This is a genomic window from Paenibacillus sp. ACRSA (assembly GCF_022346845.1).
Lineage (GTDB): Bacteria > Bacillota > Bacilli > Paenibacillales > Paenibacillaceae > Paenibacillus.
Genome location: NZ_JAKRNP010000014.1, coordinates 1 through 92,179, shown reverse-complemented (window position 1 = coordinate 92,179; position 92,179 = coordinate 1). Strand labels below are relative to the sequence as shown.

Annotated in this window: 84 protein-coding genes and 1 riboswitch; of the genes, 16 read left to right on the top strand and 68 right to left on the bottom strand. The window is 45.1% G+C overall.

Features of this window, described 5'->3' with window-relative positions; genetic code table 11:
• Positions 1-459 precede the first annotated feature (459 nt).
• The gene (locus MH215_RS25460) at positions 460-1,341 is read right to left on the bottom strand and encodes a nucleotidyltransferase-like protein (protein ID WP_056693472.1); all 882 of its coding nucleotides are present in this window, start codon (positions 1,339-1,341) and stop codon (positions 460-462) included.
• Positions 1,342-1,463: 122 nt separating this feature from the next.
• Here MH215_RS25460 and MH215_RS25455 point away from each other — a divergent pair, with 122 nt between their 5' ends.
• Positions 1,464-1,835 (top strand): DUF2614 family zinc ribbon-containing protein, encoded by a 372-nt coding sequence (locus tag MH215_RS25455; protein WP_145051590.1) that lies wholly within the window; start codon positions 1,464-1,466, stop codon positions 1,833-1,835.
• A 214-nt stretch (positions 1,836-2,049) separates the two neighbouring features.
• Here the strand turns inward: MH215_RS25455 and MH215_RS25450 are convergent, their stop codons facing one another.
• From MH215_RS25450 to uptA, 17 genes are all read right to left on the bottom strand, one after another.
• A complete protein-coding gene (locus MH215_RS25450; RefSeq protein ID WP_239293821.1) occupies positions 2,050-3,780 on the bottom strand; it encodes a glycosyl hydrolase family 18 protein in 1,731 nt (576 codons plus the stop codon).
• Between the two features lie 129 nt (positions 3,781-3,909).
• Positions 3,910-4,332, bottom strand: coding sequence for a peroxide-responsive transcriptional repressor PerR (perR, locus tag MH215_RS25445; protein WP_056693464.1), 423 nt, complete (start codon positions 4,330-4,332; stop codon positions 3,910-3,912).
• A 170-nt stretch (positions 4,333-4,502) separates the two neighbouring features.
• Positions 4,503-5,906: a DUF4097 family beta strand repeat-containing protein gene (locus MH215_RS25440; RefSeq protein WP_239293820.1), complete on the bottom strand. Its 1,404-nt coding sequence runs from the start codon at positions 5,904-5,906 to the stop codon at positions 4,503-4,505.
• Between the two features lie 26 nt (positions 5,907-5,932).
• Complete coding sequence (locus MH215_RS25435; protein WP_239293819.1) at positions 5,933-6,547, bottom strand: hypothetical protein; 615 nt, start codon at positions 6,545-6,547, stop codon at positions 5,933-5,935.
• Positions 6,548-6,695: 148 nt separating this feature from the next.
• Positions 6,696-7,406: an MgtC/SapB family protein gene (locus MH215_RS25430; RefSeq protein WP_056693456.1), complete on the bottom strand. Its 711-nt coding sequence runs from the start codon at positions 7,404-7,406 to the stop codon at positions 6,696-6,698.
• 91 nt (positions 7,407-7,497) lie between these two features.
• Entirely contained in the window at positions 7,498-7,950 is a 453-nt protein-coding gene (locus MH215_RS25425; protein ID WP_239293818.1) for a GNAT family N-acetyltransferase, read from the bottom strand.
• Between the two features lie 193 nt (positions 7,951-8,143).
• Positions 8,144-9,583 carry an Asp-tRNA(Asn)/Glu-tRNA(Gln) amidotransferase subunit GatB gene (gene gatB / locus MH215_RS25420; RefSeq protein ID WP_056693454.1) on the bottom strand — a complete coding sequence of 480 codons (1,440 nt, stop codon included), beginning with the start codon at positions 9,581-9,583 and terminating at the stop codon, positions 8,144-8,146.
• Positions 9,584-9,609: 26 nt separating this feature from the next.
• Positions 9,610-11,067: an Asp-tRNA(Asn)/Glu-tRNA(Gln) amidotransferase subunit GatA gene (gene gatA, locus MH215_RS25415; RefSeq protein WP_056693452.1), complete on the bottom strand. Its 1,458-nt coding sequence runs from the start codon at positions 11,065-11,067 to the stop codon at positions 9,610-9,612.
• A 27-nt stretch (positions 11,068-11,094) separates the two neighbouring features.
• A complete protein-coding gene (gene gatC, locus MH215_RS25410; RefSeq protein ID WP_128103545.1) occupies positions 11,095-11,382 on the bottom strand; it encodes an Asp-tRNA(Asn)/Glu-tRNA(Gln) amidotransferase subunit GatC in 288 nt (95 codons plus the stop codon).
• Between the two features lie 269 nt (positions 11,383-11,651).
• Positions 11,652-12,035: a hypothetical protein gene (locus MH215_RS25405; protein ID WP_056693448.1), complete on the bottom strand. Its 384-nt coding sequence runs from the start codon at positions 12,033-12,035 to the stop codon at positions 11,652-11,654.
• Between the two features lie 153 nt (positions 12,036-12,188).
• The gene (locus tag MH215_RS25400) at positions 12,189-12,404 is read right to left on the bottom strand and encodes a hypothetical protein (protein WP_056693445.1); all 216 of its coding nucleotides are present in this window, start codon (positions 12,402-12,404) and stop codon (positions 12,189-12,191) included.
• On the bottom strand, positions 12,397-12,729 hold the full coding sequence (locus MH215_RS25395) for a YxlC family protein (RefSeq protein ID WP_239293817.1): 333 nt from the start codon (positions 12,727-12,729) through the stop codon (positions 12,397-12,399). The genes MH215_RS25400 and MH215_RS25395 overlap by 8 nt, the downstream gene beginning before the upstream one ends.
• A complete protein-coding gene (gene sigY / locus MH215_RS25390) occupies positions 12,722-13,258 on the bottom strand; it encodes an RNA polymerase sigma factor SigY (protein ID WP_239293816.1) in 537 nt (178 codons plus the stop codon). The genes MH215_RS25395 and sigY overlap by 8 nt, the downstream gene beginning before the upstream one ends.
• Positions 13,259-13,347: 89 nt before the next feature.
• Complete coding sequence (locus MH215_RS25385; RefSeq protein ID WP_239293815.1) at positions 13,348-13,614, bottom strand: hypothetical protein; 267 nt, start codon at positions 13,612-13,614, stop codon at positions 13,348-13,350.
• Between the two features lie 494 nt (positions 13,615-14,108).
• Positions 14,109-14,741: an MBL fold metallo-hydrolase gene (locus tag MH215_RS25380; RefSeq protein WP_239293814.1), complete on the bottom strand. Its 633-nt coding sequence runs from the start codon at positions 14,739-14,741 to the stop codon at positions 14,109-14,111.
• 6 nt (positions 14,742-14,747) lie between these two features.
• Positions 14,748-15,317, bottom strand: a complete 570-nt coding sequence (locus MH215_RS25375; protein ID WP_239293813.1) for a thioredoxin family protein — start codon at positions 15,315-15,317, stop codon at positions 14,748-14,750.
• A complete protein-coding gene (uptA, locus tag MH215_RS25370; protein WP_056693428.1) occupies positions 15,317-15,934 on the bottom strand; it encodes an undecaprenyl phosphate transporter UptA in 618 nt (205 codons plus the stop codon). Before uptA ends, MH215_RS25375 begins: the two co-directional genes overlap by 1 nt.
• A gap of 160 nt (positions 15,935-16,094) precedes the next feature.
• On the opposite strand from uptA, the gene MH215_RS25365 reads away from it, so the two are divergent.
• The gene (locus MH215_RS25365) at positions 16,095-16,442 is read left to right on the top strand and encodes a dehydrogenase (RefSeq protein WP_082560313.1); all 348 of its coding nucleotides are present in this window, start codon (positions 16,095-16,097) and stop codon (positions 16,440-16,442) included.
• A gap of 90 nt (positions 16,443-16,532) precedes the next feature.
• On the opposite strand, the gene MH215_RS25360 is transcribed toward MH215_RS25365, so the two are convergent.
• The 5 genes from MH215_RS25360 to yyaC all read right to left on the bottom strand — a co-directional run bounded on the left by MH215_RS25360 (position 16,533) and on the right by yyaC (position 23,419).
• Positions 16,533-17,981 carry an O-antigen ligase family protein gene (locus MH215_RS25360; protein WP_343224612.1) on the bottom strand — a complete coding sequence of 483 codons (1,449 nt, stop codon included), beginning with the start codon at positions 17,979-17,981 and terminating at the stop codon, positions 16,533-16,535.
• A 1,420-nt stretch (positions 17,982-19,401) separates the two neighbouring features.
• On the bottom strand, positions 19,402-20,631 hold the full coding sequence (locus MH215_RS25355) for a class I SAM-dependent methyltransferase (RefSeq protein ID WP_481857487.1): 1,230 nt from the start codon (positions 20,629-20,631) through the stop codon (positions 19,402-19,404).
• A 95-nt stretch (positions 20,632-20,726) separates the two neighbouring features.
• On the bottom strand, positions 20,727-21,431 hold the full coding sequence (locus tag MH215_RS25350; protein WP_239293811.1) for a DUF6483 family protein: 705 nt from the start codon (positions 21,429-21,431) through the stop codon (positions 20,727-20,729).
• A 299-nt stretch (positions 21,432-21,730) separates the two neighbouring features.
• Positions 21,731-22,528 (bottom strand): alpha/beta fold hydrolase, encoded by a 798-nt coding sequence (locus MH215_RS25345; RefSeq protein ID WP_239293810.1) that lies wholly within the window; start codon positions 22,526-22,528, stop codon positions 21,731-21,733.
• A gap of 327 nt (positions 22,529-22,855) precedes the next feature.
• Positions 22,856-23,419 (bottom strand): spore protease YyaC, encoded by a 564-nt coding sequence (yyaC, locus tag MH215_RS25340; RefSeq protein ID WP_481857486.1) that lies wholly within the window; start codon positions 23,417-23,419, stop codon positions 22,856-22,858.
• Positions 23,420-23,568: 149 nt separating this feature from the next.
• Here yyaC and MH215_RS25335 point away from each other — a divergent pair, with 149 nt between their 5' ends.
• Entirely contained in the window at positions 23,569-23,790 is a 222-nt protein-coding gene (locus MH215_RS25335; protein ID WP_239293808.1) for a DUF1128 domain-containing protein, read from the top strand.
• Between the two features lie 233 nt (positions 23,791-24,023).
• Here MH215_RS25335 and MH215_RS25330 read toward each other — a convergent pair whose 3' ends face one another.
• Positions 24,024-24,749 (bottom strand): pirin family protein, encoded by a 726-nt coding sequence (locus tag MH215_RS25330; RefSeq protein WP_239293807.1) that lies wholly within the window; start codon positions 24,747-24,749, stop codon positions 24,024-24,026.
• 139 nt (positions 24,750-24,888) lie between these two features.
• A complete protein-coding gene (locus tag MH215_RS25325) occupies positions 24,889-25,908 on the bottom strand; it encodes an asparaginase (protein WP_239293806.1) in 1,020 nt (339 codons plus the stop codon).
• A gap of 176 nt (positions 25,909-26,084) precedes the next feature.
• Here MH215_RS25325 and MH215_RS25320 point away from each other — a divergent pair, with 176 nt between their 5' ends.
• The 4 genes from MH215_RS25320 to MH215_RS25305 all read left to right on the top strand — a co-directional run bounded on the left by MH215_RS25320 (position 26,085) and on the right by MH215_RS25305 (position 28,101).
• Entirely contained in the window at positions 26,085-26,783 is a 699-nt protein-coding gene (locus MH215_RS25320; protein WP_239293805.1) for a phosphatase PAP2 family protein, read from the top strand.
• Between the two features lie 146 nt (positions 26,784-26,929).
• A complete protein-coding gene (locus tag MH215_RS25315; RefSeq protein ID WP_056693407.1) occupies positions 26,930-27,187 on the top strand; it encodes a GlsB/YeaQ/YmgE family stress response membrane protein in 258 nt (85 codons plus the stop codon).
• Between the two features lie 64 nt (positions 27,188-27,251).
• The gene (locus MH215_RS25310) at positions 27,252-27,659 is read left to right on the top strand and encodes a YtxH domain-containing protein (protein ID WP_145051632.1); all 408 of its coding nucleotides are present in this window, start codon (positions 27,252-27,254) and stop codon (positions 27,657-27,659) included.
• 76 nt (positions 27,660-27,735) lie between these two features.
• Positions 27,736-28,101 carry a DUF5665 domain-containing protein gene (locus MH215_RS25305; RefSeq protein ID WP_056693403.1) on the top strand — a complete coding sequence of 122 codons (366 nt, stop codon included), beginning with the start codon at positions 27,736-27,738 and terminating at the stop codon, positions 28,099-28,101.
• Positions 28,102-28,118: 17 nt separating this feature from the next.
• Here the strand turns inward: MH215_RS25305 and MH215_RS25300 are convergent, their stop codons facing one another.
• The 11 genes from MH215_RS25300 to MH215_RS25250 all read right to left on the bottom strand — a co-directional run bounded on the left by MH215_RS25300 (position 28,119) and on the right by MH215_RS25250 (position 40,404).
• Positions 28,119-29,138: a magnesium transporter CorA family protein gene (locus MH215_RS25300; protein WP_235540431.1), complete on the bottom strand. Its 1,020-nt coding sequence runs from the start codon at positions 29,136-29,138 to the stop codon at positions 28,119-28,121.
• Positions 29,139-29,291: 153 nt separating this feature from the next.
• Positions 29,292-30,065 (bottom strand): sigma-70 family RNA polymerase sigma factor, encoded by a 774-nt coding sequence (locus tag MH215_RS25295; RefSeq protein WP_056693399.1) that lies wholly within the window; start codon positions 30,063-30,065, stop codon positions 29,292-29,294.
• Positions 30,062-30,514, bottom strand: coding sequence for an anti-sigma B factor RsbW (rsbW, locus tag MH215_RS25290; RefSeq protein WP_056693393.1), 453 nt, complete (start codon positions 30,512-30,514; stop codon positions 30,062-30,064). The genes MH215_RS25295 and rsbW overlap by 4 nt, the downstream gene beginning before the upstream one ends.
• A gap of 18 nt (positions 30,515-30,532) precedes the next feature.
• A complete protein-coding gene (locus tag MH215_RS25285; RefSeq protein ID WP_056693392.1) occupies positions 30,533-30,871 on the bottom strand; it encodes an STAS domain-containing protein in 339 nt (112 codons plus the stop codon).
• An 82-nt stretch (positions 30,872-30,953) separates the two neighbouring features.
• A complete protein-coding gene (locus MH215_RS25280) occupies positions 30,954-32,627 on the bottom strand; it encodes a response regulator (protein WP_239293804.1) in 1,674 nt (557 codons plus the stop codon).
• A 15-nt stretch (positions 32,628-32,642) separates the two neighbouring features.
• Positions 32,643-33,515 (bottom strand): CheR family methyltransferase, encoded by an 873-nt coding sequence (locus MH215_RS25275; protein ID WP_056693384.1) that lies wholly within the window; start codon positions 33,513-33,515, stop codon positions 32,643-32,645.
• Between the two features lie 68 nt (positions 33,516-33,583).
• Positions 33,584-37,303 carry a response regulator gene (locus MH215_RS25270; RefSeq protein WP_239293803.1) on the bottom strand — a complete coding sequence of 1,240 codons (3,720 nt, stop codon included), beginning with the start codon at positions 37,301-37,303 and terminating at the stop codon, positions 33,584-33,586.
• Positions 37,300-38,469 (bottom strand): PP2C family protein-serine/threonine phosphatase, encoded by a 1,170-nt coding sequence (locus tag MH215_RS25265; protein ID WP_239293802.1) that lies wholly within the window; start codon positions 38,467-38,469, stop codon positions 37,300-37,302. Before MH215_RS25265 ends, MH215_RS25270 begins: the two co-directional genes overlap by 4 nt.
• A 336-nt stretch (positions 38,470-38,805) precedes the next feature.
• The gene (locus tag MH215_RS25260; protein ID WP_056693378.1) at positions 38,806-39,150 is read right to left on the bottom strand and encodes a YflT domain-containing protein; all 345 of its coding nucleotides are present in this window, start codon (positions 39,148-39,150) and stop codon (positions 38,806-38,808) included.
• A 127-nt stretch (positions 39,151-39,277) separates the two neighbouring features.
• Complete coding sequence (locus tag MH215_RS25255; RefSeq protein ID WP_239293801.1) at positions 39,278-39,811, bottom strand: hypothetical protein; 534 nt, start codon at positions 39,809-39,811, stop codon at positions 39,278-39,280.
• Positions 39,812-39,894: 83 nt separating this feature from the next.
• Positions 39,895-40,404 carry a DUF948 domain-containing protein gene (locus tag MH215_RS25250; protein WP_239293800.1) on the bottom strand — a complete coding sequence of 170 codons (510 nt, stop codon included), beginning with the start codon at positions 40,402-40,404 and terminating at the stop codon, positions 39,895-39,897.
• Positions 40,405-40,626: 222 nt separating this feature from the next.
• On the opposite strand from MH215_RS25250, the gene MH215_RS25245 reads away from it, so the two are divergent.
• Both MH215_RS25245 and MH215_RS25240 read left to right on the top strand, forming a co-directional pair.
• Positions 40,627-40,791: a DUF1328 domain-containing protein gene (locus MH215_RS25245; RefSeq protein ID WP_017692264.1), complete on the top strand. Its 165-nt coding sequence runs from the start codon at positions 40,627-40,629 to the stop codon at positions 40,789-40,791.
• Positions 40,792-41,186: 395 nt separating this feature from the next.
• Positions 41,187-41,660, top strand: coding sequence for a hypothetical protein (locus tag MH215_RS25240; RefSeq protein ID WP_145051662.1), 474 nt, complete (start codon positions 41,187-41,189; stop codon positions 41,658-41,660).
• Positions 41,661-41,782: 122 nt separating this feature from the next.
• Here MH215_RS25240 and MH215_RS25235 read toward each other — a convergent pair whose 3' ends face one another.
• Positions 41,783-42,670: a cation diffusion facilitator family transporter gene (locus MH215_RS25235; protein WP_239293799.1), complete on the bottom strand. Its 888-nt coding sequence runs from the start codon at positions 42,668-42,670 to the stop codon at positions 41,783-41,785.
• 302 nt (positions 42,671-42,972) lie between these two features.
• On the opposite strand from MH215_RS25235, the gene MH215_RS25230 reads away from it, so the two are divergent.
• The gene (locus MH215_RS25230) at positions 42,973-43,161 is read left to right on the top strand and encodes a hypothetical protein (RefSeq protein WP_056693364.1); all 189 of its coding nucleotides are present in this window, start codon (positions 42,973-42,975) and stop codon (positions 43,159-43,161) included.
• A 153-nt stretch (positions 43,162-43,314) separates the two neighbouring features.
• Here the strand turns inward: MH215_RS25230 and MH215_RS25225 are convergent, their stop codons facing one another.
• The 6 genes from MH215_RS25225 to MH215_RS25200 form a co-directional block, all read right to left on the bottom strand.
• A complete protein-coding gene (locus MH215_RS25225; RefSeq protein WP_145051668.1) occupies positions 43,315-44,940 on the bottom strand; it encodes an ABC-F family ATP-binding cassette domain-containing protein in 1,626 nt (541 codons plus the stop codon).
• 396 nt (positions 44,941-45,336) lie between these two features.
• Positions 45,337-46,425, bottom strand: a complete 1,089-nt coding sequence (locus MH215_RS25220; protein WP_239293798.1) for an MBL fold metallo-hydrolase — start codon at positions 46,423-46,425, stop codon at positions 45,337-45,339.
• Between the two features lie 65 nt (positions 46,426-46,490).
• A complete protein-coding gene (gene cydS, locus MH215_RS25215) occupies positions 46,491-46,643 on the bottom strand; it encodes a cytochrome bd oxidase small subunit CydS family protein (protein ID WP_156395355.1) in 153 nt (50 codons plus the stop codon).
• Between the two features lie 5 nt (positions 46,644-46,648).
• A complete protein-coding gene (locus tag MH215_RS25210; protein WP_239293797.1) occupies positions 46,649-47,683 on the bottom strand; it encodes a cytochrome d ubiquinol oxidase subunit II in 1,035 nt (344 codons plus the stop codon).
• A complete protein-coding gene (locus MH215_RS25205; protein WP_056693351.1) occupies positions 47,680-49,026 on the bottom strand; it encodes a cytochrome ubiquinol oxidase subunit I in 1,347 nt (448 codons plus the stop codon). Before MH215_RS25205 ends, MH215_RS25210 begins: the two co-directional genes overlap by 4 nt.
• A 393-nt stretch (positions 49,027-49,419) precedes the next feature.
• On the bottom strand, positions 49,420-52,272 hold the full coding sequence (locus tag MH215_RS25200; RefSeq protein ID WP_239293796.1) for an ATP-binding protein: 2,853 nt from the start codon (positions 52,270-52,272) through the stop codon (positions 49,420-49,422).
• Between the two features lie 429 nt (positions 52,273-52,701).
• On the opposite strand from MH215_RS25200, the gene MH215_RS25195 reads away from it, so the two are divergent.
• Positions 52,702-53,397: a response regulator transcription factor gene (locus MH215_RS25195; RefSeq protein WP_056693344.1), complete on the top strand. Its 696-nt coding sequence runs from the start codon at positions 52,702-52,704 to the stop codon at positions 53,395-53,397.
• A gap of 54 nt (positions 53,398-53,451) precedes the next feature.
• On the opposite strand, the gene MH215_RS25190 is transcribed toward MH215_RS25195, so the two are convergent.
• Positions 53,452-53,880, bottom strand: coding sequence for a hypothetical protein (locus tag MH215_RS25190; protein WP_239293795.1), 429 nt, complete (start codon positions 53,878-53,880; stop codon positions 53,452-53,454).
• A 234-nt stretch (positions 53,881-54,114) separates the two neighbouring features.
• Here MH215_RS25190 and MH215_RS25185 point away from each other — a divergent pair, with 234 nt between their 5' ends.
• Both MH215_RS25185 and MH215_RS25180 read left to right on the top strand, forming a co-directional pair.
• Positions 54,115-55,257 carry a virulence factor gene (locus MH215_RS25185; RefSeq protein WP_239293794.1) on the top strand — a complete coding sequence of 381 codons (1,143 nt, stop codon included), beginning with the start codon at positions 54,115-54,117 and terminating at the stop codon, positions 55,255-55,257.
• 146 nt (positions 55,258-55,403) lie between these two features.
• Positions 55,404-55,623: riboswitch (Lysine riboswitch) on the top strand.
• A gap of 122 nt (positions 55,624-55,745) precedes the next feature.
• Positions 55,746-57,212, top strand: a complete 1,467-nt coding sequence (locus MH215_RS25180; RefSeq protein ID WP_239293793.1) for an amino acid permease — start codon at positions 55,746-55,748, stop codon at positions 57,210-57,212.
• Between the two features lie 199 nt (positions 57,213-57,411).
• Here the strand turns inward: MH215_RS25180 and MH215_RS25175 are convergent, their stop codons facing one another.
• From MH215_RS25175 to xylA, 8 genes are all read right to left on the bottom strand, one after another.
• Positions 57,412-58,539, bottom strand: a complete 1,128-nt coding sequence (locus MH215_RS25175; protein WP_239293792.1) for a transglutaminase domain-containing protein — start codon at positions 58,537-58,539, stop codon at positions 57,412-57,414.
• Positions 58,540-58,737: 198 nt separating this feature from the next.
• Positions 58,738-61,113 (bottom strand): S-layer homology domain-containing protein, encoded by a 2,376-nt coding sequence (locus tag MH215_RS25170; protein WP_239293791.1) that lies wholly within the window; start codon positions 61,111-61,113, stop codon positions 58,738-58,740.
• 357 nt (positions 61,114-61,470) lie between these two features.
• Positions 61,471-62,394 (bottom strand): alpha/beta hydrolase, encoded by a 924-nt coding sequence (locus MH215_RS25165; protein ID WP_239293790.1) that lies wholly within the window; start codon positions 62,392-62,394, stop codon positions 61,471-61,473.
• Positions 62,395-62,547: 153 nt separating this feature from the next.
• Positions 62,548-63,180 carry a bifunctional 4-hydroxy-2-oxoglutarate aldolase/2-dehydro-3-deoxy-phosphogluconate aldolase gene (locus tag MH215_RS25160; protein ID WP_239293789.1) on the bottom strand — a complete coding sequence of 211 codons (633 nt, stop codon included), beginning with the start codon at positions 63,178-63,180 and terminating at the stop codon, positions 62,548-62,550.
• Between the two features lie 235 nt (positions 63,181-63,415).
• On the bottom strand, positions 63,416-65,365 hold the full coding sequence (locus MH215_RS25155) for a glycosyltransferase (protein WP_239293788.1): 1,950 nt from the start codon (positions 65,363-65,365) through the stop codon (positions 63,416-63,418).
• Between the two features lie 16 nt (positions 65,366-65,381).
• Positions 65,382-66,155, bottom strand: coding sequence for a glycosyltransferase family 2 protein (locus MH215_RS25150; protein WP_239293787.1), 774 nt, complete (start codon positions 66,153-66,155; stop codon positions 65,382-65,384).
• A gap of 287 nt (positions 66,156-66,442) precedes the next feature.
• Positions 66,443-67,936 carry a xylulokinase gene (gene xylB, locus MH215_RS25145; protein WP_239293786.1) on the bottom strand — a complete coding sequence of 498 codons (1,494 nt, stop codon included), beginning with the start codon at positions 67,934-67,936 and terminating at the stop codon, positions 66,443-66,445.
• A gap of 690 nt (positions 67,937-68,626) precedes the next feature.
• Entirely contained in the window at positions 68,627-69,943 is a 1,317-nt protein-coding gene (gene xylA / locus MH215_RS25140; RefSeq protein ID WP_056693316.1) for a xylose isomerase, read from the bottom strand.
• 201 nt (positions 69,944-70,144) lie between these two features.
• Between xylA and MH215_RS25135 the strand changes: the two genes are divergently transcribed.
• On the top strand, positions 70,145-71,311 hold the full coding sequence (locus MH215_RS25135; protein ID WP_239293785.1) for an ROK family transcriptional regulator: 1,167 nt from the start codon (positions 70,145-70,147) through the stop codon (positions 71,309-71,311).
• A gap of 144 nt (positions 71,312-71,455) precedes the next feature.
• Positions 71,456-71,653, top strand: a complete 198-nt coding sequence (locus MH215_RS25130) for a hypothetical protein (RefSeq protein ID WP_056693310.1) — start codon at positions 71,456-71,458, stop codon at positions 71,651-71,653.
• Positions 71,654-71,921: 268 nt separating this feature from the next.
• Here MH215_RS25130 and MH215_RS25125 read toward each other — a convergent pair whose 3' ends face one another.
• Positions 71,922-72,152, bottom strand: a complete 231-nt coding sequence (locus MH215_RS25125; RefSeq protein WP_056693307.1) for a glutaredoxin family protein — start codon at positions 72,150-72,152, stop codon at positions 71,922-71,924.
• An 82-nt stretch (positions 72,153-72,234) separates the two neighbouring features.
• Entirely contained in the window at positions 72,235-73,176 is a 942-nt protein-coding gene (trxB, locus tag MH215_RS25120) for a thioredoxin-disulfide reductase (protein ID WP_056693304.1), read from the bottom strand.
• 254 nt (positions 73,177-73,430) lie between these two features.
• Between trxB and MH215_RS25115 the strand changes: the two genes are divergently transcribed.
• The gene (locus tag MH215_RS25115) at positions 73,431-74,162 is read left to right on the top strand and encodes a ZIP family metal transporter (protein WP_239293784.1); all 732 of its coding nucleotides are present in this window, start codon (positions 73,431-73,433) and stop codon (positions 74,160-74,162) included.
• 356 nt (positions 74,163-74,518) lie between these two features.
• On the opposite strand, the gene MH215_RS25110 is transcribed toward MH215_RS25115, so the two are convergent.
• From MH215_RS25110 to MH215_RS25045, 14 genes are all read right to left on the bottom strand, one after another.
• Complete coding sequence (locus tag MH215_RS25110) at positions 74,519-76,468, bottom strand: heavy metal translocating P-type ATPase (RefSeq protein WP_239293783.1); 1,950 nt, start codon at positions 76,466-76,468, stop codon at positions 74,519-74,521.
• 412 nt (positions 76,469-76,880) lie between these two features.
• Positions 76,881-78,188, bottom strand: coding sequence for a homocysteine synthase (locus MH215_RS25105; protein WP_239293782.1), 1,308 nt, complete (start codon positions 78,186-78,188; stop codon positions 76,881-76,883).
• A gap of 245 nt (positions 78,189-78,433) precedes the next feature.
• The gene (locus MH215_RS25100) at positions 78,434-79,282 is read right to left on the bottom strand and encodes a sugar phosphate isomerase/epimerase family protein (protein ID WP_145409853.1); all 849 of its coding nucleotides are present in this window, start codon (positions 79,280-79,282) and stop codon (positions 78,434-78,436) included.
• A 33-nt stretch (positions 79,283-79,315) separates the two neighbouring features.
• Complete coding sequence (gene kduD / locus MH215_RS25095) at positions 79,316-80,068, bottom strand: 2-dehydro-3-deoxy-D-gluconate 5-dehydrogenase KduD (RefSeq protein WP_145051738.1); 753 nt, start codon at positions 80,066-80,068, stop codon at positions 79,316-79,318.
• Between the two features lie 43 nt (positions 80,069-80,111).
• Positions 80,112-80,870 (bottom strand): DeoR/GlpR family DNA-binding transcription regulator, encoded by a 759-nt coding sequence (locus MH215_RS25090; protein ID WP_239293781.1) that lies wholly within the window; start codon positions 80,868-80,870, stop codon positions 80,112-80,114.
• A gap of 59 nt (positions 80,871-80,929) precedes the next feature.
• On the bottom strand, positions 80,930-81,769 hold the full coding sequence (kduI, locus tag MH215_RS25085; RefSeq protein WP_239293780.1) for a 5-dehydro-4-deoxy-D-glucuronate isomerase: 840 nt from the start codon (positions 81,767-81,769) through the stop codon (positions 80,930-80,932).
• Between the two features lie 300 nt (positions 81,770-82,069).
• Positions 82,070-82,399 (bottom strand): cytochrome o ubiquinol oxidase subunit IV, encoded by a 330-nt coding sequence (gene cyoD, locus MH215_RS25080; RefSeq protein ID WP_056693282.1) that lies wholly within the window; start codon positions 82,397-82,399, stop codon positions 82,070-82,072.
• Positions 82,400-83,020: a cytochrome o ubiquinol oxidase subunit III gene (gene cyoC / locus MH215_RS25075; protein ID WP_056693279.1), complete on the bottom strand. Its 621-nt coding sequence runs from the start codon at positions 83,018-83,020 to the stop codon at positions 82,400-82,402.
• Positions 83,021-84,991, bottom strand: a complete 1,971-nt coding sequence (locus tag MH215_RS25070) for a cbb3-type cytochrome c oxidase subunit I (RefSeq protein WP_239293779.1) — start codon at positions 84,989-84,991, stop codon at positions 83,021-83,023.
• A 20-nt stretch (positions 84,992-85,011) separates the two neighbouring features.
• Entirely contained in the window at positions 85,012-85,983 is a 972-nt protein-coding gene (gene cyoA, locus MH215_RS25065) for a ubiquinol oxidase subunit II (protein ID WP_239293778.1), read from the bottom strand.
• A 318-nt stretch (positions 85,984-86,301) separates the two neighbouring features.
• A complete protein-coding gene (locus tag MH215_RS25060) occupies positions 86,302-86,565 on the bottom strand; it encodes a hypothetical protein (RefSeq protein ID WP_056693273.1) in 264 nt (87 codons plus the stop codon).
• A gap of 364 nt (positions 86,566-86,929) precedes the next feature.
• Complete coding sequence (locus MH215_RS25055; RefSeq protein ID WP_239293777.1) at positions 86,930-88,276, bottom strand: GH1 family beta-glucosidase; 1,347 nt, start codon at positions 88,274-88,276, stop codon at positions 86,930-86,932.
• A gap of 3 nt (positions 88,277-88,279) precedes the next feature.
• Entirely contained in the window at positions 88,280-90,673 is a 2,394-nt protein-coding gene (locus MH215_RS25050; protein ID WP_239293776.1) for a glycoside hydrolase family 95 protein, read from the bottom strand.
• 273 nt (positions 90,674-90,946) lie between these two features.
• On the bottom strand, positions 90,947-92,179 hold a 1,233-nt coding region (locus tag MH215_RS25045; protein ID WP_239293775.1), incomplete at its 5' end, for an extracellular solute-binding protein.

The window sequence follows — 92,179 nt, the reverse complement described above, 5'->3', positions numbered from 1 at the left end:
TATTGAAAAGAGCGATTAGCTCATTTTGAATCTGACGAGATTAAAAATCTCATTTGTGCTTCAAAATCATTCAGTCCGAAGACATGTACGATTTCTCAGCGTCGATCTTGCAAGCAAGATCATTACTCACTCGTTGTTCAGTTTTCAAAGATCAAACTTGAATCATGTTACTCATTTTTGTGTCAACCACGTTTTCAGCGGCGACTTTTATAATGTAACACATTTCGTTTGTTTTCGTCAAGAACTTTTTTTAATTTTTTTTTTTGAAGCATTTTGTTCTCGATGTTCTTCAGCGGAATCTGACTGTCTGTTACAACATTCTTCGTTTGAGGAACGAAATATAATGTATCATAAATCATAATTAAGAGTCAACATTTTTTTATAAATTATTAAACAAACAAAAAAGGAAGGTTCCCCCTCCTCTTTTTACACAGTAAAACTGTTGAGTGCAGCAATCATTTAATTCTCAATCCAGTAACGGATTTCGCGCCCTTCTCCCCCAATCAAGGAAGGCCAGCCAGGTGATTCTTTTACTAATGAACGGAAAACCAGCTTACGCAGAATAAGCGGAAGATCTTTGGCAACAAACCTTAATTGAGGATGATGAACAAGTTCATCCATACTCCAAGGTTCTTTACGGCTACCTAGCACACGTAGAAGTAGTCCCGAGCATTCACTCATTTTGGACATGACAGAAAACTCGCAGGCTAGTAGAACAAGCTCCACACGTTGCTCCAGTGTCTCTGAGCTGACGGTAAGTTCCTGATATAGCTTCCACAATGCCCGATCCAAGCTCTGTACATGCGTCCAGACAGCATGATCCGGGTATATCCCCTGTTCGATTAATACGATTCTAGCCCAGTTCCCTAGAGCCTCAAGTACATTATAATACGCATCTACCACATGCCCTTCCTGAATGTAGCGTTTCGACTCCACATACATTCTAAGAAAGCTAGCGAATTCATGTAGAAGCTTTTGCTCTCGCAATTCTTTGCTAAAAGTAGATAACTCATCTCGCAGTGCACTTATGGCACCATCAACTTCCCAGATGATCTCTCCTTCTATCAGACATTGCATCATGTTGTCATTGTCCCCTGTAATCACACTGCTTCGTAGCTCGTGTCTACTTGCATACATAATCTGATAACGCAGATCACCATATTTATAGTGCCCTACCTTGGATGCAACCTCATCTGATTCACATATAATAAGTACAAGCAATTCGAAATCCTGAATCAGGGAGCCGTGGAATCGCTCTCCCGGGTGGGAATAAGCGATAGCCCCAACTGCTCCCGTCTCTTCCGACTGTCCGGATAAAAAAGCTAGGTTCTTTAATTCCACGAGTCCCTCCATACAATTCATGGCAGATATGCGCCAAGTCAGTTATAATATAATTCTACAAGCAGGCTGAAGTTTCCTTCTTTTCCAGATACGATACTACTCATACGTTAGGAGCATTTTTCATGATTTTTAAATCAGCTAAAATTAATGCTTTTCGCACTTGGGGACTGTTGCTTACCATGCTAGGTATGGGTCTAATGGTCCTGGGTACGGCCGGAATTGTATTCTGGGGACATGCTGGCAAAATATTTGCTGCTGTAGGACTCGTTATTGGGCTGGTTGCTATGCTGGCTAGTCTAGCGATCTACTTTTGGGCAGGCATGCTGTCAACGAGTGCCGTGCAAGTTGATTGTCCAGAGTGCGGCAAATTAACCAAAATGCTGGGCAAGACAGATCGTTGCATGTTCTGTCATACCATCCTCACCCTAGATCCCAAGCAGGCCAATACGATCGCCCCACAACTGAAAGCGCCTTCTCCTTCAAGTACAGACTAGGAATTATACAGCCGAGAAAGATACACTCAACTCCTTAGATACCCATCATTCGCGACCGTTGTTAGTGCCCACAAGATTTCAATAACAAAAAGACCCGGAATGATTACTCCGGGTCTTTTTGAATTCTACAATTGGATTAATGAAACGAAGATTATAAGTCCATTGCGTATTCATTAGATTCTTAATGGTGTAACAATGATGAGTTAGAATAAGTTCATTTGCCATAGCCAGCTTGTTTTAGCACTTCCCAGGCAGAGGCGTTTGCAAAACTACGGTTCCACGCAGCAACGCCGCCCAGTTCCAGCGAATCAATCAGATCCACACGTGCCTGGAGAGACACGGCGTCTTCTATCCATATTTTCTTCGTTGCGCCATCTTCCTCATATTCCACATAGTTCTGTCCACTGGCTTGATCCAGCACAGGCTTTAATTTCTTTTCCTTAATCAGATCTATAACAGTATTCATACCTACTGCCTTCGAAGATACCTTGACTTCTCCCTGTTCATTCTTCTCTTCAGTCCATATCCGTGTGTATAACGGAACGGCCATAATTAATTTATTGGCAGGCACTTCGTCTTCTTCTAAAATACGGCGCATAGATGCCTCTGTCCATGGCAGTGATGCTACTGATCCCGCCTTTGGGCTTGCAGCCCAGTGTTCATCATAAGCCATCACAACAATATAGTCAGCGAAGGATCCCAGTGAACGACGATCTAGAAACGCTGACCACATCTCACTGTTGGATTTTGGTGTTACATCAACAGAGAGCATCAAACCATGAATACGTGCCATCGCTTTAATTTCACGTACAAATTGAGTTATGTTAGGCCCGTCATCCGTATAGACATTCTCAAAATCAATATTGATCCCATCCAGCTGGTAGGTCTGGGCATACGTTAACATCTGCTCAATAATATGAGTACGCGTCTCATACGTTGCCATTGCTTCCTTCGTAATATCCGGATCAAAACTATTGTCGATCAATCCCCATACTTCCTTGCCAGAGCGGTGAGCCCAGTTGACGTAGCTCTTGTCTGCTTTACTCCTCAGGTTACCTTGCCCATCTGTAATATGGAACCAGGTTGGACTAACTACATTCACTCCTGGCAACTTGCCAATAGACGCAATGTCTGGTTGGCGATTATACACTGCCTCCCATACCAAGTTTACAGGCTTAGTCTTCCATTTCTTCTCAGCTGCAGTAAGTGTGAATTGAGGCTTGTCCAGCTCCTTTTGCTCAGTAAGGGTAATGTTTTTGTTGTCCATGTAACCGGCATACCCATTGTCGAGCTGTACAAAACTTTGTTCATCCCCAGTCTGCCACACCCTCACTCGGTCGTCTTGCAGCATATCTGCAATTATAGGAGAACGCTCTCCCCCTTGCTTGTACAGCGGAACCGTCTTATCCGCCTTGGTCGATCCGGTATTCACTGTAGCGTATTGAATTGTATCTCCCCCGCGCATAAGTAAAACTGCACCGGTTGTAGAATCTTCTTGTATCGCTATGCCATAGACCTCCTTCAAAGGTTTAAGCGGAATATAGGCTTCATCCCCTACTACCTCCGGCTCTACCGACATCGGAAAGTCCTTATGATTCAATTCTGCTTGTGTACTGTCCACCTTCATATGCAGCACTCGTTGGGGTGAAGCAATGATAATATCACCTGTAGCAGCTTCATAACGAATGCCTGGATCAATTACGTCCTGCAGTACGCTGACAGGTAGCTTGAGCTCGTTACCTGAACCTGAAGCCTGCCCCTCCATACGCTGTCCCTCTACGAAAATAGGTTGTTTCATCCCAATCCAATCAGGTTCTTCATAAGTGGGATTAAGCCATACATTCGTAATGAGCCAGTAAGCAGCGCCCGCAACGATACAAGCCCCAAGTAAACCAGGCCAGAACGAGCGACGTTTCTGACGTGTATATCTGTTTTTTCTACTCAACAGTCTACCTCCGTTATTCATGCTGAATCTTAATCATTATGCATACATAACATCTTCTAATTTCCTTAAAAACAAAAAACGTGAAGAATTCAACCGAATTCCGCACGTTAATATTGTAATTCAACTCTCTTAAGTCCTGCAACTTTTACATACACCATAGACTTCCAGTCGGTGACCATGTACTTCAAATCCAGTACTTGTCTCCGCCTGCAGCTCCACGCTTTTTAACGAAGGATAGCTGAAATCTTCAATCTTGCCGCATTGATCACATATCACATGGTAATGATCCGTGACATTGGCATCGAAGCGACTTGAATTGTCTCCGTATGTTAATTCCCGAACCATGCCGGCTTCCAAAAACATCTTCAAATTGTTATATACAGTCGCCACGCTCATACTGGGAAATTGGGGTTCAAGCGCACGGTAAATTTCATCGGCTGTTGGATGCCCCATAGATTCCATCAGATAATTCAATATGGCATGACGCTGGGGTGTAATACGGACACCGGTCGTTTTCAGATGCTCCAACGCATGTTGGACACGTGTTGCCATAAAACCCACCGCCTTACCTTTCGTTCTCTAAATGAAGATCACATCATCATGTAACGCCATTCAGAGTTTGATCTTAGGCAGGAACAACGGCCAACCGTCTATCCCACCGTGTCACCTTACCTTATGATAGTTATTGTACGGCGACTACAAGTTTGTTGTCAACGCGGCAGTCACGGAACTTCCGGTGGATTGTCCTGGGAATTTTGCTCATTCTCACCCGTCTGTTCCACGTCATCCCCTGTATCTTCTACATTTTGTACATCTACACTGGGTGACATGACTTCAGGATTCTCATTGATCGTCAGATCGCTGTTCCCTTCAACTTTAACCGTATATTCCCCTTCGCCTAATTGACCTTCAATTGTTTTGTTCCGCACTGTAAACGGTAAATCTGTTAATAGGTCGCCATAGCTGCTGGAGCCATTCAGTTTATAGTCACCTTGATTCGGTATCAATATATTAATTGCGCCGACCGCACTGTACACTTCCCAATCGCCGCCTATTTTGGTCGAAGTAATGCTGATGCTCCCATTTAACGATTGAGCTCTGATGCCCAGATTTGCATTGTCCAAGTTGATATTCCCGTTTCTAGTCTCCGCCGTAAACTCACCAACAGAATCGGTAATACTGATACTGCCCACTTGTGTTGTTAAATCCACATCTCCAGATACCCCACGAGCTTTCATGTCTCCTCGATTACTATCCAGATCAACATTGCCAATGGCATTAGCTACAATGACATCACCATTCAGTGTTTTGCCTGAAATATCGCCAACCGCATTCGTAATTCGAATACGTCCGTTTCCCGTCTCAGCCATAATAGTGCTGATCGCTTCAGGACGGTTCAATAAAATCGCACCATTGGATGTGCGAATGTCCAGATTAAAACGACGATCATCCGGGACAGTAATGGTCATATTCATCCGTGGCTGTGTTTTTTCATTTTCTCCATAAGTCTTGCCTGTAGCTTGGATATAAATAACTTTCGTACCCTCTGTCTCAACAAAAGAAGCATCTGCTACAGCCTTAGCCTGTACCTCTGACGTATTGTCCACCCAGACAACCGTACGCACTTCAATTTCATCTGTGTCTCCGCGCTGGAACGCAATATCTCCATTTACGCCTTGAACGACAATATTCGAAGTTTCCATCTCCACGGGTACACGTATGGTTCCTTTATCTTGCATGTATCCAGCAGCTTGGCTATAGTCCATTGATGCGGCTCCGAGATTGAGACTCACCCTGTTCCATAAATGCATGTAATGATCCTGCTCTGTCACGATGAACACAGAAGCCGTAAGCACAAGAGATGCCAATATACCTTTCGCATCAGGTCTAAAACGCATTTTCACCTTCTCGCCCTTTACTTCCTCTGTTAAGGTCTTTCTCTTGCGAAGAAACCAGAGGAATAATAGGATACATTCGAAACCAAGTGCAATGAGCAGCAATGGCCACCAATCCACAATTTCATAGAAATAGTCGGTTCCCCACTGCTTATCCATAATCAATAGAACACCAACTGTTATGATTAAGGAGGCAGCCGTATAGCGACCAACTCGGATTTTACGGTTCATCGTTTCCCCTCCTATGATAACGTCATTTACACTTTCATTTTACGCAGCATACCCCATATTTCACGCCCAAATATAATTAAGCCACCTATAATTAACAAGACTGCAAACACATATCCTCCATACAGCGCCAAGACCTCTTGGAACCAACGTGGTTTACGGAAGAACAATACCATGAGTGCTCCTCCTACAATGAGCAACAGTCCAAATGATATCCCTCTTTCCCAGACCATAAGTGCTTCTCCGGCAGCCCGCTCATTCGGTTCAGGCTTGTCCGAGCCTCCAAGTACACTCACTCTACGCCTGCGCATCATAACCCAGTCTGCCGATTGTAATACATCATACACATTGTAGAAATAGATTATTGGAATAAATAAAGCCAGCAGGATCAACAGTGGTACGTTAATCTGTATACCGATCGATGAGAAATACAAGAGCGCCGACAAGTCCAGTAGAATGAGCAGCATAAACGTAAGACCTCTCATATATAGGCGCAAATAAATATGCCCCATACCCGGAATAATGGCACTTAATAGCCCAGCGAGGAATTTATGTGTTCGGTTCCGAATGGGTTTGTTTTGGGTCATATTTTTATTTTTTCGAGGTTGATTCTTCTGTTTTCTGGGTTGCTTCTTGCTTACCATGACATGCCCCTTTCCTCAAAAAATGATGCTCACGCTCTTCGTGCATTTGGTTAGATAGTACCCTAAAGCGGCAGAAGAGTAACTGGAAGAAAAATGGATAAAACCAAAAACCCTCCGCCACTGCTGGCCTGGGGAGGGCTGGATTCATTTATTCTACAGATACCTTGGTAATATGTTCTCGCTCTCTCAATTTGGATACAAGCTGTACTGTACTATAATCATGTGGCACATGAACATGTAGGACAACCTCAATTTTACGCTCGACGGAGACCATTTCTGCATAAGCCAAGTCTTGTTCATTTACTGTAATTTTGCGTATTTTGATCTTCTCATGCTCCAAAAAGGAAGAGATCTGCTCCAGAAAACCGGGTTCAGATAACGTATGGAGTGTGACGACATGAAGCTTGTTACCTCGAATGTACCTTAACTCCAGCTTATTAAATACCCAGAGATTAAGCAGAACTAAGACCGTGGATACGATGGATGCAAAAAAGAACCCCGCGCCTGCGGCTAGCCCAATGGCTGCAACCACCCAGATTGATGCTGCAGTCGTTAAACCAGTGATTGATTTTCCGGTGAAAAGAATCGTTCCTGCTCCCAAAAATCCGACACCCGTAATAACCGCCGTCGCTAGACGTGCCGGATCGATCCGTACATTTATTTCATTTGCAAAATCTTTAAATCCATAAACAGATAACATCATAATTAATGCCGAGCCAAGACATACCAGGATATGCGTGCGTAAACCAGCCGCATGATTGGAACGTTCACGCTCTAAACCTACAAGCCCTCCCAGTAACATCGCAAGCAATAACCGTAACAAAATATGCCACTCATCAATAAACCAAGGATTACCCAAAGCCGGTGTTCCCCCTCCAAGTTGTTAACATCTTTAATCGTTAATATCTAATATTTATTCCCCAACTAATGTTGTCATACCTAAGATGAGACTAACTCTTGTGAAACGTCGTTAGCTCCACGCCAGGCGCAATCTGCACAATCTCTACAGGTTTGAAGCCAAATTTAGTGTACAGATTCACTGCGGGTTGGTTCAAGGTGCCTGTAGACACGATATATCGAGGCACCTGGGGATACTGCTCAAACACATGAGACATTAGTGCAGCTGCGATTCCTTGACGAAAATGATTCGGATGCACCATCATTCGTGTAATCGTCAACGTATTTTCCTCTTCCTTCGCTACGGCGACAGCACCAAGAAGCTCACCCTCAGCATCCATGCAACCATAAAAAGTCTCACCACAGTTCTGGAGTGTCTCTATCGTATCCATCAGAGGTGGGATCTCTTGAAATCCGATAATTTCAGCTTCTAACCGATACGCCACATGTTGAAGCCGCCAAAGCTGGCTCACTGTCTCCATCTCGTCTAATACCAAAGCTTGCATATGCACTTTCCCTCATCTCCCTCCTGTACAATATAAGTTGAACCGTGTGAATAAGTTGCCAGTTGTAAAAAACATGTACATACACCTACTCCATAGATAGAACATGTTTCTATCGACGCTATCCTCAATTTGTTTTACAAAAAAGAGGCTGTCGCAGGGACGAGCCTCTTTCGATCCGGTCTCACCGGCTGGATTAGCGGTTCAGTACGTCTGTCAGTAGTTTATTGGCCAAGCCTGGATTGGCTTTCCCCTTACTTTCTTTCATAACCTGACCAACCAAGAAACCGATGGCTTTTTGTTTACCAGCCTTGTAATCCTCAACGGATTGAGGGTTGTTTGCAACAACCTGCTCAACAATCGTAAGAATGGCCCCTTCGTCACTAATCTGGACAAGACCTTTCTCTTCTACGATTTGTTGTGGAAGTTTGCCACTTTCCAGCATCTCTTTGAATACTGTTTTGGCAATCTTGCTGCTAATTGTGCCTTTCTCAAGCAGTCCGATCATCTCACCTAGACCTTGTCCTGTCAGTGGAACCTGAGACAACTCTAAGTTACTGGTGTTCAAGTGAGCGAGTAATTCTCCCATGATCCAGTTAGATACCGTTTTGGCATCTTGTGTGTATTTCAAACTATCTTCAAAAAGATCTGCAATCGCTTTGGATGAAGTAATAACCTCAGCATCGTAACTTGGCAGGCCATAATCCGCAGTATAGCGAGCTTTAAGCTGGTCTGGAAGCTCAGGAATTGAAGCTCTAATCCGTTCTTTCCAAGCATCATCAATATGCAGGTTAACTAGATCTGGATCTGGGAAATAACGATAGTCATGCGCCTGCTCTTTGCCACGCATGGTTAGTGTTTTGCCTTGTGCCTCGTCCCAACGACGAGTCTCTTGCACCACTTCACCACCATCATCCAGGATCTCAGCTTGGCGGAATTGTTCATATTCCAAACCACGCTGAACACCGCGGAAGGAGTTCATGTTTTTGAGCTCAGCCCGTGTACCCAGCTTCTCTTGTCCATGTGGACGCAAACTGATATTGGCATCACAACGAAGCGAGCCTTCTTCCATCTTCACATCAGACACTTCACAATATTGCATAATTGCACGCAGCTTCTCAAGATAAGCTCGTGCTTCTTCAGGTGAAGAAATCTCTGGTTCAGATACAATCTCGACAAGCGGTGTGCCTACACGGTTAAAGTCAACTAATGAAGCATAGCCGCCATCAACGTGAGTAAGCTTACCTGCATCTTCCTCCAAATGGAGACGGGTAATGCCGATTCTTTTCGTTTCACCATTCACTTCGATATCAATCCAACCGTTCTCACCAATAGGTTGATCAAATTGTGAGATTTGGTACGCTTTTGGTGAATCCGGGTAGAAGTAGTTTTTACGGTCAAACTTACTAACATCAGCAATCGTACAGTTCAGAGCCATTGCGGCTTTCATCGCATAATCAACTGCTTGACGATTCAATACAGGTAATACACCTGGGTGCCCGAGACAGACAGGGCAAGTATGCGTATTAGGCGGTGCTCCAAAGGCTGTGGAGCAACCGCAGAAAATTTTGGAGTTCGTGTGCAACTCGACGTGGACCTCAAGTCCAACGACCGTTTCATATTTAGATGCGGACATTTCTATATTCCTCCGTTCCGGGCAGTCTACAGCTGCGGACGCTGTTTGTGGAATTCCGTATTTTGTTCAAACGCATGCGCTACACGCAGTACGGTTGTTTCATCAAAAGCTTTACCAATAATCTGCATACCAACAGGAAGTCCATCCGAGAAACCACATGGGATGCTAACTGCAGGTACACCAGCAAGACTGACCGGAATCGTCAGAATATCATTAAGGTACATGGTCAGCGGATCATCCACTTGAGAACCTAGTTTGAACGCAGTTGTCGGAGCCGTCGGTCCGATAATCACATCATATTTAGCAAATACATTGTCGAAATCTTGCTTGATCAATGTACGTACTTTCTGTGCTTTCAGGTAATAAGCATCGTAGTATCCGGAGCTAAGTGCATACGTACCCAGCATGATGCGTCGTTTAACCTCTGGCCCAAAGCCTTGACTACGGGACTGATGATACAGATCGAGTAGATTTTCAGGATTCTCTGCACGCACGCCATAACGAACACCATCAAACCGAGCAAGGTTCGATGAAGCTTCGGAGGAAGAGAGCAAGTAATACGTAGCAACTGCATATTCGGTATGCGGGAGTGATACTTCTTCCCAAGTTGCTCCAAGCCCTTCCAGTACCTTGAGTGCCGCCATAACCTTGTCTTTAACCTCTGGATCAACACCTTCACCGATGTATTCCTTCGGTACAGCAATACGAAGCCCTTTGACATCGCCGGTAAGACCACTCAAATAATCGGGAATGTCGACTTTTGCAGATGTCGAATCTTTGGCATCATAACCAGCAATGGCTTGCAGGACATAGGCAGAATCTTCGACATTTTTGGTCAATGGTCCGATCTGATCCAATGAAGATGCAAAGGCTACCAGACCAAAACGAGATACTAATCCATACGTCGGCTTCAGACCAACTACGCCGCAATACGAAGCTGGCTGTCTAATTGAACCACCTGTATCTGATCCAAGTGTGAAATATGCCTCTCCAGCTGCAACAGCTGCTGCCGACCCACCGCTCGATCCACCTGGCACACGATCTAGTGCCCATGGGTTACGAACAGGATAGAAGCTTGAATTTTCATTCGAACCACCCATAGCGAATTCATCCATGTTCAATTTACCGATCGTCACAGTATCTGCCGCTCTAAGCTTCTCTACAACCGTTGCATCATACACCGGGTCGAAATTACTTAAAAATTGGCTAGCACATGTGGTACGCAATCCGTTCGTAACGATATTGTCCTTAATCCCTACTGGCAATCCAAAGAGCAGACCTTTTTCCTCTCCACTAACAAGACGGTCATCCAACTGGCGTGCACGGGCACGAGCCCGTTCCTCATCCAATGCCAAATATGCCTTTACCTTATCTTCACGTACACCAATGTTCTCATATGCCTGATTCACGAGATCGCTGACCGACAACTCCTTGGCGTGCAGCTTGTTATGTATCTCCGGCAACGATTGTTCAAATAAACTCACGATGTTCGTCCTCCTTCCGGTTATCGGTTATTCCATTACAGCAGGCACTTTGAATTGGCCTTCTTCTTCATCCGGGGCATTGTGCATAACCTGTTCAATTGACAAACTTTCTTTTGTCTCATCTTCACGCATCACGTTGCTTACGTGCAGGACGTGACTGGTAGGTGCAATGTCGTCTGTGTTCAGCTCATTCAGCTTCTCTGCATATTTTAAGATCGCGTTCAACTGTCCTGTCAGCATCTGCTCTTCATCAGAAGTCAGATTAAGCCTAGCCAGCTTGGCCACATGCTGAACGTCATTGTTTGAAATACTCATTTTCGGATGGCCTCCTTCATTTCGTTCAACTTCCCGAAACCGCCTAAAACGAATCGCTCGTTTAACGGGCTAAAGTCCCAAGATAACTTTTTTTATTATAGGGGAGATAGTTCGACAATTCAATGCAAAGACCCGAGACTTGTGTAATATGCAAAATAACACCACAATATGAAGCAAATCTACGAGGATGCTCAATCTAAACTTCATTCTCTTCCTTCTCCTATAACTAATCTCTATCTAATAAAAAAGAGTCGGCATCAGCCGACTCTCTAAATCCATGCTCGCAGATTAACCTGCTTTATAAAATCCGCTTGTGACATCACTTCGTCCGCGGTTTCCTCTTCCTCTTCCACAGCTTGAAAATCTCCGTTCATCAGATGATGAAACAGCTTCTCATTGTGTGTCGCAAGGGCGTAATCTATCAACGCTTCTCGCTCGACCCGCTCAGCTTCTTGCTTCAGTAGAACCTCTTCCAGATCAACGTCACCGGCTGGAACAAAAAAGTTCCGGTTCATTTGCGGTACTCGAAGCACGTAATCGAACGCATTGTCCGGATTCCGGTCATAAGCGATGATGAATCCATATTCCCCCACAGGAAGATTCTGCTCAAACGCATCCGCGACGATGACAACCTTCTCTCCTAAACGTAGCATCGTCTAACCCCCTGGTAGTCTAACTTTTAATTATTTGTATAGTCTACTAGAAAAGAATAGCGATGTCTAGGAATACTAGAATTATACAACATATTTGTGCAAAATCTTTTTTGGAGCGTTATTATGCAAATGATCATTACTGTTCTGTGCTTATTATCGCAATCTACGATTGGAACGAATAACTACAAACCAATACACAATAAGAGGTGTTGGAAATCCGGTAATACCCCACAATCCCCATAACCAAGGGAAACGTCCACGTCTGCGTGCATCTTGAAAGATCCATGTACCCTGGATTAGCAACAGAACGGCGATAATGACAATCCAGACCAAGGGTACTTCTTCCAGAGGATAACGGAAATTATTCATGCGTAGTCTCCTTCCGTTTTCCTACCAATATCAACGCTATAGCAATGGCCGCTACCACACTAAGTGCCTGAATACCCAAATAAACCGCAGGAGAGGAACGGATTAATAATGCACCTAACGTGAGAAGCATTATGCCAACCAACCAGAATAAGAGCATTTCCACCCGATCCGCTCGGCGTTTACTCTGTCTTCGTTCCTTAACTTGGGCTTCAAGTGACGCTAATGAAGGAATATTCACAGGTTCATATGCTTCGTCCAGCACCTTCATCTGTTGATTCAATCGTTCTAGCATCTCCCGCTGGGCCTGCTCATCCGATCTATTCATATTCCTGTAGCTCCTTTCTCAATTGACGAAGACCATACGCTGTGCGCGACTTCGCCGTCCCAGATGGAATATCTAACATCTGACCAATTTCATCATATCCGTAGCCGTAATAATGTTTCAGAAGGACTGCGATCCGATGTTCAGGTGTTAGTCTGGTCATAGCATCCATAACATCCGTCCATTCCTCATTGCGACGTTCAAATTGCCAGCGCAATTTCCTAATCGCCTGATTCCGGATGACTTCTAGCCAGCTCTGTTCTCTGCGTCTGCGTCGTGTCTTGTCAATATAAATACGTGTCGCAATCGTAATCATCCAAGATGAGAAAGCAGACGATCCATCATACCGATGAATATTCTCCATGCATCGAATCATCGTATCTTGCACCGTCTCTTCTGCAAGACTCGGATCCATTGTCACTTTAACGAGATACTTATATACAAATGCATAGTGACGTTGTAATAACTCAGCCAGTGCACTGTCGTCTCCTTCTGCCGCTCTGCGAACTTCCTCCAATTCGGCTGCCTTCATCTGGCCCTATCACCTGCTTCCCGTTCATGTAAAGATAGTACGAAGTGAAATCCATAAACGTTCAAAGGATAGTTCAAACTTTTTCACGATCAGATTTCATTGCGGTGTTCTTGCAGTTTAATAAACCAGGGTTGCTTCCTTGCTTGATTCTTTAACAACCGACTTTTCCATAAATCGTGCTTCTGTTCTAACGTTTCGTTTATTTGAAGATTACTGTTATTCATTTGCATACTCTGGTTATGTACTTGAGACCGCTCTACGACCAAATCTAATCTATTGTTCTCCAATCGACGACCTTCTTCAATAACGTACTGTTCGTTACGCTCTCCGAACTGGATTACTCGTCTTTTCTCCACTTCTACTTCCCCGCCCTCTAGTTACTTCTACTTCTACTTCTACTTCTACTTCTACTTCTACTTTTGCTTTTACTTCACTTCTTCTTTTACACTTGCATATTCGCTCTTATTACTGCTAACAAAACAGCTTAAAACGTATTGCTACCTATACACTTCTCAAACAATCTCTTCCCCATTCATTCCTCTTGTCTACATATGTATCTTGCCCAATCTATAGCCTAACGCTGTCCTCATGTCTATCTCCGCCGAATCTTGTCCAACTGTATATCTACTAGGCAAAAAGGTGCTGAAAACAAAAAAAGAACGCAAACCGGGTATAGACCACAGTCTGCGTGCTTCGCAAGGTTGGGTATTTCTGATTAACGCTTCAGTTAGATGATGCTGTACAGCTTGTAACAACTAATTGCTATTCTAATGAAAAAAATGTCACTTGTCCAGACTTTCTTCTCATCAAAATGACAGATTTTTATTATTCAGCCGATAAGCTTGTCGAATTACCTTGCAGATACGTAAGGATTATTCTGCTTCTCATATCCGATGGTTGTTTTGGGTCCATGACCAGGATGGACTCTAACCTCATCGCCAAAGGTGTACAGCTTATTCTGGATTGAATCGATCAGATCACGTTCGCGTCCACCTGTTAGATCAGTTCTTCCTACGCCCATGCGGAATAGAACATCTCCAGCAAATAGATCTTCACCACATAATAAGCTCACACTACCAGGTGAATGACCTGGAGTATGGAATACGTGGAATGTATGACCGATGAAATTCAGTTTCTGCCCCTCGTCCATCGCATATTCAGCAGGATCTGTCGAAAGCGGAGGTGTAGCTTGTGGCCAGTTCATTGAACCATTTAACTTCGGAGATGACAACCAATCGCTCTCCAGATCATGCAAGTAGACAGGGCAACCCTTCAATTTACGGATTTCGTCCACACCACCCATATGATCAAAATGAGCATGAGTCAACACAATCGCTTCAATCTCCAAGTCCTGAATCGCCTTCACCAGCGCACCCGGGTTCATTCCTGGGTCAATGATTATTGCTTTGCTCGGATCTTCCCCCTGCAGAAGGTAAGCATTGGTCTGTAGCGGGCCGAGTGTAAACGTACGAATCTTCAACATATCGGATCAATAACCCGAAATCAGTTCACGCAGCTCGCTAACGATAACCGCATGTGATTCCGTTCCTTCCCCATAACGTTTAGCCATTTCCTGACGTGCCACAGCAATATTATCCTGATAATCTGCCGCTTCACGATCTGGATTAAGACGTTTGAACTCAACCATTACTTCTTGTACATGCTGTGGACGTGGTCCCCACTGACCAAGCACATGACCACCTGTGTCTGCAAAAATAACGATCGGCACGGAACGTCCGCCCATTGTCAGGAATTCATCCATCACTTCTGGATGGTTCTCCATAATAAGCACTTCTGTTGGTATGCCAGAGATCTCTAGAGCCTGGAAAACAACCGGGATATTACGTACAACATCGCCGCACCAGTCAGCAGCAAGAATCAGCACACGCAGATCGTCGCGGTAGTTAAGGCTCTCAAAAAACTCACGATCCTCTTCATTAGCCCAAGTAAAGCTATCATAGTTAGCCTGAAATTCACTTTGGTTCTTCGTCATACTCTCAATAAATTCTTTAGGAGGCAGACCTTTACCGAATTTGTGAGACAAGTTAGGTTTACTCATTACTCAACACTTCCCTTCTTTTTACGAGCATTCATCCATTTAATAAGTACATAAATAATCATAAGAGCCAGTGCTACAAGTAAAATTGGCATAATGTACGGTGCTGCTTTTTCATCAATATGTTCCCATTGATCTCCAAGAATCATCCCTAAATATATAAACAAAGCAGTCCAAGGTATAACAGCGAGGGTAGTAAGCATGATGAATTTGCCTGTATGCATTTTCGTGATGCCAGCCGGGATTGAGATAGCATGCCTTACCACTGGAACAAACCGCGCCGTGAAAATGACACCTGTACCATACCTGCGGAACCACTCTTCGGAATGGTCGATATGTTTTTTCTGGATGAGTATGTATTTTCCGTAGCGTTCCAGTACAGGTCTGCCGCCATAACGGCCAATCCAGTAAATAAATAGCTGTGCAAGCACACCGCCAACTGTACCGAAAATCATAGCACCGAAAAAGTTAATGTTTCCCTGTGATACGAGAAAACCTCCATACGCCAGCACAATTTCACTTGGAATGACTTCAAGCATTAATCCAAGCATGATCCCAAAGTATCCAAGACTTTGAATCCAATCGAACAATTGGCTGACTATGTTATGAATAACGTCCATCTCAACCCTCTTTCTTCATCCTGATTAGCAGTGCCTTTTCGCACTATGGATGTTCGTCCCTATTTTATCACAGGGCTGTAGACGTTGCTACATTGCCCGGCTGGGATTGTGTCCTGTAAGAGGAACTCCGCATATGGTATCGGAAGAGGAGCGTGATGAGATGTCAAGCAAAACCACACCCGGTACTCCCCCGGTAAAACATAACATGCCTGGTCAGAAGTTGCCCTCGGCAAGAGGCATTCGGCGCGCATGCAGCAAGGAGTTATATCGTACAGCCAAACGACTCAAATTGTACGTTTCCCCCGAACTAATGAAGCAAGCAGAAGAGCTATACTACGGTAAAGTGATTGGCAATCTGCTCTGGATCGGGGAAAATCGCGATAATCGCAAAAAACTGTGTGATTGGTGGAACGCAGACGTAAGCTCAGAACTTGCTGCATTATGGAGCGTGGAGCTAGAGCCTCTTCAGCGTGCATTTCAACAGGCATTTGGTGGTTATCGACTATAGTGAAGTGAAAGCGAGAGAGCGGGAGCAGCTTTTTTTCTATTTTCCTGTCCTCTCCGCTCTCATGTATTGCAGTTGAGCGGTGAAGATGGGTCAACGAACGCTGCTGGAATCTTTAGAAAAATAGGCTTTGGTAGCTATCGTTCGCAGCCTATCTTCATACACGGTCGCCGCTGGCTGAAGTACGAAACGGCGGTCATTGCGATCATTACTCATCGCCACTGCTTCAACCAACTGCCTATAACGTTCAACGATATGCACTCCAGCCGCAGCGGTCTGCCTGGCTTGATCCAGTTGTCCTGCCTTCAACTCTTGCTGCGCGATCTGCTCCATCCAATATAAAGCGCCGAAATGAATTGTAGCATCATACCGGTTCAATGCAATCGCCTCGTTAAAATAGTGTATTGCTTGTTCGCTCTTAAGCGATTGGGCTGCGAGTTGTCCTAATTCAAAATACATTCTGGCATCTGATTGGGTATGGGGCAGGCTCTGTCGCAGCATCTTCTCTGCATCGACCACAGGAAGGAAACGAGCTAGCGTAATGGCGATATCTGAACGGTATGGATTCGCTCGGGATGCCTGAATAAGTATCGTTGCTTGTTCCTCCGACAGATCCGTTGATTGCACGACTTGACGATAATGCATTTCCGCTGCCATTTGCTGGCCAGCCAGCCAAGCTATCCCGCCAATCCAACAAACCGCAGTAAGTACGATCAAACCGGTTGTAGTCCATATATTCACCATTTGATACTTATGTATAAGATCCCCTATCTCATACCTGTATCGAGAGAATACCGTTTGAGAATATGCTTCACCGTGTTTCGCTTCCCCCCATTCATGCTGCCTTGAAGGAATTAGCTTCGTGCTACATCCGAACGGTGAAACAGATAGGCTATCTTCCAAGATCCTCCCTTTTGGACTGTGCACGGATGATTGTGCTCTCAGCGTTTGATGCACATTGAATCGCAAGGCATACGCCCAGCCACCAATCCAGATAAACATCATCCACAGTAACGTGAAGCTCCAGTCAAAATCAATTGCACCGTGAAGACCAAAAACGAGGATGCAAGGAACTAGGTGAGTGGCATTTCGCCATACGATGCGTACTGTTGATATAAACCACAATACAACGAGTACTAGTCCGATTATGCCGGCATCCAGAGCAAGATCAAGGATGCCGCTGTGAACCTCGCCGCCAACATACGGCGAGGATTGTATGGCGCGATACATGCCGCGCCATGTCTCTCCCCCGTGGCCGAGCCATGCGGCCTCGGTCCACAGCTTCAGGGCGTCCTGCCACATCCGTAGGCGGGACAGCCCTGTGCCGACACCTGCCGCGAGACGCTCGGCGGTGGAGGTCACGGCCAGCGCGGCTGCGGCAACTGCCGCCAGCGCTGTAGCCGTTATGGCGGCTACGCGCGAATTCGCGCTGCCGTGCCATAACCGGCACAGCAGCAGCGTGCCGAGCAGCGCAGCTGCCCATGCCCCGGCCAGTGCCAGCAGGCCGGGCACAGGTGCAGGCGCCAGTTGGACAGCAGCCAACTGGCGGTGAAGCCACGCCGCGCTCGCCAGAGGCGCGGCCGTGGCCAGCAGCAGCGGCAGGCGGAATGCACGCCGCTGTAGGGCGAAGGCGCAACCGGCTGCGCAGCCGGTTGCCAGCCAAGCGCCGCGCGACTCGCTCAGCAGGAGCGTGGCGATCGCGGGCATCAGCGGCGCCGCAGCCGCGATGAGCTGCCAGGTGCGCGGCGGCTGCACGGCTCCAGGCTGCACGCCGTGCGGCGTTCGCCAGCCGATGACGCGCGCGGCAGCGCCTAGCCGCTCCAGTGCGTACATGCCGACTACGGCACCGTACGCATTGGGGTATTGCAGCAATCCGCCGAGCCGTGCTCCGGCAGAGCTTATCTCAGGGTCGGCTGTTCGCATGACCCCAAAGGGCATCGGCATTATACCGCATACGGTTAAGATACCGCTCAACACCAGCACGCCGCCTGTAATCTGCCAGCCGAGCTTAAACCATCCTGCTCCTTGCGGGAACCTAGCCAATATTGCTACCAACAGAGCAAAAATGGCTAGCAAGCTCCACCGGAGCATTTCGTCTAAACTACCCTGCGTACTGTGTGAGCCGGTCAACGCATGCAGGGCAAACCATACCATCATACCTAACGGCCAAATCGTCCACGAAAAATAACCCAAGGAAGGTAACTGTATTGACTTATCCTCTGACTGGGTCAGACCGAATCCGTTTATATTCGGCAACCCTCGTTTAGACTTCGTTGGATGTACATCATATGACATGAAGATGAAGATGAAAATGAAGATAAATACGAGTAGCGCCCCTGCACAAGCCATCATGAGAGTTCCATAAACATCACTGGCATAAAACAATCCCCGGCGTAGAGATGCCATCCACAAGAGCATACAAACGATCAACCCCATTGCTGCGGTTAAGCATGATTCCAGCGAATTTCTCCCTTTTCGTTTGGACGTATCCCTCTTTGCTAACACATGGCACCTCCTACCTGTATCTCTAAATTCCTTGTACTGTGTCATGGTTCTTATACCAAGCTGCTACATATATCTACCTGAGTGACGAAGCAATTCCGATTCGCTTTCACAATCTTCCCATTCAATAATTATCAGTATGGTCAGGATCTGTAGGAAACATAAATGAGCCTACTTTTGCTTCACCGTTCCAATCTATCAACAGTTGTACTTCACCATTTCACTCTGACCATCCCACGCTATCCAATTAATCGCTCTTCCCTAATAGCACAAAAAAGGCCAACCAATCATTACTGGCTAACCTGAAAGCACAAAAAAGCCAGCCAGAACAATTCTGGCTGAACTTAACACACGAATACGCAGAAGCCCCTTTACAGGGAACTTCTGCCGCATTTATTGAACGTATCGTTGTGGTTAATGAGTTTTAGTTCCTGAGTTATGGATTAGCCATGTCTCTTCATTAACAGTTCTTACAATCACTTGATGAAGACGTAGCTTCATCTGTGCCTAACGCTTCCCGAGAACCGCATCCTGGCAACAGATCTGCACAAGCTCGTTCCAGATACGGATCGGCATGAATGAAATCACGGAACGCTGTGTACTCATCCCACAACTGCTTCGTTGGACCTGCTTGGCCTCTTACAGCTCGTATGAGTATATTTTTGGGCGTATGTTCCATATCGATAAACTCGAGCAATTGCGTTTTGTATCCCATTAGATCCAGCAATTTAGCACGAATGGCATCTGTCGCGAGTGCAGAGAAGCGCTCTTTGAGAATACCATGGGATAACAATGGATTCATGACCGTAGACTCGATCTGCTCAAACAGCTCATGCTGACAGCATGGAACCGATAAAATAACGGAAGCTCCCCAACGGACTGCTTTTTCTAATGCCGCATCTGTCGCCGTATCACAGGCATGTAGTGTTACGACCATATCTACTGCATTCAGCTCGTCATAGTCTGCAATGTCTCCAACCAAGAATTTCAGATCACCATAATGCAGCTTGTTCGCAAGATCATTACAATGCTCAATGACATCCGCTTTCAGATCCAGACCTATAACTTTCAAAGATCTACGCTGCTGTACGGACAGGTAGTGATACAGTGCAAAGGTCAGATACGATTTACCACAGCCAAAATCAACAATGGTCAGCGGACGCCCCTCAGGTAAGTGGGGAATCACATCTTGAACCATCTCAAGGAAACGATTGATCTGTCTGAACTTATCGTATTTACGAGCCAGCACCCTACCTTCCTCATTCATAATTCCTAACTCAACTAAGAAGGAAACAGGTACCCCATCCTCCAGCACATATTGCTTCTTGCGATTGTGGGACAGATCCACAGCCGTCTTGGATGCGGATTTGGTTAGAATCGAGACTTTATATTTTTTGCTGATCAAAATTTGATAGTCTGCTTCTGTGGTACAGAGCAGCCCTTGACGAAACGTCTCTTCGGCCAGTTCAGTCATGCGTTCAGTCGCTTCAGCCGGAGTCAAATTCTCATGCAGCACTTTGTTGTTATAATGAAAAGCGAATTGATAATGCAACTGATTTTTGAGCGTTACCGGCTTGACTTGCACTTTCGTATACGAGACATTGTCCCGTCTGCGCAGCTGGCTCCAGGTCGCCGTAATCAGCGAGTTCTGTTCAAAGATGTCTTGTATAAGCTTTCGCAATGAATCCACGGGGGTACATCTCACTTTCGATTTGGTTTGGTCAACCGTTACCATACCACAATTCCGTCCCCGCTCCAAGCAAGGACATCTAACAAGCGGTGTTCCTATCCGTTCGCCATTTCCCGATTTAACTGGGCAAGCCCCTCTTCCACTTCCTCACGAGGGAGTCCTCCCGCCTCAAGTTTGGCATCTTCAAGTTCACTTAGCCGTTCATAGAATGCCTGCACATCATCACGATAATTCACAGGATGCTCTCCACCAACATGTAACAGCCTATACCAGCTGTTCTCTGCCTGATCATACTTTCCTTGCTGTTCACGGTACATGGCAAGCTGCTTCTCCGTTCGTGCCGGTCGTTCGTATTCTTTGGTTAGTTCCAAAATGGACTCGGCACGATCCGGCGCATCCAGCAGTTTCGGATTGGCTCCGTGATTTAGTGCATATAGATAAAAATGAAGAGATTTCATTAATCGAATGAGTTCTTCATCTAATGAATGCTGTCGTTCCTCATCATCTATGCCTTCAACCTTCGCTTTTTCACCATATACATAAGCTTCCTCTTCAAGTAGGCGTGCCGCTTGCTGCAAATTATCTACTTCAATCATGCCACGAAAACGGAATAGCTCGATAACATCCTCTGCAGGCAAAGAATTTAGCAAAGACGAATGCAAGCCAAAATTCCTGCGAAGTAATTCATCTAGTTCAGACAGTGCCTCGGCATGTTTCCGCTGTTGCTTCAACGTGAACACTTTGCCGATCGCTTCAGTCATTTCCTCCACCATGCGGAGCAGATAGTCTTTTCTGAACATCCAATATGCCCCCTTAACATTCGCTTGTTGACCTAACCTTTGGCCTAGCAGTCTTTCATTGCGTGTTCAAAAAGGACGGACTTTGAACAACCTCTATGAACATTATTTTAATGCATGCACTATCAAAAAGCCAAAGTACGCCGTTCCAACCGTGCCCTTATACACAAAAAACCTCTGCCTTTCCGAATAAGGAATTTGGCAGAGGTTCATATTTGGTTCATAGTTAGTTGTTAAACGGTTAAATGGATCATCACTTTATGCTGTAAATGAAGCTAAGCCATAATCCTCCGTTTCATGCGTTATTTCGATGAAGACAATCCATCCATAAATTGCTTAATCACCTGAATTAACTTTTCTGGTGCCTCGTACATGCTCATATGTCCTACTCCAGGAATTACCGCTTGTACAATATGTGGCTTATCACTTGTGAAGGTGCGTTCTGGCGGAATAACCGCATCCTTCTCTCCTGCAACCAACAGTACAGGTAATGGTGTAGCTGACAATACATCACGACGATCTGGACGTTCACGCATAGCGAGCGCAGCGCCAGCAGCTCCTTGTGGTGCTGTCTGATACCCAATTTCTTTCACACGTGTAACTTGTGCCGACATGGACTCTACATGCTCTGGGGCAAATAACGCGGGAACCAAACCATCCACGAAATTCACAATTCCGTCCGTCTGTATCGTTGACACGGCACGAAGTCGTTTTTCTTTCCCCTCTTCGCTATCCGGGTAAGCCGTTGAATGAATCAAACCAAAGGCATGGAGTCGTTCCGGATGACGCTGAGCAATAGACAAGGCGATGTAACCTCCCATGGAGTGACCGAGCAGAGTTGCCTTCTCTACCTTTAACTCATCCATTAATTGCAGCACATCATTGCCCATCTGATCAATCGTATAACTTCCTACAGGCGCATCCGTTTTCCCGTGTCCCCGCAGATCAGGCACAATACAGCGGTAGCTTCGTGCAAGCTCAGGTACAACTTCATCCCAATAGGACGAACTGCCACAATATCCGTGGAGTAAGATCAGCGCATCTCCTTGACCTTGTTCAGCATAACAAATTGTCGTTCCATCACACATCACTTTTTCCATATGTATCCCTCTCTCTACACATAATAAATGCACTTGCGTTCATTGTAATGAATCTGGTTCATTCAATTCAAGTTCGTGTTCAAAAAGGGTGGTTTTCAGTACCGAGAAGATGGAATGAAGATAGAAATGAAGTAGCGGAGCGTAGGCAAATCTACGTGAGCAACCACATGTTTCCGAAGGAAACAAGCTTCGTAAGCATCCCGCTTATTTCGGCTGAATTCCATATTCGAAGCTGAGATGCCAACAGGCATCCTTCGTAATCAAAAGCAGACTTTTTGAACAACCTCTCAAGCTGAAGCTCAGGTTGTATATTATTAAGCTTTCCCATCAGGAATGAAACGTTTGCCCCGAAACTGCTGCTTTCAACACGGCTTCTGCAATCATGTGGGACATGTTCATCACCTGGTGAAGAGACGTCATTTGCAGCACAGTATATGGTCTTGGCCCATTCGCGTTCACCACAGCGGCTACACTATAATGTCCAACGGATGGTAGGTTGCCCCCCACGGATTCAGCTGGAGTCAAGGCCTGATTAAATAGGTAAAAGTGACCTACCGCAGCCTTCGGCCCCAGACACGCATCAATGGCAATGATGACATGATGTGGCGGGATGGATGCTAGCTTCTGTTGTAGCGTGTCTGCATCACAAGGGTATGGCATTGTTCCTATAACATGCCCCACTCCTTTTCCCTCCAGCAAACTCCCTGTTAACGGCCCAAGTGCATCACCTGTAGAACGATCCGTACCAATACATACAAAGGTGATCTCATCTGGGGAGTGAGCCTGATATATGTTGTGGAAAAATAAGTCCAGCTCTTCTCCCTGCACACTTCTACGGGTTTCTCGATTCTGCTTGCGGATTAATTCCCGCTTATATGCTGCCAAAAACATTTCCTCCTTCGCACATCGCATAGATGTCGACTGTTATAGTATCCATCATTTTACCTGATGCCCTCTTTTCCCGCAAAAGCATTCGCCTGAGCCTGTCCAATCATGATACAATGACAACAGTTTCCGATAGGGAAAGGATGGACATAACGATGGATTTAACGCAAGCAAGTACTGCCAACATGGAATATATGATTGAGGCAATCAAAACCAAATTGCGGATGGCGAGTGGAGCCGCAATGCAAGGATCATCTTTTCCACTGGAAAAGTATGAAGACCTTCATGATCTGTATGAGATGGTCATAGGAAAAGAACACTTGAGCATCTCTGAGGTTGAAGCCGTAGCTTCTGAACTTGGTAACCTGCGCAAGTAACTTCTTTGCTGTCAGATTGTCAGACATCATGATGGCAGACTGAAGTTGATACTACATTGCAGAGTGTAGCGAAAGAAACCTTAGACAGAAGAGGATCTATTCTCCACATTAATAGTGGGAATAGATCCTCTTCTGTTCATTTATTTTCCAATATTCATAGGTTCAGATTCAGTACGAATCCGAGTCATCCTGAACACTAATGCATCGGAACATAATCCTAATAGTAGATCATCTTATGGTAGATCAATCAGTACAAATTCAGCAGGCTCTTTGCCCGTTCCAGTGATCTGCAGATCACAGCTCTTACGAATTCGCGCTGCATCTCCCGGCTTAAGATCAAAGTTGCCATCAGCACATTCAATGGAGATATGACCACTGATCAGGAAAAGGTGTGTACGCCTATCTTCATGTTGTGGATACATTAGCTTTTTGCCAGATTCCAATTTGGACAAATAACATGTAACATCCTGATGAATAGGTAACGCATCCTCCGTGCCTTCTCCAGCTTGCCCTGACACGATAGGGCATAACCGATTCAAATGATCCTCCGGCTGAAAACGCCGGTTGGTATACGATGGCTCGGCTTTCCGTTCAGAAGGCAAGAACCACATTTGCAGAAAACGCACCGGCTCCTCTGTTGAAGGATTGGTCTCCGAATGCTCTACTCCCGTCCCCGCACTCATCACCTGTACGGTTCCTGGTTCCAGCAATTCTTCTGTTCCTATGGTATCTGTATGCTTCAACGTTCCTGAAATGACATAACTAACAATCTCTAGATCATGATGTGGATGTCTCTTAAAGCCCTCTTGCGGCATCAGCGTGTTGTCATTATGAGCTAACAGGCAGCCGAAATGGGCATTGCTTGGGTCATCATAATCTGCAAAAGAAAAGCTAAACTCACTGTGTATCCAACCGCGATCCGACGTGTGCCTTTCTTCCGATGTCACTACTTTAATCATGTTCATCCACCTCCAAGGGTTAGAGCTGCCAGTATCTCTCCAGCAGTCTTTCGTGTAAACGAATTGTATAGATTCATACCAGTTGGTATGTCATGTTTACCCTTGGTTAGACCATTCTAATCACGTACTTTAGTTCAGTTTATACGCTTTTTTTAGTTGATTGTAAAACGAATTCACTCTCTGCACGTCCTACAATTATGCCAGCATCATTTCGGATATCTGGTGGATATACTTCGCGTAACCTTGCAATAGTTGCTTGGTTCGCATAACCAATTTGCTCAAGAATCGACTGGGCAATCCAAGCCCATTCTTCCTCTGAACCATCAAGGATCTTAAAGGTGATGCCTAATCTTTCTTTTTTGAGTGCAAAACCGAATACACCCTTGAATCCGCCCTTGGCTACGATGTTGTCATCTTCCAGTAGAACAGAATCCACGCGATGAGTCCCACCTACCATAAGTGGAAATTCGTTCATTGCCGCTGTAATGGTCTCTACCGCACTGCGTGTCGAAGCATCCTCGATCAGATCTGGACAGGCTAATTTCAGATAAGCATTCGATAATGCTGATAATGGCAACGAAAATACCGGAAAGCCGCAGCCATCCGTTCCTAGTTGAATTTCATCCTTCTCAATCCCAGCCATATACGCCATCGTCTCCAAAATCTCGCGCTGTACCGGATGTTCTCGCTCAGCATAACTGCCCAGATCAACCTTCTTCATCTGACTGTATCCAAGAATACCTAAGTGTTTCCCCGAACAGTTATGCAAAATCCGGCGCTTCTCTCCCTGACCCCGCAACCATTCATTTCGACTCTCCTCATTTAGAGGGTAACTCGCCGCACAGACTAGACATTCTTCTCCCAGTCCGATTTTGGTAGATAACTGCTCCAATACTTGGATATGAGCTGGTTCTGATCGATGTGAGGATGCCATAATAGCAATCTCTTGAGCTGACAACCCATAGTGAGACGCAATTCCTGCACGAATACCTGGAATAGCTTGAAACGGTTTGGCTGATGAACGCGTAAACGCTCTAAAATGTGGATTACCTACCGAATAAACCACTTTACCGTATTCGTCTGTAATACTTATGTGACCGTAGTGGGCGCACTCCATCTCGCCAGCACGGTATTCTTTAACTAACAGGGCACTCTCCATGCGAGTTCTCTCCTTTATGCTCCCATAATCATATCTGCTTTGCGTCACGACGCCGCATGGGATATCTTAATTAGTATAGTACAAAAACTTCATTTTTACAGTTTTTTCGACATATCTTTCGGGTAAAGCATTAACCATATTCCTATCTGACTACATCAACGGAGGAGATACTCATCATGCTACGTAACGCCCAGTCCTCACCGAGCTTTTTGGCTAAATCAAATTCACCAATTCGTACCCTACTAATATGGAGTATCGCAGGCATTGTCATAAGTTCTGTCGTTGTATTTCTTATTGCTGCTCTTGCCTCCATCCTGGGCACGGATGTGATTTTGCAATGGGATCATCAGATCCAACGTTTATTTTATCTTCATTCTGAAACTCGTCTTCAACTGTTTCCTTTCACTTCGTTTATTACTGCGCTTGGATCCTTTAAGATCTCTGCACTCGCAGCCATCGGCTTCACGTTACTGTTTTTCTTACAGCGAATTCCTCGATTCTACTTGTATGGATATGCGTTATTGGGCAGTTTCGCCATTATGTGGGCACTGAATACTGGATTAAAGGAGATTTTTCAACGAAGCAGACCCGAGCTTGAGCATCTATTAGTTGTTCACGGTTATAGCTTCCCTAGTGGACATGCCATGATCTCCATGGGCTTCTACGGCATGCTCTTCGTCATCTGGGCTATTGAACGGCAATTGCGGACATCCAGACCAGGAATTCCTATTTTATGTGGCATCATATTCGTAACGTTGATTGGTCTAAGTCGGATCATGTTAGGTGTTCATTATCCTTCCGATGTTTTCACTGGATTTATGGCGGGTCTAGCTTGGATTATCTGCATGATCCCTGGTATTAGACAACGGAGCTAAGATCGGGGCTAAGTCACATCACATATAAATATCCAACCCTCTAACTACAAGTTTAACTGTTTCACCTCGAAGCACGGCGTTTATATACGAAGTAAGCAAACGCGAACAGACAACATCCTACATCAAGTTTAAAGGAGGCGGTTGTTATGTGGGGCATTATTATCAGCATAATCATGGCGGTCATTATTGGTTTGATCGGAGATGCACTTGCCGGTCACAACATGCCCGGAGGTATCATCGGCGCAATGATTGCCGGATTTGCAGGAGCCTGGTTAGGAGCACTCTTGCTTGGTAACTGGGGACCAGTTATCGGTAACTTTGCAGTGATTCCAGCCATCATTGGTACAGCGCTCTTTGTGTTCTTGCTGGGGCTTGTGTCCAGACTGTTCAGACAGGCTGCCTGATCGGTCAACAAGGTGTTCGTTGTTTCGTTATCCGTTTCTTAATCTGAAGAAGGAGTGATTGAATATGAATAAAGCAGAAGAACAATATCCTGTACAGACGGGTTCCACTTTCGCAAAAGGAATTTTCATCGGAGGTTTGCTAGGTGCAGCAGCAGCATTGCTCTTTGCTCCTAAGCCAGGACGTGAATTGCGTGGTGACCTTTCCGAGAAAGTCGGCATGGTTACAGATCGTACCAAGGAAGTTGCATGCGTAGTAGGTGATAAAGCATCCGAACTAGCCAAAACGGTATCTTCTAAAACGTCTGATATTGCAAAAACCGTGAATCAAGGTCGCAATGACGTTATGGATTCCGTGCGTAGAGCTTCGACGGATATCGCTAACGAGACATCCAAAGCTTCGAATGAGGTTGCTGTAGCAGCTGAAGAAGCGAAGGACGATGCACGTAAAGAGCTGAATTCAACCAGTCTGTAAGGCTAATTGAATGAAAATAGCCAGCTGAGTTTCAGCTGGCTATTTCTCTTCCCATCTCATCATAGGAGGAATGAACATGAGTAAAGTTACAATTAACGGCAACTCGCCTTTATCAGGAGACCCTCCTAGACAGCAGTATGATACGTCTGAGCATCCTTTTGAACTGCGACATGAGGTGAAAAAGCTCAATACCCGTCTAGATCAAATTGCGGATAGTCTTGAGAAGGCGCAGATTAAGGATATCATCGAGAACTATACCAATCCCAAGAAACGCATCATCACCAATTTCACAGCAGGTATGGCTCGTGGTTTAGGATTAACTGTCGGAACATTTGTTGTACTGGGTCTTCTCGGTTATCTCCTAAGTCAATTTGTGAACATGCCGATTGTTGGACAATACATTGCGGATCTGCTGGGCTATATTGAAGACTACAAAAATTAGGAGGATGAGCCCCTAGCCTATCCTTTCCTAACGGAAGTGGGGCGTTTGTTCTCATCAACTGGAGGCTGGGAGGACTTCATCCTTAACAGATCCCCTGTCCAGCCTTTCATCATCATCCAAATGTACATGCCAGACATACTACCCAGGATTAGTGCAATGACCAGAACCACTCCCCAGGTTTTATCAATCAGAGGTAAATTCTCAAAGTTCATTCCCCAGATCGCACCAGCTGCCGTAGCGGGCGTGAACACAGAGGTTACGATGGTAAGTGTCTTCATGATCTCATTGCCTCGCACACCGGAGGTTGCATTGTCGATTGAGATCAACGTGTCAATTTCTTTTTCATAGTGCTGAAAAAGTCGTTCGATCCGTTCAATTCGATGCTGAAGCTGTCGAAAAAAACGATTATCCTGTATTTCATCCAGGTAAGCTTCCTTGGAGGCTGCGATTAACTCAGAAAAGGGAATAAACTGATTGCTCCAATACAGCAATTCGTATCGAGATACGAGAATCTGATCCATCAGTGTGCGCGCATTGCGTGATTCCATCTTCCGCTCTAGCTCACGCAGATTCATCTCAAAATGATCCATTCCGACATGATAATAGTGCAGTATCGCTCGAAACAAAACAAACATGCCGTCTCTTGCCTCATTGCACTGATTCAGCATGGCAGCACGCTCTCCAGTATTCATGATGCCTCTCGTATTATTATCCATGTTGAGGGTAACGAGTGTACTCTGATCCACATAGAAAAACATCTGATTTTCTTTTCGTTCGCTATCCTTCTCATTCTTCACTGCATATAATAAAGAACCAAATATAACCGGCTCTTCACCATTCATAAATCGGACAGATAAGTAATTGGAATGCACCTCTGGGATTTTGCGAAGCCAATATTGCATTTCCGGGAAGGATTCCGTCAGTTCGTGCAAAACTTCATCCATACTCTCTTTATCTGGTGCTACCCAGTCCCACCATTGCCACTTATTCGAGAAAGACAATCGATCTCGTCTAATTTGCAAATCCACCTCATCCACGGGTTTTAACTCCTCCATTCCAGCATACATTTATCCTATTCTCCACAGCACTTCCAACACTCACTAATCCATTCAAAAAAGGACACGTATGCATTCCAGCGGAATCACGTGTCCTTCATTATGCCGAGCTCAACTTCATCAGAAGATTACATCTCATAGCATCGAGGCATTTGACATAATCTGTTTTAACTTCTCGGTTGCTCGCTTCTGAATTCGGGATACACTCATCTGAGATACACCCAATTTCTGCGCGATCGCCCGCTGAGACTGACCATCTTGGAAAGCCAGAATGAGCACTTTCTGCTCTTGTTCTTTCAACTGTCCTAATGCCTGCTGTAGATCCATTCGCTTCTCAACCGAATCAAAGTCATTGACATCCGCACTAATAAGTTCACCTAATGTCGCCGCACTCTCATCTTGGGATAGAGGGGAGTCTAGGGATACATAATGGTAACACTCACGGCCAGCCAACACTTCAATGGTTTCCTCCGGGGTAAGGTCAAGATAGTGTGCAATCTCGTCTACACTAGGTGAACGTTCCAGTTTCACGGTTAGTTCATCAATGGCATGCTGAACGAGGGCACCCTTTTCCTTAATCCGTCTTGGCACTTGAATGTACCAGGATTTGTCTCGAAGGTAGTTCTTCATATGACCGATCATACTCTTCATTGCGTAAGGTTCGAAAGGAATCCCTAGGTTAATATCGTATTGCTGTAGCAATCGAATCAACGCCATCTGTCCAGTCTGATATAGATCCTCATACAGATCCGGACGATTTCGGGCAATCTTACCTGCGGCCATTTTAACCATCGGTTCATATTTGCGGATAAGAACAGTAGCGATTTCATTATCCTTGGTTTGCTGGTATTCCCAGATCAAACCTACAGCTTCAGACATGGACTCTGGTGGAGTCACTTTTTCGTTCATACTTTCTCCTCACTTCTTGCAAGACGTTTAACGAGTACCACTTTCGTACCTTTGCCCGTCTCACTTTCCACACTAACATCATCCATCAATGCTTGCATCAGATAGAACCCAAGTCCACCAATCTGAGCATCTGACAGTTCTTTGTCATGCAGGCCAGCACGTGTTGCTGCAGGATTGATGTGGTCAAAGCTAGCACCTTCGTCTTTTACTGTAATCTCGAGCGTTTCGCCATCCACCTCAAATACAACTTCAACCATGCCGCCTTCGTGGGAGTAGGCATACAGTACAGAATTGTTACAAGCTTCGGATACAGCCACTTTCATATCCTCAATATCTTCATAAGAGAATCCCATTTTGGATGCTACCCCATAAAGATTAAGTCTTACGATATCCACATATTCAGCTGTGGCCGGTAGGTTAAGGGTAATTCTTTCAACTTCTGCATTCATTCCTTTTTCGATCCTTTCCTATTGGGAATTCTTCTGTGAGACAAAGAATTTGGCAATACCCGTCATGTCAAAAAGCTTCTGTATCTGCGCAGGAACTTCTTGTACTTCAAAGCGTGCTTCCATTCCATGTCGTGCCTTCAGAACAGATAACAGGATTCCGATCCCTGTACTGTCGATATACTTTAGATCTTTCATATTGATAATTAGATCTTGTTCCTTGTTGTCTACAAGCGGCTCCATGACCAAACGGAATTCAGGAGCAACTGACAAATCCAGTTCGCCAGTCAGATACACCGTGCATACGCCGTCGTGTGTCTCAGTCTTTGCATTGAATTTTTCATTTTTATTTGTATTCATTAGACATCTCTCTCCTGATCAATGGTTTCCTTAGTAATAACCCAACTTGAGCCCAAGTGAAACAAAACAAATATTGGAAAACTTAATTGGCATGATTCATGGTTGATGATCTGGGCTCAAACATTTTTCGTTGTTCCTGAAATCGCGACAATTTCTGCTTCACACTGCCCATTTTGACGGGCTTGCTAATATAATCATCCATCCCTGCCGCTGAGCAGCGTTGCTGAATACCGTCCATCACGTTTGCCGTCATTGCTAAGATGACAGGCTGCTCCGTCTGAGGAAGACGTTCACGAATGACTTTAGTACATTCCAGTCCATCCATGACAGGCATCTGCAGATCCATAAATATATAATCGTATTTTGGATGTTCTAGAACCATATCCAGTGCTTTCTGCCCGTCCTCAGCCATATCTGAAACAAACCCCAGCTTGCTTAACATAATGGACATCAGTTTTTGGTTAATGGGATGATCATCCACAATTAATACCCTTGGCTGATGCTCATAATTTTTCACATCAGATAGCTGCTCATCACCACCGCCAACGACAAATTCGGTTTCGACATAACGCTGTGCTTGGATCGTAAATACAAACGTTGCTCCGAACTTCTCCGATGTATCCAGATAGATGTGACCACCCATCATCTCAACGAGTGTACGACAAATGGCGAGCCCGAGCCCTGTTCCGCCGTATTTACGAGTCATTGAGGTATCGAGTTGAGAGAAGGGTTGGAACAGGCGATCCACTTTGTCTGCAGAGATGCCAATGCCTGTATCTTTTACGGCAAACTCCAGCGTCATTCTTCCGTCCTTCTCTTCACTGACCGAAACGATGAGATACACTCCGCCATGATCCGTGAACTTCACTGCATTAGCAATCAGATTCATTAATACTTGGCGTAATCTTGCCATGTCTCCGTAAACAAGCTGCGGAACGGACGATTCCAAGAAATAGTCCAATTCGAGATTTTTTTTGCCTGCTTCGACCGTAAATAATCCCAATACCTCCCGAATACAAGCAACTAACTCAAACGGATGCTCCTCGAGCTCCATCTTGCCTGATTCCATCTTCGTGAAGTCCAGAATGTCATTGATTACTGTAACCAAAGCATCGGCACTACGACGAACGATGTCCGCATACTCTTTCTGATCTTCCTTGAGTTCCGTTTCCATTAGCAGATCGACCATACCGATGACTCCATTCATCGGAGTACGGATCTCGTGGCTCATCATAGCGAGAAACTCGGTCTTTGCATTAGCAGCAATCTCCGCTTCCTCTTTAGCCTGAATAAGCTGCTGGTTCATCTTCTCTAGTTCCTGCGTTTTTTGATGCAGCAGCATCGTCTGGGTCTTTAATCTTTTATTCGTCATAAACATCTCTACAAATCCCTCAATTTTGGACTTCAAAATCTGAGGAATAAACGGTTTAACCATGTAATCAATAGCTCCGGCTGAATAGCCTGCAAACAAATGCTCGGCTTCCCTGCTATTTGCAGAGATGAAAATGATGGGCACATCTTTAGACTTATCGCGGGCTTTGATTAGCCTAGCAGTCTCAATTCCATCCATTCCAGGCATTTGCACATCAAGCACAATGACCGCAAATTCGTCTTTCAGCAAACAACGAAGTGCTTCTTCACCTGAAGTTGCTTTGACAAGTTTATATCTTTCCGATTCCAGAACCGCTTCAAGAGCAAGCAGGTTCTCGGGGCGGTCATCTACCAACAATATATGGATTGGTTCATTAAGCCCCATGACTTGCCTAACCCCCTATTTAATCTTCCGGTATATTTTTTCCGTCCGGTCTAACGGCTCGTAGGCATCACTAAATTCCGTAAAATGTATCGATTCCTTAGACCCCAGAACGAGGACACCGAAGTGACTCAAACTTTCATGAAATAACCCGTGCACTTGGTTCCGCAGTTCATCATTAAAATAAATCATGACATTGCGGCAAAAAATCACATTAAACTCGTTAAACGAACGATCCGTAGCCAGATTATGTTCGGCAAAAATAATGTTTTTCCGTAGATAAGGATGAAATATAACGGAATTGTACTTAGCCGTGTAATATTCTGAGAAGGCTTTAGTTCCCCCAGCCTCCAAATAATTTGTTGTATATAGTTTCATTTTCTCAATGCCATACACGCCTTCCTTGGCCTGTTGCAATGAGCGATCATTCATATCTGTCGCATAGATTCTTGCTTTGTCATACAATCCTTCTTCATGAAGCATAATCGCCATAGAATAGACCTCTTCCCCTGTAGAACATCCCGCATGCCAGATTCGGATATAAGGGTATGTTCGCAACACAGGAATAATCTGTTCTCGGAAAGTACGGAATAATGATGGATCCCGAAACATCTCCGTTACAGGAATAGACAGATTCTGCACAAATCGTTCAAATGCAGAGCGATTATGAAGCACACGCTCCTGTAAAGCAGATATCGTTTTTGCTCCTTCTGCATGTGCGTAATGCCAGATTCTTCGTCTCAAAGAAGGCAAGGCGTAATTTCTGAAATCATATCCATATAGACGGTGCATACCTTCCAACAGCAATTCGATTTCAATCAGTTCGCGCTCTTCATCTTGCGCCAAGCGGCCTGATTCTGCCCCCGCCTCGGTAGGTTCCCACGATGTCATAAATTCTCTCCACTCTTCTTTTGTTACTTACATTTAGCGTATTGTCCTTCATTACCCAAACTAGTGACTTACGAATACAACCAAACACGCATTAATGATAATAATTGATCCGTCTGGATTGGCTTCTTCACATAATCGGATGCGCCAGCCTCAATACACTTGCCACGATCATCCTTCATCGCCTTCGCCGTTAACGCAATAATCGGTAATTTCTCGAATTGCGGAATCTGTCTGATCCGTGACATCGCTTCATAGCCATCCATCTCTGGCATCATCATATCCATCAGTACAAGGTCGATTTCTGGATTTTGCTCCAGAATCTCTAAGGCTTCACGGCCGTTCTCCGCAAAGGTAACTTCCATTCGATATCCTTCTAATACACTAGAGAGAGCAAATACGTTACGAATATCATCATCGACAAGCAATATTTTCTTGCCTTCAAATAACGTTTCTTTGTTGTGTAACTTTTGCAAAATCCGGCGTTTATCTTCAGGCAAATTCGCTTCTACCCTGTGTAAGAACAAGGTGGTTTCATCCAATAACCGTTCTGGCGATTTTACATCCTTAATAATGATGGATTCTGCGTATTTACGAAGCTTCATCTCTTCCTTACTATCAAGCTCTTTTCCTGTATAAATAATAATAGGCAGGTCACTCAGATATTCATCATCCCTAATCTGATCCAACAGCTCGAATCCGGTCATGTCAGTCAGCATCAGGTCTAACACCATGCAGTCATAACGCTGGCTATGCAGCTCGGTTAAAGCTTCTTTTCCTGTGGAGACAGCTGTTATTGCCACATCATCATGACCTATCAATTCAATAATTGCTTTACGCTGAGTTTCGTCATCCTCCACAATTAACAAACGCTTCAATTGATTCTCTGTATAGGATTCGATATGTGAGAAGGCTTTATCCAACGAATCTTTGCTGGACGGTTTCTTCAGATATGCGATTGCACCCATCATCAATCCTTGCTTCATGTCATCAATGACGGAAATAACATGTACTGGGATATGACGAGTAGTCGAGCTACTTTTCAGTTCTCCCAAAATAGCCCAGCCATCCATAACAGGCAATTGAATATCCAAAATGATCGCGTCAGGCAAGTACTGACGAGCCATTTCAAGTCCCTTATCCCCTTGCAGCGCTACAATCGCTTTGAAGCCTCTTCCTCTCGCCATATCCATTAAGATATGGGCAAACTTTACGTCATCTTCGATAATCAAGAGAACTTTGTCTCCTTCGGAAATTTCACCTTGATCATCTTCTACCGTTGTTGAACCTGTAGCCTCTGGTGCTGACAATTCCATAAGTGCATTGTTGTCAGGATCTGGCGTAATAACGGTCTGTCTGCTTGAACGCATCATTCGAGCTTCTTTTTGTCTAATAGGCATTTCAGAAGTAACAGCTGCCTCACTCAGTGACTCCTCTAACGGAGCTTCATCCTCGTGATTATCAGGTAGATACAATGTGAACGCACTACCCACACCCTCAGAAGATTCTACCTGAATGGCTCCACCGAGCAGACGTGCAAGTTCACGGCTAATCGATAATCCTAGTCCTGTACCTCCATACTTACGACTTGTCGTACCATCCACCTGTTGGAAGGCTTCAAAGATCAGATCTGTCTTATCCGATGGAATCCCGATCCCTGTATCCTTCACGGTAAATCCTACGTATTCCTGATTATTGTTCAGGTACCCTGGAAGTTCTTCTGGGGCTACTTTACGTCCAATGATACTTACAGATCCTCGGTTCGTAAATTTAAAGGCATTCGACAGCAAGTTACGAAGAATTTGTTTCACACGATGGCTGTCTGTATATACCCACTCTGGTAGATTACTGTCGAAATCAATGTTGAGATCAAGCTCTTTTTTGTTCGCCATGGCGCCAAAATTCTGTTCGACAAATTGTGTTAACTCTTCCATTCGAACAGTCTCATAGTTGATATCCATTTTACCAGCATCTACTTTGGACAAATCTAAGATCTCATCAATCATTTTCAGTAGATCTGCACCTGACATATAGATCGTTTGAGCATACTCTTGTTGTTTAACCGTCAGATTTCCATCTTTGTTCTCAGACAATAACTGAGAAAGAATCAGTAGGCTGTTCAGCGGTGTACGTAGTTCATGTGACATGTTAGCCAAAAACTCGGATTTGTATTTACTTGTCATCGACAACTGCATAGCCTGCTGTTCCAACTGCGTTTTCGTTTTCTCGATCTCGTCGTTCTTCTCTTCAACTTCTCGCACCTGCTCTTCAAGTGCACGCGTCTTAGCAATTAACTCCGTATTAAAGTGCTCAAGTTCCTCCTGTTGCCGCTGAAGCAGCTCCTCGGAACGCTTGAGTGCACCTGTCTGTTCCTCTAAGTTTTCGTTAGAACGGCGTAACTCTTCCTGCTGTGTCTGCAGCTCCTCGGATTGCACTTGGAGTTCCTCCGTGAGCGCTTGAGATTCACGTAATAATTCTTCCACGCGTAAACGACGGCGAACGTTGTTAAGGATTACACCCAGATTCATAATCAACTGAGAGAAGAGCTGTTTATGCAGATCGGTAAACCCATCGAATGAAGCCAGTTCAACCACACCAATAAGCTCATCCTCAAAAACAACGGGATAGATCATAATGCTCGTCGCTCGCGAAGATCCAGATGCCGAACCGATATGCACATAGTCTTCTGGTGTGTTTTCTACAATAATCGGATTCATGTCCAGGGCTGCCTGACCAATCAACCCTTCTCCGATGCGATAAACTTCTTTTCCTACAGTCTCATTCTCTTCAAAAGCGTACGCACCGTAGCGTCTTAATTCATCTGGATGCTTCTCCTCATCTACTAAATAAACGACACCTAGTTGTGCACCTAGCACAGGTGTAAATTCACTAATAAACATTTGAGAAATCTGGCGGATTGAACCAATTCCTCTTAGTAACTCCGGAACTCTTGCAATATTGGAACTCATCCAGTTCTGATCCTGTTGCGCTTGTAAATATGCTTTCTCTATTTCCATTTTCTCTTCTAAGTCGCCCGATACTTCTTTGAATACCGTTGCTATCTGACCGATCTCATCCGTGGACTTGATCCGAATCCGTTGAATGGTACGATAACGACCATGACCGAAGCTCGTGATCATCATGGATACCGTGTTGAGACCTCGCGTAATGCTTGGCAGCACCCACATAATGACACCTAGTGCCAGTAATACACCAGCAATCATAATGCCAAAGGTGATCTGCACAGCCTGTGTGTAAGCTTCATTGGCTGATGTAATCTCTGAATCAATCTCTTGATCCTGATAACGAGAAAGAGCATTAAGGCTATCCACTGCCTCTTTCTGAACAGCTAAACCCGTCGAATTACGGTAGTTATTCGCATCATCTACGCGTCCCTGCGACATCAAGCTGAGCTGCCTCGTTCCATAAGCCGCATAGGCATCCCAAGCCGTATTGACTCGGTCAACTAACTGATGCTCTGATGCACTGTCGGCACGCTCGCGGACTTCTGTGAGATAGCCTTTTGCGTTTTTCATCATTTCCTTGAGGTCACCGTCAGCAGCGCTAATGGAATTGGTCGGATTGAGCAACAAGTTAGCTAGCACTTTAGCCATATCGTTCACTTCTCCGCGTACAGACGACGTGAATCTCACCTTCAAATAACGTTCCTGATACATCTGATCCAATTGCTGATTACTATTGTTCAACCGCTCATAACTTATAAATGTAAGAGCAATAAGAATTGCCATCAGAGCGGTAAAGCCTACCAGCAGTTTATTTCTGATTTTCACTCTGCTTCCGCCCCTTCACTTAACGTGATCCATACCAGACATTTATCGTCATCCCGCTCCTGAGGAATTTCGTCATCAAAGAACAAGGTTTGCATCAGCGGCTCATTCCACAGATGCGTACCTTTCAACTGTTCCTTCAGGAATTCGAGCTGGTCTTCCTGGTCTCCTGGAACAGCTTCCGTTAATCCATCTGTATAAAGAGCAATATGACCTTCACCCTCATAATGAATGGTTTGAGGTTCAATATCCATTTTATCGAACAGCCCCACCGGACAGCACACGCTGTCGAATGTTGTGATTGAACCATCCTCACGGAAAAATAAGGCTGGTGGATGCCCTGCGTTAACATAATCGATACGCTTCTTCCGTGTATCAACGACTAGGTAGATCGCAGTGAAATAATACTGCACCAATTGTTTTCCCAAATTAAGCTGGTTAAATCGCCGATTCAGTTCCTGAATTACCTTCTCTGGATCGACATATGTTGTCACTGTGTCTTTTAATACCGAGGCGATAAACATCGTAAATAATGAAGAGGAAATACCGTGACCCATCATATCTAGGAGTATCACACCATAACGCCCATCACCTAGTGGATACCACGAGTACAGATCACCCGCTAGCTCAAAGGATGGTTTATAGATGGCATTTACTTGAAATAAGGGATCATCAATCGCTGGGCTGAGTACGGCACTCTGAACCATAGCCGCAAGTTTGAGCTCGTCCTGGATACGCTGATCGCGTTCCTTATGCCAATCCTTCTCCTGCTTCAAACGCAGCGCCAACCTGATGCGAGCCATTAATTCCACTTTATTAATTGGCTTCGTCACATAGTCAGAGGCACCGGCATCTAGAGCTTCCGCCAGCTTTTTGGAATCACCAATAGCCGTGACCATAATGATGGGAATATCCTTGAGATTTTCAAACTTTTGCACAATGCTACAAGCTTCGATGCCGTCCATTTCAGGCATCATCATATCTAGCAAAATGAGGTCAATATCCGACGGTCTCGGACGAAGTTCATCACTTTCTCCACCTATTCCGAGGATTTCAAACATTTCCATCGCAGAACTTGCGGTTACAATGTCACGATAGTTTTCTTTTTTCAGAATTTCTCGAATGATAATGACATTCGTCGGATTGTCGTCAACAATAAGTATTTTCATTTCTATCTCCTTATCTGTGGCGTTCCGGGTTTGTCGATTAGTTGGTTTTTGTAATTACATGTAACAACCCTAATGTTACATTTTCTGCATTTTAAACGACGGTAGACATAGTAATTCCTACTATAACTATAAGCGTAAAAATGAAAAACTGCTATCAGTAAATGGCACCATTAGAAGGAAATTGCGCCGCTGGTGCCCTGTTTTTGCTACGGTTCTGACCCCGCTTCCAAACTTGCAAAAACATAGATAAGGAATGGGGAAATCCCCATTCCTTATCTATGTTTTTGATTCAGTACGCTACATTAAATTATCGTAGTCGTCTGAAGCTTGTACGCTTCAATCTTTCTTTTTGGCAATAACTAGCACTTTACCTTTATCTAATTCACTTTCGTAGAAGTCTGCTTCTGCTTCAGTGAATCCCATTGATACAATTTTGGCTCTAAGCTCATCTCCACGGGAACGGAACAGATTAGCCATGGAATCAAACAATCCCTCTTCCTTGATGCCAATTTCGTTTGCATCCGCTGTGTCTGCAATTCGATCCGTGCGATCCTTTTCATGGGCAAGAACGAAGATATGATCAGCAAGGTATCCGGTGTTTTGCAGCTCTTTCACTGCTTCTACCGCTTGGACTCCGTTTTCTACCACTTTAGCATAAGCTTGCGCATTGGTTGAATTCATCGTTTCCACTCTCCTCTGATATTCTTCTTTCTCAAGCTACTTTTAATATATAACCATAGCATTTGGGGATGAAACGCTTTATGATGTTTTGTCCCAAGAACATCATTCAAACAGACAAGATGTAGCTTTAGGACAAGGTTGCATCGAATAGGTCAATCCCCTCAATTTGATCAGTGCCTGACTTCAAATAGACTTTTAAAGCTTGGTCTCCACGAATGTATACTTCTCCATCCTCTGCAATAACATAAGGATCACCAAGCACCTCTTGTATGGATCTTATATCCATATCAATCCATTGTTGATTCAACTTAAATCGTTCTTGAGAAGCATCAATATGAATATATTGAATCTCTCCTGTATCTTCGCATAGTCCCACTTTCACATCCTGAAATGCAAATTCAGGGCATCCTAGATAAGGATCTTCTTTTATATCCATTGGCTGACCCTTGTGATACAACATTTGATGCATGTTGTCCTCCAAAGAAATATCATTTAGAGTCCGAAATGCCTCAACTGGTTCGGATCGATCTACAGCCAGATTAACTTCTGGCGTTTTCTCTTCCAATACCGTCCATGGCAGATCATGAGCAGCGGTTGTCGCTGCCGGTTGAACGGAAAAGGGAGAAATTACGCTAAACATTACAAGCAATAGTTTCATCATGATTCTCACCCTTTCATGAAGTTCAGGTTCGTCACCGCTCTAAATGACTTCCTTCTCGTTGAACGTTGAACTTATGTCATTAGTTATTTACGTGCACGTTGCCAAAGGTTAGCTGCAAGATCCACATACTTCAACCAATTCTTTCCACCATTTGCCGCATCATTATATGTAGCATCATAACTTTGCAGGGTACGATCCGTTTTGGTGGCTGGCGCTGCCTGTACATGAATCGGTTCAGGAGCTTTTTCTTCTTGTTGATTGGAACGTTTTGTCTGGAATTTAGCAATCATAGTAGAGGAAACTTGTTTCGCCGCGGCAGTTACTTCGTTGAGCACCTCGCCTAGGTTTTGAACAGATTCCATAACTGGATCGATTTTTTTCATTTTGTGTTGTACATCTGCCGTAATATCATTCGCATGTCTCACCGTCTGTTTCACTTCATAACTGAGTTCATCAATCGTTTTTTGGACTTCCTGTAGCGTCTGGGATACATTGTCCAATGAACTCTGAGCGGATTTTAAAGTACGAATTAAAAAGAAAACCAAGACTGCAAAGGCCACCGCAATTAAAGCCACGCTAATTTGATAGATCATAGAAGAACCTCGCTTTCGATATACTATCTGATTGTTATTATTGCTATAGTTACCCGACCATTTCCGGGACGAAACAAACGATAAAACTCACTTCATATAATCACTTGCTTGGAAAAATCATGAATGTTTCAACTCAAAAGTCCTCGGTTAAAGAACAACTACACAAGGCGGCGAGGTGTTCAAATCTCGCTCCACAATTTCAAATCGAAAGGATGAAAACTCATGTTGAAATGGTCTGTATTGTTTCTGATTATTGCACTTGTCGCAGGTATTTTCGGATTTTTCGGAATCGTTGAAGCTGCTGCTTCGATCGCTAAAGTCCTCTTCTTCATCTTCGTCGTACTGTTCGTAATCTCCCTCATTACGGGACGAAGCCGAATGCGATGAATGAGGTAACTCAATGAAAATCACGTCTTACATACAGAAGCCTATCGCGCTTACCATAGCCGGTAGGCTTTTGTTTGTGTACAAACAGATAAAAACATCATTCCACACTGTGCCTATACCTCTATTATGTATTACACTCCTTTCCCCTCTATTCCTGAATCACTCTCCTGCCCGTTATAAAATCACAACGTAAATAGGACTTTTTTGACATAGCCAAATTGATTTTATCCCACTGAAGTATGATTTTTACAAGCATTCCTAATACCCACAAATGCTCCAGTTGACTCTGGAGGAAGCAAGAAAATATTGTTATAATTTGTGATTCATAGGTGAGCTTGCTTGGTTATTTTTAACACAGGACAACAAATTACATACCTACTGAGGAGGAATTACAAATGAAGAAAATCGTAAGTTTTGCTGCTGCTTTAACGTTGATGGGCTCGATGGCTGCTGCTGCAGGTGCTGAGGAAGCGGTTACTGGAACAGTGACTCCTGAAACTGGAACTGAAGCAACAACACCAGCAACAACAACTCCGGCTGTTGAAGTTAACAAACCAGCTGTAGAAACAGTTGAAGGTACAGTCGAGGCTGCTACAGGTACAACAACTGAAACTTCAACAACTACACCTGACAAAATGTTCGATGAGCCTGTCGTAAAAGCGGGAGACGAAGTTCTTGAGCCTACAATGCTGCTAAACCTGTTAGAGCGCACTTGGTTCTATGATGCTCCAAACGGTAAGCCAATCGGTGCACTTGGTTCACAAGTCATCGACACTACAGGCGAAGTTGTTGATGGTTTCGATGGCGGTGAATGGGTACAAGTGTACACTTGGAAAGGCAAAGCTTGGATTCACGTTGCTATTCAGTAATATCGTATAATCCTTCTAGCCATAAGTAAAGAGGACAGCACGTGAACTCGTGACTGTCCTCTTTTTATTTTGGAAGCTGAATCATAATGAGCTTATTAAGCTTAGATCTAGTGTAATGATCTTCACTCATTCTTCGGGACATTTTCGATCCTAGGCTCGACATGTACATGAACCTGCATAATGTTATGTGATCGTTTCAATCGCTCCTCCACCCTGTCACAGATCTGATGACCTTCGATCAGACTAAGTTTTCCGTCCACCTCAATGACGATATCCACCAGGACATGACTCCCATGAATACGTGCTTTGACATCTTTAATCGTCTCCACACCAGGGACACGAGCAACGGAAGATCGAAGATCAGTTAACTCCTTTTGATCAAATCCATCGGTCAGACGATGTGTACAGTCTCTGAATATCTCCCAAGCTGTCCTGCAAATCAGCAACCCTACAGCGATAGCTGCAACTTTATCGAGCCATGGTAAGCCGAATTGAGCTCCGATAATCCCGATGGCTGCTCCAATACTGACCCATGCATCCGAACGATTGTCCTTGGCAGCTGCCATAAGTGCCTGACTGTTAATTTGTTTGGCCAGACGAGAGTTATAGCGATACACTCCTAACATTGCAATAGCACATATAACTGCAACTCCCGCTGACCACAGATTGGGTGCTACAAAGCTGCCATCATACCAGGAACGTACGGCTTCAACAAGCACTTGAAGTCCCACCACAGCCATAATAAACGAAGCAATGAGTGCCGCGACCGTCTCTGCTCTGAAATGACCATATGTATGGTCAGAATCCGGAGGCTTTTGTGAAATCCGGAGACCAATCAGCACTGCGACAGAAGCTACAATATCGGTAACATTATTATATCCATCCGCCACTAACGCACTGGAAGCAAATATATAACCACTGACTAATTTGAAAGCAGACAAGACAAGGTAAGCTGCTATGCTGACCCAAGCTCCCCGTTCTCCCTTACGGATTTCTTCATAAGCATTCAAATCAGTGACACCCCTTTACTATCTCATATTCAGGTTCATTCATCGTACCAAAGGCTCTCCTTGTGGGTCTACAGAAACAGTGTTGCCAGAATGCAGTGCTATAGAGGCGCTGAAACAAAGTTGTTAGAATGCATCGGTGTAGGTGACTAGACAGAAAGTTGGTTGTGTTCAACATGTGCGTTTACGCGCTGAAGATCAGCATTTTATCAGGTTGCCCTTGTAGGGCTTTTGTAAAACGTATAAAATAAGGACATCCCGTCCAAATCGGACGGCTTAACTGTAAGACCGGGAGGGAAATAACGATGAGCGATAATACTGAACCGAAAAAAGTCAGTTTGCAGGATGCGATACGCCAAAAACTGGCGCAGAAGAAAGAACAATCAAAATCCGGTAACCAATCCAGTGCCTATTTTGAAGGCGGTCCAAAGGCGATGAAGAGCCAAAACAACAAAAAGCCTAACAATCAGCGCCGCCGTACTGGCGGATCCTAGACCTTTGGGGGGTATTCCCCAATGCACGCTGTAGAACTGCCTCTAATGGCCTCTAGGCTAGGTAGTTACCTTGCTGTGACTGTAACCAAAAAAGAACCGCGACAATCCTCCAAAGAGGCTTCGCGGTTCTTTTTATATATCTATATCTTTTATTTACGCTTCAACCGGGTACATCTTGTTCCGTAATTCCTTAATCTCGTCACTCTCCAGGTATTCATCATAGCTCATTTGACGATCAATGATGCCTGTTGGCGTGATTTCAATAATACGGTTGGCAATCGTTTGAATGAACTGATGGTCATGGGATGTAAACAGCATGGTGCCGTCAAAATCGATCATACCATTGTTCAGCGCTGTAATGGATTCGAGATCCAAGTGGTTCGTTGGCTCATCCAGAATCAATGCGTTAGCACCGGTTTGCATCATTTTCGCCAACATACAGCGAACTTTCTCTCCCCCGGAAAGCACGCTTGCTTTCTTCAAGGATTCCTCACCCGAGAACAGCATCCGACCTAAGAATCCACGCAAATAGGTTTCATCCTGATCCTTGGAGTACTGGCGCAACCAGTCAACCAAAGTCATCTCGACACCATCAAAGTATTTGGAGTTGTCTTTCGGGAAATAAGCTTGTGATGTCGTTACACCCCAAGTATATTCACCACTATCAGCTTCAATCTCACCCATCAGAATATCAAACAACAGTGATTTGGCATTACCGTTCGGACCCACAAATGCGATTTTATCGCCTTTGTTCACGACAAAGCTAATATCATTCAGCATGTTCACACCATCAATCGACTTGCTTACACGATCAACCGTCAACAGTTGTTTACCCGCTTCACGCTCAGGCTTAAAGTTGATAAATGGATATTTACGGTTCGATGGACGAAGGTCATCCAATGTAATTTTGTCGAGTTGTTTCTTACGGGAAGTCGCTTGTTTGGACTTCGACGCATTTGCTGAGAAACGTTGAATAAAGGCTTGCAGCTCTTTAATCTTCTCTTCTTTTTTCTTGTTCGCATCACGTTGCAATGCAAGTGCCAATTGGCTGGACTCGTACCAGAAGTCATAGTTACCTACATACAACTGGATTTTACCAAAGTCGATATCAGCAATGTGTGTACATACTTTGTTCAGGAAGTGACGGTCATGGGATACCACAATAACGGTACCTTCATAATCCATCAAGAAGTTCTCCAGCCATTGAATGGATTCGAGATCCAAGTGGTTGGTAGGCTCATCGAGAAGCAGGTTGTTTGGACGACCAAACAATGCCTGTGCCAAGAGTACACGTACTTTTTCGTTACCGCTCAGCTCTACCATTTTCTTCTCATGCATGTCACGGTCGATACCGAGACCAATCAAGAGTGCCGCTGCATCTGGCTCAGCATCCCAGCCATTCAACTCAGCAAATTCACCCTCAAGCTCACCTGCGCGCAAACCATCTTCTTCTGTAAAGTCAGCTTTGGCATACAAAGCGTCCTTTTCCTTCATGATGGAATAGAGACGACTATGACCCATAATGACAGTTTCGAGAACTGGATACTCATCATATTCAAAATGGTTTTGCTTCAAAACGGCCATACGTTCGCCCGGGGTGATGTGCACCTCGCCCGAGTTTGCTTCAATTTCACCTGACAAAATTTTCAAGAACGTTGATTTACCGGCACCATTGGCACCGATCAAGCCGTAACAGTTTCCTGGCGTGAACTTGATATTCACATCTTCAAAAAGTGCACGTTTTCCGTAGCGGAGCGTTATGCCGCTTGTACTAATCATTAAGCATTACCATCCTTTATTTATTAATCTGCATTCTGCATGAATAGCAACTTGCATTAATCTTGGATTCAATATCCCGTAGCCTATTCTGGCACCATATTATAACACAAAAAAGCGGCGAATTCGAAAATTGGCCGCTTTTTACATTAAGATACATGTTCAAAAAGGACGGTTTTCAGTACCGAGAAGATGGGATGAAGATAGAAATGGAGTAGCAGAGCGTAGGCAAACCTACGTGAGCAACGGACATTTCGGCTGAATCCCATATTCGATGCTGAGATGCCCTCAGGCATACTTCGTAATCAAATGCGTACCTTTTGAACAACCTCTTCAAGATTTGGTAATGAATTATTCATGCGGATATACCCTTACATTAGCATATTTGGCTTGCTATTGTTAGTCTTGTTTATGTGTTTCATGCCTGATACGTAATGTCTCTCCGTGACCAAGCACACGAATCCGCTCCGCACTTATCCCTAATTTCTCACGTTCCGCTTCCAGACGGTCAAGCGCCTCCCTAGGTGTATCGTCAGCCAGTCTGAATGTTCCGTAGTGCATAGGCACCATAAGTTGGGAGCCACACTCCACAAATCCCTGCAATGCTTCTTCTGGTGTCACATGCTGAGAGGTCATAAACCATTCTGGATCGTACGCACCAATCGGCATCAGCGTAACACCAATATCGAAACGTTCACCGATCGTTTTGAACCCTGGGAAATAGCCGGTATCCCCAACAAAATAAACGACGGGTGGCTTCTCTACACTTTGCTGTGCCGTTAACTCCTGCGATGCAGAAGCTTCGGATTGTTGGGCATGAGACGTGTTGCCTGTTGCATCTGCTGAATCGTTTCGCATGTTCGTAGCAGCCATTTCCTCAGCAGCTTCAGAAGTTGTGGGATGAACCACCTCCAACACATAACCACCCCAGTGAGAGCTGTTCGTGTCAAACAATGTACGTCGTGTCCAGTGTTGGGCAGGTACAAAGCTTATTTTGACGCCGCCCACTGTCATATGTTCCCACCATTTCATCTCGTGGCAACGGTGAAAACCTTTACGAATCATCTTCCGCTTCAGCCCATCTGGTACGATTAACAGCGTTTTGGCTGTAATCAGCTTCCGTAAGGAGGCCAGATGCAGATGATCATAATGGGAGTGGGAGATCAAAATAATATCGAGCGGTGGAATATCCTGAATCGGAATACCAGGGGCACCAAGTCTACGTTGAAATCCCATTTTCTCTGCCCATACCGGATCCGTCACGATATTTAAACCGTAGTATTGAATAAAAAAAGTGGAGTGACCAATCCAGGTAAGTGTTGTCTCCTCCCGGTTGGCATGTAAGTAATCCAGCTCCGGTGGGTGCTTAGGTACAGTGTACGAATAATCCTTTACCTTGTTGCGCCGTTCTTCCCTCCACTGCTTGAATTCCTTCAATGTCTTATCCGTGCTTACATTATCAATATTGTTATAACGAATTTTCGGCATGAAAGGGTCCTCCTCCCTTCCTACTATTTTAACCCAGGATCAACCTATTTGAAAAAAACAGCCTGTTAGTCCTTCGGGTTTTTGCACATCGCCAAGTAGACAAATAAAAAGGCAATTGCGGCTACGATAATCAGTGGTGGAGCATACATAATCGTAAATGTCTCAAAAAAACTCAAGCCTGTAATCCCCGGAATGCCGGATACACCTTCCAGATACATGAATCTCATCCCTTCTTCTTGCCCGAATATCCACGGACGTAGTTCGCATCAAATAGAAACAGTTTCATGATCAGTACCAGCGATGGAATGAGCACCAGCAGCCCTAGACTGAACGCTGTAATCAGTGCAATTCCCATCGTTCGATTCGTAAAGCTATCATAAATATTAATGTACGGGTACAGGATGTACGGCAAATGGGAACGACCATATCCATACCATGCAAAGGCAAATTGCAACATTACGGCAATAAAACACCAGCCCAAATACTTTCGCTTCCATACAAACGATAAAGCAATGACAAAACAAATAAACGAAGCGATAAACATCCAGGAGATATCGAGCATCCGTTCAAAGTGAAGCGGATTTTGTTTGTTAATTTGCAAAAATGCAAGAAAACTCGCAAATATCGTGGGTAAGCTCCATAACAGCGCGTACTCTCTCAACACCTCAAAAGCAATTTCATCCCCTGCCCGCTTGGCATAATAGGACAAGAACATCGCCGAGATGTACAGCACACTCACGATTGCCAGCAATACAACAGACCACGTGTAGGGGTTCGTCAGAAACTCTCTCCAGCGAAAAAATACCTGCTCACCGACCTGCTCGATAATGCCTCCTTCGGATATAGCCAAAATGGTGGAAAACACCGCCGGAATCAGTAACCCCGTCGCACCGTATAAAGCCATGTAAATCCGACTGTTCTTGCCGTGATTACCGTACGTATTATAGGCGTAATACACACCTCGGATCGCCAGCAATACAATCGCAAGTGACCCGGGTACTAAGAGTGCCGTACCATAATAGAAGGCACTATCGGGATAAAAGCCCACCAGACCGACGACAAAAAAGATAAGAAATACGTTCGTAACTTCCCACACCGGAGATAGATATCGTTGAATAATGTTGTGAATCTTATTCTCGTGACCGGTTAGCAGACTATAAAAGCTGAAAAAGCCTGCTCCAAAATCAATGGAGGCTACGATTAGATACCCAAATAGGAACGTCCACAAGATCGCAATGCCTGCAATTTCAAAGCTCAATGCACGATCCCTCCTTCAAGCCCCAGTGAGTCCAGTTCTTTCTCTGCTTCCTTGTTACGGAATAGCTTGCTAAGCACCCGAATACAAGAGAAACAGAGTATCAGATACAGTACAATGAACAGCACCAGCATCCAACCGACAGATGAAGATGTGGTTGCTGCTTCGGATACTTTCATATATCCACGTAAAATCCACGGCTGTCTGCCCACCTCAGCAAACATCCAACCGAGCTCTATCGCAATCATCGCGAGTGGCCCCAGCAGAACAATGCCTAACAATAGCCACTTCGGATACGGCTTACGCCCTGGTAACCAACGACGAAACACATAGAGCACTGGGATCAATAAGATGATTACCCCTGTGGTTACTTTGAGATCAAACATATAGTGAATGGACAACGGCGGTCTGAGGTCTGCTGGGTATTCTTCAAGCCCTTTCACTTCCGTATCCGGACGGTTCCCTGCCAAAATACTAAGTGCATACGGAATCTCCAGTGCATACTTCACCTCGTTGTTCTCATCCAAAATTCCCCCGTAGACTAACGGTGCCTTGGTCATCGTCTTGAAATGCCATTCAGCCGCCGCTAGCTTCTCTGGCTGGTACTTGGCTAAGAACTTCCCAGAAGAGTCTCCAATCATGACGGTGCTTACCGCAAATACGAGCGCGCACACTGTCGTTAGTTTAAGCGCCTTTTTGTAATACACATGATCTCGTCCCCGAAGCAAACTGAATGCCGCTATTCCGGCAAGCACACCTGCACTCAGCGTATAGGAGGAAGCCAGTACATGAGATACTTTGGTCGGCGTAGCCGGATTAAGCATCGCTGCAATGGGGTGAATATCCTTCATAATGCCGTTCACAAGTGTAAATCCCTGAGGCTGATTCATAAATGAGTTAACGGTTGTGATAAATATGGCCGATGCCGATGATCCTAGGGCAACTGGAATGAGCAACAGCATATGGGTATATTTCTTTTTGAACCGATCCCACGTATACAGATAGATCCCCAGAAAGATCGCCTCGATGAAGAAAGCAAATGTCTCCATAAAAAGTGGCAGCGCAATCGCTTGACCTGCAACACGCATGAACATCGGCCAGAGCAAGCTGAGCTGCAACCCGATAGATGTACCAGTTACTACACCAACGGCCACGGTGATGACGAAACCACGCGCCCATCTCCGTGCTAGCAATGTGTAATGAATATCATTTGTACGCAATCCGCGCCATTCTGCCAGAGCAATCATTAGCGGAACGCCAACACCGATTGATGCAAAAATGATGTGAACAAACAGAGTAAGACCAGTCAAAATACGACTTAATAGAACTGGGTCCATTGAAGACATGGGTGACACTCCTCTTCAGCATAGTCAGTATGTATTACCAAGCTTCGGCTACAGACATGAGGGAAGCCCTTCTCAATAGCTCATGATGCGAATGATACTTTTCACAACGGCATATAAAACCACAACGGCTGCTACCAGACAGACGATGATGAGCGTTTTCTCCTGTTTACGAAACATATCCCAGCCATCCTCCTTATTCACGAATTGCAAAAATTGGCTCTATAGACAGTTTGCAAAAGTTCATCTTTTTTTATCCCGAAAAATGTAAAATACCAAAAAAGCCTTTACCTTCGCAGTACGCCTGAGTGCACTGCGAAGATAAAGACTTTATTATGGACAATAAAATTAAATAATGGCTTTTTCGTATGGTAACTGAATTCCTAAGATCACTTATTACAAGAGTTCATTCTGTTTAGGCAACCTAATCTTAAACGTACTTCCCTTGCCTGGTGCAGAGATGAAGCCAATTGTACCTTCATGATCCTCTACAATTTTACGGGAGATGTATAGTCCAATGCCGGTTCCACCAATCTGACGATGATCGGAGTTATCTACACGGTAAAACTTCGTAAAGAGCAGATCCTTCACGTTCTCTGCGATACCAATGCCGTAATCACGTACATCAATACACAACCATTCCTCTTCTTCCCACAGTGTTATATCAATGCGATCGGTGCCTGGAGAGTATTTGACTGCATTGCCTATCAGATTGTGCAATACCTGTACCATTCGATTCTGATCCGCATAAGCAAAGAAATCACCATTAAACGCATGAACCTCAATACGCTGAACTGACTTCATGTTCCATTGCTCGGCGACACCCTCCACCAATTCCAGTAGTGGCACATACGTTTTGTGATAGGTTAAGCCTTCGTTATCCAGACGCTGGATATCTAGGACATCATCTAATAAGCTGCTTAGCCTTGCTCCCTCCGCCGAGATCGTCTCCATAAACTCTTGACGCTGGGATGCCGGCAGATCATACATCATCATTAACTCCACATACCCCATAATGGTGGCTACCGGTGTACGCAACTCATGGGATACGACACTAATCAGTTCATTCTTCATTCGATTCAGATGTTCTTCCTGTGTTCGATCCCGGAACACCAGCAGAAATCCATGGTTTTTGCCCGGCACATCCACTTGCTTAATATATAGAGAAAACACACTTTTTCTCACATCATTAAACCAGAACTCGGTCTCCACAAAGGAACGTTCTCCGTTCAGAAAGGCATGAGTTTGCTCTGTCAGATTAAAATCATCGGTTAAGACGATCTGGTCAATTGCTTGAGCAAAATTTTCAATCGACTTGCCCAGGAAGTTCCCTAAGCTAAACATCTCTTCTATCCGTCTGTTCACGATGGTAATCGTGCCTGAACGGTCAGACATGACCAGCCCTTCACGGACAGATTCGATAAAATGCTCACTAATGTCCCGCTGCTCCTGAATTGCATTCTTCTCATGATATAACTCAGCATTTAACTGCTCTAGAGCAAGTGCATGCCGTACCCGTTCTTCTTCGGCTCTCGTTCGTTCAGTAATATCCTTAATAAAGAGGTTGTATAACGACTCATTGTTGCCTAGACGAATCTCCACAATCTTGTACTCAATCGGAAATAACGCGCCGTTCCGGCGAATACCAGAAATTTCATCCACGATGGTATATCGCTTGCCCTGCTTATATTCGTATTGCTCAAGCATTTTTTTGATCTCAACACAGCTTGCGCCTTGGAATAGAGACGGGGCATCCGTTTGCAGAATGACCTCTTCCCGCGTTAAACCGAACATTCTCTCAGCTTCAGGGTTGAATTCTATAATAAGTCCATTCGAGTCCACAGCGATAATGGCATCAATGGAAGAATCAATAATGGCGCGTTTAATCTCTTCACTATTCTTCAGCTCTTTGGTTCTTTCCCTGACTCGATCCTCGAGCGTTAATTTGTCTTGGCGAATCTGTTCGAATTGTTCAATAAGCACATCAGCCATCTTACGCAAATTACCAATTAGGATCTGCACTTCTGTAACGTGACTTGTCGGCCACTCCATCTTGCCATTATTACGGAATAATAGCCTTGGTAGAGAGCCTGTCACACGAGTAAGCCGTTGCATAGGACTTACCACCTTGCGACTGAGCGGGGCAGCTACCAACATGGAAGTGACGATAATAATAAACAGGCTTTGAAGCGTGGTCAGGTAGACCGTTTCAATGCGATTATAATAATTTTCAGCGCTTGTTTCGATGATGACCCGATAAGGAAGACCTGGTATTGGATCTGCTTCATAGATGAACGAAATCTGTTTCCAGAAACTGAGTATATTCCGCTGATGTGATTCACCAGAATGGACTAGAAGATCATTGTCTCCCGTCTGGATCAGTCGATACTGCTCCAAATCCAGTACATCCCCCGTCTTCAGATTACCTAACCCCGAAGCTACCACCTTTCCGTCGCCTGCACGAAGCAGAATAACATTCACACCCAATAGATGATGGTACCGCTCCATATTTTGAGCCATATTATCCGCCGTTACATATCCACTGTTCAGATCCTGAATAACTGCCGTAGCGGCATGCTCCATATTCGCACGAATGGCATCATTAATCTGATCGAGTTGCCTACGGCTATCGGCCGATAATAAAGCTAGAGACACGATTACTACAAATGCCACCACATATTTGAACGCAATGCGAGATAGTGGAATCGTGCCGGTTCTCTTCGCCTTATCCTCACCTGTTGTAATCCAAAAATCCACCACGATGCCCGCAATTAATGCATTCACCATGCTAATGACAGCAATATGCATATACGTATACTTCACATCTTCTAGACTCATACCCTGAATGAAGTAACCATACGTTGTGATTGGTAACAACATCACTACCCAAAATACAGCGTTGGCTTTAATGATACTTCCATTCTTCCAACGAATCTGCCACGCTAACATCCATATGAGTTCAATATAACGTAGCATGGCGATAACCATCGTTTCAGGCTCAAATTCTGTTAACAAAAGTTTGAGGATAAGAATGATGGTCATGGCCACAAATCCATAGATAGCACCATGTAACCGCAAAGCAACTAACACTGCTGCACTTACCAGCACCAAATTTACACCACAAAATAATGTCACTGGAAACAAACTGCTTATCGTACCCAGCAGAATAAGGATTGCTGTTCCAATCCAAGGAACACGTAGTTTCAATATGACCCATTCCAACATCTGTCTTGCCTTGATATTAGCCATCAGCACATTTCCCTTTGCTATTTCTCTTATGTATTATAAATGGCAAACTTAGTTCCTCCCATAAATAAGGGTAAATAACGACACTTTCCCCCCTAAATCGCTCCTGATCTATTATACTGTAGTTAGGTCATGTTATCTCTTTGGCAATTATTGAATGGTCGCCAAGCGTATTACACTCATGATAGAATAGTGAAGTTTGGCTACAGCAACCGTTTCTATACATACATGAATTCATCTCACAATACCTTAAGCTGCTTTAACAATTAGGACTCGTTCCCCAAATTCATTGTTTAGCACGTTATAAAATAGATTCATTCACCCTATATTTTGGAATAAAATCATTAAAATTTTTGCAGTATTTCTAACAATATTTCAGTGCGAACTTCGTAATTTCTTAACAAATTCAATTCACCCAGGAGTGTGACCTCAATGATCAAAGTACTTCTTATAGAGGATGAGAAAAATCTCGCGGACATGATCGCTTTCTTTCTTGAGGAGGAGGGGTACATAACTGAACGGGTTCATCATGCAAAGGATGCTCTACTGCTGTTCCCTCAGTTTCAACCAGACATTGTGGTGACTGATCTTATGTTGCCTGAAACGGATGGCAATGATCTTGTAGATGCGTTTCGCCAGCAATCAACAGTGCCTATTCTTATGATCTCTGCAAGCACAATGTTAAATGATCGACTTCGAGCATTACATAATGGTGCGGATGATTTCCTATGTAAACCCTTCAGCCTGAAAGAGCTCGATGCTCGAATTAAGGCTCTATTGCGTAGATCAGCCATTACCTATTCCGACAAACCGCTCCAAGAGGAAAAACCGACCGATGTGGCCGGACATGTGAGCGTGAATGAATACAGACGAACCCTTTTTGTGGATGGACAAGAAATCGAGGTTACGCATATTGAGTTTGAAATTATGAAAGAATTATACGGTAATCCCGGCAAAGTATTTACACGTAATGAGCTTATGGATCGCATCAAAGGCTCAGAACGGGCGTATCTGGATCGTACCATTGATGTACACATATCCAGCTTGCGTAAAAAGATTGAACCCGACCCCAAAAATCCCCGTTTTATCAAAACGGTTTGGGGAACAGGCTATAAATATGTCATCTAGCTTTACTATATTTGCTTGAATCATCACTTAAATACATAGCCATTACTTCCCCGGTCATGATCGAATGGACATGGTGGAAGGAATGGCGTTTTTATTGTCCTGCGGAGAAGTTTGAAGCCAGCGCTGAATCTCGGATAACCACTGATCTAATTGTCCGGGGTGCCACAAGCTAAGCTTAATTTCCCCTGAACCCGAAATTTGCTGCAAATGTCGTTTGCGAATAAGTGAATGGAAATCAGTAATGACAAGCAATGGAATCTGAGGCATAAACGCCCGAATCGCATTAGCTGCGGATATTGCACAGGAAGCCTCCTTATAATCCACGATACAATAACGGGACTTCTCCCATCCGCTCTGCTCTTTCATTATTCCTTCGTGTTCTCGTTCGCATGTCTCTTCGACGATCCATTGTCGCAACCTTGGAATCATCTCGTCATATGCAATGCTACGGCTTCCATCCGAAAGAACAGTAATGGGCTCCATAATGTTACCTCCAGTAATTTCATTACTTCTATTGTGAGCTTTTTCATTTAAAAATGTTTGTGCGTGAACATGAAAGAAGTGTTAACAATCTTCGCACTTCTTTACAATATACATTTGGTGCATTAGCGTTGATTTCGCAGTTTAGACACATTCATGTAAAATAGAGAAGTACCCGTGTGCTTTACTTCACGGGAATCTAAGAGAAGATCTGGTAATATAGGAGGTTATGAATCGATGAATATTGTTTCCATTGAACCAACACCCAGTCCTAATACGATGATGTTGCATCTGGATGAACGTCTGGAAGACGGAATCCGCAAAACATATACGCTAGACAATGAGCGCTCTGCCCCAGCCTTTATTCGCCAAATGCTTCACATCCCTGGTGTAAAAAGTGTGTTTCACACCACCGACTTCGTAGCTTTGGATCGTAAAGGGAATGCAGACTGGTCCGTTATCCTTGGTGAAGTTCAGAGCCGCCTAGGACAACAGGGTCTAGATTTGGATTGGATTGACGGTGAAGATCATTCCGGCGAACATTTTGGTGAAGCACAAGTATTCGTACAATTCTTCCGAGGTGTGCCTATGCAGATTCGGGTAAAAGCAGGTGCAAAAGAGGAACGTGTCGGACTCTCAGATCGGTTTGTCAAAGCCGTTACTGAAGTCGCCAGTGCTACGCTGATCAAAGAACGGAAGCTAAAAGACTACGGTGTTCGTTACGGTGAACTTCCAGATATCGCTCGCGAAGTAGAGCAGGAGCTCGAAGCTGCGTATCCTGGTGAACGATTGAATCAGGTGATCCAGCAAGCCATTGCGCACGGTACCAATGCCGAGGAATTTGTGGAACGTCGCCGCCAGCTCGAAGGTGCTGAGCTTGAAGAAGCTCTGAACAGCACAGACTGGAATGTACGCTACGCAGCGTTCGACGGTATGGAGCCAACACCAGAGCGATTGCCACTGGTAGCTCATGCGCTTAAGGATGAGAAAATGCAAATACGGAGATTAGCTGTTGTATATCTCGGTGACATTCGCACACCAGAAGCCATGGAGCTGTTATATGAAGCACTACAAGATAGCTCACCTGCTGTACGTCGTACCGCAGGAGATACACTATCTGATATCGGAGATCCGGCTGCAACTGCGGCTATGACAGCCACGTTAACTGATAACAGCAAGCTTGTACGCTGGCGTGCAGCCCGTTTCCTCTATGAAGTTGGGACGGAAGAAGCAGAAGAAGCTCTACGCCTAGCTGCTGAAGATCCCGAATTCGAAGTAAGCCTGCAAGCGAAGATGGCCTTGGAACGCATTGAATCAGGTGAACAGGCAGCCGGTACGGTATGGCAGCAAATGGCTGGCCGGAACAAAAAAACGGAATAGGCTAAAAACGTCGTATCCAATATTTGTTATTGCACTAGGAAACATTGAGCGTTATACTGAGTCTCTGTTCAGGAAACCAAACAAAGCTTGTCATGTTTGGAACCCATAAAAATTTCATAGACATATAGATACACCTCATCCATTGATGATGAGGTAGAGGTCGCGGGTGCGATCAGTATGCTGAAGGAGGCGCTAAGGAGCCGCTTAAGATCTCAGCAGAAAGGTGCACCCGCCGAAGCTCACTGGACGCTTCCTTATTTAGTCCAGTGTCGCTGGGGCTGTTGCCGAAAGGTGCAGAACTGTCACAGTTGGAACATACAACGCTTCAAGCAAGTATGATTTCTACTGTGTTGAGCTATCTTAAACATCGGGGACAATGTGGTGCGGACTAGATAAAGAGACCGCAGGCGAATGCCTGCGGTCTTTGTTATTGTTATGTATCCATTACCTATATGAACAACTCAGTATTTGAATGAAGGAGTGTTTCCATGCAAGACCGCAACAATACTACATCAACTGGATCATCACTAAAAAAAGGGCTTCGTGCCCGGCACATGACCATGATCGCTCTTGGTGGATCGATCGGTACCGGACTTTTCCTTGCAAGTGGTACTGCCATCTCTACCGCTGGCCCGGGCGGCGCACTCATTGCTTATGCAGCCGTAGGAATCATGGTATATTTCCTCATGACAAGTCTCGGAGAGCTGGCCACATTCATGCCTGACTCCGGTTCATTTAATACGTATGCCGCCCGTTACGTTGACCCTGCACTTGGGTTCGCTATGGGCTGGAATTTCTGGTACAACTGGGCTGTTACTATTGCCGCAGAACTTGCTGCAGCTACTGTGCTTATTAAATACTGGTTCCCAGATAGCAATTCTATGCTGTGGAGTTTGTTATTTCTCGTACTGATCTTCTCCTTAAATATTCTGTCAGTTAAGGGATACGGAGAATCGGAATACTGGTTCGCCATCATCAAGGTAGCTACCGTCATTATCTTCCTTACGGTGGGTGTACTTATGATCTTTGGTATTATGGGCGGAGAAGCTGTTGGGTTTAGCAACTTTACCATAGGCGACGCACCCTTCCATGGTGGATTCTTCACTGTGCTTGGTGTATTTATGGCAGCAGGATTCTCCTTCCAAGGGACGGAGCTAATTGGTGTCGCTGCCGGAGAAAGTGAAAACCCACGTGAAAATGTACCTCGTGCGATTCGGCAAGTATTCTGGCGCATCCTTATTTTTTACATTTTGGCGATTACGGTGATCAGTCTAATTATTCCATATACACACCCGAATCTGCTCAAAGGTGATTTGAATAATATCGGTGTCAGTCCGTTTACCCTTGTGTTTGAGAAGGCTGGACTAGCGATTGCCGCTTCTGTTATGAATGCCGTAATTTTGACTTCTGTACTGTCAGCAGGTAACTCAGGTATGTATGCCTCCAGCCGTGTACTCTACGCTCTTGCTCGGGATGGCAAAGCACCACGTTTCTTGGCACGATTGAACAGAAAAGGTATTCCTATGAACGCCCTGCTCATCACGACTGCAGTCGGAATGCTGGCTTTCCTTGCCTCCCTGTTTGGAGATGGGATCGTGTACACGTGGTTGCTTAATGCATCCGGTATGTGTGGTTTCATCACCTGGCTCGGTATTGCCATCAGTCATTATCGCTTCCGTAAGGCTTACGTTGCTCAAGGCAGAGATCTGAATGATCTACCTTACCGTGCACGCTGGTTCCCATTTGGCCCGATTTTTGCTTTTGTATTGTGCATTATCGTCATAATCGGCCAGAACTATCAGGCATTTACAGGCGATCAGATTGATTGGAGCGGCGCACTAGTTGCTTACTTAAGTGTACCGTTGTTCCTAATTCTGTGGCTCGGGTACAAATGGATTAAGAAAACTAAAGTGGTGCCTTTGCAAGAATGTGATTTCACCTCTTCAACAGATTAAATTACAGACAGCTTTTCTTCCGTGCGGAGGGAAGGCTGTTTCTTTATATCGAGGTAGAGATTTGCGCTCTGCGATCTCCGATTGTTTGAACCAACTGTTTCTCCTTCGGACATAAAAAAGAACGCTTCTGCATGAAGCGTCCTCTTTCGAAATAGTGAATTCGTTCTAATTCATATCGGTAGGAAATTATAGTCAGCAATTACAAAGTCCATGTAATTTTCACACGCAAATCAGTGGTGTCTGCCATGTTCGAAACGTAATAAGATATCGACTTCATCCCTAGCTGATATAAATCCTGTAGATCCTGAACTAAACCTTGCTCTGTTCCCTTATATCTGAATGTTAGCGATGTCCCGCCGTCCTTCATTACCGTTTGTACTTTCTCCTTCAAGGCAGCATGTTCCCGAATTGCATCACTCTCGTTATACAAGGAATAATCCAGGGTATGGTAGATTTTCTGATAAGCATCTGTTTTACTACCTCCCTCGGTAATTAGGCCATGCAGCACTTCACGGTACAACGTTGAAGCTGCAGGATATTTACCATTATTCGTCCAGAAGTGGTCACGCGCCATCTCAGCATCACTCAGCAGGTAATAATTATAACTCACCTTTCCTTTGCGGTCAGGTGTAGGATCATCCCACGTGGTGTCCATGTGATACCATTTCCCATCCAGTTTAACCAGATTCCAAGCATGCAGCTGATCACCAGCTGTACCTTCAACGATCCGATTCTCAATGCCCACTTGCTCTAACATGCGATAAGCCAGCAAAGAATATCCCTGACACACGGTGCTGCCCGTTACCAATCCATCGTATGCTGTATATTTCTTTAGCGAGGTATCATAGGCGAGGTTAAGCACGATCCAGTCATGGATCACTTTAACCTTCTCATGGTTGGACATGCCTGGAACGATGATCTCCTTCAGGACGCTCGCGACTTTTCGGTTTACATAGTCTGTCTGTGCCTTCGTTTCCCGATAGGACAATGTAATATGTACCTCTGCCGAGACGTTGGAGCCTTTATAATTAAATGCGTAACTCTTCACCGTATATTGAATATAAGGGTCGCTCTTCATCGCTTCATCAATAGAGCTCTGCAACTGTTTTTTGAGGCCTTTCACATTACCCTTGTATGTAAAAACAAGTTCCTCTGTGCGCTGAGACATCGCTGTTAACAACGTCTTGCGCAATTCCGCAGTCGTAGATATATCCGTCGTTCCGGATGCAGCATATAATTGATCCAGATCAACCGTACGCGGTAAAGCCACAGCAATTAAGCAGCTAGCTAGCAAAATGGTGATGATTCGTTTCCCATTCTTGCCCATGAAAGGATACCACCTCTCTTCGCAAAGTTCTCATGCCTCATTGTATCACAAATGCAACTGACATCAGGCTTCTAGTTTTGTCGAAAAGAATCAAAAGAGACCTTCCTCAGAAGGCCCCTCTTATCTTCAGTAAAATAACATCATTCCGTTATTCTTATCCTATGAACTTAACACGGATTTATGACATCATACGCTCGTTTAATACAGGCGGTTACCGCTCATAAACGTGTCTGTCTTGCCTTGGAGCTTCGCAAGTCGTTCTAATACCTGTGCAGCTTCTGCAACGGTTACCTTACGAGCCGGCATGAAACGACCTTCAATGGAAGGTAGCAGGCCTAGCTTCAGGCTGAGCGAAACTGCGCCTTTGTTCGTCACAGCTCCTGCATCTGCGATGTTAGGCAGATCAGAAGGTAATGTGTAGAATCCAGCCAATTTCTCATATCGCAATATCTGAACAAGTAACACAGCCAACTCTTCACGTGTCATTTCTTCTTGAGGGTTCAAGTTCTTCTCTGGATCAGATCCACCTAACCAACGTTGATCAAGCAACGTTCGAATCGCTGGATAGTATGGACTATCGGACGTAATGTCAGCGAACGGCTTGTCATCACTGTCTCCGTTGTAATACATATCCAGACTCGGATTGAGGGCTCTGGCCAAATAGTTGAACCAGTCACCCTTCGTAATTACACGATCTGGAAGAATACGACCTTGATCATCAGCAATGAATACGCCATGCTGAATCATACTTTTAAGAGCAGTCTCCGCAACATGCCCTGCAATATCCGTAGGCTGTGTCTTGGAGGATGAATTCAAGTCTGCATACATATTTCTCCACTCACCCGTGTTGGCATCCAGTACTTCATACAGACCATAGATCGAGTTCTCACTACGTGATGGCATGTATGCCAATTTGACTCCCATAGGCGTAGCTTCCCCATTTGTCATGCCATAGCCACCATAACGGGAATAGGCCAGAATCAATTGAATCTCTTGAAGATAAGTTGCCTTGGCATCCTCATAACTGATGGCAGGCTTCGCATCTGTAGGTAACAGTTCTGGAGTTGCAGCCATTCTCGAATAATATTCCGTGATAGAACCATCCTTCGCCACTTGAATCTGTAGAGAATCGTCTTTTACTAGAATTCCATTCATATATCGTTTGAAGAGGAACGTTCTTGCTCCATCCGATTCAATGACGGTGGACACGCGAAACTGATTCGCAGCATCTGGCACAAGGGCAATAGCTGTATTGACCGCCAGCTTCTCCGCCTCTGCTTTGGTTACAGACTTGCTGCTTGTCTCCTCCGTAGCTCCCGCTTCTGTCGTTCCTGGCATGATCCGCTGGTACACATTAAAGCTATATATCTGCCCTGTTGCTGCATCAACCTGTGCTGAGATATCTCTCATGAACATATAGGAAGCACTCGCATTGCGATCACTCCAGCTCAAACTCCAGACCTGACTGTTAGGGCTTGCAAAATAGCCTTTGCTCAGCTGACTATGTTCTAATTGATATCCTTTGGGAATGTCGAAATTCTTCTTCACCAAGCTCTCTGCTTGGGTTGCATTTAATTTCTGTCCTGTATTTGGAACAAACGCAGCCACACTTCCCTTTAAGGGTTTGTCCTGTTGCTCCGAATCGGAGGTCATTTCTTCACCAGTCATCGGGTTAATTGGTTTCAGCGTGTTAGCATCCAGCCCATTGCCTGAGCTTTTGGGTAAATAACCAAGATAATATTTCTGCCCTTTACGGGATGAGAATCCATCTGGCGAAATATAAGCAAGCTCAACATCAAATTGCTCGTCAAATTTCTTTTTGGCCTGCTCAGCGGATAGTTCCGGCTTCGATGAAGGGTAGTCGCTCTCAATGGTGCTGCGTGAATAACCTGTGACTCTTCCCTGGTCATCAACGTTCACATAGGCTGTCTCAGCCGCAGATAATAGACCTTCATGCTTCAACTGATACTGGTACTGATATTCCGTTCTGCCAAATAACGATTGTTGTACAGCGTATGGATAGGATTCAGAAATAGCTACAAATGCGTCTTTCTCTAAATCTGGTATAGCTTCATATAAAAATGCTTCAGCCAGCTTCTCTGCTTCGGACTCTGTCACCTGGCGGTCTGATTCAGTACGCTGTTTGTTCAGCAGCTCTGAAGGTAAATGCACGCTGAGTACCTCACCTGTGCCAGCATGTACGGTAGCGCTGAACCCCATGGAATGGTTGCCTTCACGAATTCCAAAACCAATTTCCCACGCTTTATAATCTGGTGGTGGATACGAGTTTGGTGAATCGAATTTGGCAGATGTAATGGTTGCCTTTTGGAGCAACGGAAATAGTTTCAATATGTTATCACTGGCTTGCTTAGAGGAGATCTTAGCTCCTTCCGGCACATCACTGCTTACGACACTTAATACATCTTCCCCCGTTGAAGCTTCGGTTACCTGTTCCGCTGTTGCTGCTGACACGCTGCCTGTAAACCCTGGAGCTTGCGATGCCAGAAGCAAGGTTGCCATTGCAGCCGTTGCTGCTTTAGCGGTCATCATTTTGAATCGAACGTGAAAACTCAAATCTGTACCTCTCCCTTCAATCTCATACATGGACACACATCAAATAACCCCGCATGAATATTGCTAGTCTATTCTATGATACCATAAGCTTCCTTTTTAATCGTCCTTTTCCCAACAATTTTACAAATGTGAATTTTGGCAAATCATCCGCAAACGCTAGAAAAACAACGATCGACGTACTTTCAAAGAAGATATACTGCGCTTAGCTGAGATTTATTTTGCGATAATCGAATTGTTCAGCTCCGCTGAAAACTTATAAATTCTTTTAACTACAAAAAAACGCCAACATCGTTGGCGCTTCACTTTCGTACTTTTATGAGTTCGTGTGCAAAAACCTCTATATAGTGGTCTGGAATATTAATCATCACTCGCTGCCGCTTGGGTCTGCGCTTGGACTTGAACATGCTTCTGTAGAAAAGGAATAACCGTCTCCCAGAATGCTGGATCTTCCTCTGAGCAGCTATGTCCACCACTGTTTACCCATAGATGCTCTACCGGGGGATCGGCTTTGGTCATAAAATACTCCAGCTCGCTAGGAGGGATAAAATTATCTCCTTTCGAATGAACCATAAGCAGTGGTAACTGCATCCCTTTACGCCGTTCATTCAACAACATTACAGGCTCACGCTGTCGATAGGACTTCAGCGACTCTCCGAGTCGCCAGAACCAGATTCGCGGTATAAGCTGAGCCAGCGGAAATAATGGGAGACGCCGCCGTCTTAGTTCCGAACTTACGATAACTTCAAATTGGGATGGCATTGAGTCCGTAATTACTGCAGAGACAGGGAGATTCTCCGTAACAGCCAGAATTGTACCTAATCCTCCAAGTGAATGTCCCAACACCCCGATGGCTTCCGGATCAATCTCAGGTCTTGTGGACATATATTTCAACGCCGAGAGTAGATCATCACGGAATAAATAGGCTGAAGCCGCTCGAACGGCATCACTCTCTCCATGACTGCGAACGTCATACATAAATAAAGCGTATCCTGCTTCCCAGATTGGACGTGCATAGCGGAGTACCCGGGAGCGATTAGAGCCCCAACCATGCGCAATGATGACTAACGGCCACGGCTTCGGTACATGTGCAGCAGCAGGAATGAACCAGCCATGCACTCTCCCTCCACCACTATCAAAGGTTACATCTTCAAAGGGCATAGGCGGCGTCAACGTGATCGGAATTTTTTTGGGCGTTTGGCTGTTCACCGCTGCTTTCCACAGTCCTCCCGCAGTTAAGGCTGCAAAAGCAATCATTCCCCCAACCATCGTTCTCGTCTTCACAGGCATCTCTCCTCTCCGGCTCTTGGCATACCTTTATCATAAGATAGGATTATTAACTACACATTAAGGATCATCGGTGAAATAGATCATTCTTAGCCACTCACATATTCTTTCGTCAAACTTATACTTACCCAATTTACGAATGGCTTGTCACTATTCTTTAATTCTGGCCGCGTCTACAAATGCACGCGTACATGCCGCAATCTGCTCATAATTACCACTTACCAATGCGTCTTTAGGAAGAAGCGCGCTTCCCAAGCCTACCGCTGCTGCACCCGCAGCGTAATACTCTGCTATATTGTCTAAGTTCGCGCCACCAGTCGCAAGCAGTGGAATATGATCCAATGGCGCCTTGATCTCCCTCAAATATGGAATGCCTAGGCTTGCCATTGGAAACAGCTTCACAACCTTGGCACCTGCTTCATAGGCAGCAACAATCTCCGTGGGTGTCATTGCCCCAGGCCAGATCTCTACACCCTGTTCTACAGCATATTCAATAACAGATAGATCGACATTGGGCGAGACCAAAAATTGTGCACCTGCAGCCACCGCTTCTCGTGCCATCTGTACATTTAATACGGTTCCGGCTCCTACATAGGCCTGTCCTTCATGTCGTTCTCGCCAATCGGCAATAATATCATGTGCACCCGCCGTATTGAGCGTAACCTCCATCAGACGTATGCCACCCTCAGTCATTCCTTGCCCTGCAGTAACAGCAGCCTCTCGGCTAATTCCACGTACAATCGCGACCAACCTTGATTCTAATAATGTTTCCGTCAAATTCATATTCCTATTCCCTCACTTCATCAATTCGTCTTAATATCAACTTCAATGCCGATGATCTCGTTAAGCACTCTTTATAATCAATGTAGACTTTTTACACAAACTCTTAGAACTATTGTAAAACATATCTTCCCTTGGTTGAACTACGAAAAGAATAGAAAAACGATGATAACCGTTTCAACTCTTCTAGAGAGCTGTCCCGATCACCATCGTTGATATCTAACGTTATAAGGTTTGTTTACGCATTTTCTAACACACTGCCCTCATCCATCTCTCGAAAATACTTTTCGTTATACAGCATGCTTGGATGTGTTGGATGGTAAGCCAGAGCAATCGTATTGTGCTCTTTCGCCTTCGTCCGATTACCCAGCCTGTCATAACACACACATAGCTGTAGGTGCGGCATCCATGTCCAAGCGGCTTCATTCACCGGTACGATGGGGTCAGCAGGCCGTATAGCCTGAGTTGCCTGTTCGTACCAGAACACCGCTTTGCGGTAATCCTCTCGATCGGCAAAATATCCCCCTAGGCGGCAGCATATTTCTGCTCTCGGTAAGTCATAAGCGAATGATCTTAGCAGTGCAGCAATCTCTTGATCTGGACGTTTCCGTGCAGCTTCGCAATCGGCCATCTTTTGACATGCAGCAATCTGATCCTCTACCCACCCTAATCCGGTATCCAGAAACTTCGTATAATACGCTACCGCGTCCTCATACTGTCCGTGATCATTAAGCTCATTCCCAAAATAATATAAATCACGCGGAGAAAAGAGCTCGCCTGCCTGTTCCCGCTTGCGATAAATGTTCAGGTTACGATCGGTATATACTTTATCTTTCTTATGGGTAACAGCCACATCGCTATGCAGCAAATGCCCGCTCACTTCCAAATATTCATGTACTGCACCAATCCAGCGGAATTGGCGATCCCGACGAACCAATCGATTTCGCCGTAGACTGTATGCTACCCGACCATCTGCTGTTAATGAAAGATTATAATTCATCGTCACACTGTCCACCGCTGGATCAAGAGAGCGCTTCAGGGCAATAAGCTTCTCCCGATCTTGAGGTTCAAACACATCGTCGGCATCGAGCCAGAGAATATATTCACTCGTCGCCTGATCAAAGGCAAAATTTCGCGCAGCCGCAAAATCATCTACCCATTCAAAATTGATAATATGCTCCGTATACCTTGCAGCAATCTGGCGGGTACGGTCAGTCGAGCCAGTATCCACAATAACTATCTCATCAGCAATGCCGTTAACCGAGTCCAGACAGCGCGAGAGGGAATTCTCTTCATTTTTCACAATCATACATAGCGTTATCGTTATCGTCTCTTCTGCACGTCTGACCCTCCGATTATAAGCGGCCACCCCTGGCAGTTCAGATAAACGATAGATGTGATAGGCAGGATGATGTGTATCAACAAACAATGAAAATCCTAGTGCTTGAGCCCGAATGCAGAAGTGACGATCCTCCCCCCAGAATGAAACATTAGGAATCTGATCAAACGTAACACCTGCCTCCAATACATTCCTGCGTATGAGCGTACATGCCCCCAGACCCCCAACTTCATAACAGCCTGGATGATGCAATTGCTGCAAAAAAACTTCTGTCTGAATCGTCTGATTATCCACTTCCGTTCCCTCAGCTACCTTTACACCTCGGCGGTACAACTGATATTCATCCTGCAGCCAAACTTGGGGCATCTCCCTTGCGCCTGGTTGCCAGCGCGTCCAAAAGATATTGGATACAATCTCTTTCTCCGTGGAAACGAGCTGTTCCAGTGTTCTAGGATGTAACACCAGATCAGAATCGATGAGAAATACAGCATCATACCGGTGTTCACACACGTATTTCAAAATCTGATTCTTCAAGCCAGCTACCCGCCAGACTTGTTCATCCTGCCAATAGTGTCCACCCTCATCCTTGGTGTATGAACCTTTCTGATGATCTTCCTCTTCATTCAGCACCGCGTCTACAGTAATAATGGTACCTTCATTTTCTGTTACAAAATCTCGAAGCATATCCGAAGAGGCGGTTTCCTCATTATCGTCCACAAATAAATAGTCTGTTCTTACCGTGGTTCGCTCGAGTGCACATAGGGATTCAAGGAATTCTCGGAGCACGGGTGCAGTTTGACGCACTGGACTCGCAATCAGTATGTTTTGCTTAGGTTTTCCCTTCTTCAATCTTATTCCTCCTCCCTTATTCTAACCATGGCAGAAGTCTAGGCTCTGGATCCAAAATAGACTCATACTGTTCCTTCCACCCATATCTCGCATCCGAATCTAGTGCCTGATAGCGCTCCACCTTACGAATTCGGTCTTCTTCCCGTGCCCAGCCATAATGCTTCACCCGAGGTACATGACAAGCGTAGGAAAAATGCTGAATCGTTAGCGGGAAGCGGCCGCAATGCTGAGGTGTTTCTTTCCACTCATAATCCCAGTCATGACGATACCGAATAAGAAATGGACGATAGTACGCATGAGCCTGCCAATACTGATCTTCTCGATATGAAGTCTCGCTCCACATATCAAACAAGCGGAAGTAGATTGCATCCTCTTCTCCACTTAACAGTCGGTCGCGTATAACTCCAAAATCAGGTGTTAATATCTCATCAGCATCCAAATTCAGAATCCACTCTGGTTTGGTAGAGATGGTTGCCTGCCACTGCTGTTTCCGTAGACTGACTTCATCCGCAAACTGGGGTGTAGAATTCTCTACTAATACTAGCGGTATATCCTGGAGTATCTCCCGACACATCGCAACTGTCCCATCTGTACTGCCGTCATCAATGATAACTGCCCGATCAATCCAAGGCCGATGCGTCTCCAGTGCCTGCCTTAAATAACGATGCTCCTCATTACAAACAATCATCGATAAGGTCATATGCGGTCTACTATTGTCCTGATGCTCTGTCAAAGCTTCACCCCCACCCTTCAGATCGTGACCATGTATGTATGCCCATTCTTTAGACAATAGAACTGGGTCTAATCCTTAACGGGATGAATCATATATCAGGTAAACCATTCATGTTGTACACCATCCATTAATGCTCATTGGAACAAATCGTGCCCCTTTAGCTACTGTATGCGTAGGAGGATTAAGGTTATGTCAGGCATGCTCATTTCGTACATGTGCGGTGTGTACTACGCGTTTATGTGCTATGCGATTGGCAAGTGTATATGGCAAAAAAGCACCCGCTTTCGCGGATGCTTAGGATATCGAAAAGTATTAATGTATGAATTCACTCACTCATTTTTTGATTAGCGATATTGAGCCAAACGATCATTTAGACTGCGCGTCTGTCCATACACCTCTTGGTACAATGCGAATAACCCGTCATATACTGCAACTGTTTCTGGGTTAGGATCATAGGATTTCGCTGGACGAAGGAACGCTGTAGCACATGCTTGCAATGATGGGAACCAGCCACATCCATAAGCTGCCAACATCGCTGCTCCCATCGCTGGACCTTGTTCACTCTCCAACTTCACGATGGTTGCGTTGAAGATATCTGCTTGCATTTGCAGCCAAGCTTCATTCTTAGCACCACCGCCGATGGAGATAACTTCTGTCACGGTCTTACCAGACCCACGCAAAATATCAATGGATTCGCGAAGCGAGAACGTAATGCCTTCCATCACTGCGCGTCCAAAGTGCTCCAGCTTATGCCCAGCATCCATTCCAATAAAGCTACCACGAATGTTAGCATCAGGGTGTGGGGTACGCTCCCCTACAATGTACGGTGTAAACAATAAGCCTTGGCTTCCAGCTGGTACCTGATCAATGCCCTGTAAGAGCACATCAAATGATTTGTCCGCTGCAAATGTATCCTTAAACCAGGATAAGCTATATCCTGCTGCCAGGGTTACTCCCATAATATAGAAGGCATCCTTCTCACCATGGTTGAAAAAGTGAACTTTCCCTTCGAAATCGAGATCCTTGCGCTCCTCGTAGGACAGAATAACGCCAGATGTGCCAATACTGCACATGGTTTGCCCTTCACTCAGGATACCTGCACCAATCGCGCCACAGGCATTGTCAGCACCACCTGCAAATACTTTGGTTGCTGTTGCCAGACCCGTTTGATCCGCAATCTCTGGCAACAGTGTCCCCACTTCCTCGAAGGATTCCACAAGTCTTGGACAGAGTGAGATGGGCAGTTCAAACACTTCTGCAATCTCTTGGCTCCATTGCTTGCCTGCAACGTCAAGCAGCAACGTACCCGCTGCGTCGGAATAATCCATCGCGTAATCTCCGGTTAGGCGATAACGCACATAATCCTTCGGCAATAGGAATACAGCTGCTTGTTGCAACACCTCTGGCTCGTTTTCTTGAACCCACAAGATTTTAGGTAATGTAAATCCTTCAAGCGCACGATTTCGGGCGATGCTTAACAGCTTACCATCCAGCACCTTCTCGATGCGGCGGCACTGTGCCGTTGTGCGTGTATCATTCCATAGAATAGCATTGCGAAGTGGTTTGCCTGCGGCATCTACCAATACAAGTCCATGCATCTGTCCAGAGAAGCTCAAACCTTCAATTTCGGAAGGCTGTACGCCAGATACCTCCAACAATTTGCGAAGCGATACAATCGTCTGCTCTACCCAGTCCTCTGGATTCTGTTCGCTGTATCCAGCCTTAGGCTGGTAAAGCGGGTATGACTCAGATGCTTCAAATGCCACTTTACCTTCACGGTTAACCAGTACAGTCTTAACTGCGCTCGTTCCTAGATCGACACCAATTACGTAACTCATAAGTATACTCCTTTCGTTTGTAGCAGGATTGAATAAAAAAACTCGGGCATGTAAGGTCACTCCGTAATCAGAAGACCCTTGGATCGCCGTTATCCCTGAATTTCCTTGATTCCCTTTTGAAAAGGGAGAAATCCCAGGATAAATGCGCACGCTTCGCTTCCTAGGGTTCTTTCTGATCACTCCGTTTTGCATGCCCTTTCTACATTTCATTCAAACGGTACAACGTACTCGTTTTGGGCAGCTAGGACCCTCCAATGACATCACACCGTCATTGGTTGTGAACGATGTAAATCTTAGATGAGGCATGCAAGGTCACTCCGTGGCCAAAAGACCCTCCGACCGTCGTTATCCCCAGATTTTCTCATTCCCCCTTGTTCAAGGGTAAAATCCGGGAATAAAGCGCACGCTTCGCTTCTCCAGGTTCTTACTGTCCACTCCGTTCCGCATGCCCTTCCTACATTTCATTGTAAGATCGCCGTATGCTGTGCTGCTCACGTTTCAAAAAAAACCGTCCCCGCCTTCCCAGAGGAAAGCGGGGACGGTTTGAATGTCACGCTTATTCAACGTCCAGGGTGCAAGATGTTCCTGCACCGAGTAGGAAGAGGTATTCATGCTTTGCATTATGCTCGCTTATGATCTGGTCATAGGCAGAGCAACCAGAGCATGAATCCGCCTTGCTCTATGACTGTCTTAGTCAGCCAGGATGTATTGGTTGAGTTTTGCTCTCAGCAATTCCTGACGTCCGGATTGGTTTTTGCGTGGGCTTTCGTTGTTCAGTGCATACTCAGCAAGGGAAGCAAGTGTCGCTTTACCTTCAACCACTTCTGCACCAATGCCTTCGCTGAAGCTGCTGTAACGTTTTTCGATGAAGTCATCGAATACGCGATCTTCGATCAGTTTTGCAGCTACTTTCAGACCTTTTGCATACGTGTCCATACCAGCGATGTGTGCCAGGAACAGATCCTCAGGCTCGAAGGAACCACGACGAACTTTCGCGTCAAAGTTCACGCCACCACGGCCGATACCGCCGTTTTTCAATACTTCGTACATTGTCAATGTTGCATCGTACATGTCCACTGGGAACTCATCCGTATCCCAACCGATCAGCAGATCACCTTGGTTTGCATCCAGGGAACCGAGCATGCCGTTGATACGTGCTACGCGGATCTCATGATCAAACGTATGACCTGCCAGTGTAGCATGGTTCGCTTCCAGGTTCAGCTTGAACTGTTTGTCCAGATCATACTTTTGCAAGAATGCAATGGAAGTAGCTGCATCGAAGTCATATTGATGCTTCGTTGGCTCTTTTGGTTTAGGCTCGATCAGGAATTGAGCGTCGAAGCCGATTTCCTTCGCATAATCAACAGCCATGTGGAACATACGAGCAATGTTGTCTTGCTCCAGTTGCATGTCTGTATTCAGCAATGTGTCGTAACCTTCACGACCGCCCCAGAATACATAGTTTTCTGCACCCAGACGTTTACCAACTTCCAGACCTTTCTTGATCTGTGCAGCTGCATGAGCATATACATCAGCGTTACACGTGGAAGCTGCACCAAACATGAAGCGTGGGTTGGAGAACATGTTCGCCGTGTTCCAGAGCAGCTTTTTGCCGCTAGCTTTCATATGCTCTTCCAGCAGATCAACGATCGTATCGATGTTACTGTAGAATTCACGCAGTGTTGCACCTTCTGGAGCGATGTCCACATCGTGGAAACAGAAGTACGGCAGATTCATTTTTTCCATAAATTCAAAAGCCGCTTCAACGCGAACTTTCGCTTTATCCAGACCGGAGTAGCTATCCCAAGAACGAACAGCAGTCTCCGCACCAAACGGATCACTGCCGCCTGCAGTTAATGTATGCCAGTAAGCCATGCCGAAACGGAAGTGATCTTCCATCGTTTTGCCAGCAACAACTTCTTCTGGATTATAGTGTTTAAAAGAAAATGGATTCGTGGAATCTTTACCTTCGAATGCAATTTTATTAACGGATTCAAAATAGGCCATGTGTAAAATGCCTCCTCAATAGTTTTAAAGAAATCGTTTACACCGTTATCCTATCACATCGATTATACTTTGTCTATCCACTAAACAAAGTTAAATAAAAATGTTTTTTGCACGTTTGTTTACGCTATAATAGTCGAATAGCTTGCTATCGGATATCATTGCGAACTCTTTTAGCAGAGAGAATAGGAGTGCCTTGTTGATATGAAAATTACCGGAGACCAGATGCTGGTCAAAAAAATAAATAAATCGATCGTCCTCGATACTATTAGACGTCATGCCCCCCTCTCTCGTGCGCGATTATCCGAGGTTACAGGGCTTAACAAAGCCACCGTCTCTAATCTGGTCGCTGATTTAATCAATGACGAGTTAGTACAAGAGATCGGTCCAGGAGAGTCTAGTGGCGGACGAAAACCACTGATGCTGCTCTTTCGAGGTACAGCCGGCTATGCGGTTGGATTGGAACTCAGTGTCACTCATTTAAAAGGTGTACTTACGGATCTGGAAGGCCATATTATTACCGAATATGCCGTACAATTGGAGCAGCATGATGTATCGTCCGTATTTGAGCAGTTGAAGCTCGCGGCTGATTACTTAATCCAAACTGCACCGCCTTCACCTCATGGCGTAATTGGTATTGGCATCGGTGTGCCCGGCATGGTTGATGAGGAAGGTACTGTGCTATACGCACCCAATCTACAGTGGGAGAAAGTTCCCCTACGTGCCATGTTAGAGGAAGCTTTTCAACTACCTGTCACGATTGATAATGAGGCCAATGCTGGTGCTCATGGTGAACTGAATTTTGGCGCAGGTATCGGCGTTCGACATCTAATCTACATTAGCGCAGGCATCGGGATTGGTTCAGGCATTATGGTAGATGGCGAATTGTACAAAGGCGCTTGGGGTTATGCCGGAGAAACCGGTCATATGTCTATTGAATCTGAGGGAAGACCTTGCTCTTGTGGCAACCGCGGCTGCTGGGAGTTATATGCTTCGGAGAGAGCTTATGAACATCCCGATTATCAAGTACATTTGCCTGCACACACAACCCAAGAATTGATTGAATACGCCGCTCAAGGGCATGAAGCTGTATTGGCATTGTACGAAGGCATCGGTCGTAAATTAGGTATTGGCATTACTAATATCGTCAATAGCTTCAATCCAGAGCGTATCATTATTGGTGGAGGATTATCCAAAGCACGACCATGGATCGAAACGGCATTAAGACAAGTTGTTGAGGAGCGGACCCTGCCATATCATCGCCGCAGTTTGCAGATTGAATGGGCTGCTCTAGGTAGCCGTTCAACAAGAGTGGGTGCGGCTTACTCTGCTATTTCCCAATTTTTAGGTAGAATCAGAATATCCGTCTAATAACTAATGAAATTGACATCATTTCGCCCCATTTCCTCCCTTTTTGTTAAAGAAATCCAGGGGTATAATGAATATATGTGATTTTTGTCATGGCGACATGTACGTCGTTATGTTATTCCCTATAACGAAACGGAGTGAACACCTGTGACCTACGTAGATACCTCAGATATCTCGGCGCAAATGTTTGTCACCGTACTCCTGTTCCTGATCGTGCTTGCGCCAATGTTCAGCCTTGGCATACTCCGGTTATTTCAGAGCAAAAAAAAGGCTGGTTTCATGTACATGCTGTCAGGCTTAGTGGTGTATGTAATATTTCAGACCTTTATGAGTATCTTTTTCTAGATGAACAATAACTTGATGTAACACACGCAACGCAAAATCCTCTTCTGCAGTTATTCATAAGGCATGTGATCATGTCTCTGAATTGCTACTAGAAGGGGATTTTTCATGTAATCACCTGTTTAGAAGCAGAACGAACAAAAGAAGCCTTAATCCTAATCTGGACTAAGGCTTCTCTCGTATATTTATATTCAAACGGCTCGCGCGAACCGGAATAGCTATAGATTATCTTACGTCTTCCACCCTGTAACGCTCAGACGATTCGTCTGATTTATGCGTCCAATGCTTTAGCGAATTGTGTTTTGTTCATTCCCAGGATGCGATGTTCGCCGATAACAGTCAGTGGTACAGCACGTACGCCCATGTCCCATACTTGTTGTGCGAATTCATCGCTAGTTTCGATGTTACGCTCTTCATAAGCGATACCTTTATCAGCCAAGAAACTCTTAACCGATTTGCAGTTCGGGCAGTTAGTCGATGTGTATACAATTACGTTTTCCATGATCTATTCACCTCATATAGTTTAGTTATTTTTTATATTTATTGATCTAGCCATCTTGCTTCATACAGCATTCAGCAGATTCTTACAGAGAAACTGCAGTGTGCTCCAAGCTCTCGATATATTTCTCTGTATCCATTGCCGCCATACATCCACTTCCTGCTGCTGTAATGGCTTGTTTGTAACGAGTATCCTGTACATCTCCACAAGCGAATACACCTGGGATGTTCGTCTCGGAAGTGCCTGGTGTTGTCAAAATGTAACCATGCTCGTCAGTTGTGATCTGTCCACCCAAGAAGCCTGTGTTAGGCGTATGACCAATCGCTACGAATACACCGCTCGCAGGGATCACTTCTTCTTCACCTGTTGCGTTGTTCAGCACTTTCAGTCCAGTTACACCATTCTCACCAGCAAGTACTTCAAGCGGAGTACGATTCAAAGCCATCTCTACTTTTTCGTTGCTGCGTGCACGATCCTGCATGATTTTGGAGCCACGCAGTTCCTCACGACGGTGTACCAACGTTACTTTGGAGCCAAAACGGGACAGGAAGCTTGCTTCTTCGAGTGCGGAGTCACCGCCACCAATAACGATAATTTCTTTGTTACGGAAGAAGAATCCGTCACATGTTGCACAAGTACTTACACCACGTCCAACATTGGTTTCTTCACCAGGAATGCCAAGGTATTTAGCAGATGCGCCTGTAGACAAGATCAGCGTTTCCGATACGAGTTCTCCCATACCTTCAACTTGGATTTTGAATGGACGCTCGCTCATGTCGATGTTATTCACCCAGCCTGTGCGGAATTCTGCACCGAAGCGTTCTGCTTGTTTACGCATATTATCCATCAATTCAGGACCCATAATTCCATCAGGGAAACCTGGGAAGTTCTCAACTTCTGTTGTTGTTGTCAATTGACCACCAGGTTGTGGTCCTTCAATAACGAGTGGGCTCAAGTTGGCACGTGCCAGATAAATTGCTGCTGTCAATCCCGCAGGACCTGTTCCAATAATAATTGATTTATACATGTATAGTTCCTCCCCCGGTTTCTACAAAAAGGTTCGACTCTCCAGCATCAAAAGCAAACGCCTTTGCATACACTAAAAATGAGAGCCCAGATCATGTCCACATGACTGGACTGTTATGACAATTGCCCTATGCAGAAACGGAATTCTAATTTATAATCATTCTAATCTGTTGTTCATTATGATCTCTTTTGTGTAAGGTGTCAATGCTCTGCAGCGATTATGAAGAAGTCTTCATCAGGAGGGAAAATAGAAGCATGAACGAAGCACTCCTTGGCAGCTTTATTTCGGCCATGTCCACCGGCCTTGGCGCCATACCCATTTTATTTATGCGCAAAGTAACACATCGACTCCGTGATATTTTGCTGGCGTACGCAGCTGGTATAATGACCTCTGCCTCCGTCTACAATCTGATTCCTGAAGCACTTGGTCAATCGAACCTATTTGTACTGGCTGTGGGCATTATGCTCGGTAGTATGGTTTTACTCGTGTTAGAGATGAAGATTCCGCATGTGGATTTGGAAAATCCCGAGAAGATGCCATTCAAAATTGAAGCCAAAGCCTTCATGATTATCGCGGCGATTACGATGCATAACTTGCCGGAAGGACTCTCCGTTGGTGTTAGCTACGCCAGTGGTGATGCTGGTCTAGGTAACCTGATCGCGTTGTCCATTGGTTTGCAAAATGCACCTGAAGGGTTCCTTGTCGCCCTTTTCCTCGTTAATCAGAACATTGGTCGCTTCAAAGCACTGGGCATTGCTACTCTCACGGGAGCCGTTGAGATTATTACAGCAATGATCGGATATACGCTGAGCAGTCTGGTTGAAGGTCTTGTACCGTATGGTCTGGCTTTCGCAGCTGGAGCTATGATGTTCATTGTCTACAAAGAGTTAATTCCCGAAAGCCACGGGGATGGCAATGCAAGAGTCGCAACCGTCTCATTCCTACTCGGACTTATCACCATGATTGGTCTGACTGAACTTTTCTAGAGGTTGAGAACCAACCCTTTTGAACATGTACTTTTCTAGGAGATCACTTAATCCACCGAAAAAGCAAATCGCACGTTCCACACATAACACATTTCATAACGTATAACGTATATATGAGATCAAAAAAAGAGAACCCGATCCAACAGCTCACCGCTGCCGATTGGGTTCTCTTTTTGGCCATAAATGAAGATTCCATGAAATAGTTGGAATTCATTGTAAGTGACTATACGTTGCCGAATCAAGATTGAATAAATCGAATCAATTCCACATTGAATTTCTCTAATTCATCATAGAAGGCGCCAAGCTCCTTTCTCAAGTCCTCGTCTCGCAATGCAATTGCACTGTGAATCGTGACCTTAACGCAGCAATCTAAGACCATTTAAAATAACTAAAATCGTACTGCCTTCATGCCCCACAACGCCTAGAGGCAATGCTACATCTTGAAGGAAGTTTCCGGCAATTAATGCAAGGATAACGGTAATTGCAAACACCATATTCTGCTTAATAGTCCGCTGCGCACGTCGAGCTTGCACAATCACCCATGCAATTTCCTCGATACGATCATTCATCAACACAACATCAGCTACCTCTAGTGCCGTACCACTTCCGGATACCCCCATGCCCATTCCTACCGTCGCTGCGGCAAGTGCAGGGGCATCATTAACGCCATCGCCGACCATCAACACCTGGCCATATTGCTTGCGCAAAGCGTGTACCTGCTTCACCTTATCTTCGGGGAACAGATCCGCATAGACGATATCTACTCCAGTTTCACGTGCAATAACAGTAGCTGCCTCTGCACGATCACCTGTCAGCATCGCTACATGTACACCCATCGCTTTAAGCTTTCTTACAGCCGTTGCTGCCTGTGGACGAACCGTATCCCGCATCGCGATTAGCCCTACAATTTTTCCGTCTGCTGTCACCACAGATACCGTCTTGCCTTCACCCTCTAGACGAGCACGTTCATCATACCAACGGGTATCCGCATCTTTATCAATCTCATCTGTTTTCCCAATTCTCCAATGTACATCATTCACCGTACCTTCAATGCCCCAACCGGTTAGTGTCTGTACCTGCTCGGCTTGTGGAAGTTCAATGTGCTCAAGCATCGCCTGATCTACAATGGCGCGAGCGAGAGGATGCATCGAGAGATTCTCAATGCTTGCTACAGCAGCAAGCACTTGGGTACGATCATAAGCTTCTGCTGTTACGATGTCCGTGACCTGAGGCATGCCCATCGTTAATGTTCCTGTTTTATCAAAAGCAACCACTTGGGTCTGAGCCAGATTCTCCACATGTGCCCCACCCTTAAATAAAATTCCTCGACGGGCACTGCTGGACATTGCGGATAACATTACCGGCATAATGGAAGATACGAGTGCACAAGGAGACGCTACAACCAGAAACACCATCGCTTTATAAAAAGCATCCCCCCACGTCCAGCCAAACAATAACGGTGTTCCCCCGATAATCAATAATGTCACGAGCACAACGATGCGCGCATATATGCCTTCAAATCGTTCGATGAAACGTTGTGAATCAGGGACTTCCGCCTGCGCCTCCTCAACCAATCTAATAATTTTGCCAAAGAGTGAGCCCTCAGCTGACTTGGTAACTTCGACATATAATGCACCTTCACCGTTCATTGTCCCAGCGTACACCTCGTCACCAGCACCTTTATCCACTGGCAATGATTCCCCGGTAATTGATGATTGATTAATAAAAGAACTTCCGCGATACACAACCCCATCAGCAGGCACCATTTCTCCTGGTTTGACTAACAGCAGATCGCCAGGCTGTAGCTCATCAATCGCAACAAGATTCATCTGTCCTTCCTCAATACGGAGTGCTGTTTCAGGTTTCAACGCCAGTAAGGATGAGATATCCTTATGACTACGTTCTGTCGCATAACTTTCCAAGGCTCCACTAAGTGCAAAAATAAAGATTAGCATTGCTCCTTCATTCCAGTACCCAATCGCCGCAGCCCCAAGCGATGCTGCAATCATAAGTAAATTCACGTCCAGATCTCGATCCTTGATCAGAGTCTCTATTCCCTCTTTTGCCTTTGTCCAACCTCCCAAAGCATAAGCCACAATGTATATCATGATGGATAATGGCTGAGACCACGAAGCTGTACTCCAGGCAATTAACATCATGAGTCCACTGCCTAGTGCTGCCTGCATCTCCTTGTTGCGGAGCATCACTCGAAAGTTCGGCCTACGATCACGGTTTGGATTAGGCGTATTCGTTGAGCTCTTCTCTTCCTTAACTTGCTTGTGAGTGGGTTGATATATAGCTTGCATGTTCATCACTGTCCTTTCTGAATGTTGGAACGAATTATCTTGCTGATTTCGTATTCCAAAGATGCGTTGTATTGAGAATGAGATCCATTGTTAATGCCCTAAAAATGACACATGCTGCTGCGGGAATCCCGCAGCAGCATGGTGATCAAATGAGAATGATAATCATTTTTGTACTTATGCAATTATTTTTACCTCAACCAACTTTTAGTTATTATATGCCTGTAATTGAAATTTGTAAATGGGGATTCTCACAGTTGTTCCACGAAAAAAGCAAAAAGCCACTGATCCATAAGGATGGTGACTTAAGTTTGTTTTTTTGTCTTAGAGGTCAAATGAGACATATTAGTTTATCTGGCTTCCAGCAAATATCTTCTTCATATATTCAACACGAGCAGCTAAACTTCACACGAACTTATACACTAACGCTGGCTTGTTGACTTGCTTGGATTGCTTGCTCCAGATCATACAAGATATCTTGAATATTCTCCGTACCCACCGATAAACGAATCAGCTCTGGATTAACACCTGCTGCTGTCTGCTCATCTTCTGATAGTTGCTGATGTGTTGTACTTGCTGGGTGAATAATCAGAGACTTCGAGTCACCCACATTCGCAAGGTGAGAGAACAGCTTCACATTCTCGATCAGTTTACGTCCTGCATCTACCCCACCTTTGATACCAAAGGTTAAAATCGCGCCTTGACCTCTCGGGAGATACTTCTGTGCGAGTTCATACGATGCATGACTTGGCAGACCTGCATAGCTTACCCATAATACATCTTCATGTTTCTCTAGATATTCTGCAACCGCTAGTGCATTACTACTATGACGTTCCACACGTAGGTGAAGTGTCTCCAGTCCCTGCAGTAGCAGCCATGAGTTGAAAGGTGAGATCGTTGCACCGATGTCTCTTAACAACTGGACACGTGCTTTGATAATATAAGCGATTGGTCCAACAGCCTCCGTGTACACGACGCCATTGTAGCTGGAATCTGGCTCAGTTAGACCCGGGAACTTCCCACTTGCCTTCCAATCAAATTTTCCGCTGTCCACGATGACGCCACCAATAGAAGTACCATGTCCCCCAATGAATTTCGTAGCCGAATGCACAACAATATCTGCTCCATGCTCAATCGGTCGAAGCAGATATGGACTTGGGAACGTATTGTCTACGATCAACGGAATACCATGTTCATGAGCAATCGCCGCGACAGCTTCAATATCTAGCACATTCCCTTGAGGGTTACCAATCGTTTCAGCGAACAATGCCTTTGTTTTCTCCGTAATTGCTGCCCGGAAGTTCTCAGGGTCATTAGAATCCACGAATTTCACGTCGATTCCTAGCTTCGGCAGTGTTGTAGAGAATAAGTTGTACGTTCCTCCATAGAGACTTGCGGAGGACACAATCTCATCACCTGCGCCAGCAATATTGAGAAGTGAGAAGGTGATTGCCGCCTGACCTGAAGCTGTAGCCAAAGCTCCTGCTCCACCTTCCAGTGCTGCAATGCGTTGCTCAAATACATCCGTTGTTGGATTCATCAGACGTGTATAGATGTTGCCAAACTCTTTCAATCCAAACAAATTGGCAGCATGTTCAGTGTCACGGAAACCATAAGATGTTGTCTGATACAAAGGTACAGCACGTGCATGTGTTGTAGGGTCTATTTCCTGGCCTGCATGAATTGCCAATGTCTCAAATGAAAGCTCACGTTCGTTTGACATAAAATCTGTATCCTCCCTTAGGTATACGTCTCTGAATCTCTGGATGTACTCACTTGGTGGCGTATGTTTTCCATATTCTCTCACAAGATGTCGTATTTGAAAAGAATTATTTCCGATTTTTCCGATGAGAAATTATAAATATAGCATTCATCGTCTTGGTATACCAAAAAACCTTTGCTAGTGCAAAGGTTCCTTAGTTATTTTCACTCACTTCATTCCTGCTGCGAATCAACAAGAACTAACGTTTATACTCGTACGCCATTCCATACTTCACGTAGATGTTTAGCCGCTGGTACTGCCTCTTCCGCAGTCACACCTTCTAATGAAATATCAATATGCGGCTTATATTGCTTCAACAGTTCAAAAAATAACGGATAATCTAAAATACCAGCACCGGGTACAGGATTAATCTTCTCCCCTTGGGCATTGAAGGCCACGTCCTTGGCATGAATCACAATGATGCGCTGATACAGCGTCTCCATTACTTCACGCAGAAAACCCGCCTGATCAGCTACATGATGTTGTTTAATCAAGTTACATGGATCGAACAACATTCCCAGATTGGAGGAAGGAATCTCTTCAAACAAACGCACCATATGTTCACGCGTATGCAATGTGTGCGTCGACACAGGCTCAATCGCAGCATGAACGCCCCACTTCTCAGCCTCTTCCGCGATCTCCTCTACTGTTGCTCGCAATACATTCCATGCATGTTCTTCATACGTATCCGGATGTGTACTGAGATACGTGTCCAAACCACCCGTTTCGGTTGCAACCATGCTGCACCCGAAATCTCTAGCATACCTTAGGTGTTCCTTGAATCGATCAATATCTGCACGTCGGCTCACCGGATCGGGGTCAATCGGATTAATATAACAGCCGAGCACTGCAATCTTCACACCGCGCTGTGCAAATTGATCTCCAATTTCATTCGCCAGCCCAGGGCTTAACTTGCCATTCGCAGAATCAACATCGGAGAGTGCTTTGGCAAGCGCAAGCTGCACCGAATTGAACCCGTTATCTGCGATCGTCTGCGCAAGCTGTGCTGTAGGCTGCTTACCGAACGTATGCGCTAGAATACCAAGTTTCATCATTCTTGTCTCCTTTATAATCGGATGGGTGGAAACCTAGCGAGCGAGCCAGCCACCATCGACATTAAGTACATGACCATTCAAGTAGTCCGAGGCTGAAGATGCCAAGAATACGACCGGCCCTTTCAAGTCTTCGGGTGTTCCCCAACGTCCAGCCGGGATGCGCGCTGTAATATCACGGTACCGATTCTCATCTGCCCGGATCTGCGTTGTATTGTCCGTTTCCATATAACCTGGTGCAATTGCGTTAATCTGTACACCTTTACCTGCCCACTCATTCGCGAGCGCTTTGGTCAGACCAGCAACACCATGTTTACTCGCTGTATATCCAGGTACATTAATTCCACCCTGATAGGACAGCATAGATGCAATGTTTATGATTTTGCCGCTACCACGTTCGATCATATGTCTACCCGCCAGTTGACTTAGGAAAAATACGCTATTCAAATTAAGCGCAATGACATCATGCCAGTCCTGCTGCCCATGATCTGCAGCAGGTGTGCGGCGAATGATACCTGCGTTGTTCACTAGAATATCAATTTTGCCTTGAAAGGATAGTGCCTCTTCAAACACTTTAGACAGTTCATCCTCAATACTCAGATCCGCTTCTATAACATAAGCTTTGCGTCCCAATGCCTCGATAGCACTGGCTGTTTCCACAGGTTTGGAATAGGACACCAGGACAACATCGGCTCCTGCTTCTGCCAGCCCGATCGCCATACCTTGTCCCAGCCCTCCAGATGTTCCGGTCACGAGAGCAACTTGTCCACTCAAATCAAATGAGTTCATATGTGATTCCTCCGCATGTTATGATATGCAAACCGTAATTAAGTTAACTTTGATAATCCACTTTGACACCGCTCTGACTATATAGCGCCGCTGTCTCTTCATCTAGTCGATGATCGCTGATAATGCAATCAAGCTCTGAACAATCCGCAAAGGTTCTCAGGGCAAATTGTCCGAATTTATGATGATCCACAACACCGTATACTTGTTGGGATGCTGAGATCATTGCTTTTTTCAACGGTACGAGATCACCTGTATAGATGGATAATCCGAACTCGGGATGAAGTGCAGTGGTGGAGATAAATGCTTTATGGATATTAAGCCCCGAAATAAAGGTAGCCGTATCGTCACCTACCAGCATATTTCGAACTCGCGCTCCCCCTGGCACAACCAACCGAACCTGTTCCTTCTTCGTTAACTCCGCAATAATAAACAGGTCATTCGTGACCACGGTCAACGAGAGATTATCCATACGTCTTGCCATCTCTAGCGTCGTACTTCCGCCGTCCAATGCAACAATATCTCCATGACGTATATAAGCAAGTGCCCGTTCGGCAATTTCCGTTTTTTCCGGATGGTGTTTCTCAATGACTCCGCGGCTGTTCAGAATACCATATTGGTCGTTCTGAGCCAACATTGCCCCACCGTGCACACGGACAAGTAAACCCATGCTCTCCAGCTTGGCAAGATCTTCCCTTACCGTCTTACCCGTAACCTCCAGCAGTTCACTTAGATCACTAACGGTCACTTCCTGGCGTTGTAACAACGCCTCCATAATTTTCTCATGTCGCTTCAATGGATTCATCACAATCAACTTCCTATATAACTGAATTAAAATGACTAACCTGTCTCACATACAGTGTATTACTTCAGATCTTTCATTGCTACGCCGTCCATATCTTCGAAGGTTTGGTTCTCACCAGCCATCGCCCAACAGAACGTATAATTGCTTGTACCTACGCCACTGTGAATAGACCAGCTTGGTGAAATGATCGCCTGACGATCACGAACAACCAGATGACGTGTTTCGTTTGGCTCACCCATCATGTGGAACACTACGCCATCCTCTGGCAGATTCCAATATAAGTATACTTCGGAACGACGATTATGGGTATGTGCAGGCATGGTGTTCCACATGTTACCCTTGTTGAGCTCAGTAATACCCATGACAAGTTGACAGCTCTGAATGCCGCCTTCGCCTTGGTGGATATAACGATAGATTGTGCGTTCATTCGAGCTTTCGATGCTGCCCAGATGGTTAGGCTGTGCTTGCTCTTGTGTAGCTTTTACCGTTGGATACGTATGGTGTGCTGGTGTTGATACGAAGTAGAATTGTGCTGGCTGAGCATTGTCGCTGCTCTTGAACAGAACCTCTTTAACGCCACGTCCGATATATAGACATTCCTTCGCACCGATCTCATAGCCTTGACCATCAGCGGTTACCGTTCCATGTCCGCCAACATTAATGATACCGATTTCACGACGCTCTAAGAAAAAGTCCGTTCCAATATCCTTCAAGTTCACTTCGAGCGTAATATCCTTGCTCTGTGGTACAGCCGTTCCTACAATATAACGATCCACATGGGAATATACGGTTACTAATTCATCTACAGCGAATAGCTGCTCCATCAAAAATTCCTCACGCAGACGAGACGTATCATATGTTTTTACTTCATTAGGGTGTGCAGCGTAACGGTTTTCCATGTTTAATCCATTCCCTTCGTCATTTGAATGATGTTCATATAAGTTCATTTTAGTTCATTTTATATCTTTTGTGTACCTTTTTTTCAAAATAAAACAACCAATGTAGTTAAATATGTACATTTATATTGATATCCGTATCCATACAACCTCACAAGTTTGACTTGTGCAATCAATCGATCCGTTCGATGGAATCACATTAAGCTAGATAAAACGGTTCGAGTTTTAGGAAAAAAACTCCAAACAAAAAAAGGGATTCCCACGGTCATAGATAGACCGGGAAATCCCTTTTGAGTCTGAAACTTAATGTGCAACTGCGTTATTAAGCATGATCCAGATCGAGCCGATAACGATGGTCATCATCATCAGAAGCCCGAAAATGAGAGCCATAACATTCCAGCGTGGTTTCTCTGTTTCACGAATATGCATGAAGAAGAAGAGTTGAACCACAAACTGAAGTGCAGCTGTACCAAGAATAACAACCATTGTTCCTGTTTTACCCATCATGTCGTTCAGAACAACCACCAGCGGGATGATCGTTAGAACGATAGAGAGAATAAAACCGATGACATAGGACTTCAGCGAGCCATGTTGTTCATGGCCATGGGAATCATGTGTGTTGTGCTCTGCCATCTACATCACCCCCATCAGATAGACGATGGATAGAAGGAAGATCCATACAACGTCCAAGAAGTGCCAGTACAAGCTGATTACGTTGATTTTACCGCGAGTTACATCGGTAATTCCACGCTTTTTCAGTTGGAACATCAATCCAATCATCCAGATCAGACCGAGCGATACGTGAAGTCCGTGAGTACCCACCAAGGTGAAGAATGCGCCAGAAGCAGCACTCGTCGTGTAGCTGAATCCTTCGTGAACCATCTCAACAAACTCATAAATCTCCAGTGCAAGGAAGCCTGCACCTAGAACGGCTGTAACGATAAGCCAGTTAATCAACTGTTTAACTTTACCTTGGTTCATTGCCAGAACAGCAAGTCCGCTCGTAAATGAACTTGTGAGCAAGAGGAATGTTTCAGCAATAACACCAGGCATTTTAATCAAGTCAGACAAAATTGGTCCGCCCGCCGTATTGTCACGCAACACAATGAAGGTTGCGAACAATACGGAGAACAAGATTACGTCGGAAATCAGGAAGAACCAGAAACCGAGAATTTTCATTTCCTGTGGATCATGGTGGCCATGATCATGACCATGTGCATGATTCTCACCGTGCTTAGCGGCTGCTTGAGCCATCTATACCGACCCCCTTAACGACGCTTCGGTACGCTTAATTTCGTCAACCGGAATGTAATAATCCGTGTCGTATGAGAATGAACGGGCGATCATGCAGATACCTACGCCGGCAAGTCCGAGAATCGCCATCCACAGCCATCCGAATACAAAGCCGAAGCCGGCAATGAACCAGAAGACAGACATAACGAACGGAATTCCAGAGTTCTTCGGCATATGAATCGGCTCGAGTTTTTGCTCTGGCGGATAGATGCCTTTAGCACGACGTTCTTTCTCTTCCCACCACTCATCAATATCATCTCCGCGAGGTGTAACAGCGAAGTTGTACTCAGGAGCTGGTGAAGGAATCGACCACTCAAGCGTACGAGCATCCCATGGGTCGCCAGAAGCTTTGAGTGATTTGTATTTGCGAATACCGTCTGCAATTTGTGCAACTTGGAACAAGAATCCGACACCCATTAGGAATGCACCAATCGTAGATACGAAGTTCAATTCCCACCAGCCAGTGTCCCAGCCGTAAGTGCTCAGACGACGTGTCATACCCATCAGACCGACAGCGTACTGCGGCATGAAGCAGACATAGAAACCGATATTCCAAGTCCAGAATGCCCATTTGCCCAGTTTCTCTTCCAGTTGGAAACCGAACATTTTAGGCCACCAGTAGTACAGACCTGCGAAGTATCCGAATACAACGCCACCGATCAATACTTGGTGGAAGTGAGCAATCAAGAAGTAACTGTTGTGGAACTGGAAGTCTGCAGGAGCAACAGACAACATAACACCCGTCATCCCCCCGACGATAAAGCAAGGGATAAAGGCAAGTGTCCACATCATTGGCGTTGCCATGCGAATCCTTCCTCGATACATCGTAAACAACCAGTTAAATATCTTAACCCCTGTTGGGATTGCAATCAACATCGTGGTTACTGCGAAGAATGCATTCACGTCCGCTCCGGAACCCATCGTGAAGAAGTGATGCGCCCATGTGAAGAAGGACAGGAAGCTGATGATCAGCATCGCGAATACCATCGATTTGTAACCAAACAGTTTTTTCCGCGAGAACGTACTTACGATCTCGGAGAACACACCGAATGCCGGCAAGACGACAATGTATACCTCAGGGTGACCCCACATCCAGATCAAGTTGATATACATCATTGGGTTACCGCCCAGATCAAGTGTGAAGAAATGCGCCCCGGCAAACCTGTCGAGGAAGAGCAATGCAAGTGTCACAGTCAAGATCGGGAATGCAAACAAGATAATAATACAAGTGGAGAATACTGACCATGTGAACATCGGCAGCTTCATCCAACGCATACCTGGCGCACGCATTTTAATGATGGTAACCATAAAGTTGATACCGGTAGCCAGGGAACCGATACCCGATATTTGGATACCCCATATATAGAAGTTCTGTCCTACCCCCGGACTGTGCGACAGCTCCGATAGAGGCGGATAACTCAGCCATCCTGCGTCAGGTGAACCACCAATAACGAAGGAAAGGTTAAACAGCATTGCTCCTAGGAAGAACAACCAGAAGCTCAGTGCATTCAGGAACGGGAACGCAACGTCTCTCGCTCCGATCTGAAGTGGCACGATAACGTTAAATAAACCAAACATAAATGGCATCGCCATGAACAAGATCATGATCGTACCATGAGTTGTAAAGACCTGATTATAATGCTCAGGGTGTAAGAAATCCATATTAGGCATTGCTAGCTGAAGACGCATCATCAGCGCATCCACACCACCACGGAACAACATGATAATGGAAGCGATGATATACATAATACCGATCTTCTTGTGATCGACAGTAGTTAACCAGTTACGCCAGAGCCAGCCCCATTTTTTAAAATAAGTTAGCACCGCTACAATAGCAATCATCGTAATCCCGATCGATACCATCGCACCATAGATGAGTGGATCACCAGTTACGAAAAACTCCGATGCAAACTCTTTAATTGTCTCTAACATTGGGCTCTCCTTTCGAATCTTTAGTTAGCACTCTTGTCCTCGTCTTGATTGGACTCTTGAGTGGCTTGATTAGCTCCAGCAGCTTCACTTGAGCTTCCGTGCTTACTATGAGCTCCATTACCATCTACAACATACTTGGTTACGATATTCTGGAACAGACCTTCTGGGAAGGCTGAGTAATAAGCAACATTGCTTGTTCCAGGTTCAGTAAGTGCATCGTATCCTTCTTGTGTCAACTCTTGGGAATTTTGCTTCACTTCTCTTACCCAGTTGTCAAACTCTTCGTCTGATGTAGCATTCACATCAAAACGCATCTTGCCGAAATGTTCACCTGTAAAGTTGGCGCCTGAGCCCCAATACTGTCCTTCATGGTCAGCTTGCAGGTACAAGGTCATCGCCATACCCGACATTGTGTAAATCTGACCACCAAGTTGCGGAATCCAGAACGAGTTCATTGGTGAATCCGCGGTAAGTTCAAATTTCACGGGCCGGTCTGCCGGAATATTCAACGTATTGACCGTTGCAATCCCTTGCTCTGGATACATGAACAACCATTTCCAGTCCAATGACGATACTTGGATAGTCACAGGTGCTTTCTCAGAAGCCAGTGGCTTCGAAGGCTCTAGATCATAAGTGTAACGAACTGTTACAATAGCGAGTATTCCAATGATGATAATTGGAACCGTCCACCAAATGACCTCAGCTTTGGTACTATGAGACCAATTTGGCTCATATGCAGCTTTATTGTCCGGTTTGTCGCGGTAACGCCATACGATTACTGCAGACAAAATCAACACAGGAACGATAATGACAGCACACAGAATGGTTGTAATAACGATCAAATCTCTCTGTGAAGCGCCTATCGGTCCCTTTGGATCCAGAACAACGTACTGCCCGCCTGCCAGCATTGGCCAGACAATCAATGCGATGGTAACCAACGTCAGGACAACCGGAATAATAATCCGGGCTAGCGACCTAGGTTTCTTGTTCATCTTGATCCCCTCTCCTTAAATTCGCTCATACTGAAAAATCAGTATACTACTCTATTCCTTCTAAAGATATCAGAAATGAGCAACTTTTTTGTTCTTGTTAACAAATTTGTCGATTTTACACCCTAAATGTGTGAATTTTTTCTCACAAATTACTTGCACACTTGATATTTCCGTATTATAAAACATCACATGTCACGTAAAAAAATAAAGCCCTTTGCAGTCTCGTTGAATAGGTCAACGAATCCGCAAAGGGCTATATTGACTGGATTCCGATTACTTATCCAGTCTTAGTATGGACGAATAACCTGCAGATTATAATTAATCCGCACCTTCGTCTTCATGACGTGTATGAACTAATCCGATCGCTTTTGCAATAACGTAAATGAATACGCTACCAACCAGGAAACCAATACCCACCATCAAGCCAAGATTACGGTCATTAAATTCATTCAAGTTGATCAAACACATCACTACGCCTGTAATCAGCGCGATCCAGGCAAAAACTGTCATCGTTAAGACTGCGCGCCGCATATTTTTATCCTTGCGCTCCAATTGGCTTACCATTGCTGTCTTCGATGCCATAGTAAACACTTCCTTTTCCCTTTTTGTAAGTTATTTACTGATACCAATATACCACATTAGTATGATTTTTAGTCAACAAATGTTCAAATTTTATTCTCAATTTGGACACTTTATTTATCTTTTACCTGTTGACAAAGTACATATTTAACCTTCTTGTTATGTATAACCCAAAAACCACTGCTTCATAACAGGAATTGCAAACAAGCTTTTGAAACATTAGTGAACGACCTGCGGTGAATCTTTTTGTACAAATTTTAAAGAAATAAAAAAACGGTGACTCCGTCTGACCGGAGCACCGTTTCATATGATTGCTTATCCAGACTGAATTCGTTCTATAGTCCAGCTTACCTCATGTTCCTTGCATTTAGCTACGCGTTTCCAGCCAATTGTTCTTGATCACATTTTGGTACCAATAGAAGCTTTCTTTCGGTGTTCTTACAAGTGAGCGGTAATCCACATGGATGAGTCCAAAGCGCATACGGTACCCTTCAGCCCATTCAAAGTTATCCATCAGCGACCAAGCCATGTAGCCTTTGAGATTGATGCCATCATTGATGATCCGATGAATCTGAGCCAAATGCTGTTCATAATAGGAAATCCGGCGATCATCATTAATTTTGCCATTATCCAGATCATCATTGATGCAAGCACCGTTCTCCGTAATGTATACATCCACATTTCCATACTTTTGCAGGTAGTGCATAAATTCATACAGGCCGCGGGATTCGATTGGCCAGCCAATATCCGTCTTTGTCAGCCCCATATCTACTTCTTCCGATTGCAGCACTCCTGCTTCTGGATTGAAGCGGTTGAGTCCCATTGTGTAATAATTAATGCCAAGCAAGTCGATCGGCTGTGAGATGATCTCCATGTCACCTTCCTGAATTGGCACAGTAGCACCAGCTTCAGCGAACCAGTCCACCATAAACTGTGGGTAGCTGCCTTTGTAGATTGGGTCGAGGAACCAATCCGTATTCAAGGCAATCGAACGGTCACAAGCAGCCTGATCTTCAGAAGACTTGCTATAAGGCTCTGCCCAACACACATTCGGAGCAATCCCAATCTGTCCGGTGATACCCAAACGACGGAAGGATTGGACAGCTTTGCCGTGAGCAACGAGCAATCCATGAGCAACATTGATTGACGTTTGCAGATCACGATTTCCTGGCGCATGTATCCCTAACAGATTGGACAAGAAAGCAATACACCACGGTTCATTAAAAGTCAGCCAGAAATTAATTTTTCCGGAAAACTCTTTAAAGATCACTTCGGCGTATTTCACGAAAGCGTCTACCGTTCTACGATTGCCCCAACCCCCGTCATCCTCCAGCGTTTGCGGTAGATCCCAGTGATACAACGTGCAAAACGGTTCAATTCCTGCTTCAAGCAGTTTATCCACGAACCGATGGTAGAAGTCTAATCCTTCTCTATTGATCTCTCCATCCCCATCCGGAATAATACGTGGCCAAGCAATCGAGAACCGGTATGTGTTAATGCCAAGCTTTTTCATTAGTTCGATGTCTTCTTCATAGCGGTGGTAGCTATCACAAGCAACATCCCCGTTATCTCCATTAAATACTTTACCAGGTGTACGGGCAAATGTATCCCAGATGGATACACCACGCCCACCTTCTTGTGCAGCTCCTTCGATCTGATAAGAAGCGGTTGCCGTTCCCCAGCGGAAATCCTTCGGAAATTGAAAAATAGTCATCGTTTATTCCTCCGTCTCTGTTGACACACGAACCGTCTGCCCGCTTGTCATCCGTATTGTCGTTACGTAATCGCCTTGCGCCGTACTCTCTGACATGCTCTGCTCATGTCCTTCAATGCTTACAGGATAAGCACTACGAAGCGTTAATGAACCACTGTGGTCTGCAGTAACTTCAGCTGTCACTAACTTGCCGTTCTCCCATACCATAGCCACCGTATAAGCCCCTCGTGCACGTAACCCCTTCACGCTACCACTCGCCCAAGCTTCAGGCAGTGTAGGCAGAAGGTGGATCTCCCCCATGTGACTTTGCAGTAACATCTCAGCAATGCCGGCCGTTCCTCCAAAATTGCCATCGATCTGAAACGGAGGATGGTCATCAAACAAGTTGGGATGAGTCGATCGCGCAAGCAAGGTACGTACGAATTGATGAGCATGCTTACGATCCAACAAACGCGCGTATAGATTGATCAACCACGCACAGCTCCACCCTGTATGTCCGCCCCCTTGTGAAATACGACGCTCAAGCGATACACGTGCGGCTTCAACAAGCTCAGGTGTATGCACTCGATTGATCTGATCCCCCGGATACAGCCCATATAGATGGGATACATGGCGATGTCCTGGCTCTGATTCGGCAAAATCTTGGAACCATTCTTGCAGCTGCCCCTCGCTACCAATCTGGAAAGGATATAGCTTGCTCTTCGCCTCTGAGAGCTGCTGTGCTAATTCCGAATCTAGTCCAAGCTGCTTCGCAGCAGTGATAGAGCGGTCAAACAATTCTCGAATTAAGCTCATATCCATCGTTGAAGCCATGGATACGCTTCGAGCATCCCCTTCCTCAGTCAAAAACTTATTCTCCGGTGAAGTGGACGGAGCCGTGACCAGATATCCGCCTGGCCCCTCAATAAGCCAATCTAAACAGAATAGAGCTGCTTCCTTCATGATCGGGTATGCACGCTCTGCCAAGAATTGCTGATCTCCTGTAAACAAATATCGCTCCCACAGATGGGCGGTCAGCCACACACCACCCATTGGCCAGAATGCCCAGCTAGCATCGCCTCCTGTGGGCGTTGATGTTCTCCATATATCCACATTGTGATGTGCGGTCCAGCCACGAGCCCCATAATGGATACGAGCGGTTCTACGTCCTGTCTGGCTCAAATCATCAAGCATCGCAAATAATGGGTCATGGCATTCACTCAAATTGCAGACTTCGGCAGGCCAATAATTCATCTCTGTGTTGATATTCGTCGTGTAGTCACTGTGCCACGGCGGCTCCACCTGATGATTCCATATGCCCTGTAAGTTGGCTGGTTGCGTGCCAGGACGTGAGCTTGCCATGAGCAGATAACGACCATATTGAAAATACAAAGCCTCCAGTCCAGGGTCTTCTGCCCCTTCTTGGTAAGCTAACAATCGCTCATCCGTTGGCAATTCTCCATTGCCAGTCATACCTAGATTCAGATCAACTCTTGCAAATAATGCACTATGATCCTGCTCATGGCGTTTCCTGAGCTGCTCAGGATTGAAGGACTTGGCTTTTGCGATGACCTCATGACATGTCTGCTCTAATAACACGCCTTCTTTCACTGGCATGACATCATAACGTTCAAATGACGTTGCAGCCGCCAGGTAGAACACAACCTGATCTGCTCCTTGAACACGTAGGTTACCCTCTTCAACCACAACCTGAGCCTTGCTGCCTACGGTACTCACACTTACACTAACAGCATAAGCGGTTCCACGGTCATCTTCATAAATGACGGACTCAGGATGATCCCGGAGATAGTTCGATTCAACATGACTGGGACAACGACTGAACAATGTCACGCCCTCTTCTGAGATTTGTGAAGTATATGGGTGTGGGCTGTCTAGTGAAAGGCTAACGTTCACTGCTCCCGCCTGGTCGGCTGAGAGCGTACACACCATTACATCGTCCGTAGCACTCGCATACACTTCACGTTTATAACGAACACCATCACAGATATAATTTGTCGCTGCAATTCCAGTTTCCAGATCAAGCTCTCGTTCGAAGTCCTGTACAGGGGTTCCAATCAGCTGCTCCTGCTTCAATAGGAAGTGTCCCATTGGCTGGTAAGCTTCAACATCCCGCCCTAACATTTCACGGTTCAACAGTTCTTCTGCTTCACTATACTGTCCTGCCATAATTAACTCACGAGTCTTCTTCAGATATCGCTGGCTGCTGTACTGTACTGTGTCGCGCGGGTATCCTGACCATAATGTGTCTTCGTTCAGTTGAATGCGTTCTTCCACATCGCCGCCGTAGACCATACCCCCAAGACGCCCATTTCCTATAGGAAGAGCCTCTTCCCAACGGGTTGCTGGCTGACGATACCATAAACGATTCGGCTGTGTGTTCTTCGTTAGTGAGGTCATTACATAGCTCCTGTCCCTGAAGTAATGTTATTCTAGTTCGATTTTATAAAACGTTTTCGGTAAATGTGTTAACGGCACTAATCTATTCGTAAATTCGTCTTCTATGCTACTGCAATACAAACTCATTTTAGACCACATTGAAAGTGCTTACACTAACAAAATTATAGGAGATTTCACCTTGAGCGTCAATGTAAAACATCACAGTAAAATGAAGAAAAGACCCTTCATTCTAGGGTCTTTTCTTCGGTTCTATCGCCTTTCAACTAAGACGTATTATTTAACGTCTTTACCTGTCCAGAGTGCTACACGCTCTTTGACCCAAACCGTGTATTGTTGCTCCATTTCTACAGCACCTGCTCGATCAAGTTCTGCGAGGAAATCATCGTATACTTTATCGAAGTTTTCTTTTTTAGCAAGCACTGCTTCTGGGATACGTTTACGGATGATGTCCTGTGTTTTCTGGTACTGCACGTTGTAATCTGTATCCGATGGAACTGGCATGTTGTACGCCGCGCCCCACTCTTTGATTTCGAATTCATCTTCTTGTGGATATAGACCCTTCCATGTGTCGATGCCATATGCTTTTAGCGTCTCTTTCTCAGCAGCAGTATAACCTGCCATGATCTGTTCCGGGAATCTTGTCGTGTAATAATTATCCGTTGCATCCTTCACACCATCACCATATCTTGCACTAAAGATGGAGTAGAGCTCGACACCTGTTTCTTTGGAGAATGCAGCATTATCATTTGTTTTGCGATCCTGAATCTCTTCAGGAATAACACGTTTGCCATCCACTACGTTGTAATGTTTACCTTCAATACCCCAGTTTCGAAGCACTTGGCCTTCATCGGAAGCAAGCCAATCGAAGAATTTGATGATGCGCACCGGGTCTTTCGCTGATGTTGATATCCCAATACCATAGCCATCAAAGCCAGTAGGCTGGAAGGTATTATCCTTAATATCTTTATTCAATGTGACTGGGAAATGGGCATAAGTGCTGTCGTCTTTGCCTGCAGCCTTCAGAGCATTCTCAGCATCTGAATATCCCCACTCTGCATCAATGAGACCAAGCACACGACCACTGGCAATTTTGGACTTATACTGATCTTCTTTTTGTACGAAAGTATCCTTATCGAGCAGTCCTTCATTGTACATATGGTTCAACCAGCGAAAATATTCTTTTTCGATTGGACGCTTGACATGTAGCATGGCTTCATAATTTTCTGGGTTAATGTAATATTCACCATCGCCACCTCCACCTGTCGTTTGAGCAGCTGGATTTGTTACTGTAATCATAATTTTCCAGTCATCTGCATTAAGTGACAGCGGAATCGTTGGCTGACCGTCAATAGTCGGGTGTTTTTCGACATAAGCACGTAGCACATTTTCATAGTCCTGTAGTGTTCTGACTTCTGGGTAACCAAGCTCTTTCAATACCTTTTGCTGAATCTCGAATCCGTCTGTTGCATCAAACGCAACGTTATCTACACCCATATTCGTTGGCAG

Coding starts and splice junctions, on each gene's coding strand:
- MH215_RS25070 (WP_239293779.1), bottom strand. CDS start 84,991: ATGTTAGAGACAATTAAAGAGTTTGCATCGGAGTTTTTCGTAACTGGT.
- MH215_RS25295 (WP_056693399.1), bottom strand. CDS start 30,065: ATGAACGAAAAAGTGACTCCACCAGAGTCCATGTCTGAAGCTGTAGGT.
- MH215_RS25325 (WP_239293806.1), bottom strand. CDS start 25,908: ATGGAGAGTGCCCTGTTAGTTAAAGAATACCGTGCTGGCGAGATGGAG.
- MH215_RS25265 (WP_239293802.1), bottom strand. CDS start 38,469: ATGAAAATACTTATTGTTGACGACAATCCGACGAATGTCATTATCATT.
- MH215_RS25455 (WP_145051590.1), top strand. CDS start 1,464: ATGATTTTTAAATCAGCTAAAATTAATGCTTTTCGCACTTGGGGACTG.
- cydS (WP_156395355.1), bottom strand. CDS start 46,643: ATGTATCTGGAAGGTGTATCCGGCATTCCGGGGATTACAGGCTTGAGT.
- MH215_RS25205 (WP_056693351.1), bottom strand. CDS start 49,026: ATGTCTTCAATGGACCCAGTTCTATTAAGTCGTATTTTGACTGGTCTT.
- MH215_RS25350 (WP_239293811.1), bottom strand. CDS start 21,431: ATGTTCAGAAAAGACTATCTGCTCCGCATGGTGGAGGAAATGACTGAA.
- MH215_RS25230 (WP_056693364.1), top strand. CDS start 42,973: ATGAGCGATAATACTGAACCGAAAAAAGTCAGTTTGCAGGATGCGATA.
- MH215_RS25400 (WP_056693445.1), bottom strand. CDS start 12,404: ATGAATAATTTCCGTTATCCTCTGGAAGAAGTACCCTTGGTCTGGATT.
- MH215_RS25200 (WP_239293796.1), bottom strand. CDS start 52,272: ATGGCTAATATCAAGGCAAGACAGATGTTGGAATGGGTCATATTGAAA.
- rsbW (WP_056693393.1), bottom strand. CDS start 30,514: ATGAATGCAGAAGTTGAAAGAATTACCCTTAACCTACCGGCCACAGCT.
- MH215_RS25060 (WP_056693273.1), bottom strand. CDS start 86,565: ATGGCATCGAAGACAGCAATGGTAAGCCAATTGGAGCGCAAGGATAAA.
- yyaC (WP_481857486.1), bottom strand. CDS start 23,419: ATGTTTTTGGCAGCATATAAGCGGGAATTAATCCGCAAGCAGAATCGA.
- MH215_RS25125 (WP_056693307.1), bottom strand. CDS start 72,152: ATGGAAAACGTAATTGTATACACATCGACTAACTGCCCGAACTGCAAA.
- MH215_RS25260 (WP_056693378.1), bottom strand. CDS start 39,150: ATGAATTCAACCAATGCGCAAGCTTATGCTAAAGTGGTAGAAAACGGA.
- MH215_RS25330 (WP_239293807.1), bottom strand. CDS start 24,749: ATGATTAAAGTAGTGACATCGGAAGAAAGGCACACGTCGGATCGCGGT.
- MH215_RS25320 (WP_239293805.1), top strand. CDS start 26,085: ATGCTACGTAACGCCCAGTCCTCACCGAGCTTTTTGGCTAAATCAAAT.
- sigY (WP_239293816.1), bottom strand. CDS start 13,258: ATGAAGGCAGCCGAATTGGAGGAAGTTCGCAGAGCGGCAGAAGGAGAC.
- MH215_RS25255 (WP_239293801.1), bottom strand. CDS start 39,811: ATGATGAAACTATTGCTTGTAATGTTTAGCGTAATTTCTCCCTTTTCC.
- MH215_RS25050 (WP_239293776.1), bottom strand. CDS start 90,673: ATGACCTCACTAACGAAGAACACACAGCCGAATCGTTTATGGTATCGT.
- xylB (WP_239293786.1), bottom strand. CDS start 67,936: ATGAGTTACGTAATTGGTGTCGATCTAGGAACGAGCGCAGTTAAGACT.
- xylA (WP_056693316.1), bottom strand. CDS start 69,943: ATGGCCTATTTTGAATCCGTTAATAAAATTGCATTCGAAGGTAAAGAT.
- MH215_RS25285 (WP_056693392.1), bottom strand. CDS start 30,871: ATGAATACAAATAAAAATGAAAAATTCAATGCAAAGACTGAGACACAC.
- MH215_RS25245 (WP_017692264.1), top strand. CDS start 40,627: ATGTTGAAATGGTCTGTATTGTTTCTGATTATTGCACTTGTCGCAGGT.
- MH215_RS25195 (WP_056693344.1), top strand. CDS start 52,702: ATGATCAAAGTACTTCTTATAGAGGATGAGAAAAATCTCGCGGACATG.
- MH215_RS25115 (WP_239293784.1), top strand. CDS start 73,431: ATGAACGAAGCACTCCTTGGCAGCTTTATTTCGGCCATGTCCACCGGC.
- trxB (WP_056693304.1), bottom strand. CDS start 73,176: ATGTATAAATCAATTATTATTGGAACAGGTCCTGCGGGATTGACAGCA.
- MH215_RS25185 (WP_239293794.1), top strand. CDS start 54,115: ATGAATATTGTTTCCATTGAACCAACACCCAGTCCTAATACGATGATG.
- MH215_RS25335 (WP_239293808.1), top strand. CDS start 23,569: ATGGATTTAACGCAAGCAAGTACTGCCAACATGGAATATATGATTGAG.
- MH215_RS25220 (WP_239293798.1), bottom strand. CDS start 46,425: ATGCCGAAAATTCGTTATAACAATATTGATAATGTAAGCACGGATAAG.
- gatB (WP_056693454.1), bottom strand. CDS start 9,583: ATGTCCGCATCTAAATATGAAACGGTCGTTGGACTTGAGGTCCACGTC.
- MH215_RS25190 (WP_239293795.1), bottom strand. CDS start 53,880: ATGGAGCCCATTACTGTTCTTTCGGATGGAAGCCGTAGCATTGCATAT.
- MH215_RS25090 (WP_239293781.1), bottom strand. CDS start 80,870: ATGAATCCATTGAAGCGACATGAGAAAATTATGGAGGCGTTGTTACAA.
- MH215_RS25315 (WP_056693407.1), top strand. CDS start 26,930: ATGTGGGGCATTATTATCAGCATAATCATGGCGGTCATTATTGGTTTG.
- uptA (WP_056693428.1), bottom strand. CDS start 15,934: ATGGACGTTATTCATAACATAGTCAGCCAATTGTTCGATTGGATTCAA.
- MH215_RS25160 (WP_239293789.1), bottom strand. CDS start 63,180: ATGAATTTGACGGAAACATTATTAGAATCAAGGTTGGTCGCGATTGTA.
- MH215_RS25375 (WP_239293813.1), bottom strand. CDS start 15,317: ATGAGTAAACCTAACTTGTCTCACAAATTCGGTAAAGGTCTGCCTCCT.
- MH215_RS25345 (WP_239293810.1), bottom strand. CDS start 22,528: ATGGAAAAAGTGATGTGTGATGGAACGACAATTTGTTATGCTGAACAA.
- MH215_RS25380 (WP_239293814.1), bottom strand. CDS start 14,741: ATGTTGAAGATTCGTACGTTTACACTCGGCCCGCTACAGACCAATGCT.
- MH215_RS25055 (WP_239293777.1), bottom strand. CDS start 88,276: ATGACTATTTTTCAATTTCCGAAGGATTTCCGCTGGGGAACGGCAACC.
- cyoA (WP_239293778.1), bottom strand. CDS start 85,983: ATGAACAAGAAACCTAGGTCGCTAGCCCGGATTATTATTCCGGTTGTC.
- MH215_RS25250 (WP_239293800.1), bottom strand. CDS start 40,404: ATGATCTATCAAATTAGCGTGGCTTTAATTGCGGTGGCCTTTGCAGTC.
- MH215_RS25110 (WP_239293783.1), bottom strand. CDS start 76,468: ATGCAAGCTATATATCAACCCACTCACAAGCAAGTTAAGGAAGAGAAG.
- MH215_RS25310 (WP_145051632.1), top strand. CDS start 27,252: ATGAATAAAGCAGAAGAACAATATCCTGTACAGACGGGTTCCACTTTC.
- MH215_RS25135 (WP_239293785.1), top strand. CDS start 70,145: ATGAAAATTACCGGAGACCAGATGCTGGTCAAAAAAATAAATAAATCG.
- MH215_RS25275 (WP_056693384.1), bottom strand. CDS start 33,515: ATGACATCGTGGGAACCTACCGAGGCGGGGGCAGAATCAGGCCGCTTG.
- MH215_RS25280 (WP_239293804.1), bottom strand. CDS start 32,627: ATGGGGCTTAATGAACCAATCCATATATTGTTGGTAGATGACCGCCCC.
- MH215_RS25425 (WP_239293818.1), bottom strand. CDS start 7,950: ATGCAAGCTTTGGTATTAGACGAGATGGAGACAGTGAGCCAGCTTTGG.
- perR (WP_056693464.1), bottom strand. CDS start 4,332: ATGGCAACACGTGTCCAACATGCGTTGGAGCATCTGAAAACGACCGGT.
- MH215_RS25180 (WP_239293793.1), top strand. CDS start 55,746: ATGCAAGACCGCAACAATACTACATCAACTGGATCATCACTAAAAAAA.
- MH215_RS25365 (WP_082560313.1), top strand. CDS start 16,095: ATGTCAAGCAAAACCACACCCGGTACTCCCCCGGTAAAACATAACATG.
- gatC (WP_128103545.1), bottom strand. CDS start 11,382: ATGAGTATTTCAAACAATGACGTTCAGCATGTGGCCAAGCTGGCTAGG.
- MH215_RS25175 (WP_239293792.1), bottom strand. CDS start 58,539: ATGGGCAAGAATGGGAAACGAATCATCACCATTTTGCTAGCTAGCTGC.
- cyoC (WP_056693279.1), bottom strand. CDS start 83,020: ATGGCTCAAGCAGCCGCTAAGCACGGTGAGAATCATGCACATGGTCAT.
- MH215_RS25240 (WP_145051662.1), top strand. CDS start 41,187: ATGAAGAAAATCGTAAGTTTTGCTGCTGCTTTAACGTTGATGGGCTCG.
- MH215_RS25395 (WP_239293817.1), bottom strand. CDS start 12,729: ATGAATAGATCGGATGAGCAGGCCCAGCGGGAGATGCTAGAACGATTG.
- MH215_RS25435 (WP_239293819.1), bottom strand. CDS start 6,547: ATGGTAAGCAAGAAGCAACCCAGAAAACAGAAGAATCAACCTCGAAAA.
- kduI (WP_239293780.1), bottom strand. CDS start 81,769: ATGGAAAACCGTTACGCTGCACACCCTAATGAAGTAAAAACATATGAT.
- MH215_RS25100 (WP_145409853.1), bottom strand. CDS start 79,282: ATGATGAAACTTGGTATTCTAGCGCATACGTTCGGTAAGCAGCCTACA.
- MH215_RS25225 (WP_145051668.1), bottom strand. CDS start 44,940: ATGATTAGTACAAGCGGCATAACGCTCCGCTACGGAAAACGTGCACTT.
- MH215_RS25405 (WP_056693448.1), bottom strand. CDS start 12,035: ATGCTACGTTTAGGAGAGAAGGTTGTCATCGTCGCGGATGCGTTTGAG.
- MH215_RS25440 (WP_239293820.1), bottom strand. CDS start 5,906: ATGAACCGTAAAATCCGAGTTGGTCGCTATACGGCTGCCTCCTTAATC.
- MH215_RS25105 (WP_239293782.1), bottom strand. CDS start 78,188: ATGTCAAACGAACGTGAGCTTTCATTTGAGACATTGGCAATTCATGCA.
- MH215_RS25305 (WP_056693403.1), top strand. CDS start 27,736: ATGAGTAAAGTTACAATTAACGGCAACTCGCCTTTATCAGGAGACCCT.
- kduD (WP_145051738.1), bottom strand. CDS start 80,068: ATGAACTCATTTGATTTGAGTGGACAAGTTGCTCTCGTGACCGGAACA.
- cyoD (WP_056693282.1), bottom strand. CDS start 82,399: ATGGCAGAGCACAACACACATGATTCCCATGGCCATGAACAACATGGC.